General features: G+C 65.4%; 104 protein-coding genes, 3 tRNA genes and 2 pseudogenes (2 of these 109 cut by a window edge). 57 read left to right on the forward strand and 52 right to left on the reverse strand.

The window, feature by feature from the left end:
- Positions 1-283: the end of a 2-hydroxyacid dehydrogenase gene (locus ACFUTU_RS02180; RefSeq protein ID WP_377960186.1), read on the forward strand. Its footprint begins 695 nt before the window's first position; 283 of the gene's 978 nt are visible here — the last part of the coding sequence; its start codon lies beyond the left edge, outside the window; it ends in the stop codon at positions 281-283.
- On the opposite strand, the gene ACFUTU_RS02185 is transcribed toward ACFUTU_RS02180, so the two are convergent.
- From ACFUTU_RS02185 to ACFUTU_RS02210, 6 genes are read right to left on the reverse strand one after another with little or no spacing between them, the layout of a single operon-like run.
- A complete protein-coding gene (locus ACFUTU_RS02185) occupies positions 280-1014 on the reverse strand; it encodes a sulfite exporter TauE/SafE family protein (RefSeq protein ID WP_377960187.1) in 735 nt (244 codons plus the stop codon). The two genes, ACFUTU_RS02180 and ACFUTU_RS02185, sit on opposite strands and share 4 nt — an antisense overlap.
- Before the next feature lie 10 nt (positions 1015-1024).
- Positions 1025-2056, reverse strand: coding sequence for an ABC transporter ATP-binding protein (locus tag ACFUTU_RS02190; RefSeq protein ID WP_377960189.1), 1032 nt, complete (start codon positions 2054-2056; stop codon positions 1025-1027).
- Positions 2049-3146, reverse strand: coding sequence for an ABC transporter ATP-binding protein (locus tag ACFUTU_RS02195; protein WP_377960191.1), 1098 nt, complete (start codon positions 3144-3146; stop codon positions 2049-2051). Before ACFUTU_RS02195 ends, ACFUTU_RS02190 begins: the two co-directional genes overlap by 8 nt.
- Positions 3143-4096 (reverse strand): ABC transporter permease, encoded by a 954-nt coding sequence (locus ACFUTU_RS02200; protein ID WP_377960193.1) that lies wholly within the window; start codon positions 4094-4096, stop codon positions 3143-3145. The genes ACFUTU_RS02195 and ACFUTU_RS02200 overlap by 4 nt, the downstream gene beginning before the upstream one ends.
- Positions 4097-4104: 8 nt before the next feature.
- A complete protein-coding gene (locus ACFUTU_RS02205; protein ID WP_377960195.1) occupies positions 4105-5034 on the reverse strand; it encodes an ABC transporter permease in 930 nt (309 codons plus the stop codon).
- A gap of 28 nt (positions 5035-5062) precedes the next feature.
- Entirely contained in the window at positions 5063-6622 is a 1560-nt protein-coding gene (locus ACFUTU_RS02210; protein WP_377960197.1) for an ABC transporter substrate-binding protein, read from the reverse strand.
- A gap of 306 nt (positions 6623-6928) precedes the next feature.
- Here ACFUTU_RS02210 and ACFUTU_RS02215 point away from each other — a divergent pair, with 306 nt between their 5' ends.
- The 3 genes from ACFUTU_RS02215 (at position 6929) to ACFUTU_RS02225 (ending at position 10497) form a co-directional block, all read left to right on the forward strand.
- Entirely contained in the window at positions 6929-7879 is a 951-nt protein-coding gene (locus ACFUTU_RS02215; RefSeq protein WP_377960199.1) for a 2-hydroxyacid dehydrogenase, read from the forward strand.
- 236 nt (positions 7880-8115) lie between these two features.
- Positions 8116-9471, forward strand: a complete 1356-nt coding sequence (locus ACFUTU_RS02220; RefSeq protein WP_377960201.1) for an MFS transporter — start codon at positions 8116-8118, stop codon at positions 9469-9471.
- Positions 9472-9720: 249 nt separating this feature from the next.
- On the forward strand, positions 9721-10497 hold the full coding sequence (locus tag ACFUTU_RS02225; protein ID WP_377960203.1) for a hypothetical protein: 777 nt from the start codon (positions 9721-9723) through the stop codon (positions 10495-10497).
- A 74-nt stretch (positions 10498-10571) separates the two neighbouring features.
- Here the strand turns inward: ACFUTU_RS02225 and ACFUTU_RS02230 are convergent.
- Positions 10572-10654 (reverse strand) — tRNA-Leu (locus ACFUTU_RS02230).
- 391 nt (positions 10655-11045) lie between these two features.
- Here ACFUTU_RS02230 and ACFUTU_RS02235 point away from each other — a divergent pair.
- From ACFUTU_RS02235 to map, 8 genes are read left to right on the forward strand one after another with little or no spacing between them, the layout of a single operon-like run.
- The gene (locus ACFUTU_RS02235) at positions 11046-11786 is read left to right on the forward strand and encodes an FhaA domain-containing protein (RefSeq protein ID WP_377960205.1); all 741 of its coding nucleotides are present in this window, start codon (positions 11046-11048) and stop codon (positions 11784-11786) included.
- Complete coding sequence (locus ACFUTU_RS02240) at positions 11783-12265, forward strand: FHA domain-containing protein (protein WP_087872353.1); 483 nt, start codon at positions 11783-11785, stop codon at positions 12263-12265. The genes ACFUTU_RS02235 and ACFUTU_RS02240 overlap by 4 nt, the downstream gene beginning before the upstream one ends.
- Before the next feature lie 2 nt (positions 12266-12267).
- Positions 12268-14064 carry a PP2C family protein-serine/threonine phosphatase gene (locus ACFUTU_RS02245; RefSeq protein WP_377960207.1) on the forward strand — a complete coding sequence of 599 codons (1797 nt, stop codon included), beginning with the start codon at positions 12268-12270 and terminating at the stop codon, positions 14062-14064.
- Positions 14061-15515: an FtsW/RodA/SpoVE family cell cycle protein gene (locus ACFUTU_RS02250; RefSeq protein WP_377960209.1), complete on the forward strand. Its 1455-nt coding sequence runs from the start codon at positions 14061-14063 to the stop codon at positions 15513-15515. The genes ACFUTU_RS02245 and ACFUTU_RS02250 overlap by 4 nt, the downstream gene beginning before the upstream one ends.
- Positions 15512-16966, forward strand: coding sequence for a peptidoglycan D,D-transpeptidase FtsI family protein (locus ACFUTU_RS02255; protein ID WP_377960211.1), 1455 nt, complete (start codon positions 15512-15514; stop codon positions 16964-16966). The genes ACFUTU_RS02250 and ACFUTU_RS02255 overlap by 4 nt, the downstream gene beginning before the upstream one ends.
- On the forward strand, positions 16963-18807 hold the full coding sequence (locus ACFUTU_RS02260) for a protein kinase (protein WP_377960213.1): 1845 nt from the start codon (positions 16963-16965) through the stop codon (positions 18805-18807). Before ACFUTU_RS02255 ends, ACFUTU_RS02260 begins: the two co-directional genes overlap by 4 nt.
- A gap of 48 nt (positions 18808-18855) precedes the next feature.
- Positions 18856-20748: a Stk1 family PASTA domain-containing Ser/Thr kinase gene (gene pknB, locus ACFUTU_RS02265; protein ID WP_377960215.1), complete on the forward strand. Its 1893-nt coding sequence runs from the start codon at positions 18856-18858 to the stop codon at positions 20746-20748.
- A 30-nt stretch (positions 20749-20778) separates the two neighbouring features.
- Complete coding sequence (gene map / locus ACFUTU_RS02270; protein ID WP_377960217.1) at positions 20779-21561, forward strand: type I methionyl aminopeptidase; 783 nt, start codon at positions 20779-20781, stop codon at positions 21559-21561.
- A gap of 22 nt (positions 21562-21583) precedes the next feature.
- On the opposite strand, the gene ACFUTU_RS02275 is transcribed toward map, so the two are convergent.
- Positions 21584-22225 carry an aminodeoxychorismate/anthranilate synthase component II gene (locus tag ACFUTU_RS02275; protein ID WP_377960219.1) on the reverse strand — a complete coding sequence of 214 codons (642 nt, stop codon included), beginning with the start codon at positions 22223-22225 and terminating at the stop codon, positions 21584-21586.
- 169 nt (positions 22226-22394) lie between these two features.
- Positions 22395-23180 (reverse strand): class E sortase, encoded by a 786-nt coding sequence (locus ACFUTU_RS02280; RefSeq protein ID WP_377960419.1) that lies wholly within the window; start codon positions 23178-23180, stop codon positions 22395-22397.
- A 187-nt stretch (positions 23181-23367) separates the two neighbouring features.
- Here ACFUTU_RS02280 and ACFUTU_RS02285 point away from each other — a divergent pair, with 187 nt between their 5' ends.
- Positions 23368-23619 (forward strand): cell division protein CrgA, encoded by a 252-nt coding sequence (locus ACFUTU_RS02285; RefSeq protein WP_377960221.1) that lies wholly within the window; start codon positions 23368-23370, stop codon positions 23617-23619.
- Between the two features lie 10 nt (positions 23620-23629).
- Complete coding sequence (locus ACFUTU_RS02290) at positions 23630-24226, forward strand: DNA-3-methyladenine glycosylase I (protein WP_377960223.1); 597 nt, start codon at positions 23630-23632, stop codon at positions 24224-24226.
- A gap of 196 nt (positions 24227-24422) precedes the next feature.
- Here ACFUTU_RS02290 and ACFUTU_RS02295 read toward each other — a convergent pair.
- From ACFUTU_RS02295 to ACFUTU_RS02305, 3 genes and pseudogenes are all read right to left on the reverse strand, one after another.
- A pseudogene (locus ACFUTU_RS02295) lies at positions 24423-24889 on the reverse strand (carboxymuconolactone decarboxylase family protein).
- A gap of 573 nt (positions 24890-25462) precedes the next feature.
- The gene (locus ACFUTU_RS02300) at positions 25463-26344 is read right to left on the reverse strand and encodes a rhomboid family intramembrane serine protease (RefSeq protein WP_377960225.1); all 882 of its coding nucleotides are present in this window, start codon (positions 26342-26344) and stop codon (positions 25463-25465) included.
- A 4-nt stretch (positions 26345-26348) separates the two neighbouring features.
- On the reverse strand, positions 26349-26894 hold the full coding sequence (locus ACFUTU_RS02305; protein WP_377960227.1) for a peptidylprolyl isomerase: 546 nt from the start codon (positions 26892-26894) through the stop codon (positions 26349-26351).
- A gap of 156 nt (positions 26895-27050) precedes the next feature.
- Between ACFUTU_RS02305 and ACFUTU_RS02310 the strand changes: the two genes are divergently transcribed.
- On the forward strand, positions 27051-28043 hold the full coding sequence (locus ACFUTU_RS02310) for a hypothetical protein (RefSeq protein ID WP_377960229.1): 993 nt from the start codon (positions 27051-27053) through the stop codon (positions 28041-28043).
- Between the two features lie 143 nt (positions 28044-28186).
- Entirely contained in the window at positions 28187-29056 is an 870-nt protein-coding gene (locus ACFUTU_RS02315) for a glycosyltransferase (protein WP_377960231.1), read from the forward strand.
- A gap of 13 nt (positions 29057-29069) precedes the next feature.
- On the opposite strand, the gene ACFUTU_RS02320 is transcribed toward ACFUTU_RS02315, so the two are convergent.
- The 12 genes from ACFUTU_RS02320 to dnaA form a co-directional block, all read right to left on the reverse strand.
- Complete coding sequence (locus ACFUTU_RS02320) at positions 29070-30008, reverse strand: DMT family transporter (protein ID WP_377960233.1); 939 nt, start codon at positions 30006-30008, stop codon at positions 29070-29072.
- Positions 30009-30127: 119 nt separating this feature from the next.
- Positions 30128-30203 (reverse strand) — tRNA-Ala (locus ACFUTU_RS02325).
- Between the two features lie 71 nt (positions 30204-30274).
- Positions 30275-30400, reverse strand: a complete 126-nt coding sequence (locus tag ACFUTU_RS02330; RefSeq protein WP_331575230.1) for a DLW-39 family protein — start codon at positions 30398-30400, stop codon at positions 30275-30277.
- A gap of 62 nt (positions 30401-30462) precedes the next feature.
- Positions 30463-30536, reverse strand: a tRNA-Ile gene (locus ACFUTU_RS02335).
- Positions 30537-30633: 97 nt separating this feature from the next.
- Positions 30634-31296, reverse strand: a complete 663-nt coding sequence (locus ACFUTU_RS02340) for a DUF3566 domain-containing protein (protein ID WP_377960235.1) — start codon at positions 31294-31296, stop codon at positions 30634-30636.
- Positions 31293-34028: a DNA gyrase subunit A gene (gene gyrA, locus ACFUTU_RS02345; protein ID WP_377960237.1), complete on the reverse strand. Its 2736-nt coding sequence runs from the start codon at positions 34026-34028 to the stop codon at positions 31293-31295. Before gyrA ends, ACFUTU_RS02340 begins: the two co-directional genes overlap by 4 nt.
- A 58-nt stretch (positions 34029-34086) precedes the next feature.
- Entirely contained in the window at positions 34087-36177 is a 2091-nt protein-coding gene (gene gyrB / locus ACFUTU_RS02350; RefSeq protein WP_377960239.1) for a DNA topoisomerase (ATP-hydrolyzing) subunit B, read from the reverse strand.
- A 377-nt stretch (positions 36178-36554) separates the two neighbouring features.
- On the reverse strand, positions 36555-37112 hold the full coding sequence (locus ACFUTU_RS02355; protein ID WP_377960241.1) for a DUF721 domain-containing protein: 558 nt from the start codon (positions 37110-37112) through the stop codon (positions 36555-36557).
- Positions 37099-38301, reverse strand: coding sequence for a DNA replication/repair protein RecF (gene recF / locus ACFUTU_RS02360; RefSeq protein WP_377960243.1), 1203 nt, complete (start codon positions 38299-38301; stop codon positions 37099-37101). The genes ACFUTU_RS02355 and recF overlap by 14 nt, the downstream gene beginning before the upstream one ends.
- A gap of 60 nt (positions 38302-38361) precedes the next feature.
- Positions 38362-39246 carry a phosphogluconate dehydrogenase (NAD(+)-dependent, decarboxylating) gene (gene gnd, locus ACFUTU_RS02365; protein ID WP_377960245.1) on the reverse strand — a complete coding sequence of 295 codons (885 nt, stop codon included), beginning with the start codon at positions 39244-39246 and terminating at the stop codon, positions 38362-38364.
- 117 nt (positions 39247-39363) lie between these two features.
- Positions 39364-40488, reverse strand: coding sequence for a DNA polymerase III subunit beta (dnaN, locus tag ACFUTU_RS02370; protein ID WP_377960247.1), 1125 nt, complete (start codon positions 40486-40488; stop codon positions 39364-39366).
- Between the two features lie 537 nt (positions 40489-41025).
- Positions 41026-42447, reverse strand: coding sequence for a chromosomal replication initiator protein DnaA (gene dnaA / locus ACFUTU_RS02375; protein ID WP_377960249.1), 1422 nt, complete (start codon positions 42445-42447; stop codon positions 41026-41028).
- Between the two features lie 470 nt (positions 42448-42917).
- Here dnaA and rpmH point away from each other — a divergent pair, with 470 nt between their 5' ends.
- The 8 genes from rpmH to ACFUTU_RS02415 all read left to right on the forward strand — a co-directional run bounded on the left by rpmH (position 42918) and on the right by ACFUTU_RS02415 (position 48703).
- Positions 42918-43055 carry a 50S ribosomal protein L34 gene (gene rpmH, locus ACFUTU_RS02380; protein ID WP_003800212.1) on the forward strand — a complete coding sequence of 46 codons (138 nt, stop codon included), beginning with the start codon at positions 42918-42920 and terminating at the stop codon, positions 43053-43055.
- 40 nt (positions 43056-43095) lie between these two features.
- On the forward strand, positions 43096-43521 hold the full coding sequence (rnpA, locus tag ACFUTU_RS02385; protein ID WP_377960251.1) for a ribonuclease P protein component: 426 nt from the start codon (positions 43096-43098) through the stop codon (positions 43519-43521).
- Positions 43514-43909: a membrane protein insertion efficiency factor YidD gene (gene yidD / locus ACFUTU_RS02390; RefSeq protein ID WP_377960253.1), complete on the forward strand. Its 396-nt coding sequence runs from the start codon at positions 43514-43516 to the stop codon at positions 43907-43909. Before rnpA ends, yidD begins: the two co-directional genes overlap by 8 nt.
- A gap of 16 nt (positions 43910-43925) precedes the next feature.
- The gene (gene yidC / locus ACFUTU_RS02395; protein WP_377960255.1) at positions 43926-44906 is read left to right on the forward strand and encodes a membrane protein insertase YidC; all 981 of its coding nucleotides are present in this window, start codon (positions 43926-43928) and stop codon (positions 44904-44906) included.
- The gene (locus ACFUTU_RS02400; RefSeq protein WP_377960257.1) at positions 44906-45469 is read left to right on the forward strand and encodes a protein jag; all 564 of its coding nucleotides are present in this window, start codon (positions 44906-44908) and stop codon (positions 45467-45469) included. The genes yidC and ACFUTU_RS02400 overlap by 1 nt, the downstream gene beginning before the upstream one ends.
- Positions 45470-45488: 19 nt before the next feature.
- Positions 45489-46139: a 16S rRNA (guanine(527)-N(7))-methyltransferase RsmG gene (rsmG, locus tag ACFUTU_RS02405; RefSeq protein ID WP_377960259.1), complete on the forward strand. Its 651-nt coding sequence runs from the start codon at positions 45489-45491 to the stop codon at positions 46137-46139.
- 85 nt (positions 46140-46224) lie between these two features.
- Positions 46225-47277: a ParA family protein gene (locus ACFUTU_RS02410; RefSeq protein ID WP_377960261.1), complete on the forward strand. Its 1053-nt coding sequence runs from the start codon at positions 46225-46227 to the stop codon at positions 47275-47277.
- A gap of 67 nt (positions 47278-47344) precedes the next feature.
- The gene (locus ACFUTU_RS02415; protein WP_377960263.1) at positions 47345-48703 is read left to right on the forward strand and encodes a ParB/RepB/Spo0J family partition protein; all 1359 of its coding nucleotides are present in this window, start codon (positions 47345-47347) and stop codon (positions 48701-48703) included.
- A 6852-nt stretch (positions 48704-55555) separates the two neighbouring features.
- On the opposite strand, the gene trxA is transcribed toward ACFUTU_RS02415, so the two are convergent.
- The 5 genes from trxA to ACFUTU_RS02440 form a co-directional block, all read right to left on the reverse strand.
- Positions 55556-55882, reverse strand: a complete 327-nt coding sequence (gene trxA / locus ACFUTU_RS02420) for a thioredoxin (RefSeq protein WP_003800194.1) — start codon at positions 55880-55882, stop codon at positions 55556-55558.
- A gap of 39 nt (positions 55883-55921) precedes the next feature.
- On the reverse strand, positions 55922-56878 hold the full coding sequence (gene trxB, locus ACFUTU_RS02425; protein WP_377960265.1) for a thioredoxin-disulfide reductase: 957 nt from the start codon (positions 56876-56878) through the stop codon (positions 55922-55924).
- A 240-nt stretch (positions 56879-57118) separates the two neighbouring features.
- Positions 57119-58864, reverse strand: a complete 1746-nt coding sequence (locus ACFUTU_RS02430; protein ID WP_377960267.1) for an ABC transporter substrate-binding protein — start codon at positions 58862-58864, stop codon at positions 57119-57121.
- Positions 58865-59035: 171 nt separating this feature from the next.
- A complete protein-coding gene (gene murJ / locus ACFUTU_RS02435; RefSeq protein ID WP_377960269.1) occupies positions 59036-61135 on the reverse strand; it encodes a murein biosynthesis integral membrane protein MurJ in 2100 nt (699 codons plus the stop codon).
- Positions 61136-61207: 72 nt separating this feature from the next.
- Positions 61208-61708: an NUDIX hydrolase gene (locus tag ACFUTU_RS02440; RefSeq protein ID WP_076799448.1), complete on the reverse strand. Its 501-nt coding sequence runs from the start codon at positions 61706-61708 to the stop codon at positions 61208-61210.
- 195 nt (positions 61709-61903) lie between these two features.
- Between ACFUTU_RS02440 and ACFUTU_RS02445 the strand changes: the two genes are divergently transcribed.
- From ACFUTU_RS02445 to ACFUTU_RS02520, 16 genes are all read left to right on the forward strand, one after another.
- A complete protein-coding gene (locus ACFUTU_RS02445; protein ID WP_377960271.1) occupies positions 61904-63430 on the forward strand; it encodes a CCA tRNA nucleotidyltransferase in 1527 nt (508 codons plus the stop codon).
- Positions 63427-64008 (forward strand): histidine phosphatase family protein, encoded by a 582-nt coding sequence (locus ACFUTU_RS02450; protein ID WP_377960273.1) that lies wholly within the window; start codon positions 63427-63429, stop codon positions 64006-64008. The genes ACFUTU_RS02445 and ACFUTU_RS02450 overlap by 4 nt, the downstream gene beginning before the upstream one ends.
- A gap of 580 nt (positions 64009-64588) precedes the next feature.
- A complete protein-coding gene (locus ACFUTU_RS02455; protein WP_377960275.1) occupies positions 64589-64762 on the forward strand; it encodes a hypothetical protein in 174 nt (57 codons plus the stop codon).
- A 42-nt stretch (positions 64763-64804) separates the two neighbouring features.
- Complete coding sequence (locus ACFUTU_RS02460) at positions 64805-66274, forward strand: glycosyltransferase family 87 protein (RefSeq protein WP_377960277.1); 1470 nt, start codon at positions 64805-64807, stop codon at positions 66272-66274.
- The gene (locus ACFUTU_RS02465) at positions 66267-67706 is read left to right on the forward strand and encodes a phytoene desaturase family protein (RefSeq protein WP_377960279.1); all 1440 of its coding nucleotides are present in this window, start codon (positions 66267-66269) and stop codon (positions 67704-67706) included. Before ACFUTU_RS02460 ends, ACFUTU_RS02465 begins: the two co-directional genes overlap by 8 nt.
- Positions 67707-67789: 83 nt before the next feature.
- Entirely contained in the window at positions 67790-69781 is a 1992-nt protein-coding gene (locus ACFUTU_RS02470; protein WP_377960281.1) for a penicillin-binding transpeptidase domain-containing protein, read from the forward strand.
- 111 nt (positions 69782-69892) lie between these two features.
- Entirely contained in the window at positions 69893-71575 is a 1683-nt protein-coding gene (locus tag ACFUTU_RS02475; protein ID WP_377960283.1) for an ABC-F family ATP-binding cassette domain-containing protein, read from the forward strand.
- Positions 71576-71601: 26 nt separating this feature from the next.
- Positions 71602-72798 carry an MFS transporter gene (locus ACFUTU_RS02480; protein WP_377960285.1) on the forward strand — a complete coding sequence of 399 codons (1197 nt, stop codon included), beginning with the start codon at positions 71602-71604 and terminating at the stop codon, positions 72796-72798.
- Positions 72799-72899: 101 nt separating this feature from the next.
- Positions 72900-74402: a bifunctional phosphatase PAP2/diacylglycerol kinase family protein gene (locus ACFUTU_RS02485; RefSeq protein ID WP_377960287.1), complete on the forward strand. Its 1503-nt coding sequence runs from the start codon at positions 72900-72902 to the stop codon at positions 74400-74402.
- Between the two features lie 130 nt (positions 74403-74532).
- Positions 74533-75477, forward strand: a complete 945-nt coding sequence (locus tag ACFUTU_RS02490) for an ABC transporter ATP-binding protein (RefSeq protein ID WP_377960289.1) — start codon at positions 74533-74535, stop codon at positions 75475-75477.
- A gap of 3 nt (positions 75478-75480) precedes the next feature.
- Positions 75481-76359 carry an ABC transporter permease subunit gene (locus tag ACFUTU_RS02495; protein WP_377960291.1) on the forward strand — a complete coding sequence of 293 codons (879 nt, stop codon included), beginning with the start codon at positions 75481-75483 and terminating at the stop codon, positions 76357-76359.
- 25 nt (positions 76360-76384) lie between these two features.
- On the forward strand, positions 76385-77788 hold the full coding sequence (locus ACFUTU_RS02500) for a sensor histidine kinase (RefSeq protein WP_377960293.1): 1404 nt from the start codon (positions 76385-76387) through the stop codon (positions 77786-77788).
- The gene (locus ACFUTU_RS02505; RefSeq protein ID WP_377960295.1) at positions 77785-78483 is read left to right on the forward strand and encodes a response regulator; all 699 of its coding nucleotides are present in this window, start codon (positions 77785-77787) and stop codon (positions 78481-78483) included. Before ACFUTU_RS02500 ends, ACFUTU_RS02505 begins: the two co-directional genes overlap by 4 nt.
- Before the next feature lie 100 nt (positions 78484-78583).
- On the forward strand, positions 78584-79534 hold the full coding sequence (locus ACFUTU_RS02510) for an intradiol ring-cleavage dioxygenase (protein ID WP_377960297.1): 951 nt from the start codon (positions 78584-78586) through the stop codon (positions 79532-79534).
- A 21-nt stretch (positions 79535-79555) separates the two neighbouring features.
- Positions 79556-80905, forward strand: coding sequence for a M18 family aminopeptidase (locus tag ACFUTU_RS02515; protein ID WP_377960299.1), 1350 nt, complete (start codon positions 79556-79558; stop codon positions 80903-80905).
- A gap of 236 nt (positions 80906-81141) precedes the next feature.
- A complete protein-coding gene (locus ACFUTU_RS02520; RefSeq protein WP_377960301.1) occupies positions 81142-82575 on the forward strand; it encodes an amino acid permease in 1434 nt (477 codons plus the stop codon).
- A 132-nt stretch (positions 82576-82707) separates the two neighbouring features.
- On the opposite strand, the gene ACFUTU_RS02525 is transcribed toward ACFUTU_RS02520, so the two are convergent.
- Positions 82708-83043 carry a YnfA family protein gene (locus ACFUTU_RS02525; RefSeq protein ID WP_377960303.1) on the reverse strand — a complete coding sequence of 112 codons (336 nt, stop codon included), beginning with the start codon at positions 83041-83043 and terminating at the stop codon, positions 82708-82710.
- 234 nt (positions 83044-83277) lie between these two features.
- Between ACFUTU_RS02525 and rpsF the strand changes: the two genes are divergently transcribed.
- The 4 genes from rpsF to rplI all read left to right on the forward strand — a co-directional run bounded on the left by rpsF (position 83278) and on the right by rplI (position 85049).
- The gene (gene rpsF, locus ACFUTU_RS02530) at positions 83278-83583 is read left to right on the forward strand and encodes a 30S ribosomal protein S6 (protein ID WP_003800148.1); all 306 of its coding nucleotides are present in this window, start codon (positions 83278-83280) and stop codon (positions 83581-83583) included.
- A gap of 55 nt (positions 83584-83638) precedes the next feature.
- Positions 83639-84217, forward strand: a complete 579-nt coding sequence (locus tag ACFUTU_RS02535) for a single-stranded DNA-binding protein (RefSeq protein WP_076799463.1) — start codon at positions 83639-83641, stop codon at positions 84215-84217.
- A 121-nt stretch (positions 84218-84338) separates the two neighbouring features.
- On the forward strand, positions 84339-84578 hold the full coding sequence (gene rpsR / locus ACFUTU_RS02540; protein WP_003800144.1) for a 30S ribosomal protein S18: 240 nt from the start codon (positions 84339-84341) through the stop codon (positions 84576-84578).
- An 18-nt stretch (positions 84579-84596) separates the two neighbouring features.
- Positions 84597-85049, forward strand: a complete 453-nt coding sequence (gene rplI, locus ACFUTU_RS02545; protein ID WP_377960305.1) for a 50S ribosomal protein L9 — start codon at positions 84597-84599, stop codon at positions 85047-85049.
- A 149-nt stretch (positions 85050-85198) separates the two neighbouring features.
- Here the strand turns inward: rplI and ACFUTU_RS02550 are convergent, their stop codons facing one another.
- Positions 85199-85750: a dihydrofolate reductase family protein gene (locus ACFUTU_RS02550; protein WP_377960307.1), complete on the reverse strand. Its 552-nt coding sequence runs from the start codon at positions 85748-85750 to the stop codon at positions 85199-85201.
- Between the two features lie 366 nt (positions 85751-86116).
- On the opposite strand from ACFUTU_RS02550, the gene ACFUTU_RS02555 reads away from it, so the two are divergent.
- Together ACFUTU_RS02555 and ACFUTU_RS02560 are read left to right on the forward strand one after the other, a co-directional pair.
- Entirely contained in the window at positions 86117-86743 is a 627-nt protein-coding gene (locus tag ACFUTU_RS02555) for an FMN reductase (protein WP_377960309.1), read from the forward strand.
- 38 nt (positions 86744-86781) lie between these two features.
- Positions 86782-87147, forward strand: a complete 366-nt coding sequence (locus ACFUTU_RS02560; RefSeq protein ID WP_377960311.1) for a zf-TFIIB domain-containing protein — start codon at positions 86782-86784, stop codon at positions 87145-87147.
- Positions 87148-87220: 73 nt separating this feature from the next.
- Here ACFUTU_RS02560 and ACFUTU_RS02565 read toward each other — a convergent pair whose 3' ends face one another.
- Positions 87221-87790 carry a hypothetical protein gene (locus ACFUTU_RS02565; protein ID WP_377960313.1) on the reverse strand — a complete coding sequence of 190 codons (570 nt, stop codon included), beginning with the start codon at positions 87788-87790 and terminating at the stop codon, positions 87221-87223.
- Between the two features lie 2 nt (positions 87791-87792).
- Entirely contained in the window at positions 87793-88281 is a 489-nt protein-coding gene (locus ACFUTU_RS02570) for a hypothetical protein (protein ID WP_377960315.1), read from the reverse strand.
- A gap of 712 nt (positions 88282-88993) precedes the next feature.
- Between ACFUTU_RS02570 and dnaB the strand changes: the two genes are divergently transcribed.
- The gene (gene dnaB / locus ACFUTU_RS02575) at positions 88994-90376 is read left to right on the forward strand and encodes a replicative DNA helicase (RefSeq protein ID WP_377960317.1); all 1383 of its coding nucleotides are present in this window, start codon (positions 88994-88996) and stop codon (positions 90374-90376) included.
- Here the strand turns inward: dnaB and ACFUTU_RS02580 are convergent.
- Positions 90373-91353: an acyl-CoA thioesterase gene (locus tag ACFUTU_RS02580; protein WP_377960319.1), complete on the reverse strand. Its 981-nt coding sequence runs from the start codon at positions 91351-91353 to the stop codon at positions 90373-90375. The genes dnaB and ACFUTU_RS02580 overlap by 4 nt on opposite strands.
- 179 nt (positions 91354-91532) lie before the next feature.
- Between ACFUTU_RS02580 and aztD the strand changes: the two genes are divergently transcribed.
- The gene (gene aztD / locus ACFUTU_RS02585; RefSeq protein ID WP_377960321.1) at positions 91533-92795 is read left to right on the forward strand and encodes a zinc metallochaperone AztD; all 1263 of its coding nucleotides are present in this window, start codon (positions 91533-91535) and stop codon (positions 92793-92795) included.
- A gap of 154 nt (positions 92796-92949) precedes the next feature.
- Here the strand turns inward: aztD and ACFUTU_RS02590 are convergent, their stop codons facing one another.
- Positions 92950-93384 (reverse strand): DoxX family protein, encoded by a 435-nt coding sequence (locus ACFUTU_RS02590; RefSeq protein WP_377960323.1) that lies wholly within the window; start codon positions 93382-93384, stop codon positions 92950-92952.
- Between the two features lie 194 nt (positions 93385-93578).
- Here ACFUTU_RS02590 and ACFUTU_RS02595 point away from each other — a divergent pair, with 194 nt between their 5' ends.
- From ACFUTU_RS02595 to ACFUTU_RS02605, 3 genes are all read left to right on the forward strand, one after another.
- Positions 93579-94901: an MATE family efflux transporter gene (locus ACFUTU_RS02595; protein ID WP_377960421.1), complete on the forward strand. Its 1323-nt coding sequence runs from the start codon at positions 93579-93581 to the stop codon at positions 94899-94901.
- A gap of 75 nt (positions 94902-94976) precedes the next feature.
- Positions 94977-95570: a hypothetical protein gene (locus ACFUTU_RS02600; RefSeq protein WP_377960325.1), complete on the forward strand. Its 594-nt coding sequence runs from the start codon at positions 94977-94979 to the stop codon at positions 95568-95570.
- Between the two features lie 103 nt (positions 95571-95673).
- A complete protein-coding gene (locus ACFUTU_RS02605; RefSeq protein ID WP_377960327.1) occupies positions 95674-96060 on the forward strand; it encodes a hypothetical protein in 387 nt (128 codons plus the stop codon).
- 85 nt (positions 96061-96145) lie between these two features.
- On the opposite strand, the gene ACFUTU_RS02610 is transcribed toward ACFUTU_RS02605, so the two are convergent.
- Complete coding sequence (locus ACFUTU_RS02610; protein WP_377960329.1) at positions 96146-96691, reverse strand: CGNR zinc finger domain-containing protein; 546 nt, start codon at positions 96689-96691, stop codon at positions 96146-96148.
- 200 nt (positions 96692-96891) lie between these two features.
- Between ACFUTU_RS02610 and ACFUTU_RS02615 the strand changes: the two genes are divergently transcribed.
- Entirely contained in the window at positions 96892-97869 is a 978-nt protein-coding gene (locus tag ACFUTU_RS02615) for a DMT family transporter (RefSeq protein WP_377960423.1), read from the forward strand.
- Between the two features lie 123 nt (positions 97870-97992).
- Here the strand turns inward: ACFUTU_RS02615 and ACFUTU_RS02620 are convergent, their stop codons facing one another.
- Positions 97993-98259, reverse strand: a complete 267-nt coding sequence (locus tag ACFUTU_RS02620; RefSeq protein ID WP_377960331.1) for a WXG100 family type VII secretion target — start codon at positions 98257-98259, stop codon at positions 97993-97995.
- A 212-nt stretch (positions 98260-98471) separates the two neighbouring features.
- Between ACFUTU_RS02620 and ACFUTU_RS02625 the strand changes: the two genes are divergently transcribed.
- Positions 98472-98744: a DUF2277 domain-containing protein gene (locus ACFUTU_RS02625; RefSeq protein ID WP_377960333.1), complete on the forward strand. Its 273-nt coding sequence runs from the start codon at positions 98472-98474 to the stop codon at positions 98742-98744.
- A 29-nt stretch (positions 98745-98773) separates the two neighbouring features.
- On the opposite strand, the gene ACFUTU_RS02630 is transcribed toward ACFUTU_RS02625, so the two are convergent.
- The 4 genes from ACFUTU_RS02630 to ACFUTU_RS02645 form a co-directional block, all read right to left on the reverse strand.
- The gene (locus ACFUTU_RS02630; protein ID WP_377960335.1) at positions 98774-101164 is read right to left on the reverse strand and encodes a heavy metal translocating P-type ATPase; all 2391 of its coding nucleotides are present in this window, start codon (positions 101162-101164) and stop codon (positions 98774-98776) included.
- 55 nt (positions 101165-101219) lie between these two features.
- Positions 101220-101450: a heavy-metal-associated domain-containing protein gene (locus tag ACFUTU_RS02635; RefSeq protein WP_377960337.1), complete on the reverse strand. Its 231-nt coding sequence runs from the start codon at positions 101448-101450 to the stop codon at positions 101220-101222.
- Positions 101451-101510: 60 nt separating this feature from the next.
- Positions 101511-101867 (reverse strand): metal-sensitive transcriptional regulator, encoded by a 357-nt coding sequence (locus tag ACFUTU_RS02640; RefSeq protein ID WP_377960339.1) that lies wholly within the window; start codon positions 101865-101867, stop codon positions 101511-101513.
- Between the two features lie 330 nt (positions 101868-102197).
- On the reverse strand, positions 102198-102704 hold the full coding sequence (locus tag ACFUTU_RS02645; protein ID WP_377960341.1) for a universal stress protein: 507 nt from the start codon (positions 102702-102704) through the stop codon (positions 102198-102200).
- A 189-nt stretch (positions 102705-102893) separates the two neighbouring features.
- Between ACFUTU_RS02645 and ACFUTU_RS02650 the strand changes: the two genes are divergently transcribed.
- Positions 102894-103094: a hypothetical protein gene (locus tag ACFUTU_RS02650; RefSeq protein ID WP_377960343.1), complete on the forward strand. Its 201-nt coding sequence runs from the start codon at positions 102894-102896 to the stop codon at positions 103092-103094.
- A gap of 18 nt (positions 103095-103112) precedes the next feature.
- Here ACFUTU_RS02650 and ACFUTU_RS02655 read toward each other — a convergent pair whose 3' ends face one another.
- Both ACFUTU_RS02655 and ACFUTU_RS02660 read right to left on the reverse strand, forming a co-directional pair.
- A complete protein-coding gene (locus ACFUTU_RS02655) occupies positions 103113-104396 on the reverse strand; it encodes a Y-family DNA polymerase (RefSeq protein ID WP_377960345.1) in 1284 nt (427 codons plus the stop codon).
- A complete protein-coding gene (locus tag ACFUTU_RS02660; RefSeq protein WP_377960347.1) occupies positions 104389-104820 on the reverse strand; it encodes a LexA family protein in 432 nt (143 codons plus the stop codon). Before ACFUTU_RS02660 ends, ACFUTU_RS02655 begins: the two co-directional genes overlap by 8 nt.
- A gap of 177 nt (positions 104821-104997) precedes the next feature.
- Between ACFUTU_RS02660 and ACFUTU_RS02665 the strand changes: the two genes are divergently transcribed.
- The 3 genes from ACFUTU_RS02665 (at position 104998) to ACFUTU_RS02675 (ending at position 106814) form a co-directional block, all read left to right on the forward strand.
- Positions 104998-105300 (forward strand): hypothetical protein, encoded by a 303-nt coding sequence (locus tag ACFUTU_RS02665; RefSeq protein ID WP_377960349.1) that lies wholly within the window; start codon positions 104998-105000, stop codon positions 105298-105300.
- A 71-nt stretch (positions 105301-105371) separates the two neighbouring features.
- Positions 105372-106502, forward strand: coding sequence for a WD40/YVTN/BNR-like repeat-containing protein (locus tag ACFUTU_RS02670; RefSeq protein WP_377960351.1), 1131 nt, complete (start codon positions 105372-105374; stop codon positions 106500-106502).
- Between the two features lie 24 nt (positions 106503-106526).
- Complete coding sequence (locus ACFUTU_RS02675) at positions 106527-106814, forward strand: MoaD/ThiS family protein (protein WP_377960353.1); 288 nt, start codon at positions 106527-106529, stop codon at positions 106812-106814.
- A gap of 5 nt (positions 106815-106819) precedes the next feature.
- Here ACFUTU_RS02675 and ACFUTU_RS02680 read toward each other — a convergent pair whose 3' ends face one another.
- From ACFUTU_RS02680 to ACFUTU_RS02720, 9 genes and pseudogenes are all read right to left on the reverse strand, one after another.
- A complete protein-coding gene (locus ACFUTU_RS02680; RefSeq protein ID WP_306920070.1) occupies positions 106820-107056 on the reverse strand; it encodes a hypothetical protein in 237 nt (78 codons plus the stop codon).
- Positions 107057-107230: 174 nt separating this feature from the next.
- On the reverse strand, positions 107231-108085 hold the full coding sequence (locus ACFUTU_RS02685; protein ID WP_377960355.1) for a fumarylacetoacetate hydrolase family protein: 855 nt from the start codon (positions 108083-108085) through the stop codon (positions 107231-107233).
- A gap of 110 nt (positions 108086-108195) precedes the next feature.
- Positions 108196-108981: a 2-keto-4-pentenoate hydratase gene (locus ACFUTU_RS02690; RefSeq protein WP_377960357.1), complete on the reverse strand. Its 786-nt coding sequence runs from the start codon at positions 108979-108981 to the stop codon at positions 108196-108198.
- Between the two features lie 103 nt (positions 108982-109084).
- On the reverse strand, positions 109085-110668 hold the full coding sequence (locus ACFUTU_RS02695; protein ID WP_377960359.1) for an aldehyde dehydrogenase (NADP(+)): 1584 nt from the start codon (positions 110666-110668) through the stop codon (positions 109085-109087).
- Positions 110669-110729: 61 nt separating this feature from the next.
- Positions 110730-111146, reverse strand: a complete 417-nt coding sequence (locus ACFUTU_RS02700; RefSeq protein WP_377960361.1) for an ester cyclase — start codon at positions 111144-111146, stop codon at positions 110730-110732.
- Entirely contained in the window at positions 111143-111724 is a 582-nt protein-coding gene (locus ACFUTU_RS02705) for a flavin reductase family protein (RefSeq protein ID WP_377960363.1), read from the reverse strand. The genes ACFUTU_RS02700 and ACFUTU_RS02705 overlap by 4 nt, the downstream gene beginning before the upstream one ends.
- 57 nt (positions 111725-111781) lie before the next feature.
- Positions 111782-112297 (reverse strand): flavin reductase family protein, encoded by a 516-nt coding sequence (locus ACFUTU_RS02710; protein WP_377960365.1) that lies wholly within the window; start codon positions 112295-112297, stop codon positions 111782-111784.
- Positions 112294-113631, reverse strand: a pseudogene (locus tag ACFUTU_RS02715) (flavin monoamine oxidase family protein); the annotation flags it as partial. The gene ACFUTU_RS02710 and the pseudogene ACFUTU_RS02715, both read right to left, overlap by 4 nt.
- Before the next feature lie 18 nt (positions 113632-113649).
- Positions 113650-114362, reverse strand: partial view of an LLM class flavin-dependent oxidoreductase gene (locus ACFUTU_RS02720; protein ID WP_377960367.1) — the 3' portion only. It continues 685 nt past the right edge of the window; 713 of the gene's 1398 nt are visible here — the last part of the coding sequence; its start codon lies beyond the right edge, outside the window — the gene reads right to left on this strand; it ends in the stop codon at positions 113650-113652.

Here is a 114362-nt window from a genome sequence, read left to right on the forward strand (position 1 = left end):
GCGGGGGCCGGTGGTGGACCAGTCCGCGCTGTACACGGCGCTGAAGGACCGGCGCATCGCCGGAGCGGGCCTGGATGTGTGGTGGGGGCAGCCGGCGGACGGCGTGGTTCCGCCCGCTAAACTGCCGTTCGCCGAACTGGAGAACACGGTGCTCACACCGCACCATTCCGGCCATGCCCGCATCACGTTTGAGCGCCGCGCGGCCGACATCGCCGCCAATATCGCCCGGCTTGCCCGCGGCGGGGAGCTGGCGAACCTGGTGGCCAGGCCGGTGGCTTCCTAGCCGGCAGCGGCGAGCTGAGAGATCAGCTGCACTACCAGCAGCACGCTTCCCAACGCCGACGCGCCGATCGCCAGGGCTTTCAGGCGCCTCGGGTTGAGGAGGCGGTTGACGAAGCGGGACGCGGCAAAGCCGCCCACCACCGCCGGGACCATCCAGAGTGCCAATGCCAGCATCTCCGCCGTGACCGCGCCGGCTATCCACAGCATGGCCATCGAGATCGTTGACCCCACCATGAAGAACGCGCTCATGGTGCCACGCATCCGGGGTCCGTCGTGCCCTTGCCAAACCAGTGCCATTGGCGGACCGCCGATGGAGGTGGCAGTGCGCATGATGCCCGAGGCGGCGCCGGCAACGATGAGGTTGGTGCGCACAGGCCGGGGTGCCCAGCCTCTGGCCGCCAGCAGGAGGCCGGCCAGCACCACCGTCACCACCACCCAGGCCAGGCCCTCGCGGGAGAGCAATGCCACCAGCCACGCGCCGAGGAAACTTCCGGGGATCCGGCCCACCAGCGCCCATCCGGTGCCCCGCAGGTCGAGGTGCTGCCGCTCGCGCGCGGTCACGAGGACCGTGACCAGGAGGGCCAGGAGGATCAGCGTGGCCGGCAGCAGCGCCGGTTCCACCATCGCGATGACCGGCGCCGCCAGCATGCCCAGGCCGAAGCCAGTGGATGCCTGCAGGCAGGCGCCCAGGAAGATGGCCCCCGCGATCAGGGCATACTCGGCACCGGTCACCGGTCAGCTGTCATCGGGAAGAAGCAACGGCGGTGACGCCGGTGAGGCCCTCGAGGGAATCAAGCGGGAAATGGCATTCTGCAATATGCCGGGTGCCGTCCGGGGCAGCCAGCAGCCGCGGCTCCGGCGCTGCTTCGGCGCAGATGTCCTCCGCCTTCCAGCACCTCGTCCGGAAGCGGCAGCCCGACGGCGGATCCAGCGGTGAGGGCAGCTCGCCTCTGAGGACAATCCGGTCACGCTTGGCACCGGTGACATCCAGCTTCGGTGACGCCGACATCAGGGCCGCCGTGTAGGGGTGGCGTGGATGGTCGAAGACTTCATCGGTGGTGCCGGTTTCGATGATCCTGCCGAGGTACATCACGGCCACCCGGTCTGCCACGTGCCGCACCACCGTCAGATCATGCGAGATGAAGATGTAGGAAACGCCAAGTTCCCGCTGGAGCTCATTGAGCAGGTTCAGCACCTGGGCCTGGACGGAAAGATCCAGCGCGGAGACGGGCTCGTCGAGGATGATGACGTCAGGGTTCAGTGCTAGGGCCCGGGCGATGCCAATGCGCTGGCGTTGCCCGCCGGAGAATTCCTGCGGCGACTTGCGGGCATCGGACGGGCGGAGCCCCACCATGTGAAGCAGTTCCCGGACCCTCGCCTCACGCTCCGGCGACGTCGGATAAAGGCTGCGGTGCGTGGCCCACGGCTCGGCGATGATGTCCCCGGCGTTCATCCGGGCATTCAACGAGGCGAACGGGTCCTGGAACACCATCTGCACGCGCCTGCGCCAGCTCAGCAGTTCCTTGCCGCGGAGCCCGAACGGGTTGGTTCCCTCAAAGGTCACGGTTCCTTCGTCGGGGGTTTCCAGCATCATCAGGGTCCGGGCCAGGGTGGACTTGCCGCAGCCGGATTCGCCGACCAGCCCCAGGGTCTCCCCCCGGCCAACCGTGAGGCTTATCCCGTCCAGGGCCTTGAGGCGGGTGTTTCCGCTGGCGCTCTTGGCTACGTGGAACGTCTTGGTCAGGCCGTCGATGGCCAGTAGCGGCTCAGGCATTGGTGATCTCCTCGCTGAAGTGGCAGGCGGCGGTGCGGCCGGGCCGCGGCGCGGCAGCACCGGCGTCGGCGTCTGAGTTGGCGCCGTTCGCGCGATGGGTGACCGGACCCTTGACCGGCCGGAGGGCGGGACGCTCAGCCCGGCAGATGTCCTGCACCAGGGGGCAGCGCGACTGGTAGACGCAGCCTGCCGGGATGTCGTGCAGCTCGGGCGGGCTGCCCGGAATGGAATTGAGCTGCTCTCCGCGCTCCAGGTTCAGCGGCACGGATTCCAGCAGGCCCTTCGTGTAGGGGTGCCGGGGATCGGCGAAGACCTCGGACACAGGTCCGCTCTCCACGACGTTGCCGGCGTACATGATGACCACCGAATCCGCTTCCTCGGCCACGACCGCGAGGTCGTGGGTGATAAGGATGACGGCCATCTGGCCCTCTTCGCGGAGCGTCCGCAGCAGCTGCATGATCTGCGCCTGGACGGTGACGTCCAGCGCGGTGGTGGGTTCATCGGCAATGAGCAGGCGCGGGTTCAATGCCACGGCCATCGCGATGAGGATGCGCTGGCGCATGCCGCCGGAGAACTGGTGCGGATAGGAGTTCACGCGTGATTCCGGTTCCGGGATTCCCACGCGTTTCATCAGGTCAATCGCCTCGGCGCGGGCCTGCTTCGCGTTGAGGCCCCGGTGGATCCGGAAGGCCTCCCCAAGCTGCGTGCCTACGGTATAGACCGGGTTCAAGGCAGTGAGGGCGTCCTGGAAGACGATGCCCAGGCCGGGACCGGCGAACTTCAGCCGCTCCTTGGAGCTGAGCGCGGCTAGGTCGGTGCCATTGAGGAGGATCTCACCTCCGGCGAGGTCACAGACGGGGTCCATGATGCCGGCCAATGCCTTGGCGGTCATGGACTTGCCGCAGCCGGATTCGCCCAGCAGCGCCAGGGTTTCCCCGGCCCGGGCTTCGAATCCCACGCTGTTCACGGCACGGACGGTGCCGCGGTGGGTGCGGATGTCCACGGCGAGGTCCCGGACCTGCAGAACGACGTCGTGTGCCTTCGCGTCCGCGGCGTGGCGTCGGGTTACGGGTTCGGCAGCTGTTTTCACGGCTGGGTCTCCTTCACTGGAATGCGGGCGATCAGCCGCTTGCGGGGAAGTGCCAGGCGCCAGCGCTGGGCCGGATCGGAGGCGATCCGCAGCCAGGCCGCGAGGACGTTGGCGGCGATGGTGGTGATCACGATGGCCACACCGGGGAAGATGGACAGCCACCAGGCGGTCTGCAGGTACTGCCGGCCCTGCGACACCATCAGGCCCCAACTGACGTCCGGCGGCTGGATGCCGATGCCCAGGAAGCTCAGCGAGGACTCGGCAAGCATCACGTAGCAGAACTCGAGGGTGGCCAGCGTGAGCAGGGTGGGCAGCACCACGGGGATGACGTGCCGGACGATGATCGCGCCCGGCTTGGCACCGAACGTGCGGGCAGCGTCCACGAACGTCCGGCTCTGCAGCTCCGCCGACTCGGCGCGGGCGGTGCGCAGATAGATAGGTATGCGGGTCAGGGCCAGGATCAGGACGATGTTCGCGGCGGAGGGGCTGAAGACATAAAGGACGACGACGGCGAGCAGCAGCGAGGGGAAGCTCATGATGATGTCGGCGATGCGCATGGACGCGTTTTCCCGCCAGCCGCGGTGGTAGCCGGCCCAGACACCCCACAGCGAGCCGAAGACCAGCGCCACTGCTACCGCAGGCAGGGCGACGGACAGGGTGGTCCGGCTGGCAACCACCAGGCGGGCCAGCATGCTCCGGCCGAGCGAATCGCTGCCCAGGAAGTACTCCCAGCCGTGCGCGAAAGTGAACGGTGCCTTGTTGGCGAACAGCAGGTTCTGTTTTGTGGCCAGGTCGCCCATCAGGGCGGGTCCAACCAGCGCGGTCAGGCCGACGAACACCAGGACGAGCGCCGAGATGGTGGCGAAGCGGTCCTTGAGCAGGAGGCGGAAGAGGCTCAGCTTCCCGTCCTGCCTGCTGTCCGTCGTGACCTCAGTCAGTGAATTCTGCATGGCTGCTCCTAGGCCTTTACCGTGACGGGACGGACGCGCGCGTCCAGCAGCGCGTAGCCCATGTCGATGAGGATGTTCAGGGCAAAGATCGCGACGGCGGTCAGCAGGACCGCTGCCTGCAGGACGGCGAAGTCGCGCTGCAGGATCGAATCGATCATCAGTTTGCCGATCCCCGGCCACCCGAAGATCGTCTCCACCACCACGGCACCGTTGACCAGGCCCACGGTCAGGTCGCCGGCCACCGTCAGTGCCGGGGCGGCGGCGTTTCGCAGCGCGTGGTGCGTAACCACCCGGAGTTCACCGGCGCCGCGGCTGCGGGCCAGCTTGATGTACGGCTCCGACAGAGCCGACACCATGGACCCGCGGACGATCTGGACCAGCACGCCGAACGGGCGCAGGAGCAGGGTGGCGATGGGCAGCACCCAGGCGCTGGCTCCCGACACACCTGATGTCGGCAGCCAGCCCAGGGTGATCGCGAATATCCAGATACCTACGATGGCGAGCCAGAAATCCGGGATCGAAGCGGCAGCCATGGAGACGAAACTTGAGATCCGGTCGGCGATTCCGTTCGGCTTCAGCGCCGCCCAGCAGCCGACCACGAGTGCCAGCAGCACGGCCAGCACCATGGTGGTGGCGGCCAGCTGCAGGGTGGCGGGGAAGGCACGCAGCGCCATGGCGGCTGCATCCTGCCCGGTGCGCAGTGACTGCCCGAAATCGAGCCGGAGCACCCCGCCGAAATAGTCGGCCATCTGGACCAGCAGTGGCTGGTCCAGGCCGTTGCGCGCCGTGAAATCATCGCGCATCTGCTGGGTGGCGTTCAGTGGCAGGTACAGGCTGGCGGGATTTCCCGTCATCCTGGCCAGGGCGAACACCCCGACGATCACCACCACCAGCGGCAGCGCGCTGGAGACGATCCGCTTCCTCAAGTAGATCAGCATGGCTGTCCTTCTCTCCCGGCAGTCCGGGCTAGCTGGCCGGGGTCATTTCCGAAACACGCAGCTCATCGCCGCTGGATGAGTTGGGCGTGTAGTTCACGGACTTGGCCTTGCCGAGGATGCCGGTCTGGTGCGAGATGTGGGCGAACTGCACAACCTTGTCGTTCTGGTAGGCGAAGATCTCCTCGAAGTCCTTCTTCCGCTCGTCGCCGGACGCAGCATCGGCCTTCTTGATCATGGCGTCGAACTCCGGGGTGCCGAAGTAGCTCTGGGCACCGTTGGACAGCATGTACTGGTCGACGGTGAAGGCGGCGTCTCCGGCCTGGTTGCCGTGCTGTGTCATCAGCGCCACCGCGCCATCGTCCTTGGCGAACGGGCGGACCTGGTACGTCAGGTGCTGGCTGGTTTCGAGCATCTTGAGCTTGACGTTGAGGCCGGCCTGGCTGAGCTGCTCCTGGAGGACCTGGCCGAGTTCGGTGATCTTGGGGAACTGGGCGCTGCGGACCACCAGCGAGATCTGCTTGGACGTGTCCACGCCGGCCGCCTTGGCTTCGGCCACGAGGGACTTGGCCTTGTCGAGGTCGAACGGCCAGCCCTTCAGTGCGGAGTTGTGGCCCACGATGCCCTCCGGAACCAGCTGCGCCGCCACCTTGTGCTTGCCCTGGTAGAGGGAGTTGACGATGCCTTCCTTGTCGATGGCGTAGTTGATGGCCTGGCGGATACGGATGTCATTGAGCGGTGCCACGTTGGCGTCCAGGCGGAGGGCAACGGTTTCATTGTTGGGGTAATCGACGCCGAGGTCGCCGATGTTGTCGTCCGGGCTGAGGCCCATGGCGACGTCGGCTTCGCCGCTGGTGATCATGGCAGCCCGCACGGAGCTTTCGGAACGCCACTGGTATTCAGCCTTGGCGTAGGCGGGCTTGTCGCCCCAGTAGCCGTCCCAGGTGGAGAGCGTGATCTTCTGGCCTGCGTCCCACTGCTCGATCTTGTAGGGGCCGGTGCCGATCGGCTCACGGACTTTCGCCGTCGTGCTGGTTGACGTCGGAACCACCTCGAGGAATGAAAGGCGCAGCGGCAGGATGGGGTCGGGTTCGGGAGTCGTCACGGTCAGGGTGGTGGCATCCACCGCCTTCACTTTGAGGTCCGCGTCGCCAAAGACGTAGCCTTCCACGTTGCAGCCGAGTTTGGAGTTGACCGCCCGGTCGATGGTGAAGGCTGCCGCTTCGGCGTTGAACGGTGTTCCGTCCTGGAATTTGACCCCTTCACGCAGCTTCAGCGTCCATTCTGTGTCGCTCGTGGCTTTCCATTCCGTCGCCAGCTTCGGTTCGAGTGCGCCCGTCTGCGGGTTCCGTTCAATCAGGGGCTCGGTGACGTTCGAGCGCACCACAACACCGGTGGAGGTCAGGTTCGACTCACAGGCTTCCAGGGTGGGCGGTTCCTGCGCGAGGACCACGCGGACCGAGTTCGAGGAGGGGGCCGCGGCGTCGGAATTGGCAACCGAGCAGCCGCTCAGTCCCAGCACGGCAACGGAGGCCAGCGCCGGCCATTTGAGCACTGCAGCGGGGAAGGGGAGCTTTGAAGAAGACGTCATTGTATTTCCTCCGGGTCGGGTGATTGCGGCGGCTGGTTCTGGAGTCATGGAACAAGGCTCTGGACCAGGTGCTTGGGGCCGCGCTGGACTCAAGCTAATTGAGGGCAAGGGGGTCCACAAGGATTTCCCGCGGTGCCCGGGGCGCCAGGAGAAGGGCCCACACAGCCGCGAGGCCCTGTGACGGCTGCCACGTTGCCGGAAAATCCGCGTGGTTCCGCGGGAGGTGCAGCACCGATACAGTCCGGGCATCGATTGATGCCATTTACATGTTGGACCTGTATGAATCGGAATCCTTAGGGTGCAGCTATGGAGAACATCGCCGTCCTGCAGGTCGGGCCCCTCATGCCAGCCGTCCAAGAATCCATCCGGAAGGACTACAACGCCGTGCGTCTCCCCGACGCCGCACCCGAGCGGGAGGAGTTCCTGCGGGAGTACGGGACGACCTTCGAGGTCGCCGTGACGTCCGGAAAGTTTGGCGTCGGAACGGAGCTGATGCGTGCGCTGCCCAACCTGCGGGCCGTCATCAATTTCGGCGTCGGCTATGACACCACGGACGTGGCGCAGGCTGCCCAGCGGGGCATCGCCGTCAGTAACACCCCGGACGTCCTCAATGATTGCGTCGCCGATACCGCCGTCGCCCTTTACCTGGACGTGCTCCGCAAAATCAGTGCCGCGGACCGCTACGTCCGCCGTGGAGACTGGCTCAGCAAGGGCAATTTTCCGCTGGCCACCAAGGCCAGCGGGCGGAAAGTGGGGATCCTCGGACTCGGCCGGATCGGACGGGCCATTGCGCGCAGACTGGAGGGCTTTGACTGCGACATCAGCTACCACAGCCGCAATCCGGTGGCCGACGTCGCCTACCGGTACGCCGCTTCCCCTGTCGAGCTGGCTGCCGGCTGCGACGTGCTGATCGTGGCCGCCGCCGGCGGGGCAGGTTCGGCCGGCCTGGTGGACGCCGCCGTCATAGATGCGCTGGGACCCGACGGTTACCTGATCAACATCGCCAGGGGTTCTGTTGTGGATGAGGATGCCCTCGTGGCTGCGCTGCTGGCCGGACGGCTGGCCGGTGCGGGCCTGGACGTTTTTGTGGACGAGCCGAAGGTTTCGGAGGACTTCCTCAGCCTCGACAACGTCGTTTTGCTGCCGCACCTGGGAAGCGGCACCAACGAGACCCGGGCCGACATGGCCGAGCTGACACTCGCCAACCTGCGGTCCTACGCCACAACCGGCGCGGTCCTGACGGCGGTGCAGGCATGAGCGTGGCGGCCGGGTATGTTGCCAACAGGTAAGGAAGGGCAGCCCGCCCGCTACATCAGGGTGGAGTCGCGCCGGATGCCGTAGCAGTTCCCTGCGGGTATCACGCCATGCAATATGTGTGTTGGACGGGCATGAAACCTACTGCTTACAGTTAATGAGTGCTGTGGCGAGGACCACAACGGCCACCCCGTAGTCCCCACAGCGTGATTTTGCTGCTCTATCAAAGAGGATTCCCCATGCAGTCTGTAGACACTGCTGTCACGGACGTGGCTACGGCCATGAAGAAGTTTTTCCGGCGCGTGCTGCCCATCATGCTGGTCATGCTCGTATGCAACCAGCTGAACCGCTCCAACATCGGCTATGCCCAGGACCACCTGCAGGCTGACGTGGGCATCGGCGCCGCGGCCTACGGCTTCGGCGCCGGGCTGTTCTTCATTGCGTACGCGATTTTTGAGCTTCCGAGCAACGTGATGATGGAGAAGTACGGCGCCAAAGTCTGGCTGACCCGGATCATGATCAGCTGGGGCATCGTGTCCTTCCTCATGGCATTCGTCCAGAACGAGATGATGTTTTACGTTCTGCGGTTCCTGCTGGGGGCGGCAGAAGCCGGCTTCTTCCCGGCCGTCATCTTCTACTTTGCCCGCTGGGTGCCCGCCGGGCAGCGCGGCAAGGCGACCGCCATCTTCATCGCCGGGTCCTCGGTGGCCGCAGCACTGTCCGGCCCCATCGCCGGACTGCTCCTGAGCCTCCATGACGTTCTGGGCCTGCGGGGCTGGCAGTGGCTGTTTGGCTTCGAGGGGGCACTCTCCGTGGCAGTCGGCATCACCGTATTCTTCTTCCTCGAGGCCAGGATCCAGGATGCCAAGTGGCTCACGGCCGGTGAAAAGTCGGCCCTCACCGCAACGATCGACGAAGAGGACGCCCAGCACACGAAGGCCGACGGCGGCAAGGTGAACCGCTGGAAGATGCTCCTGAACCCGCAGATCCTCCTGCTGTGCGGCATCTACTTCTCCGTGCAGCTCTCCATCTACGCAAACACGTTCTGGCTGCCTACCATCGTCAAGCAGATCCCGGGCACCACGGACCTGAGCGTCGGCTTCCTTTCCTCCATCCCCTGGGTCTGCGCCGTCTTTGCCATGTACTTCGCAGCCAAGTGGCAGGACAGGGCTAAGTCCAAGCGCCCGCTGCTGGTTGCCGCGCTCCTGGTGGCCGCCGTCGGCACGCTCGCGGCTGCCGTGGCTACGCCGGTCCTTGCCCTCGTGTTCCTGGCCGTCGCCGCCATGGGCTTCAAGAGCGCGTCACCGCTGTTCTGGACCATTCCGCAGTCCGCCCTGCATCCGCTGGTCCTCGCCCCTGCCATCGCCATCATCAACTCGCTGGGCAACCTCGGCGGCTTCGTGGCACCGTTCGGGTTCGGCATCATCAAGGAGCAGACCGGAAGCGTGGTGCCCGGCCTGTTCGCCCTGGCCGCGGCCTCCACGGTGGCTGCGATCCTGGTGTACTTCCTGAAGGAGCGCAAGCCGGCCTCGGACATCGCGGAGAAGGCACCGGCGCCGGGCGCGGCACGAATGGAGCCGTCAACGGCGAAGTAGGCCACACACAGCCAGCGGGGCGGGTGCCGGATTCCGGCGCCCGCCCGCTGCGTTTTTCGGCGTGCCCACAAGTCTGACGCCCGGCACTCTGGCGTTGAAAGGACAAGCGTCGTACGCTCGGAGCAATCGCACGCGGCCGGGCGAAAGCCGAACGCTGCTCCCTGCGCTCCGGTCCCCGGCCGGAGCGGTTTCCGGGACAGGCCCGCGAAAACCCGCGGGTCAGCCGGCACACGGAACGGGGATCCACTCATGCACCGAAGCATCGCGCCAATCTCCCTCGCCGCGGCAGCGGCCATCTTCCTCGCCGGCTGCGGCGGGCCCTCGCCCTCAAGCACGGCCGAGCCGTCCGGGAGCACCTCCGCTTCCAGCGCCGCGGCCGAAACAAGCACGACGGCGGAGCCTTCCTCCGCATCCCCCTCGGCGACGTCCGCGGCGAAGGCCTACACCAACGAGGAACTCACCGCAATCGTCAGCGGACTTAAGGATGCGCAGGGCCGGGCCCTCACCGTTGTTCCAGCCGCCCAGGTGGATCAGGGCCTCATTGTCGCCCGTGAGCTGCTGAAGAACGCCGTCATCACGCCGAAGGCGTGCGGGGTGCTGGCTGACAACAATACGCAGGTTCCCGAAGGCAGCACCTACGCCGCCGGTGCAAGCCTGGCGGCGGCGGCAAAGACCGCCACGATCGTCACAGTCTTCGCCGTCAAGGACCCCGCGGTCATGACGGACCAGTTCGACAAGAGCGAGGCCGCACTCCGCAACTGTGCCAGCTACACGTTCGAGTTGAAGGGGCAGAAAGTCACGAGTGCAATGAAACCGGTGGAGGTCGCGGTGGACGCCGACAAGTCGATGAGCGCCCTTCAGACCCAGACCCTGCCCAAAGGGCAAAAGCAGGCCGTCCTGACCGTCACCGGGGTTAAGGGCACCCTGGCGGCCACGGTCGTGAAAACGGGAGCCCCGGGCGCTGTGACAGAAAGCGCGGCACCGGAACTGGCCAAGCTGGTTAACGCGGCGCTGGCAGCCGGCTGACCAACGGCTTCCGTCACAACGCGCGGAAAAGAAAGAGCCCCGGGAAACCATCGATTTCCCGGGGCTCTGATGCGTGCGCGAGGGGGGATTTGAACCCCCACGCCCTTTCGGACACTGGCACCTGAAGCCAGCGCGTCTGCCGTTCCGCCACTCGCGCGCAACTTCTTCCACTCGGCCCGTCCGGTCTCCGGCCTGTTGCCTTGTGAAAGCAGCGAGATCAAGCATAACGGACATTCCCCGCAAATTCCTAATCGGGGCGTGGCACCCGCTTTTTGGCCGGTTTCCCGCCCGCAGCCACGGCCTCAGGTCCCATCAAAGCGGGTGCACGGGGAGGATCAGGGACTGTGATGGCGCCCACAATCAAGCGGGAAACGTGAACGAATCAGGTCCTCGGCGCGTTGTGGATTAAGGTCTTTCGCGGACGTGGCAAGTAGTATCGGATGTATCAGGGCCCGCTTTCGGCGGGCACGGTATTTTGTTGTGACTGCGTTGCCAGAATGAGTTCCGCGGGACGTACTGTCCCTCAGCAGCAAGGAAAGGAGAGGACCATGGGTTTGCTGGACAAGGTCGAACGCGGCATTGAAAAGGCCGTCCGCGGCGTCTTCTCCACCGGCTCCAAAGCCCAGGTTGAGCCCGTGGAAATCGCGAGCCGCCTCCGCCGCGAAGTGGACCACAAGGCCATCACCATCGCCGCCGGGCGCACCCTGGTACCCAACGTCTTCGACGTGCTCCTGAGCGACGAGGATTTCCAGCGCGCCCAGGAATGGGGAACGCCGCTGGCGGAGGAACTCTGCGACGTCGTGATCAACCACGTCCGCAGCCAGGGATACATCCTCCAGGGCCCGGTCCGCATTTCCTTCCGCCGGGACGAAGCCCACCGGGCCGGCGACTTCGAGATCACCTCAAAAACCGAAAAGTCCTCCGGCGCAGCTCCGGCCGCCCCGCGCGCCAACGTGCCGGCCGCGCCCAACCGCCAGCCGGTCCGGCTGCAGCCTGTCCTGGACATCGACGGCCAGCGGTATTCACTCAATGCGCCCTCAGTGGTTTTGGGCCGTTCATCAGAGGCTGACATTCTGGTGGATGACACCGGGGTCTCCCGCCGGCATCTGGAAATCCAAACCCAGGGAGGCACCACCACCGCCGTCGACCTCGGCTCCACAAACGGCAGCTACGTCAACGGACAGAAAGTGGCCGGGACCATGGAGCTTACCGATGGCTCCACCATCACGATGGGACGGACCAAAATCATCTTCCGCCTCCTGCCCGCCAACACTGGCGGCCGCCCATGAGCGAACTGACCATCACCGCACTGCGCTTCGGGTTCCTGCTTCTTCTCTGGGTCCTCATTTTCAGCATCGTCTCCGCCATGCGCCGCGACCTCATGATCGGCCGCAAGGCCGCCACCGGCGCACCCACGGCACGCCAGGTCCGCAAGAACCCGGAACTCGCAGAACCCGCGCCGGCTCCGGCCAGGCAGCAGGCACGCCAGCTGGTGGTCACCGAAGGCCCGCTCAAGGGCCGCACCGTCCCCCTGGCTGCCAGCCCCATTTTGCTGGGCCGCGCCCAGGAGGCCACGCTGGTGCTGGAGGACGATTACGCCTCCGGCAGGCACGCCCGGCTCTTTCCCCAGGGAAGCCGCTGGTTCATCGAGGACCTCGGCTCCACCAACGGCACCTATCTGGCCGACCAGCAGCTCACCAGGGCCCTGCCCGTGGACCTTGGTGTACCCGTGAGAATCGGCAAGACGGTCATTGAATTGAGGCCGTAGCCATGGCCGCTCCGGACATGCCGGCCGGCGAGGTTCCAGCCTCACCTCGGCCCCTTATCCTGCGCTATGCGGCGCGCTCCGACGTCGGCCGCATCCGTGCGAAGAACGACGACTCCGCGTACGTTGGGCGGCATCTGGCCGTCGTCGCGGACGGCATGGGCGGCCACGCCGGCGGCGATGTTGCTTCCGCCGCCACCGTCCTGGACATGATCCACCTGGACACCGACGATTACGACGACGACGCCGGCACCGTGCTGGCCGACGAAATCCAGACCGCCAACTCGCTGCTCTCGGAACTCGTCCATATCAACCCCAAGCTGGCGGGCATGGGAACCACCGTGACCGCCCTGCTGCTGGCCGAGGGCAAGCTGCATTTCGCCCACATCGGCGACTCCCGCGCCTACCGCCTCCGTGACGGTGAGTTCGAACAGATCAGCGTGGACCACACCTTCGTCCAGCGCCTCATCGACGAGGGCCGGCTGCGCCCCGAAGAAGCGGAAACCCATCCGCACAAGAACGTCCTGATGCGCGTCCTCGGTGACGTCGACGCAAGCCCCGAACTGGATCTCGCAACCATCGACGTGCAGCCCGGGGAACGCTGGCTGCTCTGCTCTGACGGCCTGAACTACGTCGCAGGCCACGTCGTGGAGCGCACCGTGCGCGAAACCCCGGATCTGAGCGAATGCGTCGAGACGCTCGTCGACCTCACGCTTGAGGCAGGCGCGCCGGACAACGTCACCGTTGTCATGGTGGAAATCGCGGAGGAGACGCCCGACGACGTCAGTACCGCCGCCGTCGACATCGTCCCTGACGCCGGACAACCGGAAGCAATCACCGGGACAAAGGCCGCCACCCAGGGTGACACTCCCGCTGCCGCCACCGGCAGCCCGGACTCCGGGCTTCCGCCCTCCCCTCCGGCCGCAGCCCCCGTGTCCGCCGGCTCCGCGGCGGACAGTACCTCCGGGCCTGACAGTGCGCCCGGGCCCGACGGAACAGGCGGGACTTCCGGCAAGCCATCGGATGAACCGGCCACCAGCACCGACCCGCACCTGGGTGAGCACCTGTCCGCGGAGGTGCTGCGCGAGGAGCTTTCCTCCCGCCCGCACATCCTCGTCGGCGCAGCCGTCGCTGCCGCCGAAACAGGCTCCATCCCCACGATTGCCGGCCGGACGGTTGCCCGCCGCGCGGCCACCGTGCTCACGCACAAGTCGGACCAGGCCCGCGACGAGGCGGAGGAGTTCACGCCCGCCCGGCGCCCGCGCCGCTGGCTCACCCTGGGAATCGCCGGCGCCGCACTCCTGGTCCTCGCCGTCGGCCTCTGGCTCGGATATGCCTGGACGCAGACCCGCTACTACATCGGTGAATTTGACCAGCGGGTGGCCATCTTCAACGGCGTCTCCCAGCGCCTCGGGCCCATCCAGCTTTCCACCCTCGAAGCTGTCACCGACATCCGGATGGATTCGCTGCCGCAGTTCTCCCAGCAGCGGGTCCGCCAGACGGTTCCGGCGCGGGATCTCTATGATGCGCAGCGGATCGTCAAGAACCTCGAACGCACGGGCAGCACGGCTCCGCCGGATGAGTGCCTGACTCCGTCGCCCACGGCAACAGCGTCGGCCTCGCCGAAGGCCACCTCCACCGCCAAGGGAACCGCGACGGCCAAGGCCACCGCCACCCCGAAGCCGACAACCTCGGCCTCTCCAAAGGCGACGTCAACCGCCAGCCCGACGGCGTCGCCCACCGCAACAGCCGGAGCCTCGGCCGTACCCACCCCAACCGCTACCTGTGAGGGGGGCCAATGAGCCACGCCGACACCATGCCCAAACCCCGGCGCAACGTGGAACTGCTGCTGCTCCTGCTCGCTTTGTCAGTGAGCATCGGCGCCAATGCGCTGACCAGCATCGATGAACAGACCTCGCTGGATACGGACTTCTGGTTCCAGTCCAGCCTGCTAGCCGTCGCGTCCCTGGTGTTCCACGTTGTCCTCAGGCTGCGGGCGAAATATGCGGATCCGGTAATACTTCCCCTGGTGGTCGCCTTGAACGGCCTCGGCCTGGCGATGATCCACCGCCTTGATGCACCGGGCGACGATACCGGCAATAACCAGCTGCGCTGGACCCTCATCGCCATGGCTGTTGCCATCGCCGTCATCTGGTTCCTCAAGGACCACCGGATCCTGCGCCGTTTTACCTACATTTCCCTGGCTGTCAGCGCCCTGCTCCTGATCCTGCCCCTGGTCCCGGGCATCTCCGCCGGCGAGATCCTCGGCGCCCGGGTCTGGATCCGCCTCGGCCCGATGACGTTCCAGCCGGGTGAAGTCGCCAAGATTACCCTCGCCATATTCTTTGCCGGGTATCTTTCGTCGAACCGCGACCTCATCATGCTGGCCGGACGCAAGATCGGCCCCATACAGTTCCCGCGGTTCAAGGACATGGGTCCCATGATCACGGCCTGGCTCGTGAGCATCGGGGTGCTCATCTTCCAGCGCGACCTCGGATCGTCCGTGCTGTTCTTTGGCCTGTTCATCGTCATGATCTACGTCGCCACGAGCCGCATCAGCTGGGTGGTCATCGGCCTCACCCTGATCCTCGGCGGCGGTTTCGTCGCGTCCAGGGTCTTCTCGCACGTGGCCCTGCGCGTCGACAGCTGGCTCAATGCCTTCACCGAGGAAGTCTTCGGACGCTCCCCGGGCGGCAGCGGCCAGATCGTGGAAGGCCTCTTCGGCATGGCCAGCGGCGGACTCGTCGGAACCGGGCTCGGACAGGGCCGGCCCAACCTGGTGCCATTTGCCAACAGCGACATGATCATCGCCTCCTTCGGTGAGGAACTGGGCCTCATAGGGCTGTTCGCCATTGTGATGATGTATCTGCTGCTCTTCACCCGCGGCTTCCGCGCCGCCCTCGGTACCCGCGATGCCTTCGGCAAGCTCCTCGCCTGCGGCCTCTCCTTCGCCGTCGCGCTGCAGTGCTTCGTGGTGATCGGCGGCGTCACCCGCCTGATCCCGTTGACGGGCCTCACCACGCCGTTCCTCGCAGCGGGTGGCTCATCGCTGCTGGCCAACTGGATCATCGTCGGCCTGCTGTTGATGATTTCGCACACGGCACGGGGCCCGGTGGACACCACTCCGATGCAGCCCGGCCGGACACCTGAAGCGCAGAAGCCCGCGACCCTGCCGGGGACCGGAAACCGGCAGGACCGGAACGCCACCCAGACACTTCCAGACGCTCCCACCGAGGCGGTGAAACACCTGTGAACCAGGCCATTCGACACTCATGGATCGCCGCGATCGCGATGTTCGCCCTGATTTTCGGTGCGATCAGCTACGTCCAGGTGGTGGGCGCCGACGAACTCAAGGCCAACCCCTGGAACCGCCGCGCCATCCTGCAGAACTACTGCAACGACCGCGGCGCGATCCTCGTGGGCGGCTCCGCCATCGCAGAATCGGTGCCGGGCAATGAGTCCTGCAAGTTCCAGCGCCGCTACAACCAGCCGGAGCTGTATGCCGGGCTGACCGGATACTTCTCGCGCAGTTACGGTGTCACCGGCCTCGAACAGTCCATGGATGCACAGCTGGCCGGAAGTTCGGACCAGCTCTTCCTGGACCGGATCGGGCAGCTCTTCCTGGGAAACCAGCCCAAGGGTGCGTCCGTCGAGCTCACCATCGACCCGGAAATCCAGAAGCTGGCGTACGACCTCATTCCGGACGGCCAGCGCGGCTCGATCGTGGTGACCGACCCCAAGACGGGCAACATCCTGGCCATGGTCAGCAAGCCGTCCTACGATCCCAACCTGATCGCCACCCAGGACATCGCCAAGGAACAGGCTGCCTACAACGAGGCCATCAAGATCCCGGGCGTCAACCTGAACCCCTCGGTCAGCGGCCCCACGGGTGCCCTGCTGGCGCCGGGCTCCGTCTTCAAACTGGTGGACACGGCGGCTGCCCTGAACTCCGGCAAGTACAACGCCGACAGTGTTCTGCCCAACCCGGCCCAGATGAGCTTCCCGGGCATCCAGTACCAGCTGCCCAACTACGCCGGCGGCAACTGCTACACCCGGAGCACGGCCAGCTTCGCGTTCGCCCTGCAGCAGTCGTGCAACACCCCCTTCGCGAGCATCGCCAGGGATCTTGGGGAAAACGCGATCGCACAGCAGGCCAGCAAGTTTGGCTTCGACCAGGAGCTGGGTGACCAGCTCAAGCTGGACTACCAGAAGAGCGTCTTCCCCCGGGACCTGGACGCCGCCGGACTGGCGCAGTCGGCCATTGGCCAGCGCGATGTCCGTGCGACGCCGCTCCAGATCGCACTGATGACCTCGGCCATTGCCAACGGCGGCGTGCAGATGGCTCCGAACCTGATCAAGGCAGTACGTTCCCCGGACCTCAGGGTCATTGACGAACCGAAGCCGGTGGCTTTGCGAACCTCGACGACTCCGGAGATCGCAGGACAGATCACCGAGTGGATGACCAGCGTGGTCAGCGAGGGCATCGGTTCAGGGGCCGGCATTCCCGGGGTCCAGGTTGCCGGCAAAACCGGCACCGCCGAGCTGGGGAACGGCCTGAACAACTCGTGGTTTACGGGCTTCGCCCCGGCCAACGATCCGCAAGTGTCCGTCACCGTCGTGATGCAGGGCGTGGACATCACCACCGGAGCACAGCTAACCAGTCCGAACGCAAAGAAGATTTTTGAGGCGGTGTTGAATAAGTGAGGCCTACATCGGGAATCACCCTCGGCGGCAGGTTCCAGCTGACCACGCGTATTGCGATCGGCGGCATGGGTGAAGTCTGGAAGGCCAAGGACCTTATCCTGGGCAGGATCGTGGCCATCAAGGTACTCAAAGAGGAGTACACGGGTGACCCCGGCTTCCTCCAGCGCTTCCGTGCCGAAGCCCGCCACACCGCCCTCCTCAACCACGTGGGCATCGCCAACGTCTTCGACTACGGCGAGGAGGAAGGCTCTGCCTACCTGGTGATGGAGCTGGTTCCCGGCCAGCCGCTGAGCAGCATCATCGAGCACGAGCAGGTCCTTTCGCCGGACCGCACACTGTCCATCATGGCGCAGACGGCGCGGGCCCTTTCCGTGGCCCACGCCCAGGGCCTGGTGCACCGTGACGTGAAGCCCGGAAACCTGCTGATCACCCCCGACGGCCGGGTCAAGGTGACCGATTTCGGCATCGCGCGCCTTGCGGACCAGGTGCCGCTGACCCAGACCGGCCAGGTCATGGGCACCGCCCAGTACCTCGCCCCGGAACAGGCCACCGGCCAGACCGCCACCGGCGCCTCCGACATCTACTCGCTCGGCGTGATCGGCTACGAGTGCCTCACCGGGCACCGGCCTTTCTCCGGCGAATCCCAGATTGCCATCGCCCTGGCCCAGGTAAACGATGCGCCGCCGCCCCTGCCCGAATCGCTGCCCAAGCCGGTCCGCGCACTCCTGATGTCCATGCTGGCCAAGGACCCGAAGAACCGCCCGGCCAACGCGATCAAGCTGGCAGAGGCGGCAGAGGCCATCCGCAACGGTGACATCCCTGCGGCCCACGCGGCCGTGCCCGGAATGCTCCTGTTCGAAGGGGGCGCCGATGCCATGACGGCCCCGGTGAATATCGCCACGGCACCCACCGGCGTGATTGCTTCGGAGAAAAACACGACGGCGGCCACCTCGGCACTGCCCGTGCTGGGCGCCGCGGCCGCGGGCGCGGCTGCCGGCGGGGCAGCCGCTGCCGGGGACACAGATGGCGCCCCCACCCGGGCGGGGAGCACGCTGTCGCGTGCCGATGCCGCCCTGGCGGCCGAGCGCAGCTGGGACCAGGAACCGGAACGGTACGACGACGAACCCGGGGATGAGCCCGAGCGCCGGAAGCGCAGCCCCTGGACCTGGCCGCTGATTGCCCTGATCCTGCTGGTGCTGTTCGCCGTCGCCGGCATCCTGCTGAGCCAGGCGGGCTTCCTGTTCCCGGGCCAGAACCCCGCCGCCACCACGTCGGGCACGCCCAGCCGCAGTGTGACCACGAGTTCCACGCCCACACCGACGCAGACGTCGCAGACACCGACGCCCACCCCGACGCCGACGCAGACCACACCCGAGGCCATCAACCTGATTCCCGACGCATACCTCGGCAGGCAGTTCAGCGACGTCCGCTCCGAACTGATCGCACTTGGCCTGCAGGTCGACGGCAAGGAAGTCTTCGACCCTGCCACTCCCGGCACCGTCACGGACCTCAATCCAACGGGACCGGTACAGCCTGGGCGCACCATCACAGTCACCTACTCCAAGGGGCCGAAACAAATCAGCGTCCCTGACATCAGCACGGGCAGCAGTGAGGCCGAGGTGCAGTCAGCCATTGAGAAGGCCGGACTGCGCTGGCAAAAGGGTGCAGACGAGCCCGGCGAACCCGGCCAGGACGCCGGAACCTTTGTCCGGTCCGAGCCCGAAAGCGGCCGTGAGGTCGATGCCGGGTCGGTGGTGACCTACCACCTGTCCGAGGCGCTGATCCCGACGCCGTCGACCACACCCACGCCAACTCCAAGCGGCTCACCGACCGGAAGCTAAGCCGTGACCACGCCACGAACTCCGTCACACCGGGAAGACAACATCCCGGTGACCAGTCAGCGCGTCCTGAGCGGACGCTATGAACTCGGGGACCTCATCGGCCGCGGGGGCATGGCCGACGTGCACCGTGGCCTGGACACCCGGCTGGGCCGGACGGTCGCCGTCAAGCTGCTCCGCCCCGACCTGGCCCGGGATCCCCAGTTCCAGGCACGGTTCAAGCGCGAGGCCCAGGCCGTAGCCGCCCTGAACCACCCGTCCATCGTGGCCATCTACGACACCGGCGAACACACCGTGACGGGCGATGCGCACGACCAGGTCCGCGTTCCGTACATCGTCATGGAATTCGTGGCAGGCAAGACCCTCCGTGACCTGATCCGGGCCAGCGACATCACCATCGACCAGGCCGTGGAATACACCCTGGGGGTCCTTTCTGCGCTGGAATACAGCCACAAGGCCGGCATCGTTCACCGGGACATCAAGCCGGCGAACGTGATGTACTGCGAAAACTCGGACATGGTGAAGGTCATGGACTTCGGCATTGCCCGCGCGGTTGCCGATTCCGCGGCAACGATGACGCAGACTCAGGCCGTGGTGGGCACGGCCCAGTACCTGTCGCCGGAGCAGGCGCGCGGCGAAGCCGTGGATGCCCGGAGTGACCTGTACTCGGCAGGCTGCCTGCTGTACGAAACGCTGACCGGACGCCCGCCCTTCGTAGGCGAAAGCCCCGTATCTGTGGCCTACCAGCACGTCCGTGAGAAGCCCGAACCGCCCAGTACCTATAACCCGGAGATTTCCGGGGCGCTGGACAGCGTGCTGGAAAAGGCGCTGCAGAAGAACCGTGCCGACCGGTTCCAGGACGCGGCGGCCTTCCGCCGTGCGCTCCGGGCGGCGAAGAACGGAATTGCCGTTCCGGCACTGTCGCCCAGCGAAGCGCCGACGGATCCCAACGACATTCCTGAGCCGCGCCGCACGCCCCCCACGGAAGCGTTTTCAATGACCGGGGCCAGTTTCCTCGACGACGTCCCCGCTGGCCGCCTGCACCGCACCCGGGACACCGACCCCGATGAATCCGTGCTGCCGGTGGAGGCAGCGGCCGTGTACGAAACGGCCGACCACGACGAGCTTCCGCTTGGTCTGCCCCGCGAACGCGAGCGGTCGGGCCTGCAGAAGTCCCGGCGTCGGGCCTGGATCACCACCTTCGTGATCTTCACGCTTCTGGTGCTGGCCGGCGGCGGCCTGTGGTTCTACAACTTCCTCAACCAGCCGCCCGCCGAGCCGCTGCGGGTTGCTATTCCCTCGGTGGAGAAGCTTTCCGAATCAGAGGCGCTGCAGGCTCTCTACGACGCCAAACTGCGGCCCCAGATCAAGCGCGTGCAGCACGACTCGATCGCCGAGGGCACCGCCATCGGCACCGCACCGCCGGCGGGATCATCGCTGGAACCGAACTCGGACGTGGTCCTGAACATCTCGGCGGGCCCGAGTGCCGTCAAGATCCCGGCGACGCTGCCGGGACGGACGGAGGCGGCAGCCCGCGATATCCTGCGGCAGGCGGGACTGGTGGGTGCACCGTCCACCACCATGGCCAACAGCGCCACAGTTCCGGCCGGCCTGGTGATCACGACCAAGCCGGCTCCCGGCCAGCAGGTGGCGGTGGGCAGCACCGTGGAGATCGTGATCTCCACGGGGAAGGTGGCCATGCCGGAGCTGCGCGGCATGACCCGTGCCGAGGCGGAGGCCGCGCTCAAGGAGCTCGGCCTGGTTGCCGTGATCAATGAGGTGGAAAACTCGCAGGTCCAGCCCGGCAAGGTGACGGGCCAGAGTGATCCGCTCAACTCGCTGGTCGAACAGGGCAAGGCCATTACGGTGACGGTATCCAAGGCCCCGGTCCCGGAGCCCACCCCGACGCCGACGGCGACGCCCGAACCCACCAAGGGAAAATAGCGGCGCCGGGCTGCAGAAGAAAGGCGAGACATGATCGAGATCCTAAATCCTGCCGAACTGGCCCGGGCAAAAGAGACAGGGGCCCTGGTGGCCGACATCCTGCAGACACTGAAGCGCCGCACCGGGCCGGGCACGAACCTCCTGGACATCGACCGGTGGACGGCGGACATGATCCGTGAAGCCGCCGCGGAGTCCTGCTACGTGGACTATGCGCCATCGTTCGGACGCGGGCCGTTCGGCCACTACGTCTGCACGGCCGTCAACGACGCCGTGCTCCACGGTCTGCCGCACGACTACACCCTTGCCGACGGGGATCTGCTGACACTCGACCTCGCAGTCTCCAAGCGAGGGGTGGCTGCAGACTCCGCCATCAGCTTCGTCGTGGGCGACTCAACGCATCCGGAGAGCCTCTCGATGATCAACGCAACCGAGCGCGCGCTGGCCGCAGGGATAGCGGCTGCCGGTCCCGGAGCCCATATCGGCGACATCTCCCATGCCATCGGGTCGGTCCTCAGTGAGGCGGGGTACCCCATCAACACCCAGTTCGGCGGTCACGGCATCGGATCCACCATGCACCAGGACCCGCACGTGCCGAACACCGGACGCCCCGGCCGCGGGTACAGGCTGCGCCCCGGGCTGCTGCTTGCACTGGAACCGTGGGTCATGGCCGACACCGACGAACTCGTCACTGATGCCGACGGCTGGACGCTCCGGAGCGCCACGGGCTGCCGGACGGCCCACAGTGAGCACACGATCGCCATCACGAACGAGGGAGCCGAGATCCTCACCCTGCCATCGCAGCCCCGGCCCTGACGCGAGGACCCGGCTTGCAGTCCTAGTGCTGGATGAGCGGGCTGAGCTTTGCGGCGCGTTCGGCCGCACCCTTCATGCCCAGCGACTCGAGCCAGTTGCCCAGCATCTGGTAGCCGCCCTCGGTAAGCACTGATTCGGGGTGGAACTGTACGCCGCACAGCGGTGCGGTGCGGTGCTGCAGCCCCATGATCACGCCGCTGGCAGTTTCCGCTGTCACCTCGAGGATCTCCGGAATCGTCTCGCGGACGGCGGCCAGGGAATGGTAGCGCGTGGCCGTCACGGGGGAGGGGAGCCCGGCAAAAACGCTCGCCCCGCCGTGCTGGACCAGCGAGGTCTTGCCGTGCATGAGCTCCGGAGCGTGGGTCACTGTTCCGCCGTATGCTTCAGCCAGGGCCTGGTGCCCAAGGCAGACGCCGAACATCGGCTTGGTCTGCTCTCCGCACCAGCGGATCAGCTCAATGCAGACCCCTGCTTCGGACGGCGAACCCGGGCCGGGCGAGATAAGCACGCCGTCGCGCGTTTCCGCCATTTCCATCGCTTCGGCGAGGGTCACATCATCATTGCGGACCACTGTTGTCTCGGCGCCCAGCTCCTGGAGGTAGCCCACCAGGGTGTAGACGAAGCTGTCGTAGTTGTCCACGACGAGGATCTTTGCTGTGCTCATGGGTTTCTTGGCGCACCAATCGTTGAGTCGGTGAATTGGGTGAACTGGGACATCCAGGGGAAAAGGAACTCGACCATCAGTAACAGGGCGCCGGCAACCAGCACCAGCGACGTGAGGATGCGAAGCCACAGGGGCCCGGGGAGATGGCGGAATATCCAGCCGTACATGCCTAGCCTTCCCCTCGTGCGCGTGCCACCTGGTCTGCAATCTCCGCAGGCGGTCCCGCCGAGGCCGGCTGCCAGTGATCCAGCACCGAATAGGCGATGATCCGTTCCTCGGATCCGAAGCGGGGATTGCAGCTGGTCATGGTGAGAAGTCTTTCGGTGGGCCGCACCCCTGGCTGGTTGGGCACAGGCAGGAGGACGTCGGCTTCGCTCGGCAGAACGATCCGGTTATTGCGGAAGACGTAGACGTAGTACCCGTCCCGCGTCTGGACGTAGATCTTGTCCCCGGGTACCAGCGTGTGGATGTTGTCCAGCACGGCGCCGTGCGTCTGCCGGTGGCCTGCTACGGCGAAGTTGCCCACTGCGCCCGGCATGGAGGTGTTGCCGTAATGGCCAAGGCCCAGGGTGTCCAGGACGTCGCCGCTGGTGCCTTCGACGATGGGCCGGGTGTAGTTCCCGCCGAACCGGGGGATGTACATGATGCCGATGGTGCCGCCGTGCCCGGGTGCCTCTCCCACGACGGGCGCTCCGTAATTCTTCGGGCGCTCAGCCGCCGTGCCGCCCGTCGCAGTCGGCCCGGGTGCCGGGGCCACCGGTCCGCCCAAGTCACGGGCAAAGTCCTTGACCGCGGCGCTCTGCTTGGCGTCGGACTCCACATTGGTCCACCACAGCTGCCATGCGACAAACAACAGCAGCACTATGCCGGCGGTGATGAGAAGCTCACCGAAGATCTGGACGGCTTTGCGCAGGATGACGACGCCGGCGGGCGGCTTGGCGGTGGCCGTCACCATCTCCTGCACTTCCACGCGATCTCCTCCAAGGCGGTTGCAGGGCACCGGCGCGGACTGAAGTACAGCTAGAATTGGCTGCTAGTAAGACTTCAGACCTGACCAAGAGTGCGCAGACCGCCGGCAATCCCCTTCCAGCAGGATATCAAGCCACGGTCCATCCTCTTGATTCAGCCGCCAAGGAGGACATGTGCCCGAGTCAAAGCCACGCAAGAAGACTGCCCGTCCGGCCGAGCCCGTCTCCACCCAGGCCTACAAGCCGAACCCCGTCTGGTTCAAGCCCGTCATGTTTGGCTTGATGATCATCGGCCTGCTCTGGATCATCACCTTCTACATCAGCGAGGGCCAGCTGCCCGTGCAGGCGTGGGAATCCTGGAACATCCTGGCCGGGTTCGGCATTGCGATCGTCGGATTCCTGATGACCACGCGCTGGCGCTCCTGAGCAGACGCCCATGACCGCGGAAGGCATCATCGTCGGCGAGGATGGCCTGGCACGTCCGGTGTGGGCATCCACCGACCCCCTTCTGCGCGAGTATTACGACACTGAGTGGGGCCTGCCCGTCAGGGATGAGCAGGGCCTCTACGAGCGCATTAGCCTGGAAGCTTTCCAGGCCGGCCTCTCGTGGGCGACGATCCTGCGCAAACGCCCGGCTTTCCGTGCAGCCTTTGACAACTTTCGCCCCGATACCGTGGCTGCTTTTACCGAGAGCGACGTTGAGCGCCTCCTTCAGGATCGCGGCATTGTGCGCAACCGCCTCAAGATCCGTGCCGCGGTCACCAATGCCCGGGCCACCATCGCACTGCGGGACGAGGGCGGCCTCGTTAACTTCGTCTGGGGCTTCCAGCCGGAGTCAACCCCTGCCCCCGTCACCTACGCCGACGTGCCCACCACGTCCCCCGAGTCCATCGCCCTCTCCAAGGCGCTGCGGAAGAAGGGCTTCGCCTTCGTGGGCCCCACCACCATGTTCGCCCTGATGGAAGCCATTGGCATGGTGGACACCCATCTTGTGGACAGCCACCGCCGGGGGACCTCCGGCGTTTGGGTATAACCGCCGCCAATCGCGCAACGGCCGGCCTGCACCCGCCGGTCCACAGATGTTGGTAAAGATATCCACAGTGTTGATAAGTTCATCCGCCGGAATGGTGGAAGAGGCGCCGCGTGCCCGGCTGGCGGCGTGCGGCAAGGGAAACTTGCATTTTCCAAGTTATTAACAGTTGTGGAAACCGCTGTGGAAAACGTCGCGGTTAGCCTTTTTCCGGCCGCACAGGATGCTGGCTGGTGATGGAAACGCGGTTGAAGGCATTCATCGCGATGGCCAGCCAGCTCACCGCGGAGTACTGCTCCTCCGTGAGGTGCTCCCGGGCATCAGCGTCTTCCAGATCGCGCGTGCGGGCGTCCGGCAGGACCGTGATGTCTCCGCGAGGGCCAGCGCGGCACGCTCCCGGTCCGCAAACACCTCCGTATCCCGCCAGGCCGGGAGAACGGCCAGCCGCTGGGTGGATTCGCCGCCCTTGACGGCATCCGCGACGTGCATGTCGAGGCAATACGCACAGCCGTTGATCTGGGATATGCGTACGTTGAGCAGCTCCGTGAGCCGGGCATCCAATCCGGCCTCCAGCATCGCTTCCTTGGCCTTTAGCCCCAGCCCGTTCAGCGCCCGCCAGGCCGCGGGGTGGTGCTTGTCCAGGAAGATGTGGCTGTGCGTACTCACTCATAACTCCTTGCAGATGCCCTCGTCGTGTCTGTCAGACATTACACGGCATGCTGCTGCCTCCAGGGCGGGTTATCCACTTAGCAACAGGCGGCTACCCACAAGTTATCCACAGCTGGGGAAAAGTTGTGGGGATGGTGGGCTTTAACGGCGCGGTTTAGGCTGTCTGCGGCCTTCAGTGGTCGGAACGGCGCGCCCGGGAGTTATTAACAGTGTGAATAACCCTGTTGAAAGCCGTCCCGCTGAGTCCCCTGAGATCCTTGCTACTGCGTTCTTATCCCCAGAGTGCGCTGAAGTGTTGATGACCGGACCGAGTTCTCCACTTAACCACAGCCCCGGGCGGCCAAGTTATCCACAGGTGTGGACTCGTGCGTGCATATCCTCGGAAGCACCGCCGTCGGCCCGGTTTTCCGCGGAAATCTCATTGACTTACAGGTGTGTAAGTTATTAACAGTGTGGATAACCGCTGTGGAAAACCTTCAGGCTGCTCCGCCTGCGGCCTTGGTTCCAGGCACAAAAAATGCCCCCGCTTCGGAAAGCAGGGGCATTGCGGGGGAGCGGCTGGCAGGCCTGTCAGGTAGCCACAAGCACCCGGTACCAGGAAACGACCACCAGCAGGGCCAGGACCAGCGCCAGACCTCCCGCCTGGAGGACGTGCCGCCGGGGACTCCGGGGAACGTAGGCAATCACGGCCGCGCACAGGGCGCCGGTGACAAAACCGCCAAGGTGGGCCTGCCAGGCAATCTGCGGCACCATGAAGCCAATGACGCCATTGATCGCGATCAGTACCCACAGCTGCCTCGTCTCGCCGCCGCGGTGGCGCTGCACCACGAGCATGGCACCGAACAGCCCGAAAATCGCACCTGAGGCGCCGACCAGTCCAACAGGCCCGCCCTCGGGCAGAATCGGCGTCAGAAGCAGGTAACCCACCGATCCGCCGATGGCGGACAGCAGGTACACGGCAAGGAAACGGACCCGCCCCAACAGCGGCTCGAGCGCCTGCCCGAAAATCCACAGTGTGTACATGTTCAGCACGATGTGGAGCAGGAAGCCCTGGGAATGCAGAAATGCCGATGTCAGCATGCGCCAGGGCTGGAACACCCCGTACTCGGGTGTGGCGTAGACGGAGGCGTAGGCGAGCGTCCGGTACACCGCATTGCCCGGAAGTATCCACTGCAAAACAAACAGCAGCGCGCATGCGGCGATGATCGCAAACGTCACCACAGGCTTGCCCGACGCAATGGCACCGCCATAGACGGTCCGGGCAGTCGGCGTCGTACGCTTTGCTTCGTTGACGCAGTCAACGCATTGGAATCCGACGGCGGCCGCGCGCTGGCACTCGGGGCATGCCGGCCGCCCGCAACGCTGGCAGCTGACATACGAGGGCCGGTCCGGGTGCCGCGGGCACACCGGAACCTGCGCGGACGGTTCCGCCGCCGGAGTTCCGTAGCTCATGTGGCTAGAGCTGCTCGATGTCGATGCTGTTGATGGTTACATCTTCAACGGGACGGTCGCCCATGCCGGTCCGGACACCTTCAATGGCGTCCACAACCTTCTTGGATTCGTCATCGGCAACTTCGCCGAAGATGCTGTGCTTGCCCTGCAGCCAGTCGGTGGGGATGGTGGTGATGAAGAACTGTGAACCGTTGGTTCCCTTGCCCATCTGGATGCCGGCGTTGGCCATGGCCAGCTTGTAAGGAGCGTTGAAGCTCAGCTCGGGGTGGATCTCGTCGTCAAAGCGGTACCCCGGTCCGCCGGTGCCGCGGCCCAGCGGATCGCCGGCCTGGATCATGAAGTCCTTAATGATGCGGTGGAAGATGGTGCCGTTGTAGAGCGGCGTACCGGTCTTGTCCTCGCCGGTCTCCGGGTGGGTCCAGGCCTGCTCGCCAGTGGCCAGCCCGATGAAGTTCTTAACAGTCTTAGGCGCGTGGTTGCCAAAGAGGTTCACGACGATGTCGCCGAGGCTGGTGTGGATGGTCGCTTTTGCAGTTGCTGTGGCAGTCATAGGGCCATTCTTTCACGGCGGGTCAACGCGGACCGGGGGCGAAAAGACAGTTCCGCGCTCGGTGAAATCCACCGTGAATCCGCGGCGAGGATAGCAGCGCGGCTATTCGTGCACGTAGGCTAACAACAGAACCGTCACATTAATCGGGAGGTAGTTGTGAAGAAATCGGATCGTATTGCCCGCGAACTGGAGTTGTCGGTCAGTTCCGCAGTGGAAAATGCAAAAGACCGCGTGGAAGCAGCAGTGGATTGGGCTGTTCCCCGCCTGCAGCAGGGTCTTGACACCGCTTCCCCCAAAATCCAGGAAGGGCTGAAGGTAGCGGCCCACAACCTCGCCGACGGAGTCGCCACGGTCACGCCCCGGATCCAGGACGGCCTGGCACAGCTTGCCCCGAAGATCCACGACGTCGTTGAGGGAGCCACACCCCGCATGCACGAGGCACTGGACCGGGCCACGCCGGTTATCGCCCAGGCCCGCGACCGCGTTGTGGTTGAGTACCTTCCCCGGCTCTCCGACCAGATCGGTACCGCCTCCGAGGCCGTCCACCGTACGCTCGAGGGAACCCCGGCCCGGGTTGACGCCGTTGCCCAGAAGCTCGGCGACGTTGGCATTATCCACGCCATCCAGGAACAGGCACACGTGGCCGGCGGGCACCTCAAGTCAGCCGCCAGTGAGGCCAGCCGCGCAGTGACGGGCAAGACGCTGGTGGTGGAACCTCCGAAGCCGAAGAAGCGCGGCCTCCTCATCTTCGGCGTGATCACCGCGGCCGTGGCCGCCGGCGTGGCGGCGTGGAAGGCATCAAAGCCGGTCGAGGACCCGTGGAAGACTCCCGCTCCGGTAACGCCCGCGCCGTCGACTCCGGAGGTGACCACTCCTGCAGCCTCCGGCACCGGCGTTGGATCGGCCGCGGAGACGCCGGCCCCGGTTCCGGCCACCCCGGCTTCCGACTCTGCCCCCGCCGCCGGTGAAACGCCGCTGGATGCAGCCTTCGCCCTGGCTGCCGAGGATGAAGCAGAAACCTCCGTTGACAAGGCAAAGCACGTCGCTGAGGACTCTGATTCCGACGCCGGGGAAGTCGCCACCGATGCCAAGTCCGCGGTGAAGAACATCGCCTCGAACATCGAGAACGACGCCGACAAGAAGGCTTAGCCAGCGCCCGCAAAGGGCCGTCGCAGGAGGGGTTCCGCAGCCGCGGGGCCCCTCTTGCTGTCTCTGAACGAGCGTCTCCACACGTCGCTGCTCAACGCGCCAGTGCCGCCGGGTTGGAAAGCATCGGTGCTAAGTTTGAGGTGATGTCACCCGATAGATCCGCAGAGGATGCCTTGACTGACACTGAGCCGCGCGTATCGATTGTTATCCCGGCCTACAACGAGGAAAGTGTCATCCGGCAGTGCCTGATCGCGGCGGTCTACCAGTCGGTTCCGGCGCACGAGATCATCGTGGTGGACAATATGTCCAAGGACCGCACGGCATCGATCGTCACGCAGATGCAGCAGGAATACCCGGAAAGCCCCATCATTCTGCTCCGGCAGGACAAAGAGCAGGGACTGATCCCCACCCGCAACTTCGGCCTGGACAACGCTACGGGGGACATCCTCGGCCGGATCGACGCCGACTCAGTGGTGGAACCTGACTGGGTGGAGCAGGTGCAAAAGGCCTTCGAGGATGTTTCCACCTCGGCCGCCACCGGGCCGGTGGTCTACTACGACATGCCGATGCGGCGTTTCGGCCTCAAGGCGGATGACAAGATGCGCCAGCTGATGCTGAAACTGGCCAAGCACCAGTACCACTTCCTGTTCGGGTCCAACATGGCCCTCCGCCGGTCCGCCTGGGAGACCATCCGCAGCGAAACCTGCCGGGACGAAAAGGACGAGATGCATGAGGACATCGACCTGTCCCTGCATCTGGCCGACCACGACCTGAAGGTCCAGTACTGGCCGCAGATGGTTTCCGGGATGTCTGCCCGGCGGCTCGAGGACTCACCCCGCGACTACCGGTACTACGTGACGCGCTTCGACCGGACCTACAAGGCCCACAACGTGAAGAAGATGGCCCTGAAGGCACCGATGGTGGTGTTCTTCTCGGTCTACTTCCCGGCGAAGCTCCTGCGCGCGATCCACACCGTCAACACCAGCCAGCCTGTGCGCCGCGGCGGACAGTAACCCGGCCTGCTCCTCAGTCGGCCCCCAGCTCCGCCAGGGGCCGTTCCTTCGGCGGCTTGCCCCGCCCGCCTTTACCGTGCGCGCCTTTACCGTTGCGCTGTCCGGCCACCACGACGGCGAGGCCCACCAGGATGAGGGCCAGCCCCGCGTAGGTGCCAGCCGGCAGTGTTTCGTCCAGGAACACGGCGGCCAGCAGCGCGGCACCGGGAATCTCCAGCAGGATAATCATGGACACCAGTAACGGGCTCATGGTGGCCAGCAGGTGGTTGAAGGCCGTGTGCCCCACCAACTGGGCGCAAATGGTAATGGCCAGGATTCCCAGCCAGCCGGCGGCGTCGAATCCGGACAGCGGCTGGTTGGTGGAGATCGCAAGCACAGCCACCAGGACGGCGCACATGCCGTAACAGAGCGCGGTGTAGGTCCCCGTGGTCATGCTCTGGCGGGCCCGGCCTCCGGCCAGGGTGTAGATGCCCGCAAGGAGTCCGCCGGCCAGTGCCAGCAGGTCACCCAGCAGCGCATCCGGGGAGGTGCCCATGTCGAACCCGGTAATGGCCACGACGCCGCCGAAGGAGATGCCCAGTCCCGCCAGGACCTGCCAGGGGTGCCTGACGCCGCGGAAAAGCTGAATGATGGCAATCCAGGCGGACTGCAGGCAGACAAGGGCCGTGGCGGCCGCAACGGAGGTCAGCTGCAGGGACGTGATGAAGCAGGCGAAGTGCAGCGCCAGGGCCACGGCCGCGACGAGGGACCAGCGGAACTCATTCCGTCCGATCCGGATGAACTGTCGGGGTTCCCGGATCAGGGTTGGCCCGGCCATGACCACGGCTGCAATGGCATTGCGCCAGAAGGCGATGGCGAGGGCGGTGACGGTGGTGGCCCCCAGCGTGGCGGCGATGAGCGGCCCCGAAGAAGCCACGCCCAGGACACCCAGGGCGGCAAGGAAAAGGTTCACGCTTCCCACCCTAGTGGGACCGCTCAATGAGCCTGCCAGAATCAAGCCATCTGGCCGGGCCTGTTGAAAGCCGGGCAACGCAAAAGGTCCCGGCCGTTTCCGACCGGGACCTTTCCATATGGTGGAGGCACGGGGACTCGAACCCCGAACCCCCTGCTTGCAAAGCAGGTGCGCTACCAATTGCGCCATGCCCCCATAAGAAGCAACCCGTCCATCATACCCTAGTCCGCGGGGCTGGCTGACCAACTCCGGCGCCGGGGATCTGGCTACTCAACCTTGTCGGTTGACTCGCTCCAGACTGTTTTCCGGGCTTCGGATTCCTGCACCTTTTTCTTGTAGAAGAGGACGCCTGCGACTGCAGCTGCAATAACCAGCAACTTCTTCACACGCACCCCGTTCCGGCATGATTCCTGGGAATCGTGCCTAACTTCGACTTGAACCTGTGCAGGTTCCGTGGGCGTACCAGGACTTGAACCTGGGACCTCTTCGTTATCAGCGAAGCGCTCTAACCGCCTGAGCTATACGCCCCGATGCCTCATCGGGCCGAGACATGACTCTACAGCACATCCCGGCCCGATCTCAAATCGAGGCATTCCAGCGGGGTTTTTCCGCGGAATTACGGGGTTTAGTCGTCCGTCAGGGTCACACCGATGCCGCCAACAAGGGTTGCGGAGATGTTGTAGAGGACCGCTGACAGCATGGACAAGGCTGTGAGAAGTACCACATTTACGACGGCGATGATAGTGGCGAAGGATGCCACCTGTCCGAGCGAGGCGACCTTCTTCAGTTCGAAGCCACCGCCCTCGGAGCCGGCCAGGGTTCCGAGGAGGCTGTCCACCTGGTCAAAGATGCCGGTCAGGTCCAGAACGGTCCACAGCACGATGGCGGCAACCACAGTGACGATGCCGAGCGCCACCGAGAGCAGGAACGCCATTTTCAGGACGGACCAGGGATCGACCTTGCTGACCAGGAGCCGGGCACGGCGCACCTTGGCCTTGGGCGCCGGCTTGACGAGGCCGGGCGTACCCTGCGCGCCTTGCGGGCGCTGTCCGGGGGCTGCAGGACGCTGGGCAGGTGCGGCGGGCCGCTGGCCCTGCGGGCTCTGTGCGGCCGGGGCGCCCTGGGGGCGCTGCCCCGGCGCTGCGGGACGCTGCCCCGGAAGGCCCGACGGCGCGGCCGGGCTCTGCTGGGGACGCACCGGGGCATTTACCCGGGGAGCGGATGCCGGCTGACGCATCCCGCCGGGACCATTACTGCTCGGCTTGGGATATGAGTCGGAATTGCTCACTCGTTACCTCCGGTGTTGTCTTCGTTCGCCTCAGCATCGCCGGACGTTCCTTCTGCTTCATCGGCCAGTTCCGGGGCCGCCTCTGCGGATTCCTCGTCTGGTCCGGCATCTTCAGCCAACGTTACGTCATCAGCGGCGATAGCCAAGATTTCTGACGCACTGGGTTCGTCGGCGTGGTCGGCTTCGGCCTCCCGCTCGGCGCTTGCTTCAACTTCCGCTTCGAGGCCGCGCTCGGTGTTGCGGGCCACCTCGATGATGCGGTCGTTCTTATCCGGCTTCGCGAAGATGACGCCCATCGTGTCGCGGCCCTTGGCGGGTACACCGGCAACGGATGAACGGACCACCTTGCCGCCGCCCATGACCACCAGGACCTCGTCTTCCTCCTGGACCACCAGGGCGCCCACCAGGTCACCGCGTTCCTCGGCGAGCTTGGCAACCTTGATGCCCAGGCCGCCGCGGCCCTGCAGCCGGTATTCCTCGACCGCAGTGCGCTTCGCGTAGCCGCCTTCGGTCACCACAAACACGTAGGACCCCTCGGCCACCACATTCATGGCGAGCAGTTCGTCGTCCTCGCGGAACTTCATGCCCGTGACGCCTGAGGTGGCCCGGCCCATGGGGCGGAGCGCGTCGTCGGTCGCGGTGAAGCGGATCGACTGGCCCTTGCGCGACACCAGCATGAGGTCGTCCGTTTCGGAGACCAGCTGGGCCGAGACCAGTTCATCCTCCTCGCGGAGGTTGATGGCGATGACACCGGCGGACCGGTTGGTGTCGTAATCCTCGAGGCGGGTCTTTTTGACCAGGCCGCGCTTGGTAGCAAGTACCAGGTACGGCGCCTGCTGGTAGTCGGTCAGGTCCAGCACCTGGGTGATGTGCTCATCCGGCTGGAATGCCAGCAGGTTTGCCACGTGCTGTCCCTTGGCGTCCCGGCTGCCCTCGGCAAGTTCATACGCCTTGGCCCGGTACACACGCCCGAGGTTGGTGAAGAAGAGCAGCCAGTGGTGCGTGGTGGTGACAAAGAAGTGTTCCACCACGTCGTCACCGCGAAGCTGGGCCCCCTTGATGCCCTTGCCCCCGCGCTGCTGCGAGCGGTAGTTGTCGCTTCGCGTGCGCTTGACGTAGCCGCCGCGGGTGATGGTGACCACCACTTCCTCTTCGGGAATGAGGTCTTCCATGGACATGTCACCGTCGTAGCCCATCAGGATCTGCGTGCGGCGGTCATCCCCGTGCTTGGCAACAATCTCGGCGAGTTCCTCGCTGATGATGGAGCGCTGGCGTTCCTCCGAGCCGAGGATCGCGTTGTATTCGGCGATCATCGCTTCCAGTTCGGCGTGCCGGTCCTGGATCTTCTGGCGTTCCAGGGCCGCGAGCCGGCGGAGCTGCATGTCGAGGATGGCGCGCGCCTGGATCTCGTCGATGTCCAGCAGCTCCATCAGCCCGTCACGCGCCGCTTCCGTGGTGCTGGAAGCGCGGATCAGGGCGATGACCTCATCCAGCATGTCCAGTGCCTTCAGAAGTGCACGCAGGATGTGCGCTTCCTCCTCGGCCTTGCGCAGCCGGTAGCGGGTGCGCCGGGCGATGACATCAAGCTGGTGGGTAACCCAGTGCCGGATGAAGGCATCGAGGCTCAGGGTGCGCGGCACCCCGTCCACGATCGCCAGCATGTTCGCACCGAAGTTCTCCTGCAGCTGGGTGTGCTTGTAGAGGTTGTTCAGCACCACCTTGGCCACGGCGTCGCGCTTCAGGACGATGACCAGGCGCTGGCCGGTGCGTCCGGAGGTCTCGTCGCGGAGGTCGGCGATGCCCTGGACCTTGCCGTCCTTGACCAGCTCGGCGATCTTGATGGCCAGGTTGTCCGGGTTTGCCTGGTAGGGCAGTTCGGTGACGACGAGGCAGGTCCGCCCCTGCAGCTCCTCAACGTTAACCACGGCCCGCATGGTGATGGAGCCGCGCCCGGTGCGGTAGGCGTCCTCGATGCCTTTGTGGCCCAGGATGGTGGCGCCGGTGGGGAAATCGGGTCCCTTGATCCGCTTGAGCAGTTCCTCCAGGAGCTGCTCGCGGCTGGCGGTCGGGTTGGCCAGGTACCACTGGACGCCGTCGGCCACCTCGCGGAGGTTGTGCGGCGGAATGTTGGTGGCCATGCCGACGGCGATGCCCGAGGACCCGTTGACCAGCAGGTTGGGGAACCGCGCCGGAAGGATGGTGGGTTCCTGGTTCTTGCCGTCGTAGTTGTCCTGGAAGTCGACGGTCTCCTCGTCGATGTCACGGACCATCTCCATGGCAAGCGGCGCCATCTTGGTTTCCGTGTACCGCGGGGCTGCGGCGCCGTCGTTGCCCGGCGAGCCGAAGTTGCCCTGGCCCAGCGCCAGCGGGTACCGCATGGTCCAGTCCTGGATCAGGCGCACCAAAGCATCGTAGATCGCCGTGTCGCCGTGCGGGTGGTACTGGCCCATGACCTCGCCCACCACGCGGGCGCACTTGTTGAATGCACGGTCCGGGCGGTAGCCGCCGTCGAACATCGCGTACAGCACGCGGCGGTGGACCGGCTTGAGCCCGTCACGGACGTCCGGGAGGGCACGGCCGACAATGACGGCCATGGCGTAGTCGAGGTAGGAGCGCTGCATCTCCGTCTGGAGGTCCACCTGCTCCACGCGGTCGATCAGCAGATCGCCCTCCAGCACCGGCTCCGTTGCGTCCGGAGACTCGGCCGGGACCTCAGGGGTTTCGTCACTCATAGTCTGTATTTTCCGTTTCAGGTATATGTCAGTTCTGGAATATCAGGGGCGAAAAGCCCTAGATATCGAGGAACCGGACGTCCTTGGCGTTCTGCTGGATGAAGTTCCGGCGCGATTCGACGTCCTCGCCCATCAGCACGGCGAAGATCTGGTCGGCCGCGGCAGCATCCTCCATGGTCACCTGCAGCAGGGTGCGCCGGTCGGGGTCCATGGTGGTGTCCCAGAGTTCGGTGTAGTCCATCTCACCCAGACCCTTGTAGCGCTGGATGCCGTTTTCCTTCGGAATGCGGCGCCCGGCCGCCTGGCCGGAAACCAGGACGGCGTCGCGCTCACGGTCGCTGAACACGTAGTCGTGCGGGGCGTTGGACCACTTGATCCGGTACAGCGGCGGCTGCGCGAGATAGACGTAGCCGTTCTCAATCAGCGGGCGCATGTAGCGGAACAGCAGGGTCATCAGCAGGGTGGTGATGTGCTGGCCATCCACGTCGGCATCAGCCATCAGCACGATCTTGTGGTACCGCAGCTTGCTGAGGTCGAAGTCCTCACCGATGCCCGTGCCGAACGCGGTAATCATCGACTGGACTTCGTTGTTGCCCAGCGCCTTGTCCAGGCGCGCGCGCTCCACGTTCAGGATCTTGCCGCGCAGCGGCAGGATGGCCTGCGTTTCCGGATTGCGTCCGCGCTTAGCCGAACCGCCTGCCGAGTCACCCTCCACCAGGTAGACCTCGCACTTCGAGGGATCCTTCGAGGAGCAGTCGGAGAGCTTGCCCGGCATGCCGAAGGATTCCAGGGGGCTCTTCCGGCGTGCGTTGTCGCGGGCCTTGCGGGCAGCCATGCGTGCCTGTGCCGCGGAAATCGCTTTGCGGATCACGTCCCGGGCGGGGCCGGGGTTGCGTTCCAGCCAGTCGCCCAGCTGGTCGGTCACCACGCGCTGGACGAAGCCCTTGACCTCGGAGTTGCCGAGCTTGGTCTTGGTCTGGCCCTCGAACTGGGGCTCCGACAGCTTTACGGAGATGACTGCCGTCAGGCCTTCACGGATGTCATCGCCCGTGAGGTTCTCTTCCTTCTCCTTGATGATGCTCTTCTCCCGCGCATAGCGGTTGATGAGCGAGGTCATCGCGGCGCGGAAGCCCTCTTCGTGGGTGCCGCCTTCGTGGGTGTTGATGGTGTTCGCATAGGTGTGGACGCTTTCGGAGTAGGCCGTGGTCCACTGCATTGCCATCTCGACGGCGATGTGCCGTTCGGTGTCCTCGGTTTCGAAGGCGATGACGTCCTCGTGGACCACATCCACCTTCTTGCTCGAGTTCAGGTGCTTGACGTAGTCGAGGAGGCCTTCGTTGTACTGGTAGACCACGGTGCGGTGGTCGGCGAGGACCTCCCCCTCGGTCAGCACACCATCGAGGTCCAGGTCGCCGGCTTCGTCCGTGCCTGCTGCCGCCTGCCGTTCGTCGGTCAGGGTGATGCGCAGGCCCTTGTTGAGGAAGGCCATCTGCTGGAACCGCGCCCGGAGCGTCTCGAAGTCGAATTCGACGGATTCAAAGATGCTCGGATCCGGGTAGAAAGTCTGCGTAGTGCCTGTATCGGTGGTTTCTTCACCCTGCACCAGCGCGCCCTGGGGCTTGCCGCCGTCGGCAAAGGACATGCGCCAAACGTGGCCCTGCCTCCGGACCTCGGTGTTCACCCGCGTGGAGAGCGCGTTGACCACGGAGATGCCCACGCCGTGGAGGCCGCCGGACACGGCGTATCCGCCACCGCCGAATTTGCCGCCGGCGTGCAGGATGGTCATGACCACCTCGACCGTGGGTTTGCCCTCGGTGGGATGGATGTCCACGGGGATGCCGCGGCCGTCATCGGAGACCTTGACGCCGCCGTCGGCCTGCAGAACAACCTCGATGTGGGTGCAGTAGCCGGCCAGGGCCTCGTCAACCGAGTTGTCCACCACTTCATACACCAGATGGTGCAGGCCGCGGAGCCCGGTGGAGCCGATGTACATGCCGGGCCGTTTCCGCACGGCCTCGAGGCCCTCAAGTACGGTAATATCGCTGGCGCCGTACTCCCGCGGTGTGGCCGCCTCAGCCGGATTGCCGGTGGTCAGGGCATCCTCGGTTGCGGGCTCCACTGCCTCGATGTCTGCATTGTCGTTAGCCACAGGCGCTTTCGACTCCTCTATGTTCGATGATGGCCGGCATCAGCCCGTTGCCGAAGCAAAAGGCATCCGCCAAAAGGCACGTCACTGGCGGCACCCGCTGCATGATTGACCGCGGACCCGCTCCCGCGCAGAAATAAGCGCGGGAAAACGGACTCAGTCAACGTTTCACCGGCGCCCAGTTATCTAGGTGAATTCTATCGTGAAACGCGACCGATCCCCGCATTGGCGGGGCGTGGACGCAGCCCAATGTGCCTCTCGCTGGCCATTGGCTCCGCCTGCAAGGCTCCAGCAGTCCCCGTTTTGGACTCCTATACGGCCAACGGCGGTTTGAGCGCCCTGCACGCCGTTTCCGCTTTATTCGCGGAAGCCGCCATTTGCTACCCGTAGGTGTCCCGAGGCCCGCGCCCGTTGACGGCGCGTCCGCCCTTGCGCCAGTTCGGGGCTGCGGGACCGAGCACCTGGATGCTGGTGACCACACCGTCGCCGAGTTCGGTGCGGAACTTCTCCAGCAGGCTCATGCTGAGCAGGCGGAGCTGCGTGGCCCAGGCCGTGGAGTCGCACCGGACATGGAGGGTGGTATCGGTGAAGCTTTCCGGCGTGCAGTGGGCGGCGATTTCCGGTCCCACCAGCGCCGGCCACTCTGCCATGACGGACCCGACGGCCACCGGCGAGGTCCAGCCGCGCTCGGCGACCAGCCGCCCCACGACTTTACCGAGACCCAGGGGGTCCCGCCCGGTGGAGTGGAACTGGCTGAAGCCGCGCGTACCCTGCGCTGCAGTACGCGGTTTTTGATTGGCACCCGGCGGTGGTGCCTTCCGGCGGATCTCGCCGCGGGCCGCCGCGGCCTCCCGCATCCGGTTGAGCGCCGCCTGGGCAGCATCGATTTCATCGGGATCGCGGCCAGGCTGCAGGCCGCCGTCCTTATCCCTGTTCATCGATTCCTCCCGGGATGACCTTCACCCGCCGGCCCGCCAGCTCGTCCGGAATGTCGGCGTCCACCGCCGCGGTCACCAGGACCTGCTCCGCGCCGGCAACTATTGCGGCCAGTTTACGCCGCCGCTGGACATCGAGTTCGGCGAACACGTCGTCCAGGATGAGGATCGGTGCCGACCCTCCGGTGCGGGCGTCGTCCAGCATGACGTAATAGGACGCCAGCCGGAGGGACAGGCACATGGACCATGTTTCACCATGCGAGGCGTAGCCCTTCGCGGGGGCCTGGCCGAGCACAAGTTCGAGCTCGTCCCGGTGCGGACCCACGAGTGAGATGCCCCGTTCGAGTTCCCTGCGGCGGGACGCCGCGAAGGCCTGCACGTAGCGTTCGGCGAGCTCTTCCACGGACAGCAGGCGCAGATCCTCTGCAGAATTTCCCGGCGCTGACGGTGCCGCCGAAGCGTTGGCGGGCTCGCCGTCGTCGTCGATCATGTTCTGCAGGGTTGAGCGGTAGACCGCATCCGCGGCCTTCGAACCGTCGGTGAGCTGGGCATACGCATTGTTGAGGTGCGGCCGGAGCCGCTCGACGAGCTCCAGCCGTGCGTGCAGCAACTCAGCGCCGGCGCGCGCCATGTGCTGGTCCCAGACATCGAGGGTGGCTTCGTGGCCGGCGGTGAACTTGCCGGCCCGCGCGGACTTCAGCAGGGCGTTGCGCTGCTTGAGCACGCGGTCGTAGTCGCTGCGGGTGGCGGCGTGCCGGGGAACCAGGCTCACCAGGAGCTCGTCCAGGAAACGGCGGCGGTTCGATGGATCGCTTTTGACGAGGGCCAAATCCTCCGGGGCGAACAGGACCGTATGGCAGATGCCGAGGAGGTCACGCGCACGCACGGGGTTGCTGCGGTTGATGCGTCCGCGGTTGGCCCGGCCGCCGTTGATCTCGAGCTCCAGGATGGTGGACTGTTCACCGCGGACCAGTTTTGCCCGGATCAGGGCCCGGTCGGTTCCAAAACGGAGCAAGGGACCGTCGGCGCTGACCCGGTGCGAGCTGAGGGTTGCCAGGTAGCCGATGGCTTCCATGAGGTTGGTCTTGCCGATTCCATTGGAACCGACGAGGACCGTTACCCCCGGTTCGAACCGGAGATCCACCTGGGCGTAACTGCGGAAATCGGTCAGGGACAGGTGTTCTAGATACACGCGATCTTCAAATTCTCGGGAACCGCCGGTGTGGAAGCAGGCCGCGTCCCGGACACGGGTTTACTTGGCCGGGCGGGTGGCATGACCGCCGAACTGGTGGCGCAGCGCGGACACCATCTTCATGGCCGGGGAGTTGTCCTCGCGGGAGGCGAAGCGTGCAAACAGCGCGGCCGTGATCGCGGGGGCCGGCACCGCGTTGGCGATGGCTTCTTCCACGGTCCAGCGGCCTTCACCGGAGTCTTCGACGTAGTCGTCGATTGAGGCCAGTCCGGGATCCTCGTCCAGCGCCTTCACCATAAGGTCCAGCAGCCAGGACCGCACCACGGTTCCCTTTTGCCAGGCCCGGAAAGTGCCGGGAAGGTCCGTGACAATATCCTTGGCGGCCAGGAGTTCGTAGCCTTCGGCGTAGGCCTGCATCAGGCCGTACTCAATGCCGTTGTGCACCATCTTGGCGTAGTGGCCGGCGCCGACTCCGCCTACATGGACAAAGCTGTCCTCGCGGTCGCCTTCCGGGCGGAGCGCGTCAAAAACGGGAAGGGCGCGCTCGATGTCCTCGGCGTCGCCGCCGGCCATGAGTCCGTAGCCGTTCTGCAGTCCCCAGACACCGCCGGAGACGCCGCAGTCGGCGAAGCGGATTCCCTTTTCGGCCAGTGCGGCGGCGTGTTTTTGGTCCTCGGTGAAGCGGGAGTTTCCGCCGTCGATCACCATGTCGCCGGGCTGCAGCTTCTCACCCAGCTCGGTGATGACGGCATCGGTGATTTCACCGGCCGGAACCATGACCCAGATGAGGCGCGGCGCAGGAAGTGCGGCGATGAGTTCGTCCGTGGTGGCTACATCGGTGACCTCCGGGTTGCGGTCGAAGCCAGTGACCTCGACCCCGCCCTTGCGCAGGCGTTCGCGCATGTTGAAACCCATTTTTCCAAGGCCGATCAGTCCGATATGCACCGTGAGAGCTCTTTTCTGCGCGGAGGGTTAGGGGCGGAACCCAACTGGGTAGCAGTTCGCGGCGTTCCCAGGGCTGAAAACACCCTCAGCTGCTACCTGGTTGGGAAGGGTGACGGGCTAGTTGGGCAGGCGCACCGGCATCACGAGGTAGCGGTAGTCGTCCTGGTCTTCGCCGTCGATGTCGTTCTGGGCCGTGATCATGGCAGGTTTCGGCGCGGTGGTGAAGGAAAAGCGCACGAACTTGGTTTCGATCACGCTGAGGCCTTCAACCAGGTAGTGCGGGTTGAACGCCACTGTGATGTCGTCGCCGGACAGCTGGGCCTCAAGCTCTTCGGATGCCTGTGCGTCCTCGCCTGTGCCGGCGTCGAGGTGCAGCTGGCCCTGTGTAAACGCGAGCCGGACCGGGGTGTTGCGTTCTGCCACGAGTGACACACGGCGGACAGCCTCCACCAGTTCCTGGGTCTGCACCGTGGCGTGAATCGGAGTGGAGTCCGGGAACAGCGAGCGGATCTTGGGGTAATCGCCGTCGACCAGCAGTGACGTGGTGGTGCGGCCGCCGCTTTCAAAGCCGATGAGCCGGCTGTCGTCGTTGGCGATGGCCAGGTTGATGTCCCCGCTGCCGCCCAACGTCTTGGCAACTTCGTTGAGTGTCTTGGCCTTGACCAGGGCACTGGTGGAGATTCCCGGGGTGACAGGCTTCCAGGGCACTTCGCGCATGGCCAGTCGGTAGCGGTCCGTGGCCAGGAGCGTGATGAGGTCGTCCTCGATCTCCATCCGGACGCCGGTGAGGATGGGAAGGGTGTCATCCTTGCTTGCCGCGATGATCACCTGGGAAACAGCCTGGGCGAACGCGTCGCCGGCGACCGTTCCGGTGATGGTGGGCAGCGGAGGCAGCGGAGGGTATTCCGCCTCGGGCATGGTGGCCAGGTGGAAGCTGCTTCGCCGGCAGGTCAGGGTCACTTTGTTGCCGTCGGTTTCGATGTCCACGGGGGCCGAGGGCAGGCTGCGGCAAATATCCGCCAGGAGGCGGCCGGAGACCAGGATGGTGCCTTCGTCCCGGATGTCGGCGGGGATTTCAAGCCTTGCTGAGGTCTCGTAATCGAAGCTGGACAGGCTGACGGTACCGGATTCGGCCTTGAGAAGGAGGCCGGAGAGCACGGGTACGGGCGGCCGCGGAGACAACGATCGGGCTGTCCAGGTAACGGCTTCTGCCAGGACGTCCCGTTCGACTCTGAACTTCACGGAAGGGTGCCGCCTTTCATTGCTGCTGCCATTTTTTGAACCGGAACTCGCAAGGAGCCCACAAGACCGTAGCCCCCAAGACCCTGAACCTGCATGGTCCGCGCACGGGCGACCGCAGACAGACCCAGGGATGGGAGCGCTGCAGACAGCTTAGCCGGAACAACAAGGATTTCCCCATCCCCGTCAGTGCCGTCGGCTCTGCCGGCGGTCAGGCGGCCGATGCTTTGGCCGGTGCGGTGGAGGTCCGGGAACGAGATTGTTGTTTGAGGGATTTCAATTTTTTGGGATTAGTAGTGTTAATAACTGCTGTGGAAACTGTGGATAACCCGGTTCTTTGGCTCGGATCCGCGGTTAAGCCCTGTTCATGGGCTGTGGGTTCCACGTGTTTTAAACAGGCTGTGGATGGGGACAAAATTTTGCCCCGTCTCGGTGATCCACAGACGCCTTAAGGGTTTTAAGCCCATTAATCGCGGTTGTCCCCTTAACTGTCCACAGGGTTATCCACACGCGCCTGTTAATAAGGTTAAGAACCTTGGCTCAGGAGTCGCGCTGCTGCTGCTTGATCCGGTTGGTGAGCTCCGTGACCTGGTTGTAAATCACACGGCGCTCGGCCATCAGTTCGCGGATCTTGCGGTCGGCGTGGATCACGGTGGTGTGGTCCCGGCCGCCAAGTTCCTGACCGATCTTGGGGAGCGACATGTCGGTCAGCTCACGGCAGAGGTACATGGCGATCTGCCGCGCAGTCACCAGCGTCCGGGTCCGGGACTTGCTGCAGAGTTCCTCCATGCTGAGCTTGAAGTAGTCCGCGGTCTGCTGCAGGATCTGGCTCGAAGTGATTTCCTGGGCGCCGTCGTCGGTGATGAGGTCCTTGAGCACCATCTCCGCGAGGGCCACATCGACCGGCTGGCGGTTGAGGCTGGCGAAGGCTGTGACGCGGATGAGCGCGCCTTCGAGTTCGCGGATGTTGCTGGCGATCTTCGACGCGATGTACTCGAGTGCGTCGTCCGGGGCTGACAGGCCTTCGCTGAGGGCCTTCTTGCGGAGGATGGCGATGCGGGTTTCCAGTTCGGGCGGCTGGATGTCGGTCAGCAGGCCCCACTCGAAGCGGGACTTCATCCGGTCCTCGAAACCTGCCAGCAGCTTGGGAGGCTGGTCAGAGGTGATGACTACCTGCTTGTTGTTGTTGTGCAGCGAGTTGAACGTGTGGAAGAACTCCTCCAGCGTCCGGTCCTTGCCCGCCAGGAACTGGATGTCGTCGATCAACAGGACGTCAACGTTGCGGTACGTCGTTTTGAAGCTGGCGCCTTCGTCGTCGCGGATCGAGTTGATGAAGTCGTTGGTGAACTCTTCGGAGTTGACGTAGCGGACGCGGATCCCGCTGTACAGGCGCCTGGCATAGTGGCCGATGGCGTGCAGCAGGTGCGTCTTCCCTAGACCCGAATCGCCGTAGATGAACAGCGGATTGTAGGCCTTCGCCGGTGCCTCCGCTACGGCGACGGCAGCGGCGTGGGCGAACCGGTTCGAGGAACCGATCACGAACGTATCGAAGACGTACTTGGGGTTGAGCCGGCCGAATTCGTGCGAGGTGCTCGGCAGCATGGGCTGCGGCTTCTGCTCGATGGAGGGATCGTTGATGAGTGAAAGCTCGACGGCGGGTTCGGGCTCCTCGTGGATGGGAACCAGATCGGTGTCGACGTCGATCGCGCAGCGGATGTCGTCAGAGAAGACGTTGCGCAGCGCATCATCGAGGGCGTCCTTGACCTGGGTCTGGAGCACTTCCCGGGTCAGCTCGTTGGGCACGGCGACGAGGAGGGTGGAACCGATCAGGCCCTGGGCCTGGGCGAGGATGACAAACCCGCGTTGCCGGGGCGAAACGCGATCGTCCTGTTCGAGAAGGTTCACCACGCGCCGCCAGGAACTTCCGACAGTGTTGGCGTGGTTGGCTTCGTCTACTGTCATCAAATTTGGTTCCTCAAAGCTTGCTGCCTGCATTACATGCAGCCGCAAGCCTGGAACCAGGGTGCTGGCCCGGCTTAATCCACAGGGTTATGCACAGTCCGTGGATAATCGGCTACTGAGACACTCTAGGGGATGAAAAGCCTAGAAGATAGCTGGGAAGTGCCTTGTGGATAATTACACCGTTGTGGTTCGGAAAGTGCAGTTGTGAGCCGTTTCATCCACAGGTTTCACAGCCGGTTAGCCACAGTTGGGGAAACACGCCGGGTGGCCTGCTGGTTTGACTCCCCGCGGCGTTTTGCCCTAACGTTGTGGAGTCCTTTGTGCCTGCTTTGTGAACCCATTTTGGACTTCCGGACACTTCGCGTGTTCCGGGAAATCAGGGGAAGCAGGCACATACAAAACTTAGCGTCGGCCAGTTCTTCCCCTTACTGATCGGGTGGGCGCACCTTTGATCCACTGGAGTAACTAACGTGAGCAAGCGGACTTTTCAGCCGAATAACCGCCGTCGGGCCAAGAAGCACGGCTTCCGCCTTCGTATGCGCACCCGTGCCGGCCGCGCCATCCTGGCCGCCCGCCGTGGCAAGGGCCGCACCGAACTGTCGGCTTAAATACTGACTTGTCGGTCTTTTTCCTTCTGCGAGATTAGCGGTGCTTGCCACCCGGAACCGCCTGAGGACTTCAACCGATTTTTCAACAACTGTACGTTCCGGCGTCCGCAATGGACGCCGGAACGTAGTGTTATATACGGCAACTATTGGAGCCGATGAGCCCACCCGCATAGGCTTCATCGTTTCCAAAGCTGTCGGGAACGCTGTTGCCAGGAACCTCGTTAAGAGGAGACTTAGAGAAGCCGGCGCTGTCTCGCTGCGCGAGTACGGCACCGGATTCGCTATTGTGGTGCGTGCTTTGCCCGCTTCCGCAACAGCCAGCTGGGATGAGCTCCTGGCGGACTACAACGCCGCCTTGGAAAACACCATGAGGCGGCTGGCTGGCCGCCTTCCGGCGGTGACCGGAAAAAAGCCAGCCGGAACGCAACCGGACGCAACAACACAGGAAGGGACACAGCGTGCTTGACCCGACTGCCGCCGTCGTCCGTTCCCCCAAGTCCGCAGCAGCGGCCGCGGGCAGTTTTATCTGGAACCTGCCCCGAAACATCCTTATTCTTCTGCTCCTGGCCTACCGCAAGGTGGTTTCGCCCTTGTACGGCCAGGTCTGCCGCTTCTTTCCCTCCTGCTCGGCGTATGCGCTTGAAGCAGTTACAGTCCACGGCGCTGTCAAGGGCAGCTGGCTCGCGGCCAGGCGCCTGGCACGCTGTCACCCGTGGAACGCCGGCGGCGTGGACCATGTCCCCGCCGGCCACCGGGTATGGCCTGAAAACCGGACCCCCAGAATTGTTGTGCTGAACAACCCGGACAAGTACCTGGCTGCTCAGACTGATGAAGAAGGCCGCGCTGCGGCCTGACGAATAGGGATATCGTATGGACTTCTTTGAAACAATCATGTTTCCGTTCAAGTGGCTTGTGTCCATCATCATGGTGGGCTTCCACGAGGGCCTGACCGCGATTGGAATGCCAGCCGCCTCCGGCTGGACCTGGACCCTGTCCATCATCGGCCTGGTGCTGGTGATCCGCGCCGCCCTGATTCCCGTGTTCGTCAAGCAGATCAAAGCCCAGCGTGGCATGCAGCTGCTGCAGCCGGACCTGAAGAAGCTGCAGGACAAGTACAAGGGCAAGACCGACCAGCTCTCCCGCCAGGCCATGGCGCAGGAGCAGATGGCCATGTACAAGAAGCACGGGACCAACCCGTTCTCGGCCTGCCTGCCGATGCTGATCCAGATGCCGTTCTTCTTCGCGCTGTTCCAGGTGCTGTCCGGCGTTTCGAATGCCAGCGCCAGCGGTCAGGGAATCGGTGCCATGAGCGCCAATCAGGTACAGCAGTTCGACAAGTCCAGCATCTTCGGTGCTCCGCTGTCCGCGACCCTGCTCCACGGCACGCCCCCGGGCGGCAACGTGGTGGCCGTGTGGATTCTCTCCATCATCATGATCCTGGCCATGACGGCCTCGCAGTTCATCACACAGAAGCAGATCATGGCGAAGAACATGTCCGAAGAGGCCATGGCCAGCCCGTTCATGCGCCAGCAGAAAATGATGCTATACATCCTGCCTATCGTCTTCGGTGTGGGCGGCATCAACTTCCCCATCGGTGTCCTGATCTACTGGACCACCACCAACCTGTGGACCATGGGCCAGCAGTTCTTTGTCATCCGCCGCATGCCGACGCCGGGATCCCCGGCCGCCAAGGCCCTCGCCGAGCGCCGTGCCGCCAAGGGCCTTCCGGCCCTTCCCATCCTGGGAGGCAAGAAGGCCGACGCCGAAGCGGAAGCGGCTGCCGCCGCTGCGGTTGCGCAGGCCCGGACGCAGCGCATTCAGCCACAACGTAAGAACAGGAAGAAGAAGTAATGTCTGTTGAGAGCTCTGAACACGCACTTTCCGCTGATGCCAGCGAAGACCAGGAATCCGCCGCCGGGACCGTGAACGCCGGCAAGGGAACGTCGGCCAGCCGCCTGGAAGAGGAAGGCGACGTAGCCGCCGACTACCTTGAGGAACTGCTCGACATCGCCGACATCGACGGCGACATTGACATTGAGGTCCGCAACGGACGCACATACATCTCGATCGTGACCGAGGAAGAGTCTGCCGGGCTCGAGAGCCTCGTGGGACGCGACGGCGAGGTGCTGGAGGCTCTTCAGGAACTCACCCGCCTGTCCGTTCTCTCCGCGACGGAGAACCGCTCACGCCTGGTGCTCGACATCAACGGCTACCGCAAGGAACGCGCGGGCCACCTGCACAAAATCGCCGAGGACGCCGTCGCCACCGTGAAGGAAACCGGTGAGGCCGTGGCACTGGAGCCGATGAGTGCCTACGAACGGAAGATCGTCCACGACGCCGTTGCTGACCTTGGCTTCGTCAGCGAGTCCGAGGGCGAGGGTGCCGGCCGGCACATCGTCGTTTCCGCCGACTGAACCGCTGGCTGACTTACTGATGGTTGAAATTACGGCAGCCGAGCGCCAGGCCGCGGAGAAGATCTTCGGCGACCGTCTGGAGCTTGCTGAACGGTACGTTGAACACCTTGCGACATCCGGGACCGAGCGCGGACTTATTGGCCCGCGGGAGATCCCCCGGCTCTGGGGACGGCACGTCCTGAACTGTGCGGTCATCGAAAGTGAAATTCCCCAGGGAAGCCACGTGGCCGACGTCGGAAGCGGCGCCGGCCTGCCGGGCCTTTGCCTGGCCATCGCCCGCCCTGACCTTGAGCTGACCCTCATCGAGCCTCTGGAACGCCGGGTGATCTGGCTGCAGGAAGTGGTTGATGACCTCGGCTTGAGCAACGTCACCATCATGCGTACGCGAGCCGAGCTCGCCGTGGGAATGGTGACGGCCGACGTCGTGACCGCCCGGGCAGTCTCCGCCCTGAGCAACCTCGCAGGCCTGACCATTCCGCTGCTCGGCGGCGAGGGTGAAGTTGTTGCCATCAAGGGCCGCAGCGCCGCAGAGGAGATCGAGAAGGCCGCCAAAGCCATCCGCAAGCTCGGCGGGGTGGAGACCTCGGTGGTCACCGTAGGCCAGAACCTGCTCGAGGAACCCACCACGGTGGTCCGGATCGTAGTTAAGAAGACCCAAAAGAGCGCCTAGCCCCGCACGGTGCCGCGGGTCCATAGGGTGTAGCGGTTAGGCTAGAGAACGGCAGTGAAAGCCGAACGAGAGTGAGTGTGTCCCAGTGACCAGTAGCGAAACCTCCACGCAGCGGATTCCCCCGTTTGTGTCCTTGGGGTCGGCGCGGGCCTTTGGCGTATCGCCGGTCGCTACGACAGTGAACCAAACCAATCCGGTTGCTGGCACCAGCACTTCGAAGGTTTCACGTGAAACCGCGACCCGCGGCAATGTTCTGGATACACTGGACGACTCCAGCCCCATCGCCCGCGAACTGGCCCACGAGAACAGGCGCCGTGAGCGGCTGCTTGGCCGCACCTTGCCGAAGCCTGAGAAGACACGGATCTTCACAGTTTCAAACCAAAAAGGTGGTGTGGGAAAGACCACCACTACGGTCAATATCGCCGCCGCGCTTGCGGCTGCCGGCCTGAACGTCCTGGTGATTGATATCGACCCGCAGGGCAATGCGTCGACTGCCCTGGGGATTGAGCACCACGCCGACGTCGACAGCATTTACGACGTTCTGATCAATGACGTTGCGCTTGAGGATGTGGTTGCCCAGTGCCCCGACATCAGCAACCTCATTTGCGCTCCGGCCACCATTCACCTGGCCGGCGCTGAAATTGAACTGGTCTCGCTGGTGGCGCGCGAGCAGCGGCTCCGCCGCGCCATCGACGTTTATGCCAAAGCCCGCCAGAAAAAGGGCGAGCAGCGGCTCGACTACATCTTCATTGACTGCCCGCCCAGCCTGGGGCTGCTGACCGTCAACGCCTTCTGCGCCGCCAGCGAGGTACTCATTCCCATCCAGTGCGAGTACTACGCACTCGAGGGACTGAGCCAGCTGTTGAAGAACATCGAGATGATCCAGAAGCACCTGAATGCGGAACTGGAGGTCTCCACGATTCTGCTGACCATGTACGACGGCCGGACCAACCTGGCAGCCCAGGTGGCAGCTGAGGTCCGGCAGCACTTCCCGGACCAGGTCCTTGATGCTGTGGTGCCGCGCTCCGTGCGGATCTCCGAAGCGCCGAGCTACCAGCAGACGGTCATGACCTACGACCCATCCTCCAGCGGCGCGTTGTCCTACCTGGAAGCCGCAGCGGAAATCGCTGAGCGTTAGAATTTTCCAAACACAGCAACAGCCGGAGCCCGGCATGGCCGGGCTCTTCCGATGGAGGGAATCATCCATGAGCGATAAGCGACGCGGGCTCGGTCGCGGTCTTGGCGCACTCATTCCAAGTTCCGCTTCCGCAGGCGCTTCGGGTAACGGAGCAGCTCCGTCGCGCCCTGTGGATCTGTTCTTCCCCGAGGCGCGGAAAACGGCCGAGCCCCTTCCGTCCGCGGAACCGGACAAGTCTGTCCTCAGCGACGGCCCGGCACGCCGATCCGGACGTAAGGCTTCTGCTGCAGCTCCTGCGGACGCGGAGTCGAAGACCACTGATGACGGCGCGAAGTCGTCGCCTGCCAAGTCCGCGGCGGCTAAGTCCGCGGGCGGTAAGCCCACGGCAACTAGCTCTGGGACGGCCGAGGCGGCCGGACCTAAGGACGCACCGGCCGCTGGCGCCCAACCGCCGGCTCCGTCCAAGGACGCGGAGAAGCCGCAGGCCGGGTCGGAGTCATCCCCCGCCGCTGTGCCCTCCAATGTTGTTGCTGCCGCCGGGAATGCTGCCACCGGGCGCAAGGCAGAGCCCGCTGACGTTTCCGGCAACGACGTAGAGCTCGTCGAGGTGCCAGGTGTCCGGTTCGCTGAAATCCCAGTCACGGACATCCATCCGAACCGCAAACAGCCCCGCACCGTCTTCGATGAGGACGATATGGCGGAGCTTGTTCACTCTGTTCGTGAAATCGGCGTCCTCCAACCAATTGTGGTGCGTACTTCAACCGAAAAGGGTGGAGAACCATATGAGCTGGTGATGGGTGAGCGTCGCTGGCGGGCGGTACAGGCTGCCGGACTCTCCACGATCCCGGCAATTGTCCGTGACACTACCGATGATGACCTGCTTCGCGATGCACTTCTCGAGAACCTGCACCGCAGCCAGCTCAATCCCCTCGAAGAAGCGGCCGCGTACCAGCAGCTGCTGGAGGACTTCGGTACCACGCACGAACAGCTCGCCGACCGGATCGGACGTTCCCGCCCGCAGGTGTCCAACACTCTCCGCCTGCTGAAGCTGCCGCCGCTGGTACAGCGGCGGGTGGCAGCCAACGTGCTTTCGGCAGGCCATGCCCGGGCGCTGCTGTCGCTTCCGGATGCAGCGTCCATGGAACGCCTGGCCCAGAAGATCGTCGCTGAGGGCATGTCGGTTCGTGCCACTGAGGAAGCGGTTACCCTGCACCGTGAGCCCGCGACGCCGGCCAAGAACAACATCCCCCGTCCGGGGGCACGCCACGAGCGGCTGGACTACCTGGCCTCGTCGCTCTCGGACAGGCTGGACACCAATGTGAAGATCTCGCTGGGCGCGCGCAAGGGCCGCGTAAGCATTGAGTTCGCCAGCGTCGAGGACCTCAACCGAATCATGGACGTTCTGGCGCCCGGTTCAGACAACTAAAGAATCACTCGAGAATCAGGGCCCGTTCTGCTGAACGGGCCCTTTCTTTTGTATGCGCTGTCCCGGTACCGGCGCGAGTTGTGCTCTTGCACTCGTGCTGCCGCCATCGCTGCTGGATGTGGCCGCCGGCAACCTACGCCAAGGCATATGAGTCCTTCCGGGTCCTGGAGGTGTATCTCGGCCATGTTGGCGCCGGTGATGGTTCTATCCGGGGCAGCGCCACACGGCGCTTCCTGTGCCTCTCCTAGCCCCAGATGGTAGAAGATTGCGCGCGGACGTTGGCGCAGCATGATGGCCAGGCAATGCGTAGGCGAGGGGTTACAGCACAGCGGAAAACCGCATGTGCTTTCTGTGATCCTGCCAAGGACTTTCCCATGTTTCGAGCATGGAAGCTATGTGGGCATCTAATCGTTCTTCTCCTGCGTGCCAGTCATGCTGCACGTCGTTCGATCGCGGACCTATGCTCAGGTCAACCCGTCCAGTCTTGATCCGCTCGGTTCTTTCGCTTCCCCGTTTCACGTGAAACGAGGAGGTACTACCTCTGGCGAGATCTGGGCGCGTCTTCGCTGGTACAACCGGCAGCATCGAAGCACCACCGGGCATGTGGCCAAATGCGAATTGATAAATGCTGCGAGACTGCAGATCGAACCGCATAGGTCGCCATGCGGGTTGCTCGCTTGAGCCCCGATGCTCATGAGCGAATGCTGTTAGGGTCGAGTCCGTGTGTACGGGTCCACGGAGCCGCCACGGGGTCTTATGGACCATCGTTTCACGTGAAACCGCTTCGAGCTCCCGCTTCCTAGGACTGTCGCTTGAGCGCTTCGCCAAACGTTATCACTGTACCGGGACTACTCGTAGCGGCCGCTGCTGGCGCTCCAGAACGCAGTCTCTGGCCCCTGTAGTCGCTAGATAGGGTTGATGTCGCGTCTTGCTCCACGAGGGTAGAACTCCGTGGAGGACCTGGTTCGAGTGTTCGCGGGATAGCGCGTGGGTTCGGATCGCAGAGAAAAAATGTGCTCTCACGAAGATCAGCCTGGCGCAGGACGACTAAACGTCCCACGGCTCTGTCTCATGGGGTTTCACGTGAAACCGCGCCAGCATCGGCGATCCCTAGTGACATCGCGGGATAAAGACGCAGACGCCGAAGCTCGATGCAATTCTGATTTCACGAGCCACTGGTCGCCCGATCCTGTATGGGGCATGGGACCCTTCTTCGTGTTCTCTTCGGATTCACAACAATACTTACCGGCGACGTTGCGAGGGTGTGCACTTGCCAAGCGCGCGATCCCACGCCCTTGTAACCACAACGATTGCAGATGTTGTGCTGACACTATGTAGTAGATTGGCCCTAGTATGAGCGATTAGCAGGGTGCGATTCGTGGGGCTAGGCCTGGTCCCCCGGCTGGGTTATGGTCCTTTCCAGTGGGGAATTTGCAGCGTTCTCGCCCAAGCGCACACCAGTGGGCCGCTGAGGGATTCGGGACCACGGTTCTGCCCCTAACCGGCAGAGTGCCTGCGGGCCCGATTGCTTAGAGCCCATGTAGCTTCCTGACCTAAGTACAGGAAGGCCAGTCGGCGCAGATTTGCCGTCCGGGGCTGATGGCTTGGATGGTGTGCATGTGAGATGTACCGCGTCCGATAGGTGCGGAATCGCTGAATTCGCGTGCAGGGTGAACGAGTCCAGCGCACGGGTAGGTCCCTTCATACGGAATTGCCGGCTCTTGCAGAGATCACCGCGGGACGCCGTTCGCAAGCGGAGAAGCTGACCCTACAGCTCCCCACCTTCGGGACCAGCGCTGGAAGGGGTCGCATGGGGCCTGCGTAGGTCTTTCTTAGAACTGTGCCAGGTTGTCGGGGGTCCGGTGTCTGTTGAATTCTCGTCCGGCTCGGCGTTGCTGGATCTAAGGCTCCCCCGGGCATGGCTGTCAACGTTTCACGTGAAACTCCCCGAGTCTCACTGCCGCTAACCGGCAAATTGTTCAGGAGTGAGAGGCATTCAATACACGGGCTACAGCCCTGACAAAGCGGTCACCTAGTCCATCGCGGATTCGCCGGCGCTGCCCGGACGTCACTCGGGGAAAGCTCACGCCGAGGCTTCTTGCCTGCACCCAAGGATCGCGAGTGGTCACGGTGGTCCCGCAGACACTGGCTGCCAGATGTACCCGTCTGGAGCTCGAGCGCATGCGTACCGGGTTTCTCTGCAGTCGCACTTTTGGATCAGTGACAACCACCCACGCGTTGCTCAGTTTGCTAGCTGCCCGAGTCCGGGCACTTGCGCGAAGGCCCAGAAGTAGTCTCGTGGCGTTCGTCGGTCACCATAACGAACAAATCGGTCGGACGGTCGTTCTTCATATGGGTGCACTAGCTCTTTGGACTCCCCTCTCGCCGGGAGCTTGGTTTCACGTGAAACCGCCGGCCCACGGGGCCAGCGCCGTAGCGGAGAGACCGGTCCTGCAAAGCGAGGAGTAGCAACTGCCAGCCGGCAAGCCACTCTCTCCCGGCCGGAATGCCGCGCTCTCCGGATCCGGAGCTCGTTGAGGGCAGCAAAATATCGACGATGCGGCACTACCGGTGACTCAAGCACCAGAAGATTTTCGATTCGTGTTGTGGGCCCAGGCGGGTCCGCTGGGCCGTCTTCGCCCTGCGGCGTCCCTGATCTTTGTCCTTCCATCGCTGCTTAAGGTCACTCGCCAATGCGCATAGTGATCAGCCTGGAGCAGATGTTGGGTTTTGCCGGCGCGCCTAGAACCAGAAGTACGCCTTGGCTTTCCTAGGACCCGTGGGGGGCAACATCAATAACTGAGGAGTATGTGTGGCGATGGGTCTGGCCGCTCGCCTCTGCGCGCGGCAGCTGGGGGCCCGGAACTTGGGGTGTGGGAGGTGGAAAATGCGGTGGATATCTCTGTGGATATCGTTGTGGATAACGCTGGGGATATTTGCTTCCACCGACTGCGCTCGTCCCCCGACTTACCGGAAACTTGGTTACCCATTCGACGGGCACTTGGCTGGATCGCGGTCGTTTCACGTGAAACAGCTCCGCTGCAGTTATCGACGCAGCGAGCAGTCGCCGCGATCAGGTACATAAACCGCGGCTCACTAGCGGATCCGGTTGCGGGCTCAGTGATTTTGGGCACACTTCTCCCGCCCTGCGGCGTTGCCGCTCGCCACCGCCGCAATGGCGACTGCGCGTGCTCTAGGCTGGCTCATCGCGCCGCAGCCCCACACTCCCATGGGAAAAATCACAAGCAGCGCACAACGACCAGCTTCCTGTGGATAACACGGTGGATAACCATGTGGATACTGCTGTGGATAAGAGTGTGAATAAAGTCATGTCGCGACCAGGAAAATCGGTGCATAGAAGCGGAAACATTCCCGTCCCACGGCTTCAACCTTGTATGAGGAAGGTCGGTCTGCTGAATGAAACGTGCGCGGTGAATCGACTACGTAAGTAGGGGCAGCACCAGCGGTCAGCTCATCACATCCACGACATCTTTCACTAAAGTGGCAAAATACTGGAAATTGGCCGGGTGCCGTGTCGGCATGGCGTCCCGGCTGCGTCTCACTCCAGGACCCATCCAGGGCTGAACGCGAGCATTTCAAAGCTCAGGCTGTGGCTGGCATAGTGCCAGTGCTGCAACGAGCCATTCGCTATCCACACTCTGGAACCCATGACTGGCAGGGACTGTACGGCGCCAGCCTGAGCTCCGCAGAACGCACCTGTATATAACGCGCCTATGGTCAGACTCGTGAGGGGCCAAGAGCGTAGCTGGCGTAGCCCTGCTCCGTTCCACGGTAACCACACATTCATCGGCTTTGGTCCCCGGCGACTCTCTTCGGATCGGACTGAATGTCATCGCGCCCACGTGATCGATCGGTTGACTCTAGGTGGTGGTCCCAGTGCTTGTTCAGTTCCAGGCCATGAAGTTTTGATGGCTTGAATCCGACGCGTGCCTGAACCCTGCTGCTCATCCGCATAGATCGGGCTGTCTGCACGTGCCGATCCGCGTTCGTTCCCTTCCCCTGGCTACGTGGCCCTATGCACTCGGCGGGGTCCGCTGGTCGGTTCCCGGAGCGCTGTACTGACCTTGACATAGGTGCTGATGCATAGGCGCCCCGTAGGCACTTCACCGAAGACTCGACAGCCAGTGTCCAGTCAGGGAAATCGCCCACGGCGGGGCCATTAGTCGAAAGTGGTAGGGGCGTGGACTGCCATATGCGTGGACTTCGGTCTCGGTCCGATGGCAACCGTGGCGGCGTCCGGAGTCGGTGCCTGGCGTCTGCGCAGTTTCCACCCACTCCTGATATTAAGCTTACTGACCATTTTGCGCTGTCACCGTCTTGGGCGGGTCCCTAAACGCTCGTTGGTCAAAGGTGAGGAGCTGTGGGAATCCGAAGAAGAGCAATGCTGCAGGCGGTCTGCATCACCTCGATGTCGCCTCTATGGTCCATCGAGGGGACCTCGGTTTCACGTGAAACACATGCGTACTTCGGCCCTCCAACAACGGGGCCGGGTATGAATATATCCGGTACCGCACGATCGATTAGGGACAACGTACGGTGCCATGTTCTCAGCGAGCATCCGCCGCGCCATAGGGAGGGACCCAGAAGTTTTGAATCCAGTGCGAAGAGGGTGATCCTGTCCGCGGCCCGCGGGCCAACAACACCTGTTGTTGGGAAACAGTTTCCATCTCTCTACGTCCATTTTGCATGCCGGTCGGTGTTTCTGCGCTTAGGAGCCATACAGGTGGTGCGGCCAGAGAATCGGCGATCGCGGGCGTGGCCTCGCTATTTGCCGGGTACCGTCTCCCCTTGTTTCACGTGAAACGGAACGCTCCCGGAGGCCCGGGTCTCCGAGCTGACACTCTGGGGCGTTTCACGTGAAACCGGTGGCTGCCCGCTTCTAAGAGTGACTCTCGCGCACCGGCCCGCAGGTGCGGCGGGGGCTCCGGCCGGGACGAAGTGAACCGTGAGGCAGCCCCAGCGTCCGTCCAAACGTACCCGGAAGGAAATAAGCAAGATGCTACCCCGGAAGGCAATTTCGCGGCGTATTCCCTGGGAAGCCTGCCTTCCTTCACTCGGTGCCGGGCAGGCGGCTGGCTACGATAAATAAGGAGTGCTGCCATCTGCGGAGTGAAGACCTTACGGCGTGCGGCTGTTGAGCGTAGCGCCCGACCATGAATCCCCTGCGACTGTGATGCCATCGCTCATTTCAGTGATTGCCTGCTCCGAATCATTCAGAACCGATCACCGTACCTCCAGTGTGCAGGTGGGGACCAGTTCCGGGCCCGATCAGACAGCGCTTGTATCCGTCCCGTGGCCGTGTAAGCCTGCGCTGCGCGCCAAGGAAATGTACGCACGAAGTTACATGGCATGGCTCCTATGATCGAAGGTAGCTTGCGGCGGTACTGACTCATGAAGCTGGCACTATCGCGGACACGCAGAGGGGTACTCCTAAAGTGCCGCTCCGCGTCGCTTAATCGCTGGCGTTCTCGCCCAAGTTGTGCGGTATTCGGATGACATGCTCCATCAGGGCTCCGTCCGCTGGGTTTGGCTGTTGGTCAAGCAGGCGCGGTCCTCGATTGGTAGTCGTGTCGCGCACAGGCACTCTGGACGGGCGATAAGCGAGGAAGGCATAGCGCCATCCGATGGGTCGGTTTCACGTGAAACAAGCCCTCCCCCTGGTCACTGACACCAGCACGAGAGCGACTTCGAAAGGTTGATCTAAAACGGGCATTTATGTGCATGTTGCTCAAAGCCGAACATGGAAAAGCGAAACGATGATTCGGGAGTTCATGTACGGATGGCCCGCACTAACCGAATTCAATTTGCAGCCCGCGATTATGCGAGGAAGGGTGGTGCAAACAATCCCCAGGGCAGAATCAGTTGCGACGGTTGCACCACGAGTTGCTGCTCCGGATGCGGTGCACTCTACCCGCTGACGCGTTGCCGTAGGCAGTTTAGCTTTGGCCGAGACGGAAATAGCTGCTGGCAGTTGCGGCCAATGATGACTTGGAATGGCCGCGTGCAATAATTTCGGGTCGACAGGTGAGCGGCCATGTGTAACTGGAAGCTACGGCCAAGTGGTCCAGGCACTTGCCGGTAAAACAAAGTACGCAGACGCTGTCATCCGGGTTTGCCTAGTGATGGACGGCCAAGCACATGTCGTTGACCGGCTTCAAAGGGGGTAACGACTTGGCGCTGCTACCGTGCCGGTGCGACCACGAGCGGAAGGTTAAACCAAGTGCCGTCGCCCCACGTTGCGATACGGGCGGGGCAGGCGGGTTGTCCCGGCTAGCGTAACTCGCCAATGGACGCCGAGAGCCATCGTCCTGGGAAGGCAATCTGCGTTGTAGTCCGCGTCCTGACGTCGGTGTCCAAAGTCAGGTGCGCGGATCCGTTCCTGCGCCTCCCCCGTACACGAAGGAACACCGGCACAGTTTCACGTGAAACATCCGGACGCCCCGGAGACATTCGAAAGGTCCGGATACGTTCTGCTACGTCGTCGCGTAGATGCAACCCGCAGCTTGGGTCGCTATTCCAACTGCAGTATCCAGCAAAAGCTGCTTGCGCGGTGGTTCGGGAACGCAGGGTTACCCTACAGGAGTGCCATGCGGCACGGGAGCTTTGGAGGGAGCTGCCGCAGGCCCTCCAGGAGAAAACACAACCCGAATGCAACCAGTAACAGCTTGTGGCGACGCGTGCAACAGAAACCTCTCATCGGCGGGCCACCCCACGCCTCGAAGCAATGACAAAGGCGGCTATCACTCCTTGGGAATGATAGCCGCCTTCTCAGCTCTGTTGCCGGCGCCGCCGGTCAGGTTCCCCAGACGGGCGTAACAGGGCCAATGCTAACTAGGACAGAACGTCCGCGAATTCCTTCTCGAAGAACTGCTTCGGCTTGGCACCGATGACCGTGCTTTTCACTTCGCCGCCCTGGAACAGGTAGACGGCGGGAATCGAGGTGATGCCGTACTCTGCGGCGATGGCGGGGTTGTCATCCACGTTCACCTTGACGACGTTGACCTTCTCCCCGTATTCCACCGAGATCTCATCGAGGATGGGACCGAGCTTCCGGCACGGGCCGCACCATTCGGCCCAGAAATCAACGATTACCGGCTTGTCAGCGGCGAGTACGTCAGTGCTGAAACTTGCGTCAGTTACATCTTTTGCGTTGCTCATAACCCTTGTCTCTCTCTTCGAATGGATATCCGCGCCCAGTCAGGCGTGAAGGTCTGCGAGGTAGTGCTCGACGTCGATCGCTGCGACGCACCCGGAGCCGGACGCAGTAATGGCCTGCCGGTAGGTGGGGTCCACGACGTCGCCGGCCGCGAAGACGCCCTTGATGCTGGTGCGGGAGCTGCGGCCCTCAACGGCGATGGTCCCGACGTCCGTGATCTCGAGGATGTCCTTGACGAGCTCGGTGCGGGGATCGTTGCCAATGGCCACGAAGACGCCGGTCACTGCCAGCTCGGACTCGGTCCCGTCCACCAGGTTCTTGAGCTTCAGGCCGGTGACCTTGTCGCCGCCGAGGACGTCCTCCACCGTGGTGTTCCACACGAAGTTGATCTTCTCGTGGGCCAGGGCGCGGTCACCCATGATCTTGGATGCCTTCAGCGTGTCGCGGCGGTGCACCACCGTGACGGACTTGGCGAACTTGGTGAGGAAGAGAGCCTCTTCCATGGCCGAGTCTCCGCCGCCGATAACGGCGATGTCCTGGTCCTTGAAGAAGAAACCGTCACAGGTTGCACACCAGCTAACGCCGTGGCCGGAGAGCCGCTTTTCGTTGGCCAGGCCGAGTTCCCGGTATGCCGAGCCCGTGGACAGGATGACGGCGCGGGCGCGGAAGGTCTCCCCCGTCGCGATGGTGACGGTTTTGATGTCACCTTCAAGATCCAGTGCGGTGACATCCTCGAACTGGATTTCGGTGCCGAAGCGGGCAGCCTGCTTTTCGAAGTTTTCCATGAGGTCCGGACCCATGATGCCCTCGGGGAAGCCCGGGTAGTTTTCGACATCGGTGGTGTTCATGAGTTCACCGCCTGCAGTGACGGAGCCAGCCAGAAGCAGGGGCTTCAGGTTGGCGCGGGCCGTGTACACGGCGGCCGTGTAGCCAGCGGGGCCGGAGCCGACGATGATGACATCACGTACTTCTGACGCGCTGTTTTCTGCGGTGCTCACTGAACGGTGAACCTCTTCCTTTGTCGATGCGCCAGCCTTCCGGGCCGGCCACATGGCACAACTGATTGGCAGTGTGGAATATTCCAAACGTGTTTGGAGGCAGGCAAAAACACCCGTGCCTGCACGGAGCCACCGCCACGGGACTTTCCACAAGGGTACCGCCTCCGGCAGCCCGAGGGCATGCCGGTTACGCGTGGCGGGATCGTGACCGCCTCCGCGCGCCTCTGGCGGGCAGCGTCCCTATTGGACCTTGATCTCCGCGAGCCGCAGGCCATAGCCGAAGCGCGTCTTCGGAGCGGCCAGCTTGGGAAGGTTCTTGATCGAAATGATGACGTACTGTGCGGTCACCGGTTCAGCCAACGGCATGGTGAGGTCAGGTGACGTGAAGCTGTTGGTCCCCACCTGCTTTGCACCGTCCATCGAAGGCCGGTCGTTGGTGTAGACCGTGATGCTTCCGCCCGAGGCTCCCAACTGGTTCAGGGTAATCGAGGAAACCTGCGAGGGGCTCTTGAGCTTCACAACCAGCGGCACACCGTCGGGAGCAAGGCCGCCCCAGTCGTCAGTGGCAAACTCCATGTCGGACCAGTAGCTCGCGGCGTTGCCGTCGAAGGTTTTGCCAAGGTCGCCGTCGTACGTGGAGGCGAAATCGAAGTTGCCCTGGCGGGTAATCCCTTCAATGGCCGGCGGCCCCGCCGTCGGAGCGGCGGTCTTGGTCGGCGCTCCACTGCTTGGCTGGGTGGCAGCCGACGGCGGTGCGGTGGTCCCCGGCGTTGCCTCCGTCTGCGGTGCGCTCTTGAAGAGGCTGCCGAGGTTGGTCACGGCAAAGATGAGCCCGACAATCAGGACGGCGGCCAGGAGGCCACCGACAAGCCACCGCATGGAACGCGGTTCCTTCTGAGGCTCGTCATCTTCGTCGTCGTAGTAATGGGCAGCGGGAGCGGTGCCGGTGTGGGCCGCCGCAGGGAAGTTGCTGGCCCGAGGGTCGCGCCCGTGCGCGTCGTCAGCGTGGTCCTCATACCCGTCTTCGGGAGCGTAGTCGTAGTCGTTCTCGGACCACAGCGACACCTTGGACGCGTTATGTCCGTCCCCGGAAGCGCCCACGGCAGAAGCGCCCGCGGCCGCTGCACCTGCTCCGGCTGCACCGCGTGCGGCGTTTCCGGAACGGTTGGTGTCGCGCTGCAGGAGTGCCTGTTCAACGTTGTCGTGCTGGACGCTTTCCTGGCTGGCGACCTGCTCGTGATCCTTGTCAGCCTGGATCGGCTGCGGTGCAGTGGTTTCCGGAACTGCAGTGGTCTCCGGAACGCCGTGCCGATTGCCCCGCGACGCGGCAGCGGCGCCAGCGGCGGCAGCCGCCCCCGCTGCGGACGCGGCAGGACGGGCAGACGGCAGAGGCGGCACGACCGGAGCCTTCCGCGCCGGGGCCGTGGGTGCCTGGGGTGCCGGAGCCTGCTGCCCGCGTCCCTGCGGAGCTGCCGAACCTGCGGCAGAGCGGCTGGCGGCTGGGCTTGGCGCGGCGGCAGGGTACTGCTCGCCCGGCCCGCTGTGGCCTGCGCCGTAATTGATGTACCCGGCTTCGACTTCGTCGTCTTCGTCGTAAGTTTCTGGCTCGTGGGAGCGCGCCTGGCCGAAGATCTCACTGCCCAGGGTGTCGGTGAAGAAGGGCTCCACGTAGGGCGGGTTGGAGGCAACCACGAGGTCCAGCAGGTCAGCGGCGGATGTGTGGTTGGTAATCAGATAGGTCGTGGCGTCGCTGACCCCGAGGTCAAGGATCTGCACGTTCCCCGGGCGCTCACCCGTGGCTACTTCGCGGGCGCTCTGGGCGACCTGGTCCGCGTTGTACGGGCCTGCCACCAGGATGCTGACCGGGCGGTTCAGCACCTGGTCCACACCGTCCAGCACCAGATCCTGGTCATGGGAGCTCAGCACTGTGGCCGTGACCTTGTAGCGGCCGCCAAGTACTGATCCGACGTCGATCGGGTGGGACACGTGTTCCTCCTAGCCTGTCCGGGAATTGCTTCTGGCCCTGGCGATGCATCGCCCGGGAAGGCCTCCGGCGCACCGGAGAAACCCTGGTCTGCAACTACCCCTGTTCCCCTCGATCCTAGCCGATGCTGTGCTACGGCCGCGGAAGACGGGGCTGGGCGCCTCCCGTGCGGACTACTTTTTCCTCCTGCGCCGCGACGGGAAATGGGGGTTCTGGCCGGGTGTCCCCTGGTACGTGCGGCGGCCGGGAAGCGGGATCTCCCCGCGCACGGCACTCCTCCGTGCCGACCCGGGCATGTCCTCCTCCGGCAGGTAAGTGGCGCCGTCGTATTCATCGGGCTGGGGCGCAGGCCCGGCGCGGAAGGAGGCGGAATCAAACTCCCCGGAAATCCGGGGAATCAGGCCGGTGTCGGAAGAGACCGTGGCGCGTTCCGGCGTCGGACGTTCCACAGCAGCGCTGCCGGCGGAGGCGGTGGCAGCAGCACCGGAGGTTGCGGAGGCCGGGGAAGCGGAGGCAGCCCCGGAACCGCGGCCGAGCCGCCCGAGCAGCGGCCGCAGCAGGTCGCGCAGTTCGGTGACCTTGAACAGTTTCAGCAACAGCAGGTACGCAGCGAGCATCACGGGTCCGACGACGACGATGGTCACCAAAGCGGCTGGCCGGCTGCTCCAGGCGAAACCGACAGGGCTGTAGCTGCCCATGAGCCACAGCGCACCCACGCCGGCAACGGCCGAACCGAGCGCGGCGTAGCCCATGCGGATGTACGAATTGACGATCCGGGGACCGTCCAGGTGACCCAGCAGCCGGCGCAGGAAAATGGCCGAAACGATCACCGAAAGGATGTTTCCGCCGGTGTACAGGACTGCGATGGCGAAGATGATCTGGTCGAAGGGCAGGAACTGGATGAAGAACGCGGCAACCACGTTCACCAACGCCAGCACCAGCTGGATGTAGAACGGTGTGCGGGCGTCCTCGTTGGCGTAGAAGACGCGGGACATCATGAAGTTGGCGCTCATGAAGGGCGTGCTCAGCGCCAGGATGGTGAGGGTCTGGGCGAGCATCACGCCATCGGTGCGGAGGCCGCCGGAGAAGAACATGCCCAGCGGACCGGCCAGCGCGAACAGGGCCAGCGCACCGAATACGGTGGCCACCGCCATGGTCCGCAGGCCCTGCGACAGGGCCTCCCGCAGCGCAACCCGGTTGCCCTCCTGGGAGGCGTGGGTCATCCGGTTGAACAGCACGGTGGCGAGCGAGAGCGCAATGATCGAGTGCGGCAACAGGTACAGCTGGCTGGCCACTTCCAGCACCGCGTTGCCGGGGAGCATGGCAGCAGCGGGGTCGCCGGCGTCCTGGAGCCGGAGCCGTTCGGCGCCGGGGATGGTGGCGATGCGCATGACGTACAGGAACGCGAGCTGCCCGACGGCGGCCGTCAGGAGCGTCCACATGCTCAGCCTGGCTGCATGGCCCAGTCCCACCCCGCGCCAGCCAAACCGGGGACGCAGCCCCAGCTTCAGCCGCAGCACGGGAATCAGCAGAATGGCGGTCTGGGACACGACGCCGATGGTGGAAAAACCGGCGACGAAGAACGTTTGGGACGCACCCCAGTTGTCCAGCGAATGCGGGTTGGCCACGTTGGCGCCGAAGATCCAGATGAACATGCCAAGGCCGGCGATGGCCACGACGTTATTCAGGATGGGTGCCCACATGGCCGGGCCGAAAGCGCCGTTGGCGTTGAGGACCTGGGTCAGCAGCGCGTACAGGCCATAGAAGAAGATCTGCGGCAGGCACCAGAAGGCGAAGGCCACCGCCAGCGCCTTTTGCTGCGGTGAGTAGCCCTGCGTGGTGAGTTCGATGACGGCCGGCGCGAACAGGGTGACCAGGAGGGTCAGGGACAGCAGGACCAGAACTGCCAGGGTGAGCAGCCTGCTGATGTAGTCCGCTCCCCTGTCCGGGGCCTTGCTGGCTTTGATGATCTGCGGCACCAGCACGGCGTTGAAGACGCCGCCGGCCACCAGCAGGAAGATCAGGTTGGGCAGGTTGTTGGCGTTGATGAACGTGTCGTTGACGGTCGAGCCCAGGCCCAGCGCCGCACCCAGCATCCAGGTCTTGCCGAAACCCAGCACGCGGGAGACCAGCGTCCCGGCGGCCATGATGGCGCTGGAACGTGCCTCGCCGGGCTGGGCGGCGCTGGAGGCAGCCTCGCTGGCGGGGGTCACACCGGGAGGTGTTTCACCTGGCTGGGCGGGCTGGTCGGAGGGCGGATTGACTGCTGACATCGTCTTCATCGTCTCACCCGGGTGCTGATATTGCGGCACGCAGAGGGGTACCGGGCAGTCATCGCCGGGCGGTCAGAGGTGCTCGGGCAGGACTTCGCGTGCCAGGTCGGCGATGCGGCGCTCATTGGGGAATGAAAGCTTGCGGGCAAGCTCGTGGATGGGAACCCAGGCAACATCAACCGCTTCCTTGTCCGGATCGTTTTCGATGGTGAGTTCACCGCCGGTGGCCCGAAGCAAGTAGTGGTGCACTGTCTTGTGCACACGGTGCCCACTGACGGTAAACCAGTAATCGATGCTGCCCAGCGGGGCCAGGATGTCACCGTCGATGCCGGTTTCCTCGGCAATCTCACGGACTGCGGCTTCCTCGTTGTTCTCCCGGCCCTCCGGGTGGCCCTTTGGCAGGCACCACTCCAGCCGTCCGCCCCTGTTAAGGCGGGCAATAATCGCTACCCTTAGTTCGTCGTCGGACGTATCCACCACCACGCCGCCGGCGGAAATCTCTTCCACGGTGGGGAGCGAGGCCGGGGCCGAGTGCGGCGCAGGCGCGACGTGGGCACCGATTGCCGACGGCAACGGTGGGTTCGTCCTCCTGCCGGGAGCGCTCGGTACTGGATGGGCCATGCAGTCCACTCTAACGACTCTTGCCCCGCCGTGATGACCGGGACATGGCTTGCAGGTGGACTGCATGTGACGGAGCTGGCCGGAGCCGTTGCACAATGACGGGATTTGGTGCGGCGGGGGTTGGTTTTCTGACAAGCTTAAGTAACTATGGCGCACGCACATCAAAAGACTGATCTTCACACCGTCGACTTCCAGGTGGACCCGGTGGTCCTGGAGCTCGGGCAGCGGTTCGTGGATGCCGGTCATGAGCTGTCGCTCGTCGGTGGGCCGGTCCGGGACCTCTTTCTAGGCCGCACCTCCCCGGACCTCGATTTCACGACGGACGCGACGCCGGACCAGACCGTGGCGCTCATCAAGAAGTGGGCGGACAACTTCTGGGAGATCGGCCGCGCCTTCGGAACGATCGGCATGCGCAAGGCCGGCTTCCAGATCGAAATCACCACGTACCGCGCCGAAGCCTACGATCCCGAGTCCCGGAAGCCCGTGGTGGCCTTCGGGACCTCCCTCACGGACGACCTGCTGCGCCGTGACTTCACCATCAACGCCATGGCCCTGCGGCTGCCCTCGATGGAGCTGGTGGACCCCTTCGGCGGGATCCGGCACCTGCACGCCTCCGTGCTGGCCACTCCCGGCGCGCCCGAGGCGTCTTTCTCCGACGATCCCCTGCGGATGATGCGGGCAGCGCGGTTCGCTTCCCAGCTGGGTGTGGCGGTGCGGGACGATGTCCGCACGGCCATGACCCGGATGGCCGAGCGCATCAGCATCATTTCGGCCGAGCGCGTCCGCGACGAACTGGTGAAGCTCGTCTGCGGCCGGCACCCCCGGGCGGGCATCGACCTGCTGGTGGATACCGGACTCGCCGAATTCGTGTTGCCCGAGGTGTCCGCGCTCCGGCTGGAATCCGACGAGCACCACCGCCACAAGGATGTCTACCAGCACTCGCTGCAGGTCCTCGAGCAGGCGGCCGCCCTCGAGACCGATTCCGACGGCGCCGTTCCCGGCCCTGACTTTGTGCTGCGGTTCGCAGCACTGATGCACGACGTCGGGAAGCCGGCTACGCGCCGGTTTGAACCGGGCGGTGCGGTCAGCTTCCGCCACCATGACATGGTGGGGGCCAAGCTGACCACCAAGCGGATGAAGGCCCTGCGCTTCGACAACGACACCATCAAGGCAGTGGCCCGCCTCGTCGAGCTGCACATGCGGTTCTACGGCTACGGTGACGCCGGCTGGACCGATTCAGCCGTGCGGCGCTACGTCACAGACGCCGGTCCCCTGCTGGAGCGCCTGCACCGCCTCACCCGCTCCGACGTCACCACGCGCAACCAGCGCAAGGCCGACCGCCTGTCCTTCGCCTACGACGACCTCGAGGCCAGAATCGTGGCCCTCCGCGAGCAGGAATCCCTTGACGCGGTCCGGCCGGACCTTAACGGTGCGCAGATCATGGCCCTGCTGGACCTCAAGCCCGGGCCCGTCGTGGGCAGGGCCTATAAGTTCCTGCTGGAGGAACGGATGGAAAACGGCCCGCTGGAGCCGGCCGACGCCGAGTCCCGGCTCCGGGCATGGTGGGCCGAGCAGCCCGAATCCGTTGCTCCTTCCCCTGACTCTGCCCTGTCTCCTTCTTCTCCCGCCTCCCCCGCCGACGTCGAATCTTCCCTAACCGAGGAGTCCAAGTGACCGCCGCCAACATTGCCCGCCCCCAGCTCTGGATCCTGCGGCACGGCGAAACCGAATGGTCCAAGAGCGGCCAGTACACCGGCCTGACGGACCTGCCCCTGACTGTGGAAGGTGAACAGCAGGCCGTTGAGGCGCGCAGGATCCTGGACACCGTCGACTTCGACCTGGTCCTGACCTCCCCGCTGCGCCGGGCACGCCGGACCGCGGAACTGGCAGGCTTCCCCGACGCCGTCCACGAGCCCCTGGCCGTGGAATGGGACTACGGCGATTACGAGGGCATCAGCTCGGACCTGATCCGCAAGGACAACCCCGACTACCTCATCTGGACCCACGGGGTTCCCAATGGCGAAAAGCTGGAGGATGTGGCTGCACGGGCGGACAAGATCATTGCCCGGGTCCTGGAATCCGGTCTGGACAACGTCCTTGTGGTCGCGCACGGCCATTTTTCCCGCATCCTCACCGCCCGCTGGCTTGAACTGGAACCGGAAGAGGGCCGGCATTTCCTTTTGGGAACCGCCAAAGTCTGCACGCTCGGTTGGGATAAAAGGACGCCTGTGATTCTCCGCTGGGGACTGTAGAAGAGCTTTTTTCGAATTGTTTTTAGGATTTCCCGAAAATAGGTAGTCAGCCGGGTAATCCTGGTGTACTTTTATTCCTGACCCCAGAGCGTCTTGCCGGGGCCATGGCGCACGTTGTCCGGCCCGTCGGCCGGCACCGGCAGAGCGGAAAAGGAGGTTGGGAAAATGATTACTTTGACTAGCGGATGGAAGATGACCTTTACCGCATTTCCGGCCTTCGTTGCTGGCCCGCGCCCTCTTCCCGGAATCGTCCAGGCCTGAGCCTGTCCCTTCCGGCCTCCCATATGTGATGCGAGGCCGGCCGGGGCACGGCAGTTGATTCTGCACGTTCCCAGGTAACCTGGCCGGGCGGTCTGACGTAGCGGAACCGTGCGGTTGCGCAGCTCCCCCATAATTCGGAACCCTGCTTCCTGTTGGGCTCGCCGCGCTGCCATTTTGACGGCTGGTTGCCGCATTTTCGGATTCCCTTCTCGCCCGGGCATTTCTCTGCCTTTTTACGGCCGTTTTCCTGCATCCGTAAATGGCTTTATTTGGCCTGCCCTCATTTTATTTCGTTCTTTTGGAAAGGAGGTGAAAGATTATGCTCCGCAAACTTCAGGAACTTTTCTTCGGTCGCGCACCGGGCGGTGCCGTCCTTGATTCGCGTCCGACCTCCTCCAGCGTCCAGCAGGCGCAGTTCGACGGGCAGTTGCTTGACCGGAGGCGGGAGGACGTTTACGCGCTCATGCACCAGCAGGTGAGCAGCCTGCGGTGAAGCCGCCTTTTTATGCGGGGACCCACCGGTAAGCTCGACACCATGCAGGAGACACAGCCGCCGCCCGATCGAAAGCTCGCGCGGCTGGTAGTGCCGACCCGCAGCGACCGCTTGCTGCGGAACTTCACCGAGCTGATCGGCGGGCCCCTGGGCCAGCGGTCCGCCCCGGGGGTGGTAGCACCGGGCTTCTTCACGGTGGAACGCGTTCTGATCATCCTCACCGTACTCGCCGCCTTGGTTGCCATTGCCATCAAGGGCTACTGCAGGGTTAACGGGTGGCAGACGCCGTCGCAGTTCTATTCCACCTGCTACTCGGACTTTCCTGAATTGTTCCGCAACAGGGGACTGGGTGACGGGGCCTTTCCGTTTCTCACGCCGGGCGCCCTTTTCGAGTATCCGGTCCTGATGGGCCTGATAGCTGGCGCCACAGCCCGCATGGTGCCCGGTGCGGGAGCCACAGACGCCCGGATCCTCGGGTACTTCGACGTGAACGCCACACTGATCGCAGCCGTGTGGATAGTCACCGTTTTGGCCACGGCCCGCATGACCCGCCGCCGGCCATGGGACGCCGCCATGGTGGCCCTGGCGCCCGGGATTGTGTTCTCCGGCCTCATCAACTGGGACATGTGGGCCGTGGCCATGCTGGCACTCGGCATGTACTTCCTGTCCCGGGAGCGGCTGGTGATGGCCGGCATCCTGATCGGCCTGGGGACGGCCACCAAGCTTTACCCGGTGCTGGTTTTCGGCGCGATTCTCCTGCTGGCCCTCCGCAGCGGGAAGATCCGCTCCTTCGTGATCACTGCCGCCTCGGCGGCCTTGGCATGGCTGGCGGTCAACCTGCCTGTGGCCGCCCGGGACCCGGCCGGATGGAAGTACTTCTTCGAGTTCACGCAGGACCGGCCGGCCGGCTACAGCTCACCGTGGTTCGCCTACAACCTGGTGGCCGGGCGGGTCCGCTGGAGCGTCCTTACGCCGGAGGCCATCAACACACTGGCCCTCAACGTGTTTCTGCTTGCCTGCATCCTCATCGCGGTCCTTGCCCTGACCGCCCGGCAGCGGCCGCGGATTGCGCAGCTGACCTTCCTGATCGTGGCCGCCTTCATCCTCACCAACAAGGTCTACTCACCCCAGTTTGTCCTGTGGCTCGTGCCGCTGCTTGCTTTGGCCCGTCCCAAGTGGCGCGACTTCCTGATATGGCAGGGCATCGAGGGGCTGCACTGGGCGGCTGTCTGGATGTATCTTGGCCAAGTGACCAGCGGCGGCGTCTCACAGCACAACATCGACATGCCGTACTACGTCCTGGCCGTCGCCGCGCATATGCTGGCGATCGCATATCTGATGCTGCGGGTGGCATGGGACGTCTGGGACCCCCGCTACGATCCCATCCGGCGGCATGCCATGGACGACCCCCACGGCGGCCCCTTCAACAACGCCCCTGACGTGCTGCGGATCGATTTGTTCCACCCCCGCGCTTCCCTGCTCCCCTGGCGGACGGTTGCCCGAGATGCCTGATGTCGCCGTCGTTGGTTCCGGCCCCAACGGACTCGCCGCCGCCGTCGTGATGGCGCGGGCGGGGCTGAAGGTGCACGTGTATGAGGCCGCGGACCAGCTCGGCGGGGGTTCCCGGACGTCCCAGGTAATCGAGGACGGGCACTGGCACGACGTCTGTTCGGCCGTGCACCCCATGGCACTGGCTTCCCCTTTCTTTCGTGCGTTCGACCTTCCGCGCCGGGTGGACCTGCAGCTTCCGCCGGTGCAGTTCGGGTCCCCGCTCGACGGCGGCCGTTCCGCCCTGGCCTACCGGTCACTCGACAGGACTGCCGATGAGCTGGGGCGGGACGGACACGCCTACCGCAGGCTGCTCGCCCCACTGGTGCGGCATATCGACGGCGTCGTGCAAACCACGTCCGACCAGCTGCTGCGCATTCCCGGCGACCCGGTGGCTGCCGGCCTTCTGGGCCTGCGGACCCTTGAACAGGGTTCGCCCCTTTGGAACCTGAGATTCCGGGAGGACCGGGCACCTTCGCTGGTCAGCGGTGTTGCGGCCCACGTTGTGGGACGACTGCCGTCACTCTCCGGCGCGGGAGCCGGTCTTTTGCTCAACGCGCTGGCGCACAGCGGGGGCTGGCCCATACCGGTCGGGGGATCGCAGGCGATAGCCGATGCGATGGTCAAGGACATCGAAGCCCACGGCGGGGTGCTGCAGACGGGCTTCCGCGTCACGTCGCTGGCGGAGTTGGAACCGGCACGGGCAGTACTGCTGGACATTGCGCCTCCTGCCCTGGCCCGGATCGCCGGCAACCGGCTCCCCGCCTCATACCGGCAGGCACTGGAGTCGTTCCGGTTCGGCAACGGCGCGTGCAAGGTGGACTTCATCCTGTCCGGTCCCGTGCCGTGGGCCGCTGCGGGACTGGCAGGAGCCGGAACGGTGCATGTGGGGGGCAAACGGGAGGACATGGCGGAGGCGGAGCATGCAGTCTCGCAAGGCCGGCATCCCGAGCGGCCCTACGTCCTTGTTTCCCAGCCGTCCGTGGTTGATCCGGGCCGGGCGCCCGAGGGCCGGCACATCCTCTGGACCTACTGCCATGTGCCGGCGGGGTCCACGGTGGACATGGGACAGGCCGTCATGGACCAGCTGGAGCGTTTTGCGCCCGGATTCCGTGACCTCGTCCTGCGCCGGAAGGTGACGACGGCGGCAGAACTGGCCACGTACAACGAGAACTACGTCGGCGGGGACTTCAGCGCCGGGCTCCTGGATCCCCGCGGGCTGGTCCAGCGGCCCGTCGTCTCGCCCGTACCCTGGCGCACTCCTGCACGCGGCGTCTATCTGTGTTCCTCTTCGACGCCCCCGGGTCCCGGCGTCACAGGGATGCCGGGGCTCCGTGCAGCGACATATGCACTGAAGGACATATTTGGGCTCGATGTCCCGGCACTTGGACTCTAGGCGTTTTTCCGTCACCGAGCCGTGACCGTGTCCTGGCGCGTCTCGTGGCTCTCGCGGCGCCGCTGCCGGGGGATAATAACGCGGTGGGGAACAACACTAAAAAACTTTCACTCGTCCTTGCAGGTCTGGTACTCAGCGGGTCACTGGTGGCCTGCGATGACGGCCGCGGCGGGGCGGAGACCGCAGCGAAGCAGCTGGCCTCCGCTGTGGCCGGCCTGGATCTTCGCCCGGTGGCTTTCGACGGGCGCGACTCGAACGTGGCCAATGATCAGCTCAACCAGGTCTTCAAGGCACTGGCACCGGCCAAGCCGTCGGTTGAGGCAGGAGAGCTGACTCTCGACGGCGACAGCGCCCGGGTCCCGCTGAATTACAGCTGGAAGATTTCCACGGGCGAATGGAAGTACACCGTTTCGGCCGACCTGCGGAAATCCGGTGACAAGTGGCTTACCGTCTGGTCGCCGGGGATGCTGGTCCCGAACCTTGCTGAAGGCGAGATCCTCAGCAAATCCACCCAGTCGCCGCCCCGTGCCGACATCCTCGGTGCCGGAAACCAAAAGCTGGTCACGTTGCGCCCGGTGGTCAACGTGGGAATCGACAAGCCCCAGCTCGACGGTGCCGATGCCGCTGATTCCGCCACGAAGCTCGCCAAGCTGGTGGGCGTGGATCCCGCAGCCTACGTGCAGCAGGTGGAGGCATCAGGGGCGGAAGCGTTCGTCCCGGCCATCACCCTCCGCAACACCAGCGACCGTGCGGTGACCGACGCCGAAATCGCCGCCATCCCGGGTGGCCGGGCCATCCCGGACGAACTGCCGCTGGCACCCACCCGGAACTTCGCCCGGCCCGTCCTGGGCACGGTGGGCGAGGCCAGCGCAGAGCAGATTGAGAAGTCCAACGGCACCCTGACCGCCGGGGACGTCATTGGAACGGGTGGACTCCAGCAGCAGTACGATGCGCAGCTCCGCGGCACGGACGGAACCGTGGTCCGCGTGCAGCGCGCGGACCTGACCCGGGAAGAGATCCAGTCCGCGGCGACCGACCCCCGGCGCACCGTCTTTGAGGTGCAGGCAGTTCCCGGCAAGCCGCTGCAGACCACCCTCGATACGAAGCTGCAGCAGCTCGCCGAGGACACCCTTGCGGACGTCAAACCGGCTTCGGCCATCGTGGCGCTCCGGCCGTCCACGGGCGAGGTGCTGGCTGCAGCATCGGGGCCGGGCAGCAACGGCTACAACACGGCGATGCTCGGCCAGTACGCCCCTGGGTCCACGTTCAAGGTGGTGGACTCCCTCGCCATGTTCCGTAACGGGTTCACGCCCGACTCCACGGTCCAGTGCACACCGACGCTCACCGTCGACGGCAGGAAGTTCAAGAATGCCGAGGGTTACCCCAAGGATTCCCTTGGATCGGTGACCCTGCGGGATGCCTTCGCCCACTCGTGCAACACCGCCTTCATCGCCGCCCGGGACAAGGTCACCCAGGCCCAGCTGGAATCGGCCGCCACGTCCCTTGGTGTGGCCGTTGAGGCCCCGAAGCTGGGCGCCGAGGCGTTCCTTGGTTCCGTTCCGGGTGAGGCTGAAGGCACCGAGCACGCTGCGGCCATGATCGGCCAGGGCAGGGTGCTGATGTCCCCGCTCGCTGCCGCCGTCATGGCAGGCTCGGTGGCAAAGGGCGCACCCGTGTCCCCGGTCCTCGTGCAGGAGAGCGCCGCCTCAGCGTCGCCGTCGGCCAGCCCGGAGCCGACGGCGGAAGGCTCCGCCCTGTCGTCGACCGTCACCGCGGAAGCACCGGCGAAATCCGCCCAGACCCCGGTCACCAAGGCGGAAGCAGCGTCCCTCGCGGACATGATGCGTGCTGTGGTGACCTCCGGCCACGCCGGATTCCTGGCCGAGGTTCCCGGTGAACCGGTGGGTGCCAAGACGGGAACCGCGGAGTTCGGCAACGAGAACCCGCCCAAGACGCACGCCTGGATCATCGCCGTGCACGGCGACCTTGCCGTGGCCGTGTTTGTCGAGGACGGCGGACTGGGCGCCACCACCTCCGGCCCGCTGCTGAAGAAATTCCTGACGGCGGCCGGCTGACACCCTCTCTCCCACGCTGGAGTTTTTGTACACGTATCGCGACTTGCGGGCACGCCAGGGGACGATATCTGTACAAAAACTCCAGCCCGCGGGGCGTGGGAGAATTGGCCGGTGGCCCATATTGACGTTTCCGGCATCGACTACTTCCTCTCCGACGGCACCCAACTGCTCAACGGGGTGACCTTCAAGGTCCCGGACGGCACCAAAACGGCGCTCATCGGGCCTAACGGCACGGGCAAGACCACGCTGTTCCGCATCATCGCCGGTGACATCACGCCGGACGAAGGTGTAATCGGCCGCTCCGGCAACATGGGCATCATGCGGCAGTTCGTGGGCCAGGTCCGGGACGACTCCACGGTCCGGGACCTGCTGGTTTCCGCAGCGCCTCCGGCGCTGGCAGACGCGGCCCGCGCTGTGGACGAGGCGGAGCTCGCCATGATGGAGCACGACGACGAGCCCACCCAGATGCGCTACGCCCAGGCGATCGTCGACTGGGGAGACGCCGGCGGGTACGACGTCGAGACCGTCTGGGACGAGGTCTGCATGGCCGCGCTGGGGCTGCCCTTTGACCGCGCCCAGCACCGCCGCGCGTCGACCCTTTCCGGCGGCGAGCAGAAGCGGCTGGTGCTCGAGGCGCTCTTTGCCGGCCCGGACGAACTGCTGCTCCTCGACGAACCGGACAACTACCTTGACGTCCCCGGCAAACGCTGGCTCGAGGACAAGCTCAACGAATCGAAGAAGACGGTCTTCTTCATCAGCCACGACCGCGAGCTGCTGAACAACGCCGCCGGGCGCATCGTCACCCTCGAGCCGGGCATCAACGGCGCCGGGGCCTGGATCCACGGCGGTGGCTTCGGCTCCTACGTCGAGGCGCGGGCAGACCGGAATGCGCGCTTTGAGGAGCTCCGCAAGCGCTGGGACGAGGAGCACGCCAAGCTCAAGGAACTCGTCAACATGTACAAGAACAAGGCCGCCTTCCGCTCCGACATGGCCAACCGCTACCACGCAGCGCAGACCCGGCTGGCCAAGTTCCTGGAGGCCGGGCCACCGGAAGCCCTGCCGATCGAACAGAATGTCCAGATGCGGCTCAAGGGCGGCCGGACGGCGAAGCGTGCCATCGTGGCCGAAAAGCTGGAGCTGACCGGCCTGATGAAGCCCTTCTCCACGGAGATCTGGTTTGGCGACCGGGTAGGTGTGCTGGGCTCCAACGGCTCCGGCAAGTCGCACTTCCTGCGCCTGCTCGCCACCGGCGGCACCGATCCGGAGCGGGAACACCTTCCCGTGTCCGATGTTGAGATCGCCGAGGTGCCGCACGAAGGCACCGTGAAACTCGGCGCCCGTATCCGGCCAGGCTTCTTTGCCCAGACCCATGTGCGGCCCGACCTCATGAACCGCACGCTGCTGGACATCCTGCACCGCGGTGATGAGCACCGTTCCGGGCTTGGCCGCGAGGCCGCCGCCGGCGCACTCGACGGCTACGGGCTGGCCGGCCAGTCGGAACAAAAGTACGAGTCCCTGTCCGGCGGCCAACAGGCCCGGTTCCAGATCCTGCTGCTGCAGCTCTCCGGAGCTACCCTGCTCCTGCTCGACGAGCCCACCGACAACCTAGACCTGCACTCGGCCGAGGCCCTGGAGCGGGCGATCGACCACTTCGAGGGCACTGTCCTTGCCGTCACGCACGACCGCTGGTTCGCCCGGACCTTCGACCGCTTCCTGGTCTTCGGCTCCGACGGCAAGGTGTACGAGTCCCCCGAACCCGTCTGGGACGAGAAGCGGGTGGAGCGCGCCCGCTGACTACCTGCACTGGCTAGAGTTGTCGAATGACCTCAACCCAGCAGCTTGCCGGCCGGCAGGTCTCCGCCGCCGCCCTCGCCACGTTCATCATTTTCGGCGCCAACGGCCTGGTCTTCGCCAGCTGGGCGGCCCGCATTCCGGCCGTGACGGAGATCCTGGGGATATCTTCGGGGCAGATGGGCACGCTGCTGCTCTGCACCGCCGTCGGGTCGCTGATCGCGTTGCCCACCGCCGGGCACGTCATCAACCGCATCGGCACCGCCAACACCGTCCGGGCCAGTGGCTTCCTGGCCGCCCTGGCGGGCGTGGGCATCGCCGCGTCGCTGCTCGCTGAGTCGGTGCCGGGAACCGCCGTCGGGCTTTTCTTCTTCGGCATCGGCATCGGGCTGTGGGACGTGTCCCAGAACGTCGAGGGGGCCGACGTCGAGCACCGGCTGCGGAAGACCGTGATGCCGAAGTTCCACGCGGCCTTCAGCGGCGGGGCTTTCCTGGGGGCGCTGATCGGGGCCGGACTGTCGGGCCTGGGTGTGGGCCTGCCGCAGCACCTGCTGGTCATCGCCGCCCTGGTGGCGGTCCTGACCTTCGTGGTCCCCCGGTATTTCCTTCCCCACACCGCGCCTGAACAGCACGCCGACGGCGACGCCAGGCAGGCGCGGGGACCCTCGGCATGGCGCGACCTCCGTACCCTGCTGATCGGTGTGGTTGTCCTGGGCGCCACGCTGACCGAGGGTGCGGGCAACGACTGGATCGCCAAGGCGTCCGTGGACGGCCTGGGAACCTCCGAATCAACAGGAGCCCTGCTCTTCGCCCTCTTCGTGCTGGCCATGACCACCATGCGTTTCTTTGGCGGCACCGTGATCGACAAATACGGCCGGGTGGCAGTCCTGCGGGGAAGTATGGCCGCTGCGGCAGCCGGCCTGGCGCTCTTTGTGTTCGCCGGAAACCTTTGGCTGGCCGCCGTCGGGGCCGCACTTTGGGGAGTGGGGGCGGCACTTGCCTTTCCCATGGGCATGTCGGCGGCGGCGGACGATCCGCGGCACGCGGCCGCACGGGTGTCGGTGGTGTCCACCATCGGCTACGTCGCATTCCTGGCAGGCCCCCCGCTGCTCGGCTATCTCGGTGACCTGACCGGAATCCACATGGCACTGCTGGCCATCGGCGTGCCCATCCTGGTTGCCCTGGTGCTGGCCGGCGCCGCCAAACCGCTTCCTGTCCGGGAATGACCAGGCTGCCGCAGCCACCTGCTGCGGCCACGACAAACCGGGATTGGCCCAAAACAAACCGTACCGGGACGCAGCCCTGTACCGGGCGGTAGGGTGGGGCAATGCGACGAATGCTGCATCGGGGACCCGGCTGGATTGCGGCGCTGGACCGCACGCTGATGCGTGGCGTCTCCGGGTTTCCGGGCGGCCACCATGACACCTTTTTCCGGCGGCTCTCGGCCTCTGCCAACAAGGGGAAGCTGTGGTTCGGCGTGGCGGCCGTGGCTGCGGTTATCCCGGGCCGCACCAGGCGCGCAGCCGTCCATGGGCTGCTCGCCCAGGGGGTTGCGTCGGCTGTGACCAACCTCGTTTTCAAGACCCTGCTGCCCCGTGCCCGGCCGCTGCCCGAACACCTGCCCGTGTTCCGCTTCGTCCATCCCCAGCCGACGAGTTCGTCCATGCCGTCCGGCCACTCCGCCTCCGCCGTGGCGTTCGCGCTCGGCACCGGGCTCGTGCAGCCGGCACTTGGAGCGGTTGTGGCTCCGGTGGCGGCCGGCGTGGCGTACTCGAGAGTGCATACGGGCGCGCACTGGCCCTCGGACGTCCTCTTCGGCTCGGCCATCGGGGCCGGCGCCGCACTGGTGACCAGGAAGTGGTGGCCTGTCCGTCCGCCGATGCCCGCTACCTCGAGGCGCCGCGTGGACGTGGCCAGGCTCCCGCAGGGTGCTGGCCTGAGCATCGCCGTCAATACGCTGGGGGGTTCCTTTACCGAGGAAACCGCGGCCGCGCTGAAGGAAGTATTCCCTCTCGCTCATATAACCCTCGTGGCACCTGAGGACGACGTCGCTCTGCGGATGCAGGAGGCCGCCACGGTGCCGGGCATCCGGGCGCTCGGGGTATGGGGCGGCGACGGCACGGTGGGCACCGCTGCGGCGGCCGCCGTCGAACATGGCCTCCCCCTGCTCGTTCTGGCCGGCGGCACCCTGAACCACTTCGCCCGGGATGCCGGAACGCCTTCCCTGGTGGAAGCGGTGAAGGCGGCAGAAAACGGCTGGGGGGCGCTGGCGGATGTGGGTGCCGTCGCCGTCGAACGCGGACTGGCGGACCACCCCGAGAGGGTGGAGCTCACCATGCTCAACACCGCAAGCATCGGGCTGTACCCGAACCTGGTGCGCCGCCGCGAACAGCTGCAGCCTGCCATGGGCAAGCCCCTGGCCGGCGTCGTGGCGATGTTCCGGACGTTCGCCGTGGAGAAGCCGATCACGCTGATCGTCAACGGCCGCCTGCACAGGCTCTGGATCATGTATCTGGGCCGCGGCCGTTACTACCCGCGGGACCACGCCCCGCTCTTCCGGCCCGTGCTGGACGACGGCGTGCTGGACGTCAGGATGCTGACCGCCGACGAGCCCTTCGCCCGGCTCCGCATGCTGTGGTCAGTGCTGACGGGAACGGTGGGAACGTCCAAAATCACCCACCTCACCGAAGCCACCCGGGTGAGGGTGGAGTGCGGCGCAGCCCCGATGGTCCTGGCGGTTGACGGCGAGGCGATGCCTGGTGTCCGTGCGGTGGAGTTCACCCTGAAACGGGCAGCCCTGCGGTACTACTCGCCGCGGGACGACGGCTGACGGCTCATCCCACCGGATGATGCCCGGCACCCTGATTCACCCCTGAATCATCCCTGAGACCGGCGCATTGGGCGGGCGGCGTCGGTAGCGTGGAACGTGCACACCAGCAGCTACGCAAAGGAACGCTTCCATGATTGAGGCAGAAGGCCTGACGAAGGTCTACGGCGACAAAACCGCCGTGGGCGGCGTCAGTTTCACCGTCCAGGCCGGCCGGGTCACCGGCTTTCTGGGACCCAACGGGGCCGGCAAGTCCACCACCATGCGCATGATCATGGGCCTGGACACGCCGACGGCGGGGACCGTGACAGTCAACGGCGTCCCGTTCGTCCGGCACAAGGCACCGCTGCGTGAAATCGGTGCCCTGCTGGACGCCAAGGCGGTCCACACGAGCCGTTCGGCGTACAACCACCTGCTGGCCATGGCCGCCACCCACGGCATCCCCCGGCGGCGGGTGCACGAGGTCATCGAGATGACGGGCCTCGCGGACGTGGCCCGCAAAAAGGTCAAGGGCTTCTCCCTGGGCATGGGCCAGCGGCTGGGCATCGCCGCCGCACTCCTCGGCGATCCGCAGACGATCATCCTGGACGAACCCGTCAACGGCCTCGACCCGGAGGGTGTGGTCTGGGTGCGGAACCTCGTGAAGTACCTGGCCTCCGAGGGGCGCACGGTGTTCCTCTCCAGCCACCTGATGAGCGAGATGGCCATGACTGCGGACCATCTCATCGTGATCGGCCGCGGAAAGATCATCGCCGACGCCGCCATCAAGGACATCATCGCCGGCAAGGGACAGAGCCGGACGCGGGTACGCTCGGACCAGCCCGACCGGCTCATGCACGTCCTGGCCGGCACCGGGGTATCGGTGGAGCTGCAGGACCACGAACTGCTGGAGGTGACGGGCCTTGATCCCCGCCAGATCGCCCGCGCGGCGCTGGACAACCGGGTCCTGGTCTATGAACTCACGCCGCTTCAGGCAAGCCTCGAAGAGGCCTACATGGAGCTGACCAAGGACGAGGTCGAATACCACTCGCTGATCACCACGGGAACCCCGGTTCCTGCCCAGTCCGGAGGCAACTGACCCATGAGCACACCCACCTTCACGCAGCCCGCCCCCGGCCCCCGCCGCGCCGGACACCACGCCGCAGCGGACCCCGGACCGGGTCCGGCCTTCTTCCGTGTCCTGAATTCGGAATTCATCAAGTTCCGCACACTCCTGTCCACGCTGATCCTGCTCGCCTCGACCGCCGTCGTGATGATCGGCTTCGGTGCGCTGTCCGCCTGGGGTACGGGACAGTTCGCGGACCAGGCCGCCTCCGACCCCGGGGCGGCAGCACAGATTGCCGCGCAGGGCGGCGACCTTGCGGTCACCGTCCCCACCTCCGGCGCATCCTTTGCGCAGCTGATCCTGGGCTCCCTGGGCGTCCTGCTCATGAGCTCGGAATTCACCACCGGCATGGCCCGCTCGACCTTCGCCGCAGTGCCCAAGCGGCTTCCCGCCTTTATCGCCAAGCTGGTGGTGGTCGTGGTCAGTGCCTTTGTCCTGACGGCGGTCTCCACCTACATCGCAGGCTTGGTGGCGGTGCCGATCCTGGACAACTTCGACCTCAAGCTTGACCTCGCCAGCTCGCAGTCGGTCAAGCTGCTCCTCGTCACCAGCGCGTACGTGGCCGCGGTGGCTGCCATCGGCATGGCGCTGGGGACCCTGCTGCGCAATTCGGCCGGCGGCATCATGGCGCTCGTGGGACTCTTCTTCGTGGCACCGATAGCGTTCCAGCTCATCCCCGGCGACTTCTTCGAGGAGGCGCGCAAGTACCTCCCCGGAAATACGGTCAACCCGATGACCGCCGTTGAGCATGTGCCGGACACGCTCGAGGCCTGGCAGGCGGCCCTGGTGCTGGGCGCCTGGGTGGTGGTGCCGGTAGTCCTGGCCATGATCCTGCTGAAGAAACGGGACGTGTAGCCGCAGGCCCGCAGAGACAAAACACATGATTGACGCTGTTTCCGTGAAGGACGCGCCAGCCGCCTCGGCTGACGCGTCCTTCGCCGAGCTTGCAGCCCGGCGGCGGGGACTCCTCCGGCGCTACCTCCACCGGCATCCCCGCGCCATGGACGCCGTTGTCGCCGCCTGCTATGCGCTGCTGGTGGTGCCGACAGTGATCGACGCCGTGGGTGCGGGGAAGTGGGGCGCTGTTGCGGTGCTCGCGGCCATTGCCCTGTCCCTGTTCCTGCGGCGCCGGCACCCGCTGGCCGTGGTGGCATTCATCGCTGTGGCCGAGGTAGGCGTGACTTTGCTCCACCCGTGGGGATCGAACGTTTCCGCCGGGCTCTGGTTCTCGCTCTACGCCGTGGCCGTGGTGCATACCCGCCGTTTTGCCTTGGTCACGATGGCGGTGGCCACGGCGCCGCTGGCGCTGCTGTACTTCCTCGCCGCCGTGGCACCCCTGGAACGCGAACTGCCCAGAACTCCCGCCTCGCCCGAGGAGTTCTACCTGGTGACCAGCATTGCCGCCGGCACCAGCATCGTTTTCTCCAACCTGCTCGCCACCGGCATCGGAATTTCGGTGCGGCAGCGGCGGGAGCACGAGCAGGAGATAGCTGCCTGGGCCGCCCAGGCAGCCCGCCTGGGATCGGTCACCGAGCGCAACCGGATCGCCCGCGAGATGCACGACGTCGTGGCACACTCCCTGACGGTGATGGTCGCACTGTCCGATGGCGCCGCCGTCGTGGTCCGGAAGGACCCTGAACGGGCCGCGCAAGTCCTGGCGGAACTGTCCGGGACGGGGCGCACCGCCCTGTCCGACATGCGCCGTGTCCTTGGCGTCCTGCGGGATGACGCGGGCAATGAGGCAGCCGCAGGCCAGGCGTCACGTGAACCGTTCGCGGACAGTGCCAGCCTGGGGAAGCTGCTGGACGGCTTCCGGGCCGCAGGCCTTCCGGTCCATTATTCGCACACCGGGCCGGCGCTGCCCGAGGACGTCGCCCTCCAGCTGACCGTGTACAGGATCGTGCAGGAGTCGCTGACCAACGTGCTGCGGTATGGCCGGGCGCTGAGCCGGGTGGACGTTCTGGTGGTGCGGGAGGATTCCGCCGTCACCATTGACGTGCTCGACGACGGCCGGGGCGCCGTTGATGCCCCCACGGGAGCCGGTCCGGCCGCCGGTGCGGCCGGACGGCTTGGCACGGGACAGGGCATCACCGGCATGAAGGAACGGGCCGGAATCTACGGCGGTACGGTGGAGGCAGGCCCGGCCGCCGGCGGCGGCTGGCGTGTGCGGGCGGTCCTGGCCCTGAACGGCAATATGCGGGGCCGCACTTCCCGGACCGGCACCGCGGCGCCGGACGGCAGACCGGGCCACAGCATGAAGAACGGCAAATGGGGGAACGAATGAACGAGTCCGGACGGCTCCGGGTCCTGCTGGCAGACGACCAGCCGCTGCTGCGGATGGGTTTCCGGCTCATCCTGGAAGGCGAGGACGGCATCGAAGTGGTGGGTGAGGCCTCCGACGGGGCCGACGCCGTCCGCCAGGTGGGCCTCCTCGATCCCGACGTTGTCCTGATGGATGTCCGGATGCCAACGCTCGACGGGATCGCGGCCACCCGTGCCATCACCGGTGCAGGCGCGCGTGCCCGAATTATCATCCTGACCACCTTCGACCTGGACGAGTACGCCTTCGCCGGGCTCCAGGCCGGAGCGTCTGCTTTCCTCCTGAAGGATGTGGCGCCCGCGGAACTCGTCCAGGCCGTGCGGGTGGTGGCAAGCGGGGACGCGGTGGTGGCGCCGCGGGTCACGCAGCGGCTCCTTGAAACGTATGTCCGCGGCTCCGGGCCCGTGGCTGCGCCGCCTCCGCCCGTTCCCCGGGACCCGCTGCTGGAGGAGCTCACACCCCGGGAAACCGAGATGCTGGAAGCGATGTCCGAGGGGCTCTCCAACGCGGAGATCGCGCACCGCTACTTCCTGTCGGAGGCCACCGTAAAGACCCACGTGCGGCGGATCCTGACGAAGCTGCACCTGCGGGACCGCGTCCAGGCCGTGGTGTACGCCTATGAAACCGGCCTGGTGACGCCAAGCAACCCCGACTACTGAGTGCGCCGTCCTGGGGCGGGGGCGCGCCCGGAGGCGGGCCACAGCTTCCGCACACCCGGGCCCTATACAGGCCATAGCCGGGTGCAGTTGGATGGGTGCCATGACCAACGAACCCCGCACTCCCGACGGGCGGCAGCCCCGGCACGAGCCGCATCCCAACCATGACCGTGGGCTCGAATTCGATCTGTCCACGCTGATGTCGCGCCGCTCGCTGGGCCTGTTCCTCGGCGCCGGCACGGCCGCCGCTTTGGCCGCATGCACCCCCGGCGGGACGTCGTCCGCGCCGTCGGGATCGCCGTCGGCCTCCAGCAATGCGTCCGCCACCGCCACCGCTTCGGCAACCACGTCGACGGCGGTGCCCCCGGCTTCCGCTTCCGCCTCGGCTTCCGCCGCCCCCACCGTGACCCGGGCGATCGCCGAGTGCGGCGTGGAGATCCCGCAGGAGACGGCCGGCCCGTATCCCGGCGACGGCTCCAACGGACCGAACGTCCTGGAAGCCTCCGGCGTGGTCCGGCAGGACATCACCTCAAGCTTCGGCACGTCCACCGCGAAGGCGGCCGGTGTGCCGCTGACCGTCACCCTCACCCTGCTGGACAACGCCAACGGCTGCGTTCCGCTGGTGGGTGCGGCTGTCTACGCCTGGCACTGCGACAAGGAGGGGCGTTATTCGCTCTACGATTCCGGCCTGGAGAACGAGAACTTCCTGCGCGGCGTGCAGGAGGCGGACGCCAACGGCCAAGTCACGTTCAGGACCATCTACCCGGGCGCGTACAACGGCCGCTGGCCGCACATCCACTTCGAGGTGTTCGAGTCGATGAACAACGCCACGGCAGCCGGCCAGGTCCTTGCCGTTTCACAGATCGCCCTGACCGACGCCGCCTGCCGCGAGGTCTACGCCTCCACCGGCTATGAAACCAGCGCGCGGAACTTCCCCAACACGACGCTGAATTCGGACAACGTCTTCGGCGAGGACGGCGGGATCTACCAGCTGGCCACCATGTCCGGCTCGGTCTCCGGCGGCTACACGGCAGGCCTCAACGTCACCATCTAGGGCACCGCTAGACTCGGAGCCATGCCTCTCCATTCCTCAGCAGCAGAGCACATCCGGGACCTGGGCGACTACGTCAGCGCCTCGCCGTCGAGCTTCCACGCCGCGCACGAGGGCGCCCGGCGCCTGGCGGAGGCCGGGTTCACCGGCCTGGATGAGGCACAGGCCTGGGACGCAGCGGCCGGCAGGTTCTATGTGATCAGGGACGGGGCGCTCATCGCCTGGGTCACGCCCGAGGGTGCCGGACCCACGACGGGCTTCAACATCCTGGGTGCCCACACGGATTCGCCCTCCTTCAAACTCAAGCCCAAACCGACCACGGGCAAGTTCGGCTGGCTGCAGGCCGGCGTGGAAATCTACGGCGGCCCGCTGCTGAACTCCTGGCTGGACCGGGAACTGCAGCTGGCTGGGAGGCTGGTGATGCTCGACGGTACCCAACACCTGACCGCCACCGGGCCGCTGCTGCGCTTTCCGCAGCTGGCCATCCACCTCGACCGTGCCGTCAACGAAGGCCTCACGCTGGACAAGCAGCAGCACATGAACCCGGTATTCGGGCTCGGCGACCCCGGCGACGCGGATCTCCTGGCCCTGCTGGCGGGGCGGGTGGCCGGCGGAACACAGGTCGATCCGGAGCACGACGTTGATCCGGCGCAGATCGGCGGGTACGACGTCGTTGTCGCGGACACGCAGCCCCCCGCTGTTTTCGGCGCGAAGGGCGAATTCTTCGCCTCCGGGCGGCTGGACAACCTTTCCGCCACCCACGCCGGGATCACGGCGCTCATCGCCCATGCTGACGCTTCCGACGACGGCCCGGAAGCTTCCGGTGAAACCGCACCAATTGCTGTGCTCGCCGCCTTCGACCATGAGGAAATCGGTTCAGCGTCCCGGTCCGGGGCCTGCGGCCCGGTCCTTGAAGACATCCTCGTCCGGATTTCGGACGGGCTGGGCGCCTCGGCGAGCCAGCGGCGGCAGGCGTTCTCGGCGTCGTTCTGTGTGTCCGCCGACGCCGGGCACGCCGTCCACCCCAACTACGCCGAACGGCACGACCCCGTCAACCGCCCGGTCCTCAACGGCGGCCCGCTGCTGAAGATCAACGCCAACCAGCGGTACGCCACCGACGCCCCGGGCGCTGCCTTCTGGGCACGGCTCTGCGGAGAGGCTGCTGTTCCCTTCCAGGAATTTGTCTCCAACAACGGCATCCCCTGCGGATCCACGATCGGCCCGCTGACTGCCACGCGGCTGGGTATCAGGACGGTGGATGTGGGCGTTCCGCTGCTGTCGATGCACTCGGCCAGGGAGCTCTGCGGGGTGGAGGACCCGTACAGCCTCGCGCGCGTGACCGAGCTGTTCTTCGGTGCTGCGGCACCGGCCTGACCGCCGCCCCCCAGGTTTCGGCGCCGTTACAGAATTACTCTATGTGCAACTTTTGTTGCACATAGATGTCTGAACCTGGCAGCATGCCCGTTTTCGTACAACGTAAACTGTTTGATTGCACAGCCCGGACACACCCGCGGCTCCCTTAGTGTGAAACGCACATGTGGTGCGCGGCACAGGCATTCGGCCGGCCCGACCGCTTTCCAAAACCTGCAACAAACGAGGATGGCGCAGCCATGCACGCTGACCAACAACTATCGAAATCCCTAAAGCCCCGCCACCTGTCGATGATCGCCATCGCCGGCGTCATCGGCGCCGGCCTGTTCGTCGGCTCCGGCGCGGCCATCCAGCAGGCCGGACCGGGCATCCTGCTGGCCTACATGGCCGCGGGCATCGTGGTCATCCTGGTCATGCGGATGCTGGGCGAGATGGCAGCCGCCAACCCGGAGACCGGGTCCTTCTCCACGTATGCGGACAAGGCGCTCGGCCGCTGGGCCGGCTTCAGTATCGGCTGGCTGTATGCGTGGTTCTGGATCATTGTGCTGGGCATTGAAGCAACGGCCGGTGCCGCGATCATGCACCGCTGGGTGCCCGGCATCGACCAGTGGGTCTGGGCCCTGGTCCTCATGGTCCTGCTCACGCTGACCAACCTGGGCTCGGTGAAGTCCTACGGCGAGTTCGAGTTCTGGTTCGCCTCCATCAAGGTCACTGCCATCATCCTGTTCCTGATCTTCGGTGTGGCCGCGATTCTCGGCCTGGTTCCGGGCGTCCCCGCGCCGGGGCTGAGCAACCTGACGGGCAACGGCGGATTCCTGCCCAACGGTCCGGGTGCTGCACTTGCCGGCATCCTCGTGGTGGTCTTTGCGTTCTTCGGGGCGGAGATCGCCACAATCGCGGCCGGAGAATCCGAGAACCCGGTTGAAGCCGTGAAGAAGGCTGTGAAGTCCACCGTCTGGCGCATCCTGGTCTTCTACATCGGCTCCATCGCCATCGTTGTCACCCTGCTGCCGTGGAACTCCGCCAGCGTGGCCAAGAGCCCGTACGTCGCGGTCATCGAGCTGTTCGGCATCCCCGGCGCGGGCACCATCATGGACGTCGTGGTGCTGACCTCGGTACTCTCCTGCCTGAACTCGGGCCTCTACACCGCCAGCCGCATGCTTTTCTCCCTCTCCCAGCGCGGCGATGCCCCGAAATCCTGGACCCGCATCTCCAAGCGCGGCGTGCCCGCCGCAGCAGTGCTGGCCTCCACCGTGGTTGGTTTCATCACCGTGGGACTGAACTACATCGCCCCGGACACGGTCTTCCTGTTCCTGGTGAACACCTCAGGCGCCATCGCACTGTTCGTCTGGCTGGTCATTGCCACGTCCCAGCTGGTGCTGCGCCGACGGATGGGCGCCGCGGCCAAGGACCTGACGCTGAAGATGTGGTTCTTCCCCTACCTCACCTGGCTGGCGATCGGCAGCATTGCTGCCCTCGTCGTCGGCATGGTCATGCTGGATTCCACCCGCGAGTCGCTGCTGCTTTCCGTGGCCCTGGCGGTCGTCGTGGTCGGCATCGGCGTCTGGCGCTACCGCAAGGGCGGTCCGGCGCACACCGCTTTGGCGACCGCCCCTGAATCCGCCACCCGCGAAGCCGCAGATGCGGGCGCAGGGGCCGGTCCGGCGTCGTAATCCGGTCCGCTTCCTGATCCCTAAACCATCCGCCCGGTTGGCCGTCAAGGCCCACCGGGCGGATGTTTTTGCGTTGGGCGCAGCCCCGCGCTCCGGTTCTGGCTGCTCTTGGTTTCAGCTGCTGCGGGCGTTTTAGCTGCTGCGGGGGGCGAACATGATGACGGCGACGCCCACCAGGCATACTGCGGCGCCGATGAGGTCCCAGCGGTCAGGCCGAAACCCGTCCAGCAGCATGCCCCAGGCGAGGGAGCCGGCGATGAACACGCCGCCGTACGCGGCCAGGACCCGGCCGAAGTGGGCGTCCGGCTGGAAGGCGGCCACGAAGCCGTAGAACCCCAGCGCGAGGATTCCGAGTCCGGCCCACCACCAGGCCTTGTCCTCCCGGACGGCCTGCCAGATAAGCCAGGCACCACCAATCTCCGCTGCGGCCGCAAGGGCGAAGAGGAGTACGGATTTTAAGATAGTCATGGCTTCAGTATTCCCGCTTGTTTTCCACATAGCCGGGCCGCTGCTTCCTGACCTTCCTCCGGGCCACTAGCGTTAGAGCTGTCCGAATCGCGGAATTCCATCCCGATGCACTAAGATAGTGAAGTCTGTGCTGCGCCCTGATCCATTTTGGATGCGGGTGTGCACGGCATCGCAAATGAACCTCCTGTTACGGAAATACCGTAGCCGCTTAGCCCAAAGGAGGTGGGTTCACATATGCGTCCTTACGAATTGATGGTAATCATCGACCCCGAGGTCGAAGAGCGTACCGTAGAGCCGTCGCTTCAGAAGTTCCTGAACGTCATCACTAACGATGGTGGAACCATCGAAAAGGTTGACATCTGGGGCCGTCGCCGTCTGGCTTACGACATCAAGAAGAAGTCCGAGGGTATCTACGCCGTGGTGAACTTCACCGCGACGCCGGCTACCGCCAAGGAACTTGACCGCCAGCTGGGTCTCAACGAGACCATCATGCGCACCAAGATCATCCGCCCCGAAGAGCAGAAGGTTGTTGCTGAGTAATTTCAGCTCACAACTTTCATTCTTTATCCCGCAGGAACGAACAAGGAGGCAGTAGATGGCAGGCGAAACCACTATTACGGTCATCGGTAATCTCACCAATGACCCCGAACTGAGGTTCACACCGTCAGGTTCGGCAGTAGCGAACTTCACCATCGCGTCCACGCCCCGCACCTTCGACCGCCAGTCCAACGAGTGGAAGGACGGGGAAACCCTGTTCCTCCGTGCTTCGGTCTGGCGCGAGGCAGCAGAAAACGTCGCCGAGTCCCTCACCAAGGGCACCCGGGTGATCGTTTCCGGCCGTCTGAAGAGCCGTTCCTACGAAACCAAGGAAGGCGAGAAGCGCACCGTTATCGAGCTCGAAGTCGATGAAATCGGCCCGAGCCTGCGTTATGCCAATGCCAAAGTCAACCGCACCCAGCGCTCCGGCGGCCAGGGCGGATTCGGCGGCGGCAACAGCGGCGGATTCGGTGGCGGTGGATTCGGTGGCGGCCAGGGTGGAAACCAGGGCGGCAACACCGGAGGAAGCTGGGGCGGCAACCAGCCCGCCGCGCAGGATGACCCGTGGGCCACGCCCGGAGTCAGCAATGCGGGCGGCGGCTGGGGCAACGGCCCGGATTCCGAACCTCCCTTCTAAACAACAAACACAAGGTCCGGCGCAGCATCCGCCAAGCGTTCGCGTTTTGCATCCGCCGCGATCGGACCACCACCATCCCGTGGATCATGATTCACGGGCTCCCTAGAATAGGAGCTCCACGATGGCTAAGGCTGAACTCCGTAAGCCCAAACCAAAGTCCAACCCCTTGAAGGCCGCTGACATCACTGTCATCGACTACAAGGACGTAGCATTGCTGCGCAAGTTCATCTCCGACCGCGGAAAGATCCGCGCCCGTCGCGTCACTGGCGTTACGGTGCAGGAGCAGCGCAAGATCGCCCAGGCGATCAAGAACGCCCGCGAAGTTGCTCTGCTGCCCTACTCCGGCGCTGGCCGGGGCTAAGGAAAGGGATTAACTAACATGGCAAAGCTCATTCTGACCCACGAAGTAACCGGTCTCGGTGCTGCTGGCGACGTTGTCGAGGTCAAGGACGGTTACGCACGTAACTACCTGCTGCCCCGCGGTTTCGCCCTGACCTGGTCGAAGGGTGGCGAGAAGCAGGTTGAGTCCATCAAGGCTGCCCGCGTCGCCCGCGAGCACGCTTCCCTGGAAGATGCTCAGAAGCAGGCCGCTGCTCTCTCCGCCAAGCCGGTCAAGCTGGTCGTCAAGGCCGGCGAAAGCGGCCGCCTGTTCGGCACGGTCAAGCAGGCCGACGTTGCCGCCGCTGTTGAGGCCGCAGGCCTGGGCAGCATCGACAAGCGCAAGGTTGAACTGCCGGCTCACATCAAGTCGGTCGGTTCCTACCAGGCCAACGTCCGTCTCCACGATGACGTTGCCGCTGTGATCGAACTCGACGTAGTCGCAGGCAAGTAGCAGGGTTCCCTGAAACCGAGCGTGCGAGGTTTTAGGGACGCCAGGCGCGCCGGTAGCCTGAACTGCTGACGGCCCCCGCCGTCGGATTCCTCTGGGAAGCCGATGGCGGGGGCTTCGTCGTGCCTGTGGCATACGGCAGCGCCGCGGTCTCAGTCCCCGCGCAGGCTGTAGGTGCTGACGACGTTGCCTTTGCTGGTCCGGTACTGGTCCTTCAGCACCAGCCTGGTCAGCGGATCGCCGTCCTCGAAGAGGCGCCGGCCGCTGCCGGCCACCACGGGATGCGTCATCAGGGTCAGCTCATCGAGGAGGCCGGCGAACAGAAGTTGCCGGGTCACCGAGATGCTGCCGCACACGGCGATCTCTCCGCCGTCGCGCGCCTTGAGATCAGTGATGAAGTCCTCCAGCGGCCCTTCGATCAGGCGCGAGTTTTCCCATTCAAGGGGGCCCGTCAGGGTGCGTGAAGCGACGAACTTTTCAACCGGGTTGATGAAGGCGGCGAAATCCTCATCCTGGGAGGCGTTGGGCCAATACCCTGCCCATTCCTGATAGCTGACCCGGCCGAGGACCACCGTGTCCACGGTGTTGATCATCTTGGTCAGCCCCTTGCCCAGCTCCTCATCGAAGCTGTCGAACTGAAACTTGAACGGGTCCTGCACCACGCCGTCCACGGAGTGGAACAGTCCGGCAGTAACTTTGCGCATGCGTGCCTCCAAAATCCGGGTGTCAGGCATTACCGTATTTCGCGGCACCGGCCATGTGAAGACTCCGCCGTCCGGCTTCCCTCGGTGTCTGCGGACTACTGGGCGTGCAGCACCGACGTGCTGTAGCGGTAGCCGACGCTGATCAGCTCGGCCAGCACGGCTTGATCGACGTCGGCCAGCCTGGTGATGTAGAGGCAGCCGGCACCCGTCTTGTGCTTGCCCAGCCTTCCACCATGGAAGGCAGTGTACCGTCCGCCGCGGCACCCGTTCCGGACGGCCGGAGCATGCCGCAGGAATAAATGCTGGTACGCTCAGGTTCAGCAGATAGATGCAAATGCATGTAAAGGCCAACCTGAGGAGAGCATCATGGAAACCCGCCGCATAACCGTCCTGTCCGCCGGTCTGGGAGTCCCGTCGTCGACCCGCCTGCTGGCAGACCAACTGGCTGCAGCCGCTACCCGGAAGCTGGCCGGCGCAGGCTATGAGGTGGTCGCGGACGTGGTGGAGCTCCGTGAGCTGGCCGTGGACATTGCCAACAACTTCGTGACGGGATATGCCTCGCCGCGGTTGGCTAAGGTGATAGCCGGCGTGGAAGCATCAGACGGGATCATCGCCGTCACCCCCGTGTTCAGCGCCTCCTACAGCGGCCTGTTCAAGTCCTTCGTTGATGTCCTGGACCCAAAGTCCCTGGATGGCAAGGCAGCGCTCCTGGGCGCCACCGGCGGAACCGACCGCCACCAGATGGTTCTCGACCACGCCATGCGCCCGCTGTTCAGCTACCTGCGCACGCGCACCACGCCCACGGCCGTCTTCGCCGGCCCGCAGGACTGGGGAAACACCGACGACGGCGCCACTCCCCTTTCGCAGCGCATCGAACGGGCTGCGGAAGAGTTCAGCCGCCTTCTGGAGGGCGATCAGCCTGGCCGCAAAGCGGCTACCTTGGAGTCGCTGCCCTTCGAGCAGCTGCTGGCAGGAATCTCGGGCGGACGGTAGGGGCGAACTAATCGCGACTTCCGCTCGTTGTGCCGGTCATGAAATGTCCCATTGATTCTGCAGACCTGGTCATGAGCGAACGCAGTGGCGTGGAAATCGACTACTGCCCGCAGTGCCGGGGTGTGTGGCTGGACCGCGGCGAGCTGGACAAGATCATCGACCGGGTCAACGCCGGTGCGGCTGCGGCGCCTCCGGCACCCGCTCCCCCGGCTCCGGCGCCCCCCGCGCCCGGCATGGCGCCGCCGCCGCTGTACCGTGACTTTGAACCGCGGCGCGACTTCCAGCCGCGTCGGGACCAGCCGCGCTACGACGACCGGAGCTACGGCAAGGGTTATGACCGCGACTATGATCGCCGCCGGCACAAGAAGAAAGAGGGCTGGCTGGGGGACCTGTTCGACTTCTAGCCGGTTACCGCCGGCGTTGCGGCGGTCCCTGCCGGGTTGCTGGACGCCGGTCCGTTTGTCAGCGACCCGGCTATCAGTCGTCCAGCAGGGCGATGAATTCGCGGGCCTGCTTCATGGTGATGTCCGAGTGCCGGGTCAGCGCGGTGGCGGCCGCTTCGATGTTGCCGCTCCGGGCGAGGGTGCGGATACGGCCGTATATTTCGTCGTTCAGCATGTTGCTGCTGACCTCCCGGGTGACGTCGCCCTTGCTGGCGATCGCCCGGTACCGGTACGGGAACCGCTGTGGCGGTTCGTCATCGTCCTCGGGTTCGCTGGGTTCCTGGGCCGGTGAGCGGAAAGGCTGCGGGTGGGCCGCCAGTGCCGCCACGGCATCACGGGACGCGCGCAGGCCCTGCCCTGAGACCTCGTAGTACAGCTTGATGGCCGCCATGGCCTGCCCCTGGGCGATGAGGGAATACAGCCGCCGGTGTTCGTCTTCGGACAGCTTGGCTGCGGCTTCCCTTGCGAGTTCTGCAGACTCCGCGGGCGGCTGCTGGGCGGGCTCTTTGGCAGTGCGCCGGCGCCGGCTCCACGCACGCGCCGCGAGGGCCACGGCGACAGCGACGGCGATAAGGATCAGGAAGGGGATCAGGAGCGATTCCATGGTTACAGCCGATCTACAAATTGCTTGGCGGTCAAAAGGTCGGAACGGGTGGCCTGGCGCAGAAGCCGGACGGCCTGGAGCTTCTGCCCATTGCGCACCAGGGACTGCAGCTGCAGGGCCAGCTGCGGGTTCAACGTGGTCCCGGTAAGGAGCGCGGCAAGGTCGGGGCGCCGGGGATTATCAGGACGGCGGCCGGGATCGTGGCCGGGATGGCCGGGAGCCGGCGGCCCGGGCAGCTGTAGCGGTTCGTGGTGCTGCATCTGCTGCTGCCGGTTCTGGCTGGGCAGGGCTGCGGCCTCCATGCGCGCCCGGGCGGCCAGGGCGGCCTGGACCTGGGCTGCGTAGTGGGCTTGGGAGCGTCTGGCCAGATCCATCCGGTACCTGTCAGCGTCAGACATTCCCCCGTCGCGCGGCTTCAGTGCCGTGGCGAAAGCCCAAAGGGCTGCGGCGAGGATAAGGGCAGGAACCAAAACCGTCAGAACGTCGCCCATACCTAGAGCTTAACGCCAGATCCGCGTTATCCACAGCATATGCCCGGCTGCGCATAGTGCTGCCTCCGGCTGCACTCCTCGCCGACATTCATGGAACGGGTTCGCTCACCGGAAAGGCATGAAGCGACGGGCCAGCACATATGCCGGTGAGTTGTATCACAATGCTGGAATTCAAGAGCCAAAGAACGGCTCCAGCCCGGGAGCTACCGGCCGGTATCCCCAGCGGGGCGGTGGGGCTGTGGATTATCGCCGGCCTGAAAATTTCTTTTTTCCACAGCAATATCCGGATGTTTCCGCAGGTGAGAGGCTTATATGCCGGAAAGAAAATTTCTATCCACAGCTTCTCCCACAGGCTGTGCACAAGCAGCAGCATCTTGTGCACACGTTATCCACAGAGGTGCAGAACTCTGGGCTTTGTGAGTCAGCGGCCGGGCGCTAACGTAGCGTCAGACACCCCATCCGGGTGAGTTTTCCCTTCCGGCCTGAAGGCTGGAGACGGCGGGCAGCCGGTCTCCGGCAAATTCGTGCTGCCCTGTGGAAAACCTGTGGATGAGGCGTCGCCCGGGTTCAACGGGCAGGACCGAAAAATGTCAGGGGTCGCTGGTGTAGTTGCACTGGCGCCGGCGGCAGGTTCTGCCGCGGGCCACGGCATACGGCACACGCGCCGCAGTCCTCCTGCAGGGGAGTGCGGACACAATGGAGGACGGCAGCTTTGTCAGTTACGCATCTGGACCCAATTGAAGCTACCCGCGAATCCGAAAGCAGCCGCAAGCCTCCGCAGGACATTCCCGCTGAACAGTCCGTCCTGGGCGGCATGATGCTGTCCAAGGATGCGATTGCGGATGTGGTTGAAATCCTGCGCGGGCAGGACTTCTACCGCCCGGCCCACGAGACCATTTACGAGGCCGTCATCGACCTCTACGGCCGCGGCGAGCCTGCGGACGCCGTCACCGTCTCCGATGAGCTGACCAAGCGCGGCGAGATCAACCGGATCGGCGGTCCGGCGTACCTGCATGAGCTCATCCAGACGGTGCCCACCGCGGCGAACGCCGGCTACTACGCAGAGATCGTGGCCGAGCGTGCGGTGCTCCGGCGCCTGGTCAATGCGGGCACCAAGATCGTGCAGCTCGGCTACGGCCAGGACGGCGAAGTGGAGGATCTGGTCAACCAGGCCCAGGCGGAGGTTTACGCCGTCGCCGAACGCCGCACGGCTGAGGATTACGTCGTCCTGAAGGACGTCATGGAGTCCACGGTGGATGAGATCGAGGCCTCCGGCCACCGCGGCGAGGGCATGGTGGGCGTTCCCACCGGTTTCTACGAGCTGGACGAGCTGACCCACGGGCTGCACCCGGGCCAGATGATCGTCATTGCCGCCCGCCCGGCTGTGGGCAAGTCCACCTTTGCCCTGGATTTTGCCCGCTCGGCCGCCATCAAAAACAACCTCAGCACGGTCATGTTCTCCCTTGAAATGGGGCGCAACGAGATCGCCATGCGCCTGCTCTCCGCCGAAGCCACTATCGGCCTGCAGGACCTGCGCAAGGGCACCATCAAGGATGAGCAGTGGTCCAAGATCGCCACCACCATGGGGCGGATGAATGATGCCCCGCTGTTCATTGACGACAGCCCCAACATGTCCCTGATGGAGATCCGGGCCAAGTGCCGCCGCCTCAAGCAGCAGCACGACCTCAAGCTCGTGATCCTTGACTACCTGCAGCTCATGAGTTCAGGCAAAAAGGTGGAATCCCGCCAGCAGGAAGTCTCCGAGTTTTCGCGTGCGCTGAAGCTGCTGGCCAAGGAACTCCAGGTTCCCGTCATCGCCCTGTCGCAGCTGAACCGTGGTTCCGAGCAGCGCCAGGACAAGCGGCCCATGGTCTCGGACCTTCGTGAATCCGGGTCCATCGAGCAGGATGCCGACATGGTGATCCTGCTGCACCGCGAAGATGTGTACGACAAGGAATCCCCGCGCGCCGGGGAGGCGGACATCCTCGTGGCGAAGCACCGTAACGGCCCCACCAAGGACATCGTGGTTGCCTTCCAGGGCCACTACTCGCGGTTCGCGAACATGGCAGGGGATGCCGGGGGCGGCGGCTTCTAGGCTGCGCCGGTTCCGGACGGCAGCAGATGGTTGGGAAGCCTGTTGCCGGGGGCGGCTGCCCTGATCTCCAGGAGTTCCCGCGCATGGGCGTGCAGCCGCTTGTCCTCCTCCGACACGGGCGTCCACGGCGGAATGGGGACGGAGGTGCCCTCGGTGTCGCGGGCGACCATCACGGTGAGGCAATAGGTGGTCAGATTCAGCTCCCGGCCCTTGGGATCCCCGGAGCGGACGTGTACGGCAATGTGCATGCCCTTGGTGCCTGTGTAGACCAGCCGGGCCTCCACCTCCACGACGTGGCCGATCAGCAGCGGCCGGTAGAAGCGCACTCCGCCGGAGAAGACGGCCACCGTGTCCTGGCCGCAGTAGCGTGAAGCGCACACGTATGCGGCTTCGTCGATCCATTTCATGACGATGCCGCCGTGGACTTTGCCGCCCCAGTTCACATCGGTGGGCGCGGCCATAAACCGGAGGACGACGCGTTCGGCCGTGCCTGCGTCCGTATATTCCTGGGCGCTCATCGCTTCGACAATCTGCTCCCGAATCCTGATCCGCGCCAGGGCGTGGTCCCGCTGTTCCAGCTCCTCCGGCGTCACGGGTTCGAACTGCGTCACCGGAACCGGTTTTCCGTCCTCACCGACCGCGACAAAGATCACTATGCACTGGCTGCGCATGGTGGCTGGCCCGCCCTTCGGGTCCCCGGATGAGACCACTGTCCGGATATGCATGGAGGAGCGTCCCGTGTAGACGATGGTGGCCGTGACCTCTACCATGTCGCCGCTGTTCACGGGATCGGCAAAGTGGATGTTCCCGACGTACGCAGTAACGCAGTAGGACTTGGCCCAGCCGACGGCGGCCGCATAGGCCGCTTTGTCCACCCATTCGAGCACGGTGCCTGCATCAACGGATCCGCTGTGGCCCACGTCCATGGGGGCGGCAAGAAAGCGGAGGGTTACTGAATTGGCGGCAGTCTCGCTCATGTTCGCAGTTTACTGAGCGCAGCCCGACGGGCAGATCCGCGCCTTCACAATCAGTTCACAGGCGTTATAACTTCAGCGGCAGGAGCAATTCGCCTCACCCGCGCACACTGCATCAGGTCACAGCTGACAAAAGCGCTAACGATAATGATTATCATTAGTTCATGATGATGAGACGTTTTATGCTTCCCACCCCGACCGTTGCGCCCCTGGCGGCCGTCTGCGGTGCCGCGCTGTTACTTTCAGGGTGCGCCCCAGGTCCGGCACCGAGCTCCGGTGCAGACTCCAGCACGTCCCGGGAGGCAGGGCCCGCCCAACCCAAGGAGCTCCGCGCCCCGAGTCCCCGCCTTGTTTACACTTACGCCGGCGGCGTCGGTGTGCTGGATGCCGCGACCCTGGAGCCGGCCGCGGACATCGCACTGGACGGATACAACCGCATCAGTCCGGCAGGCGACTCCCGCCACGTTTTGGTGGCAGCGGGCGATTCCTTCAAGGTTCTCGATGCCGGGGTTTGGACGGAGAAGCACGGCGACCATGGCCATTCCTACGCCGCCCAGCCTGCACTGACGGATCAGGCCTTCGAAGCCAGCAAGCCGGGCCATGTGGTGCGGCACGCCGGAAAGACTGTCCTGTTCAGTGACGGGTCCGGCAAGGTGGAAGCCTTTGAGTCAGCCGCCCTCGGAGCGCCGGCGGACGACGGCCTTCCGGAAACGACGACCTATACCGCCCCCGAGGCGCACCATGGCGTGGCTCTCGAGCTGGAGGACGGCAAGCTGCTGATGACCGTCGGCAACGAGGAAGCCCGGAACCACGTGGCCCTTCTGGGTGAGGGCCGGGGCCGCAGGGAGATCCTCCGGAGCCAGAAGTGCCCCGGCGTCCATGGCGAGGCGGTGGCCGGCAAGAGCACTGTGGTCTTCGGGTGCGAGGACGGGATGCTGGTGTTCAAGAGCGGCAAATTCGCCAAGATCTCCAGTCCTGACGCCTATGGCCGCATGGGCAACCAGGCCGGCTCGCCGGCGTCGCCGGTGGTGCTCGGGGACTACAAGGTGGACAAGGACGCGGTCCTGGAACGGCCCACCAGGATTTCACTGGTGGACACCCGCACCAACTCGCTGAAGCTCGTGGAACTCGGAACCAGCTATTCCTTCCGCTCCCTGGGGCGGGGCCCGGCCGGTGAGGCGCTGGTGCTCGGCACCGACGGAGCCCTGCATGTCCTGAACCCACTGACGGGTGCCACCGTGTCCACGATTCCCGTGGTGCCGGCCTGGCAGGAGCCCGAGGCGTGGCAGGACCCGCGGCCAACCCTGTACGTCCAGGGTTCCACTGCCTACGTGTCCGAACCAGCGTCGCGGAAACTCCACGTCATTGACCTGAATGCGGGGACGGTGGTCCGCACCGCAATGCTGGCCCACACCCCCGATGAACTCACCGGCGTGGCCGGCTGAGCCGGGCGCCGGCCGAATAGACAGCAAAACGACGGCGGCTGCCCACCGGACGCAAAAGCGCCGGGCGGGCAGCCGCCGTCGTTATTACCTGGGGAGGCAATACCCCAACGGAAGGGGCACGTTTCTGGAGTGGGAGGCTATCCGGGCTGCAAGGCTATGCGAGCACCTTGAGCTTTGAGTTGCTGCGGCCGAACAGCGCTGCGTCCGCCGATACGCGGCCGGCTCCGGCCAGGGCAATGGCCAGCGCCCCGGCTGCCAGCAGGAGGACCAGTTCGTAGCCGCCGTTACCAACGAAGACGCCGGCCGAGGCGTGGACCAGGAAGAAGGCGCCGAGCATGTCCAGCGCGAGCAGGGCGGCGAAAACCCGGGTCAGCACGCCGAGGATAAGGGCGATGCCGCCTGCCAGCTCGAGGGTGGCAACAAAGGGTGCGGCGAGGTCGGCGGCCGGGATCCCCATCTTGGCAAAGGACGCCTGCGTGCCGGAGATGGTGAATTCGTTGAACTTCTGCCAGCCGTGCGCGGCGAAGAGGAATCCCGCGATCACGCGCAGGATTGTCAGGGCTGTGGTGGTAAGGGTGGACTGGTTCATGGAGATTCTCACCGTTCAGGTTGATTGGGGGGTGTCTCTTGAGGACGCGGTCCGGAGCGCGCCGAATGATGCTTCCCTTCCACTCTCCCGAAGTTTTGTTGAAGTGTCAACTAATGTGTCGTTTCCCGCTCCGGGTGATGCCTGCAGGCCGATAGGCTGAATCCGTGCCCCAAACGCCTTCCGCCGCTGTTTCCATGCCAAAGTCCAACAGCCATGGCCGGGAAATCCTCCGGCTCGCGGTTCCCGCCTTTGGCGCACTGATCGCCGAACCGCTCTTCCTGCTTGCCGATTCGGCCATTGTGGGCCACCTGGGCGTTGCCCAGCTGGCCGGCGTCGGGCTGGCCTCGGCGGTGCTGCACACTGCGGTGGGGCTGATGGTTTTCCTCGCCTACTCCACCACCCCGGCCGTGGCGCGGGCGGTGGGGGACGGGCAGTTGGGCCGGGCGCTGGCGGCCGGGCGCGACGGCGTCTGGCTGGCCCTGCTGTTGGGGACCGCTCTGGCCCTGGCAGGTTTCTTCGCGGCAGAACCGCTCATCCGGCTCATGGGGCCGGGGCCCGAAGTCCGGACCTTCGCCGTGGATTACCTGCGCTGGTCCATGCCCGGGTTGGTTGCCATGCTGCTGATCTTCGCCGGCACCGGCGTGCTGCGGGGGCTGCAGGACACCCGGACGCCGCTGGTGGTGGCCACGGCCGGATTCTCGCTGAACATCGTGCTGAACCTGGTGCTGGTGTATGGGCTTGGGCTGTCCGTGGTCGGATCTGCCGTGGGCACCAGCATCGCCCAGTGGGCCATGACTGCGGTGTATCTGGTGATGGTGCAGCGCAACGCCCGTCAGCACGGCGTCAGTCTGCTGCCCGACTGGCATGGGATCCATGCCATGACCAAGGTGGGCTCCTGGCTCATGCTGCGGACCCTCAGCCTGCGCATCGCCATTCTGGCTACGGTGCTCGTGGTCACGGCTCAAGGTGCCGTGAACCTGGCAGCCCACCAGCTGGCCATGACGGTCTTCACCTTTCTCGCCTTCGCGCTGGACGCCCTGGCCATCGCCGCCCAGGCGCTGATCGGGAAGGAGCTGGGTGCCTCGAATCCCGCCAAGGCGCGGATCCTGACCCGGACAATGATCCGCTGGGGAACGGGCTTTGGTGTGGCCACAGGTGTGCTGCTGGCCGTGGCCGCCCCTTTCACCGGTGCCCTCTTCACGTCCGACCCCGGCGTCCAGTCAGTGCTGACGGCGGCGCTGTGGGTGCTGGCCACCGGCCAGCCCCTCGCCGGGTACGTCTTCGTTCTGGACGGCGTGCTGATCGGCGCCGGCGACGCGAAATATCTGGCGATTGCCGGCGTCGTAAATCTCGCGGTGTACCTTCCGCTGTTGCTGGCGGTCCCGCTGACGGGTGCCGGCGGCGCGGCGGCGCTGGTTTGGGTGTGGGCGGCTTTTTCGCTGGGGTACATGTGCGCCCGCGCCGTGACGCTGGGCCTGCGGGCCAGGACCGACCGCTGGATGGTGCTTGGCTCATGACCGCGTTCCCGGATTCGGCGGCCTGAATCCCCGGCCTGAATTCGCCGGCACAGGCCGGCAGACTAAACTGAAGCCGTGACTTCCCCCGTGAACCCTGCCGAATCGGACGTGCCTTCACCCTCGCAGGAACTGTGGAAACCCGCGCTGCTGCGGGCCGCGGCGGCGCTGGTGTTCGGTGCGGTGACCGTGTTCTGGGCGGCTCCCTCCGTTGCCGGGATGTCGGTGGCGGGCGGGGCATACCTGCTGGCCACGGGACTGATCCTGTTGTGGGGCATTCCACTGACCGGTTTCCTTCGGGACTCGCCGGCGGGCCGCCTGCTGTCCGCCGCGGGCGCTGCCCTGACGGGAGCCGGCGTCGCCTTGCTCTTCCTGCAGGGCAGCCTCGTCTTCGCAGTCCTTGCCGCCCTGGGCCTCGCCGTGGCGGCGGTGGCCGAGCTGTACCTGGGCATCCGGTTCCGCGGGCGCCATGTCCTGGCCCGCGACTGGCTGGCCTCCGGAATCATCGGGCTGGGGACAGCCGTCACGCTGCCGTTCTTCGTGGAGCTTGGCCCCCATGCGCTGCTGGGTGTTGCCGGCGGCGGTGCCATCATCTCCGGAGTCCTCTGGATCCTGGCCGGCCTCTCACTCCGGCACGATGCGCGGGCGGCCGCGTCAAAGGCCGTAAACTAGTACCAGGGGTTCTACTCGTTGTAGAACAGACGGCACCCCTTCAGAACCAGCACACAGCACAGCGGGCAGGCTGCATCGCGCCGCCCGCGCGGGAGGAATCACCTTGGCAGACCAGAAACCAGGAGCACCGCGCAACCTGCGGACCTCGGTGAAGGGGCCCCTGATGTTCTCCGCCTTCTGGGCCGTGGTGGCATTCTTCGCGGTGCTGATCTTCGCCTCCGGCGGCAGCGCCAGGTCCCCGCGGTTCGACCTGGCCTTCACAGCCGCCGGCATCGCCTTCATCGTCACCCTCGTCATCGCCGCCATGCTGTCCATGAGCTACAAGGACAATGCCGCCCACCTCGGCAAAGGTTCCGGCGTGAACCTGAGCTCTGCCCGGAAGCCCTCGCAGGGGCACGGCGGTCCGGCAAACCAGAACCGCCCGGACGTCCCGGGCGCCCCCGGTGCATCGGGAACCGATGATTCCAGGTCCGACGGCGGCGCCTCCTAACGCCTGACGCTTACTTTCCGCCAGCGCCGGGTAATTGCCCGGCGCCTCTACTCTCCGGTTGCGCCTCTACTCTCCGCTGGCCGCGTTACTCTCCGCTGGCGCGGCGCGCCCGGTAGGCGGCCACGTGGGCACGGTTGGCGCAGTTTCCGGTATCGCAGTACCTTTTGGACCGGTTGCGGCTGAGGTCCAGGACGGCCGCGTCGCAGTCATCGGCCGCGCACACCAGCATGCGGTCCATCTCCTTGCTGCGGATCACATCCACCAGCGCCATGGCGGCCTCGGTCCCCATCCGGTCTGCCAGCGGTGCATCCCGGGTGGTGGCGTGCAGATGCCAGTCCCACTGGTCGTGCTTGAGCAGCTGGGGGAGCGCGTGGGCCTCGCGCAGGAGCCGGTTCACGCCGGCCACCGCAGTATCCTCATCCGCCGTCCACAGCCTCGCCAGTTCGGTGCGCAGCGCGTGGACGCTTGCCAGCTCGGCCGCGTCATGCGTGCGAAAACCACTGAATCCCTCCTGCTCCAGGAACTCATCCAGGTCCTTCACCGTGGGCAGGTTCTCGTCACCGTTGGCAGCTGAATTGATGAGGTTCACCACAAAGCGCAGTGACAGCTCCGTGTCAGGGGCAAAGACCATCTTGACTCCTTACAGTGCGGGGGCGTAGTGTCAGGACCAATACCCCACTTTACTCCTGACGGGAGGCATCCGTGCCCGCATCGACCAACCGCGCCACCGCGACGCAGACATCCTCAACCCCGGTGCGGGCCACCAGCCAGGCAACCACCAAGGCCACTGCCCCGGCCTCCACCAAGGCCGCTGCGAAGCCCTCCGGCTTCCTGGCCTCAGGACTCGGCATTGCGCTGTTCTCCTCGGCGATCTTCGGGCTTTCGGGCTCCTTCGCCAAGTCCTTGTTGGAAAGCGGCTGGACGCCCGGAGCTGCGGTCACTGCCCGGCTGACAGGTGCGGCACTCATCCTCGCAATTCCCGCCGTTGTGGCACTTCGCGGCCGCTGGCACCAGCTGCGGTCCAACTGGCTCACGATTTTCCTGTTTGGACTGATCGGTGTCGCCGGCTGCCAGCTGTTCTACTTCAACGCGGTGGCCCGGTTGTCCGTCGGCGTGGCACTGCTGCTTGAATACCTCGGCCCGGTACTGATCGTGCTGTGGCTCTGGGCGGCCAGCCGGAAGCGGCCACGCTCCCTCACCATCGCCGGCACGCTGCTGTCCCTGGGCGGGCTGGTGCTTGTCCTGGACCTCACCGGTTCGGTGAAGGTGGACGCCGTCGGCGTGCTCTGGGGCCTCGCCGCGGCTGTCTGCCTGGCCATCTACTTCTTCCTCACGGCGAAGGAGAACGACACCCTGCCGCCCATCGTCCTGGCCTCCGGCGGGCTTCTGGTGGGAGCCGCCGTCATGTGGCTGACAGCGGCCACCGGCATCCTGCCCATGGCAATGAGCACGGCGGACACCAAGCTCGGCGCCTGGACCACGGCGTGGTGGGTTCCGCTGGCAGGCCTCGTGGTGCTCGCCACCGTACTGGCATACGTTTCCGGGATCGTGGCCGCACGCGCGCTCGGCACCAAGGTGGCCTCTTTCGTCTCCCTCACCGAGGTCCTGTTTGCCGTGCTCTGGGCCTGGCTGCTGCTGGGCGAACTGCCCGGTGCCATCCAGCTCGCCGGCGGGCTGCTGATCGTCGGCGGGGTGCTGTGCGTCCGGGTCGATGAGCTCCGGGGAGCCAAACCGGGCGAGCATACCGGGGATAAGGCAGTGGCGGCCCGACCGCTTGACCACGCGAACGACGTCGAGCCCGTCCCCTGAGTTGCACCCGCCCTCCTGAGTTGTCAGTCCGGCAAGAAAATAGCCGGACCGGCAGATGGACGGACTGCTTAAAAGCCGGAGGACCGGACGCTCGCTGCGTCCGGCCCTCCGGTGCTCCCGGCTTTAGCCGCGGGAAGCGTCTTCCTGCTGCTGGGCGTTGCGGCCAGCCTGCCTGCCCGCCTCTTCCAGGGCCTGCGCAATCCTGTCGAGGGCCGGAAGGTGGTTGCTCCTCCAGTCGTTGCGGAACGCGTCGGCGTCCGGGCCCCTCCAGTCGACGCCGTCGAGCGTATTGTTCAGCTGGTTCTTCTGGTTCTGGATTTCATTCGAACCATTGGTGAGCCTGGTGCCCAGGTTCCGCAGCGCTTCAACATCTGCACCCAACAAAGCCATGACGTATCTCCTCTTAATCAACGGACCCGATCCAGTCGGCATCCCCCGTGGCCTCCGGCTCGTCCGGAAGATCCATTGCCTAAAAACTATCCCTCCGCCCGAAAGAGTGTCGATGGGCAGCGCTCCCCATGGAGGCCTCCCCACGGGCGCGTGCCCGCCAAAACCGGGCTGGAAGGGTCGATCCTCGGCGTTCCAGAGCCTAGCATGAGGGTATGTGCCGGAATATCCGTACCCTCCACAACTTCGAACCGCATGCGACGTCGGAGGAGATCCACGCCGCCGCGCTGCAGTATGTGCGCAAAATCAGCGGGAGCACCAAGCCCTCGAAGGCCAACGAGGAGGCCTTTGAGAACGCTGTGCACGAGATTGCGCACGTCACCCAGCACCTGCTCGACTCCCTTGTGACCCACGCCCCGGCCAGGGACCGCGACGAGGAAGCGGCCAAGGCGAAGGCCCGGGCGGCCGTCCGGTTCGGAACGGCCTAGGGGCCGGGTACTACCTTCCGAAACGGGTACTACCTGCCGAAACGGCGCAGCCGGAGCGAGTTGGCCACCACCAGTACGGAACTCGCCGCCATCGCCACGCCGGCAATCATCGGATTGAGCAGGCCAAGCGCCGCCACCGGGATGCCCACCGCGTTGTAGAAAAAGGCCCAGAACAGGTTGGTCTTGATGGTGGCCAGCGTGCGGCGCGACAGTTCAATCGCGGTGGCCACCTGGCCCAGGTCGTTGCCCATCACGGTCAGGTCGGCAGCTTCGATTGCCACGTCCGTGCCGGAACCCATCGCGATGCCGAGGTCGGCCTGCGCCAGTGCCGCGGCGTCGTTGACCCCGTCACCGGCCATGGCCACCGTCGCACCGCCGGCCTGCAGCCGCCGGACGGCTTCCACCTTGCCTTCGGGCAGGACCCCGGCAAAGACATCGTCCGGGGCGATTCCGACGGCGGCAGCCACCCGTTGTGCGACCGCAGCGTTGTCCCCCGTGAGCAGCATGGGCCGCAGTCCCAGGGCCTTGAGGCGCGCGACAGCCGCCTCCGACCCAGCCTTGACCGTGTCCCGCAGTTCGATGATGCCGGCAGCTTCGCCGTCCACGGCCACCCAGATGGCTGTGGCGCCCGACTCTTCCGCGTCGCGGAGCACCCGGTCCTGCTCAGGCGTGATGCCGACGCCGTTCTCCCGCAGCCAGCCGCTGCGGCCGGCCACCACGAGCCGGTCATCAACGGTCCCCGACACTCCGCCGCCGGGGGCGGAACGGAAGCCGACGACGGCGGGAAGGGTGCCGCCGTCGTGCGCTGCACTGTGGCTTTGGCTGCCGCTGCCGGTGATTGACGGCAGGCCGATGGCCGGCACCTCGGACCTGGCGGCCGCTGCGATGGCCGCCGCGATCGGATGCTCGGACGCTGCCTCGACCGCTCCGGCGAACCGCAGGACATCCGGTCCGCTGAACGGCGCAAAGGCCGCGACGGCGTCGACGGACAGTTGCCCGCTGGTGACGGTCCCCGTCTTGTCCAGCAGGATGGTGTCCACGGTGCGGGTGTCTTCAAGGACCTGCGGGCCCTTGATGAGGATGCCCAGCTGGGCGCCGCGCCCGGTCCCGGTCAGAAGGCCGACGGGCGTTGCCAGCCCCAGGGCGCAGGGGCAGGCGATAACCAGCACGGCCACGGCCGCGGTGAAAGCGGAGCGGAGCTCCGGCCCGGTGATGTCCGCTCCGGCAGCAAGCAGCCATCCGGCGAACGTGAGGACGGCGATGACCAGGACCACCGGCACGAAAACTGCGCTGATGCGGTCGGCCAACCGGGCAATCGGCGCCTTTCCGGTCTGCGCCTGGGTCACGAGCCTGCCCATCTGGGCGAGGGTGGTTTCCGCCCCGACGCGGGTGGCCCGGACCAGCAGCCGGCCGGACGTGTTGATGGTGGCGCCGGTGACAGGGGTGCCCGGACCAACGTCCACCGGAATTGATTCGCCGGTGACCAGCGATGCATCCACGGCCGAGATGCCGTCAGCCACAACACCGTCCGTGGCAATTTTCTCACCGGGGCGGACGATGATGAGGTCCCCGACAGCCAGCTGGCTGGCCGGGATTTTCACCTCGGCGCCGTTTTCCAGAATTGAGGCATCCTTCGCCCCCAGGTCCAGAAGGGCCCGGAGCGCGTCCCCGGCCTTCGACTTGGCGTTCGCTTCCAGGAACCGGCCCAGCAGAAGGAAAGCGGTGACCACGCTGGCCACCTCGAAGTACAGGCCGCCGGAACCCGCCCCGCCCATCTGTTCCATGCCGGGGTGCTCGGTCAGGCGGGGTTCGGCGAGGAGCTGCCAGGCGGAAAACAGGTAGGCGGCGATGACGCCGAGCGACACCAGGGTGTCCATGGTGGAGGCGAAGTGGCGCGCGTTGACGGCGGCCGCCCGGTGGAACGGCCACGCCGCCCAGCTCACGACCGGCAGCGCCAGGGCGCCCACAACCCAGCCCCAGTTCGGGAACTGGAAGGCAGGGAACATCGAGATCAGGAACACCGGCACGGCCAGGACCGCCGCCACCAGCAGCCGCGGCTTGAGTTCGGACGCTTTGCCGCCATGGCTCATGTGGTCTTCGTGCTCCGCCGCCGCGTGTTCGGCGGGCCTGGTGGCCTCAAGGGTCGCGGCGGGCGCTGTCTCGTGGTCTTCGTAAACAGGCTTCCTGATCCTGGCCTTGTAGCCGGCGGAGGCTACCTGGTCCGTGATCTGCTGGTCCGTGATGCCCTCGGGAACTGTCACCTGGGCCCTCTCCAGAGGGAGATTAACCGTGGCCTGGACGCCGTCGAGTTTGGCCAGTTTCTTTTCCACCCGGTTTACGCACGAGGCGCAGGTCATGCCCTCGACGTCGAGTTCGATCACCCGGCTGGCGGTGCCTGCGGGAGGGTGTTCGGTGCCCATGGCCGGTCCTTGTCTGGTCGTGCTGGTGGTATGGATCGTGTTCAGTGCTGGGGGGCTACGCCTCGTTGGCCACCACCAGGTAGCCGGCCTCAGCCACCGCTTCGCCGATTTCCGCGGGTGAAAGCTTCTCGGTGGAGGTAATGGTGACGGTGGAGATGCCGCCCGCATTGAGGTCGATGTCGATTTCCTCGACGCCGGACAGTGCCTCAAGTTCTTCACTGACCGCTGATACGCAGTGCCCGCAGGTCATGCCGGAGACGTGGACTTTGGTGGAGATGGTGCTCATAGCTGGCTCCTCATTGGTGCGCCGGCCGGGTTGGCCAGCCGGGTAGGTGGTGGTGTGCCGTTAGCGGAGCAGGCGCCCGATGGCACCCGCCGCTTCCTTGACCTTAACGTCGATGGCTTCAGCCCGCAGGTCCGGATCCGGTTCGGCGGCCGCCCCGACGACGCAGTGGCCGATGTGTTCTTCCACGAGGCCCAGGCTGACCGCGTGCAGGGCCTTGGTTACGGCCGCGACCTGGGTCAGGATGTCGATGCAGTACTTGTCCTCCTCGACCATCCGGGCAATTCCCCGGACCTGGCCCTCGATCCGCCGGAGCCTGCGCAGGTACGCGTCCTTGTCCCCCGTGTAGCCGTGCTGCGCGGATCCAGCAATCGCTTCTTCATTGGACGCCGCCGGCGTCCCTCCATCAGAAGTCTCCATGTCCCCAAGATATACCCCTAGGGGGTATGCGTCAAGGTGACCGGACATAGCCATGCCCCGGCAAAGGGAATGTGCAGGAGTGGAAGCAACGGGCGCTCTGGGCGTGCGGCGGACGCGGGTGCCCTCAGGGCCGGTTTCGGGCAACAAAAAAGCTCCGGAGCGCGTTATTGGGGGATACGCACTCCGGAGCGGTCTTTTGGGCGGCCTCACGATCGGCTGCCTGACTCAGCTTACTTGCCGGTAGCCACGTTGGCCACCGGCTCGAATAACTACTTTCGCTTTACTTTCACATGCCGGTTTAGCCAGTGGCAGAGCAGGGCAGACTGCCAGCTATTCCGCCGTGTCCTGGTGCGCGGCCATCCGGAACGGGACTACCAGCACGGGCCGGCTCTGGTGGTGGGTCAGCCAGGCAGCCACCGAACCGTTCAGGAATTCCGTCAGGCGGTGTCCGAAGCCGCGTTCGGGCGTGCCCACGATGATCATCGGAGCATTGACCTCGGACGCGAGCCTGCCGAGGGCCCGGGCAGGGTCACCGGCCAGGGTGCGCAAAGTCCATGCCGTTCCGCCGTTCTGGACGGCCGACGTGATGGCCGACTTCAGCTCCGCAGTTACGGAACGGATATCGTCGTCGTCCCTGTCAGGGTGCAGCGAGAGGCGGTGTGCGGAGCGCGCCGGATCCCACTCCACGAGATAGCTTGCCTCGTCCACGTACGCACACAGCAGCGGGGCGGACAGCTTTTGGGCGAGGTTGACGGCGGTCCTAAGGACCTCAGGATGCTGCCCGGGAACCATGCCCACGATAAGGGGAGGCGGGCCGCTGAAATGCTCTGCATCCATAGTCAATTGTCTGCCCGCGACGTCGGGAAACACCAGAGCCAGCCACACCTTCGCCCAGCTCAGGGACCGTTTGCAACCGGTGGTGCGGATGCGGTGACGGCGGTGGAGAGGGCGGTGAAGAGGCCTGCGCTTTCCCTTGAAACCCGGGCGCGGCGAGCCTAGCGTGGAGACGTAGAAAGGCGGCGTCCAATGCAGATTCACATGTGGTGGCTTGATCTGGACCTGAAAAGCAAGGAATGGCTTCGCGAGAACCTGCGGGCCGGTGATGTTCCGCAGTTTGTGATGGAGGGGATTGCCCAGGCGGGAGGTCCGCACCCGGACACCCCCCAGGCGGTACTGACCGAGGCGGAGTGGGACTTCATCGAGACGCAGTCCGAGTTCGTGGACTGAGAACCAGGGTGCGCTGGTTCAGGCCGCGCGCACCACTGGCAGCTCATCCCAGTGCGTCGTGTAGCGCGGGGAGCGCATTCCCCGCTTCATGCTCCAGTCGAGGCCGCTCTTCAAACCTGCGAACCCGAGCCCGATGCTGCCTCTGCCGTACTTCCGGCTGATTTCCTCCACCAGCGGTCCGATGCCGCGGTCCTCATGCGGATTGGTGAAAGGATCCAGGGCCGGCTGGTTGCCGGAAGGCCGCAGGTCGGTGACCATGATGCCGGCCCGCGCGTATTTGACGCCGTCCTGGATCACGGGAAGCAGCGCGTGCGCGGCCCTGGTGAGCAGTACCGGGTCAGAGGTGGGCATGGGCAGCGGAATGCATACGGATGGAAACGACCTGTCCTTCGGGTTGTAATGGGATGTGCCGGCGAACGCAGTAAGGACCTTGGCCTGGAGCCGGTGGCGGGCCAGGCGGGCACTGGCCTGCTGGGCGTAAACGCTCAGCACCTGGCGGAACTGGGCCGGCGACGTCAGGGGAGTGGAGAACGAGCGTGAAAAGATCAGCTGGTCTCGGCCGAGGCGTTCCTCCTCGAGTGGCATGCAGGGTGTCCCGCGGAGCTCGAGTACGGTGCGCATCAGCACCACCGAAAAACGGTCGCGCACCATCACGGGGTCGGCCCGGCTGAGCTCCAGGATGGAGAATATCCCCAGGGCGTTCAGCCGCTTTTCCAGCCGGCCGGCAACACCCCAGACCTCCGAAACCGGCAGCCGGGCCATGAGCAGTGCGCGCGCCTCCGGATCCATCGACTCCCAGCGGCACACCCCGCCCAGGGCCGGGTTGTTCTTTGCCCAGCGGTTGGCCAGCTTGGCGAGCGTCTTGGTGCCGGCAATGCCAACGCACACAGGCACGCCGACGTTGCGCTGGACGGTGGTCCTGATGGTCCGGCCCAGTGCCAGCACCTGTCCGGGGGTGCCCTTGATGCCCAGGAAAGCCTCGTCGATGCTGTACACCTCGAGCCAGGCCGAATAGCGTCCCAGCAGTTCCATGACCCGGGCGCTGATGTCGCCGTACAGTTCGTAGTTGCTGGAGCGGGCAACCAGACCCCATTCCTTGGCCCGGGGCGCGATCTTGAACCATGGTTCGCCGGTGCTGATCCCCAGGGCTTTGGCCTCCGGGCTGCGGGTCACGGCGCAGCCGTCGTTGTTGGAGAGCACCACCAGGGGTCTGCCCTCGAGGGAGGGGTCGAAGGCCCGCTCGGCGCTGGCGTAGAAGCAGTTCACGTCCACCAGCGCTATCTGCTGCCGCCCCTCAGACATGGTGCAGGCACCTTGTGGCCACGCCCCAAATGGTGAGGTCAGCCAGGGCGGGGACCCGTATGTCCGGATACCGGGGGTTGGCCGCCTGGAGGATTACGCCGGACGCGGTGACCCTAAGGCGCTTGATGGTGAGCTCCCCATCCAGCACTGCGACGACCACCGAGCCGTCCCGCGGCTCGAGCGCCCGGTTGACGATGAGCTCGTCACCGTCGCTGATGCCGGCCTGTTCCATCGAGTCGCCGGCCACCCGGACGATGTAGGTGCTGGTGATGTCCTTGATGAGGTGCTCGTTCAGGTCTATGCGCCCGTCAAAGTAATCCTGGGCGGGGGACGGGAATCCCGCGGCCACCGCCACGGGGGAGACCAGCACCAGCCGGAGGGAGAGTCCCGCCTCTATCACGCGGGGACCGATTATCACGCCCACGACACACCTTTTTTCGAATATATGTTCGATGATCCAGTGTAGACCCTGGGACTGACAGATTGCAGGTCCCGCCTGGCGGCGGTTGTATTCATCACACGTTCGCCGTGCCGTCCGCGGTGCACTGGCTCTGCGTCGCATACTGGACTCATGGGGAAGCAAGGCGCAGGAGGATCAGTGGTGGAAACCTTGAAAAGGGTGGTGCGCAACGAGTACTTTCCGGCAGCGGCCGTGCTGTCGCTGGTGGTGCTCTTCTGGGTCGCGGGGCTGTTCGGCGGACTGTCGCTGCTGAGCCGGAGCCAGCCCCCGATCGCCACGCTGACCTGGCTGCTCTTCGTCTACGGCGCCGCCGTCCTGACTCCCCTTGCCGGCGTCCTGGCGGCCGCCGACCTGCTCCGCCGGTGGTTGCGGAACCGCCGGACGGCCAAGTCCGGCACCTCCAGATCCGGCAGCGCCAAAGACGGAGCGGGCATCGGGTCCTAGTACTGCCGGCAGCGGACCGGCCCATCCCGGAGCAGCCAAAACCATTGCACCCCCTCCAGCGGAGTGGTTGCATGGGGTGCATGACTGCCCCTGAGAGTTTCGTCTTAGCAATCGGGACCAAAAAAGGCCTGTGGCTGGCCACCAGCCAGGACCGCAAGCAGTGGTCCCTGTCCGGTCCGCATTTCCTGATGAGCGAGGTACCGAGCATCGGCATCGATACCCGGAACGGGCGCACCCGCATCATGGTGGGGGTGCGGTCCGAGCATTGGGGCCCCACCGTTGTTCATTCCGATGACCTCGGCGCCAGCTGGACCGAGCCCGAACAGGGTGCCATCAAGTTCCCCGAGGGCACCGACGCCGCGGTGGAACGGATCTGGCAGATCTACCCTGACGCCGACTCCCGTCCCGGAGTGGTCTGGGCCGGTGCCGAGCCTATTTCGGTGTGGAAATCGACCGACGGCGGCGAGCACTTCGAGCTGAACCGCGGCCTGTGGGACCATCCGCACCGCAGCGAGTGGGGTGCCGGCTACGGCGGCGCTGCCGCCCACTCGATCGTGGTCAACCCCTCCGGCGACAACGTGCATGTGGCCATGAGCACCGGAGGCGTGTACCGGTCGCTCGACGGCGGGACGTCCTGGGAGCCGCGGAACAAAGGCATCTCCGCCTACTTCATGCCCGATCCCAACCCGGAATTCGGCCAGTGCGTGCATAAGATCGCGGCTGATGCCGCCGTCGAAGGCCGCCTTTACGCGCAGAACCACCACGGCGTGTACCGCACTGACGACAACGCCGAGAACTGGGAATCGATCGCTGAAGGCCTTCCGGCTGATTTCGGGTTCGTCATGCTGACGCACCCCCGGCGGGCCGGCACTGCCTGGGTTGTTCCGCTGAAGGCCGACGGCGAACGCATCCCCCCGGACGGAAAGCTCGCCGTGCACAGAACGGACGACGCCGGCGCGACGTGGAAGCGCCTGGACTCCGGACTGCCGCAATCAGAGTTCAATGCCGTGCTCCGTGATGCGGCAAGCGTGGATTCCGCTGAACCCGCCGGGGTGTACTTCGGCACGCGCGGCGGCGCGGTCTACGCCAGCGCGGATGAAGGTGAGACCTTTGCGGAGGTGGCGTCCCACCTGCCGGATGTGCTGTGCGTCCGCGCTGCCGTCGTGGCGGGTGCCCCGGTAAAGGCAGGGGCTGTGGCGTGACGATGTTCCGCGTGAGGATGTGCTGTGGCTGAGATCAGCGTGGTCCTTCCCAGTGTCCTCCAGCCGCTCGCCGGCGGGCAGTCCATACTGACTACACCCGCCGACGGGACGGTGACGGTGGGACGGTTGCTGGATTCCGTGACCGGGGGATACCCGGTGCTCGCCAGGCGGCTGCGGGACGAAACGGGCGCGCTCCGCCGCCACGTGAATATTTACGTGAACGGTGAGGAGGTCCGGCGTCTTAGCGGCCTGGAAACGGAAGTTTCGGCCGGCCAGGAGGTGCTGATTATTCAGTCCGTGGCTGGCGGCTAAGTGGCTCAGGCGACGCGCCAAACGCTGCACTCGTCGGTATTGATGGCCTTGCGCATGCCCGTATGGTGATCCATGATCCACACGACGCCGATGCCCGGGGCGGTCTCCTGGACGCTGCCGCGGCGGATGATGACGTCGTCATAGCTTGGGCCCACCGACAGGCGGGCCTCGATCTCGTCGCCGCGGTGCAGCTGGTCCAGGGCGCGGACCCGGGTGATATGGGGTTTGGCTTCCTTCAACATGGCGTGGCCTCCTGAGCTGGAGCTGGTGCCTGCAATTGCCGGCACATCCAGTGTGGCGCGGCAATGTTGCACACGTATTTCCTGCCCGTTAGCGCCCGGTTAGTTTCCGGCGCCGGAGCGGTTTCCCCGCACCATCATGGGCCCGAGGCGGGCACCGGCGTCCGTTGCGGGTGCCTAGGAGGGGGCCTGCATCCTGTGCCGCATCTCGCCGACGCCGCGCATGTAGGTGACGAGTTCATCGCCGGGGGCCAGGAAGCGCCGGGGCACGCGGCCGACTCCCACTCCGGGAGGCGTGCCGGTGAAGATGACGTCTCCGGGGAACAGCTGGGTGACCCTGGAGAGCCGGGCAATGATCTCGGGAACCGGGAAGACCATGTCCGAGGTGTTGCCTTTCTGGACCTGTTCGCCGTTGATGGCGCAGCCCAGTTCGATGCTGTCCGGGTCCTCGAACTCGTCCGGCGTGACCAGCAGCGGGCCGGCCGGGCCGAAACCGGGGAAGGACTTGGCAAGGCTGTACTGCGGCGCGGGTCCGGCTGACTGCATGGTCCGTTCGGACAGGTCCTGCCCGATGGTGATTCCCGCGACGTGGCTCCACGCCTCGTCCGCAGGGATGTTCGCTCCGCCGCGGCCGATGACCGCTACGAGCTCGACCTCCCAGTCGACGGTCCCCGCCGGAAGCGTGACGGTCCCGTACGGGCCGGCGAGGGAGCTGGAGAACTTTGTGAAAACGGTGAGGTCCTCGGGGACCGCAAGCGAGGCTTCGGCAGCGTGGGCCGCATAGTTGAGCCCGACCGCAAACACCTGCCGGGGACGCGGCGCCGGGTTGCCGAAGTCCTCGAGCGGGACGCCGGCCAGGGGCCTTCCGGATGTTGTTTCGAGCGTGGGGGCAAGCTCAAGCAGCTCATCCCAGCGTTCATAACAGGCCTGGATCGAAGGACTGAAACGGCCACCTGTCTCCTGCGGGATGTCGACGACTTCGTTCTTCGGCGTGACGAGTGTCAGCCGGTTGGCGATGTTGGCCAGGCGCACCGTGTGTCCTTTGGATAAATTGCTCGGTTTGGTCAGTGGGTCCGGATCGTCCCTCAGGGACACGAAGCGGGCACACCGGTTTGGTTCCTGGCCCGGGGGTCCGGGTCTGGCTACGGGCTTACATCGAACTCGATCGTGCCCCAGCCCTCGAACGTGCCCGACCAGCGGCCGGCTTCCCTCATGGGAACGGCCTGCAGGCAGCTGCCGGGCAGGATGACCTGTCCCGGTTCGAATTCGACGCCGTAATCCGCCAGGCGGTTGACGAGCCAGGCCAGGGCAGCGATTGGGTTGCCGAGGATGTTGCCGGTGGTGCCGGAGATGACTTCCCGGTCGTTGAAGCGCAGGACGCCGCGGGTATCCCGGAGGTTCAGGTCGGTGAGGTGCCGCGGCGTGCCGCCCAGGATGATCGCACCGGTGGAGCCGTTGTCTGCCAGGGTGTCCGGAAGTCCGATCGCCCAGTTCCTGACCCGGGAGTCGATGATTTCGATGGCAGGCAAGGCGTAGTCAATGGCATTGATGACGTCGGCGATGGTGGTGTTCCGTCCACCGAGGTGCCCCTTCAGGACGAAAGCGGGCTCGAGTTCCACAAAGGGCTCGATGAACGAGTCCAGCTTCAGGGTGGTGCCCTCGTAGGCGAAGCTGCTGGCCAGCAGGTGACCGTAGTCCGGCTGGTCCAGGCCGAAGGCGTCCTGCATGACCTTGGCGATGTTGCCTAGCTTGTAGCCCACCAGGCGGTCGCCGTTTTCGACGGCGTGGCTGACGTTGATCTTCTGCACCTCGAATGCGGCATCGGCGTCGAGGAACGGCCAGGTTTCGGTGGGGGCTGCGATGGGCTGGCCCTGCAGCCGGGCGGCCCGGAGGGTGCCCGCGATTTCTTCAAGCGCGATGGTGGTCATGATGGTCCTTTGTGTGCCGGTGGTGGTTCTCCGGCCCCGGACGGTATCTGTTGCGGGAGCCTGTCCGGGGCCGGAAGTTTGGGGGTTGTTGCTGGGCGTGCTGTTAGTTGGCCTGTTCGGGCTTGCCGTCGATGAGGCGGTTGACCTGCCAGGGGTTGGCGTCCTGGAGGGGTGCAGGACGGAGCTGGTCGGGGAAGTTCTGGTAGGCAACCGGGCGCAGGAAGCGGTCGATCGCCAGCGATCCCACCGAGGTGGTCTTGGCGTCCGAGGTGGCGGGGTAGGGGCCGCCGTGGACCACGGCGTGGCCGACCTCGACGCCGGTGGGCCAGCCGTTGACGATGATCCGGCCGACCTTGCGTTCCAGGGTCGGGATGAGCGGTGCGGCGGCGGCGTAGTCGTCCTCGGTGATGTGCAGGGACGCGGTGAGCTGTCCCTCCAGCTTGCCCGTGGCCTCGATCAGGTCCTCGATGCCCTTGTAGCGGACCACGAGGGACGCGGCACCGAAGATTTCCTCGTGCAGGACGGGGTTGTTGATGAAGACGTCCAGGTTGGCGGTGAAGACTGCCGGGGCGGGGGAGTTTTCGCCCGGCCCCTTGGTGCCCCGGCCGAGGAGTTCGACGTCGGGGGCTGCTTCGAGTGCGTCGTGGCCGTGCTGCCAGGCGGTGGCGATGCCGCCGCTGAGCATGGTCTGGCCGGACAGTTCGCTGACGGCCCCGGTGACGGCGGCGGTGAAGCGGTCGCCGGCGTCGCCTTCGGGCACGAAGACCAGTCCGGGGGAGGTGCAGAGCTGTCCGGAACTGCCGGTGACGGAGCCGACGTACTGGGTGGCGAGGGCCGCCACGTCTCCTTCGAGGGTGCCGGGGAAGACGTAGACGGGGTTGATGGAGGACATTTCGGCGTAGACCGGAATCGGCTCAGGGCGGTTGGCGGCGGTGCGCATCAGGGCGGTGCCGCCGGCGCGGGAGCCGGTGAAGCCGACGGCCTTGATGGCCGGGTCGGCCACGAGGGCCTGGCCGATGCTGGCGCCGGAGCCGTAGACGAGGGAGAACACGCCGGGGTGCAGGCCGAGGTCTTTGACTGCTTTGGTGATGGCCTGGCCGACGAGTTCGGCGGCGCCGGGGTGGGCGTTGTGGGCTTTGACGATCACGGGGCAGCCGGCGGCGAAGGCCGAGGCGGTGTCGCCGCCGGCGACGGAGAACGCGAGCGGGAAGTTGCTGGCGCCGAACACGGCGACGGGTCCGAGGGGGATCTGGCGTTGGCGGATGTCGGCGCGGGGCAGCGGGGTGCGGTCGGGGATGGCGGGGTCGATGCGGACGCCGCGGAAATCGCCGTGGCGGACGACGTCGGCGAAAAGCCGCAGCTGGCCGGTGGTGCGGGCCCGTTCGCCACGCAGCCGGTCCAGGCCCAGCCCCGTTTCGATCGAAGTCCGTTCGATCAGTTCGTCCCCGATGGCCTCGATGTTTTCGGCGATCGCCTCGAGGAACCGCGCGTGCTGCTCCGGGTCGAGGGCGCTGAAGGAGTCGAAAGCCTCCGCGGCAGCTGCAGTGGCTTCCTGCAGCTGCTTTTCGCTGATCAGGGTGTAGGCCGGTTCGAGCTGTTCATTGGTGGCCGGGTTGATCCCGTGGGCCGTGCCGCTGGTACCGGGCGTCGTCTCGCCCGCGATCAGGGAATGTCCGTGAAGTGTCATTTGGTGCGCCTCCTGGGCGATCGAAAACAGAAGAGAAAGGGCGGTTCCGGCAGCAGTACGCCTAGGCGTTGCCGGCTCCGAGGTGCCAGATGCCGAGGGCGGAAAGCAGTTCCCGGGGGTCCCAGACCACCGATTCCTCGGCGAGCTTGTCGCCGTCGAAGGTCAGGAAGGAGGCGCCGGTCACCGCGATGCTGCGGCCGGTGGCGGGGACGTCCATGAATTCGCCGGTGTGGGTGCCGGTGGTCTGCCAGTGCACGGCCACCTTGGGGCCGTCCTCGATGAGTTCCAGGATTTCGGTGCTGGAATCCGGGAACGCGGTGTGCATCGCCTCGATGGTCTTGCGAAGGCTGGCGTAGTCCTCGCTGCCGGTCTTGGAGCGGCGGATGTAGCCGGGTGCGAGGAGCTGTTCGAACGCGGCCAGGTCGCCGTCGCCCCAGGCGCCGTTCCAGGCCTTAAGGATGGTGTCGCGGCGGCTCATGATGCGCTCCTTGCGGGTTCGTTTTCCGGTGCTGCAGGTGCAGCGGGCACGGGGGCGGGGATTTCGATGGGCAGGTACTGGCCGAACTTGCCGCCGCGGAAGAGCAGGGCGTCGCCGGTTCCTTCGCTCATGTTGGTGACGGATCCGACCACCATGTAGTGGTCGCCGACGACGACCTCGGCGGTGACGACGCAGTCGATGTAGGCGGTGGCGCCGTCCAGGTGCGGGGTTCCGAGGGGGCCGGGCTCGCAGGGCAGGCCGTCGAACTTCTCCGGTCCCTTCCGGGAGAGCGACTTGCAGATGCTGATCTGGTCGTCGGAGAGGATGTTGGCGGTGAACTTCTGCAGCTTGCGCAGCTTCGGCCAGCTGGAGGAGGACTTGTCCACGCAGAACATGACCAGCGGGGGCTCCAGTGACAGGGACTGGAAGGTGCCGACGACGAGGCCGAGCTTTTCGTCGTCGTCGTTGACTCCGGTGATGGCGGTGACGCCGGTGGGCAGCTTGCCCAGGATCTGGCGGTACAGGGCGGGGGTGATGTCGCTGTCCGGCGTCTTCTCGGCCGAGGGGGTGATATCCATGTCAGTCTTCCTTGATCAGATGGATGGATCAGATGGATTGAATCAGGTGGTTTGCGTTCAGGCGGTTTCGCGGAAGCTGCCGAAGCGGCCGCCGTGGAAGATGAGCGGGGCGGAAGCCCCGTCAGCAGGAGTCATGTCCAGGACACTGGCGATGACGACGACGTGGTCCCCGGCCGTGAACTGCTGTTCAATCCGGCAGTCGAACCAGGCAAGGGAACCGTCGAGGTGCGGGGTGCCCCACGCGGATTCGGACCAGGCTACGTTGCTGAGCTTGTCCTCACCCTTGGCGGAAAGTGCCCGGCACACCTGCTGCTGGTCCTCGGCGAGGAGGCTGACGCTGAAGGTCCCGGCGTCGGCGATCCTGGGCCAGCTCGTGGAGGAGTGCATCACGCTGAATGTCACCAGTGCCGGCTCCATTGACAGTGCGGCGAACGTTCCCACGATCATGCCGTTCTGGGCTCCGGTGACCGGGTCCGTGGAGCAGATCGCGGCGACACCGGTGGGCAGGTGCCGCATGACGGCGCGGTAGGTGTCGGAATCGATCCGGCTGGTTTCCAGGACGGGGGCGCTCATGGCTTTTCCTTCACTGCCGCGGCCTTGAGTTCTGCGTGGATGTTGCGGCCGGCGCGGAGGCCGGATTCGATGGCGCCGTCGAAGAAGCCGGCCCAGATGTTGGCGGTGTCGCTGCTGGCGAAGTGCAGTGCGCCTTCGGACGCCTGCTGTGCGGCGTGGTACTTGGTGAGCTGGCCGGGGCGCTGGATCTGCCAGGTTTCCTCGGCGTAGGGGTCCTCGCCCCATTTGTGGCCGGTGACTTCGAGGACTTCCAGGTCGTCGCGCCAGACTTTGATGGCTTCCTGGACCTGGACGGGGTCGGTGACGTCGATGCGGTTGGCGTCGGCGCCGAAGCCGACCAGGACGGCGTCGGTGTCGCTGACGAATTCGGTGCGGATGACTGAGAGCGGCTTGTCCTGGGCGGAGTAGGCGAAGAACGGCTTGATGGGGCCCTTGACCCGGATCCAGGCCTTGACGCCCTGGGATGCGGTCCTTTCCCGGCTGGGGGCGAGCTTGCCCTCGGACAGGGCGGGCTGGACATCGAGTTTGTGCAGGATGTTCTGCGACAGGGTGATGACCACCTTGTTGGCCTGGATGTCCTGGCCGTTGCCGTAGGTGACGGTGGCGCCGTCGGCGTTGTGGCGGACGGCCGTGACCGGGGAGTCGAGGCGGATGTCCGCGTCGCTGTCCTCGGCGATCGCCTTGACCAGGGTGTCGTTGCCGTCCTTGAGGCGGTAGATCGCGGAGGCTTCGTGCATGAGGTGCCAGTGTCCGGAGGAGCCGGCGGTCCAGCGCAGGGCGTTGACGTAGGCGCACTGGTTCAGGGGTGCGTTGAAGTGGCCGACCCAGGCGGCCTCGTTGGCGTTCCGCTCGTCTTCGGAGAGGTCGAGTTTGTCCAGGATTTCCTGCAGGTTGTACTGGTCAACCTCGGCCAGGTTTTCCACGGTCAGCGGTGCGTCCGGGCGGGGCAGCCACTTCACGGTGTCTTCCAGCAGCCGGGTCATGCCGGGGTCGATCAGCTTCATGAAGTCGTCCAGGTTGCCGCGGCGGACTTCGTTGCCGGCCAGCCAGTAGGTCTCTTCCGAGCGGGGGCCGCGGGAGACTTCCAGGCCGTAGCGGGTGACCTCGGCCCAGACGTGGGGCTGGGTCCAGTGCAGCCAGTTGCCGCCGAGTTCCAGGTTCTGGCCGAGCCGGCGTTCGGTGTATACGCGGCCGCCGAGGCGGTTTTGGGCTTCCAGGACGACCACTTTGTGGCCGCGGTTGCTCAGTTCGCGGGCGGTGGTGAGGCCAGCCAGGCCGGCACCGATGACGACGACGTCAGTCTGTTCAGTCATTGAAGTATCTTTCGTTGATGTATCTGTTAAGGCGCCGGCTTAGCGGGCGGCTTCGCTGAGGTGCTTGGTGCGGTGGGCGGTGGCGGGGTGGCCGTCCAGGGTGTATTTCTGGCCGAAGAGCTTTTCGCGCAGGGTGACCGGTTCCTGGTCCGCGGCGGGGGCTTCGGCGATCAGGCCCTGGGCGCGGAGCACGGGCAGGGCGAGTTCGATGAAGTCTTCCCAGCTGCCGGGCTTGGTGATGTAGCTGAGGTTGACGCCGTCGATGTCGGCTTCGTCGCGCCAGCGGCGCAGCTCTGCGGCGACGGTTTCGGGGGAGCCGATGATGGTGGAGCCGGTGCCGCCGACGGCGAGGAACTCGGCGATCTGGCGCGGGGTCCAGTCCCGGTCCGGGTCGGCTTTGGAGAACATGTCCACCATGGACTGGCCGGCTTTGGTGTTGACGGAGGCCAGCGGGGTGTCCAGTTCGTATTCGGACATGTCGATGCCGGTCCAGCCGCTGAAGCGGGCCAGGATCCCGTCGATCGGTGCGGTCTCCACCGCCTTGCGGTACTTGGCCTGCGCCTCTTCGTCGGTGGGGGCGACGATGACGGTGAGGAGGATGACGACCTTGACGTCGCGGGGGTCGCGGCCGGCGTCGGCCACGGCCTGGCGGAGCTTGGCCACACTGCGCGCGGTGCCCTCCACCGAGGTCCCCTGGAGGAAGACGGCTTCGGCGTGCTTGCCGCCGAATTCCATGCCCCGGGAGGACGCGC

The sequence above is a fragment of the Arthrobacter sp. NPDC057388 genome, from assembly GCF_042668165.1.
Taxonomy (GTDB): domain Bacteria; phylum Actinomycetota; class Actinomycetes; order Actinomycetales; family Micrococcaceae; genus Arthrobacter.

What these genes read in the sequence shown, in the direction of transcription:
- ACFUTU_RS02625 (WP_377960333.1), top strand. Translation starts at nt 98,472, where the DNA reads ATGTGCCGGAATATCCGTACCCTCCACAACTTCGAACCGCATGCGACG.
- ACFUTU_RS02645 (WP_377960341.1), bottom strand. Translation starts at nt 102,704, where the DNA reads ATGGATGCAGAGCATTTCAGCGGCCCGCCTCCCCTTATCGTGGGCATG.
- ACFUTU_RS02700 (WP_377960361.1), bottom strand. Translation starts at nt 111,146, where the DNA reads ATGAGCCGCCGCGACACCATCCTTAAGGCCTGGAACGGCGCCTGGGGC.
- ACFUTU_RS02275 (WP_377960219.1), bottom strand. Translation starts at nt 22,225, where the DNA reads ATGAGCACAGCAAAGATCCTCGTCGTGGACAACTACGACAGCTTCGTC.
- ACFUTU_RS02505 (WP_377960295.1), top strand. Translation starts at nt 77,785, where the DNA reads ATGAACGAGTCCGGACGGCTCCGGGTCCTGCTGGCAGACGACCAGCCG.
- ACFUTU_RS02620 (WP_377960331.1), bottom strand. Translation starts at nt 98,259, where the DNA reads ATGGCTTTGTTGGGTGCAGATGTTGAAGCGCTGCGGAACCTGGGCACC.
- ACFUTU_RS02515 (WP_377960299.1), top strand. Translation starts at nt 79,556, where the DNA reads ATGCCTCTCCATTCCTCAGCAGCAGAGCACATCCGGGACCTGGGCGAC.
- ACFUTU_RS02290 (WP_377960223.1), top strand. Translation starts at nt 23,630, where the DNA reads ATGACCGCGGAAGGCATCATCGTCGGCGAGGATGGCCTGGCACGTCCG.
- ACFUTU_RS02535 (WP_076799463.1), top strand. Translation starts at nt 83,639, where the DNA reads ATGGCAGGCGAAACCACTATTACGGTCATCGGTAATCTCACCAATGAC.
- ACFUTU_RS02485 (WP_377960287.1), top strand. Translation starts at nt 72,900, where the DNA reads ATGCGACGAATGCTGCATCGGGGACCCGGCTGGATTGCGGCGCTGGAC.
- ACFUTU_RS02565 (WP_377960313.1), bottom strand. Translation starts at nt 87,790, where the DNA reads ATGGAATCGCTCCTGATCCCCTTCCTGATCCTTATCGCCGTCGCTGTC.
- ACFUTU_RS02490 (WP_377960289.1), top strand. Translation starts at nt 74,533, where the DNA reads ATGATTGAGGCAGAAGGCCTGACGAAGGTCTACGGCGACAAAACCGCC.
- gyrA (WP_377960237.1), bottom strand. Translation starts at nt 34,028, where the DNA reads ATGAGTGACGAAACCCCTGAGGTCCCGGCCGAGTCTCCGGACGCAACG.
- ACFUTU_RS02520 (WP_377960301.1), top strand. Translation starts at nt 81,142, where the DNA reads ATGCACGCTGACCAACAACTATCGAAATCCCTAAAGCCCCGCCACCTG.
- trxA (WP_003800194.1), bottom strand. Translation starts at nt 55,882, where the DNA reads ATGAGCAACGCAAAAGATGTAACTGACGCAAGTTTCAGCACTGACGTA.
- ACFUTU_RS02355 (WP_377960241.1), bottom strand. Translation starts at nt 37,112, where the DNA reads ATGAACAGGGATAAGGACGGCGGCCTGCAGCCTGGCCGCGATCCCGAT.
- ACFUTU_RS02525 (WP_377960303.1), bottom strand. Translation starts at nt 83,043, where the DNA reads ATGACTATCTTAAAATCCGTACTCCTCTTCGCCCTTGCGGCCGCAGCG.
- aztD (WP_377960321.1), top strand. Translation starts at nt 91,533, where the DNA reads ATGCTTCCCACCCCGACCGTTGCGCCCCTGGCGGCCGTCTGCGGTGCC.
- ACFUTU_RS02550 (WP_377960307.1), bottom strand. Translation starts at nt 85,750, where the DNA reads ATGCGCAAAGTTACTGCCGGACTGTTCCACTCCGTGGACGGCGTGGTG.
- murJ (WP_377960269.1), bottom strand. Translation starts at nt 61,135, where the DNA reads ATGTCAGCAGTCAATCCGCCCTCCGACCAGCCCGCCCAGCCAGGTGAA.
- ACFUTU_RS02190 (WP_377960189.1), bottom strand. Translation starts at nt 2,056, where the DNA reads ATGCCTGAGCCGCTACTGGCCATCGACGGCCTGACCAAGACGTTCCAC.
- rsmG (WP_377960259.1), top strand. Translation starts at nt 45,489, where the DNA reads ATGGTTGAAATTACGGCAGCCGAGCGCCAGGCCGCGGAGAAGATCTTC.
- ACFUTU_RS02650 (WP_377960343.1), top strand. Translation starts at nt 102,894, where the DNA reads ATGCAGATTCACATGTGGTGGCTTGATCTGGACCTGAAAAGCAAGGAA.
- ACFUTU_RS02710 (WP_377960365.1), bottom strand. Translation starts at nt 112,297, where the DNA reads ATGAGCGCCCCCGTCCTGGAAACCAGCCGGATCGATTCCGACACCTAC.
- ACFUTU_RS02465 (WP_377960279.1), top strand. Translation starts at nt 66,267, where the DNA reads ATGCCTGATGTCGCCGTCGTTGGTTCCGGCCCCAACGGACTCGCCGCC.
- ACFUTU_RS02570 (WP_377960315.1), bottom strand. Translation starts at nt 88,281, where the DNA reads ATGGGCGACGTTCTGACGGTTTTGGTTCCTGCCCTTATCCTCGCCGCA.
- ACFUTU_RS02305 (WP_377960227.1), bottom strand. Translation starts at nt 26,894, where the DNA reads ATGACTGCCACAGCAACTGCAAAAGCGACCATCCACACCAGCCTCGGC.
- ACFUTU_RS02250 (WP_377960209.1), top strand. Translation starts at nt 14,061, where the DNA reads ATGAGCCACGCCGACACCATGCCCAAACCCCGGCGCAACGTGGAACTG.
- ACFUTU_RS02655 (WP_377960345.1), bottom strand. Translation starts at nt 104,396, where the DNA reads ATGTCTGAGGGGCGGCAGCAGATAGCGCTGGTGGACGTGAACTGCTTC.
- ACFUTU_RS02680 (WP_306920070.1), bottom strand. Translation starts at nt 107,056, where the DNA reads ATGTTGAAGGAAGCCAAACCCCATATCACCCGGGTCCGCGCCCTGGAC.
- ACFUTU_RS02635 (WP_377960337.1), bottom strand. Translation starts at nt 101,450, where the DNA reads ATGAGCACCATCTCCACCAAAGTCCACGTCTCCGGCATGACCTGCGGG.
- ACFUTU_RS02595 (WP_377960421.1), top strand. Translation starts at nt 93,579, where the DNA reads ATGCCAAAGTCCAACAGCCATGGCCGGGAAATCCTCCGGCTCGCGGTT.
- ACFUTU_RS02455 (WP_377960275.1), top strand. Translation starts at nt 64,589, where the DNA reads ATGCTCCGCAAACTTCAGGAACTTTTCTTCGGTCGCGCACCGGGCGGT.
- map (WP_377960217.1), top strand. Translation starts at nt 20,779, where the DNA reads ATGATCGAGATCCTAAATCCTGCCGAACTGGCCCGGGCAAAAGAGACA.
- ACFUTU_RS02580 (WP_377960319.1), bottom strand. Translation starts at nt 91,353, where the DNA reads ATGAGCGAGACTGCCGCCAATTCAGTAACCCTCCGCTTTCTTGCCGCC.
- ACFUTU_RS02510 (WP_377960297.1), top strand. Translation starts at nt 78,584, where the DNA reads ATGACCAACGAACCCCGCACTCCCGACGGGCGGCAGCCCCGGCACGAG.
- ACFUTU_RS02610 (WP_377960329.1), bottom strand. Translation starts at nt 96,691, where the DNA reads ATGGTCTTTGCCCCTGACACGGAGCTGTCACTGCGCTTTGTGGTGAAC.
- ACFUTU_RS02705 (WP_377960363.1), bottom strand. Translation starts at nt 111,724, where the DNA reads ATGGATATCACCCCCTCGGCCGAGAAGACGCCGGACAGCGACATCACC.
- ACFUTU_RS02480 (WP_377960285.1), top strand. Translation starts at nt 71,602, where the DNA reads ATGACCTCAACCCAGCAGCTTGCCGGCCGGCAGGTCTCCGCCGCCGCC.
- ACFUTU_RS02670 (WP_377960351.1), top strand. Translation starts at nt 105,372, where the DNA reads ATGGGGTGCATGACTGCCCCTGAGAGTTTCGTCTTAGCAATCGGGACC.
- ACFUTU_RS02245 (WP_377960207.1), top strand. Translation starts at nt 12,268, where the DNA reads ATGGCCGCTCCGGACATGCCGGCCGGCGAGGTTCCAGCCTCACCTCGG.
- ACFUTU_RS02280 (WP_377960419.1), bottom strand. Translation starts at nt 23,180, where the DNA reads ATGGTGACGGCCACCGCCAAGCCGCCCGCCGGCGTCGTCATCCTGCGC.
- rplI (WP_377960305.1), top strand. Translation starts at nt 84,597, where the DNA reads ATGGCAAAGCTCATTCTGACCCACGAAGTAACCGGTCTCGGTGCTGCT.
- ACFUTU_RS02630 (WP_377960335.1), bottom strand. Translation starts at nt 101,164, where the DNA reads ATGGGCACCGAACACCCTCCCGCAGGCACCGCCAGCCGGGTGATCGAA.
- ACFUTU_RS02225 (WP_377960203.1), top strand. Translation starts at nt 9,721, where the DNA reads ATGCACCGAAGCATCGCGCCAATCTCCCTCGCCGCGGCAGCGGCCATC.
- ACFUTU_RS02445 (WP_377960271.1), top strand. Translation starts at nt 61,904, where the DNA reads ATGGCGCACGCACATCAAAAGACTGATCTTCACACCGTCGACTTCCAG.
- ACFUTU_RS02590 (WP_377960323.1), bottom strand. Translation starts at nt 93,384, where the DNA reads ATGAACCAGTCCACCCTTACCACCACAGCCCTGACAATCCTGCGCGTG.
- yidC (WP_377960255.1), top strand. Translation starts at nt 43,926, where the DNA reads ATGGACTTCTTTGAAACAATCATGTTTCCGTTCAAGTGGCTTGTGTCC.
- ACFUTU_RS02315 (WP_377960231.1), top strand. Translation starts at nt 28,187, where the DNA reads ATGTCACCCGATAGATCCGCAGAGGATGCCTTGACTGACACTGAGCCG.
- ACFUTU_RS02235 (WP_377960205.1), top strand. Translation starts at nt 11,046, where the DNA reads ATGGGTTTGCTGGACAAGGTCGAACGCGGCATTGAAAAGGCCGTCCGC.
- ACFUTU_RS02240 (WP_087872353.1), top strand. Translation starts at nt 11,783, where the DNA reads ATGAGCGAACTGACCATCACCGCACTGCGCTTCGGGTTCCTGCTTCTT.
- ACFUTU_RS02555 (WP_377960309.1), top strand. Translation starts at nt 86,117, where the DNA reads ATGGAAACCCGCCGCATAACCGTCCTGTCCGCCGGTCTGGGAGTCCCG.
- ACFUTU_RS02495 (WP_377960291.1), top strand. Translation starts at nt 75,481, where the DNA reads ATGAGCACACCCACCTTCACGCAGCCCGCCCCCGGCCCCCGCCGCGCC.
- rpsF (WP_003800148.1), top strand. Translation starts at nt 83,278, where the DNA reads ATGCGTCCTTACGAATTGATGGTAATCATCGACCCCGAGGTCGAAGAG.
- ACFUTU_RS02415 (WP_377960263.1), top strand. Translation starts at nt 47,345, where the DNA reads ATGAGCGATAAGCGACGCGGGCTCGGTCGCGGTCTTGGCGCACTCATT.
- ACFUTU_RS02400 (WP_377960257.1), top strand. Translation starts at nt 44,906, where the DNA reads ATGTCTGTTGAGAGCTCTGAACACGCACTTTCCGCTGATGCCAGCGAA.
- ACFUTU_RS02640 (WP_377960339.1), bottom strand. Translation starts at nt 101,867, where the DNA reads ATGGAGACTTCTGATGGAGGGACGCCGGCGGCGTCCAATGAAGAAGCG.
- ACFUTU_RS02695 (WP_377960359.1), bottom strand. Translation starts at nt 110,668, where the DNA reads ATGACACTTCACGGACATTCCCTGATCGCGGGCGAGACGACGCCCGGT.
- ACFUTU_RS02215 (WP_377960199.1), top strand. Translation starts at nt 6,929, where the DNA reads ATGGAGAACATCGCCGTCCTGCAGGTCGGGCCCCTCATGCCAGCCGTC.
- ACFUTU_RS02210 (WP_377960197.1), bottom strand. Translation starts at nt 6,622, where the DNA reads ATGACGTCTTCTTCAAAGCTCCCCTTCCCCGCTGCAGTGCTCAAATGG.
- dnaA (WP_377960249.1), bottom strand. Translation starts at nt 42,447, where the DNA reads ATGACAGTAGACGAAGCCAACCACGCCAACACTGTCGGAAGTTCCTGG.
- ACFUTU_RS02220 (WP_377960201.1), top strand. Translation starts at nt 8,116, where the DNA reads ATGCAGTCTGTAGACACTGCTGTCACGGACGTGGCTACGGCCATGAAG.
- ACFUTU_RS02205 (WP_377960195.1), bottom strand. Translation starts at nt 5,034, where the DNA reads ATGCTGATCTACTTGAGGAAGCGGATCGTCTCCAGCGCGCTGCCGCTG.
- ACFUTU_RS02300 (WP_377960225.1), bottom strand. Translation starts at nt 26,344, where the DNA reads ATGAGCTACGGAACTCCGGCGGCGGAACCGTCCGCGCAGGTTCCGGTG.
- rpsR (WP_003800144.1), top strand. Translation starts at nt 84,339, where the DNA reads ATGGCTAAGGCTGAACTCCGTAAGCCCAAACCAAAGTCCAACCCCTTG.
- ACFUTU_RS02690 (WP_377960357.1), bottom strand. Translation starts at nt 108,981, where the DNA reads ATGACCACCATCGCGCTTGAAGAAATCGCGGGCACCCTCCGGGCCGCC.
- ACFUTU_RS02200 (WP_377960193.1), bottom strand. Translation starts at nt 4,096, where the DNA reads ATGCAGAATTCACTGACTGAGGTCACGACGGACAGCAGGCAGGACGGG.
- ACFUTU_RS02560 (WP_377960311.1), top strand. Translation starts at nt 86,782, where the DNA reads ATGAAATGTCCCATTGATTCTGCAGACCTGGTCATGAGCGAACGCAGT.
- ACFUTU_RS02460 (WP_377960277.1), top strand. Translation starts at nt 64,805, where the DNA reads ATGCAGGAGACACAGCCGCCGCCCGATCGAAAGCTCGCGCGGCTGGTA.
- ACFUTU_RS02500 (WP_377960293.1), top strand. Translation starts at nt 76,385, where the DNA reads ATGATTGACGCTGTTTCCGTGAAGGACGCGCCAGCCGCCTCGGCTGAC.